This is a genomic window from Synechococcus sp. CS-197 (assembly GCF_025128215.1).
GTDB lineage: Bacteria > Cyanobacteriota > Cyanobacteriia > PCC-6307 > Cyanobiaceae > Synechococcus_C.
On sequence record NZ_JAHLZC010000010.1, the window covers coordinates 1 to 84,947 of the forward strand.

Here is an 84,947-nt window from a genome sequence, read left to right on the forward strand (position 1 = left end):
CCCCCTCGACCTGGCTGCTGCTGAGTCCACTCCTGTGGCTCTGCAAGCACCCGCCATCGGCTGAGGCTGAAGTCTCCAAAAGATTCAGCGTCAGTTGAATCGGAAAGCCCCCACCGAAAGGTGGGGGCTTTTTGTTGGTTTGCCTCTGGCCGATTCGTCAGGCTGACTGATGAGCTGATGTTGCCCATGCCCCCTGCTTCTCAACCCACAGCGACAAGCTGCGCCATCTGTTCGCTGCATCTGAACTCAGCGCAACTCGATCCCACGCTGATCTGGAGAGGTGAGCATTGGTTGCTGCGTCACCATCCCCATCCCAGTCCCCTCGTTGGTTGGTGTTTGCTCGATGTTCGGCGCCATTGCGCAGGACCGGTTGATTTCTCTGCTGCCGAAGCAGCGGACTGGGGCTTGATCGTGCAGCGCGCCTCGCGCCTGGTGAAGCACGTCAGCGGTTGTGATCGTGTGTACGCCATTGCCTTCGGGGAGGGAGCACGCCATCTGCATCTGCACCTCATCCCTCGTTGCAATGGGATCCCTGAGACGGAGGCCTGGGCCGTTGCAGACCTCTACCGGGATGTGCAGCACAACTGCCGCGCAGCGGCAGCTGAAATCGACGTTGAGGCCTGGATTCAAACGGCACAACAAAGGGCCCCTCGCCTGATGGGCGAGGGGCCCGAGGGGTAAGGGCCTGACGACTGCTTCAGCTGCGCAGATCGAAGCGGTCGAGCTCCATCACCTTCACCCAGGCTTTGACGAAGTCGGCCACAAAGCGGCTGCCGCCATCGTTCTGGGCGTACACCTCAACAATGGCGCGAAGCTGGCTGTTGGATCCAAACACCAGGTCGGCGCGACTCGCGCTCCAGCGTTCGGCACCGGTTGCGCTGTCGCGACCGATGTAGGCATCCTGCGCCTCGCTGGTTGGCGTCCAGCGGGTTGTCATGTCCAGCAGGTTCACACAGAAATCGTTGCTGAGTACACCGACGTTCTGGGTAAACACGCCTTGACGGTTGCCGGCGGTGTTCGCTCCCATCACGCGCAGACCCGCCAGCAGCACGGTCATTTCAGGGGCGCTGAGCGTGAGCAGCTGGGCTCTGTCGACGAGCAATTCCTCGGCCCGCAGGGGAAGGCCGCTGCGCTGCCAGTTGCGGAATCCGTCGGCCAGGGGCTTGAGCACATTGAACGACGCGGTGTCGGTTTGCTCCGGGCCCGCATCGCTGCGGCCAGGACGGAAGGGCACCACCACGGTGTGTCCGCCATCGGCGGCAGCCTTCTCCACGGCTGCACACCCTCCCAGCACGATCAAATCAGCGATCGAGACCGACTTGCCATTGCTGGAGCTGCTGTTGAACTGAGACTGAATCGTCTCCAGAGCCGTGAGCACACCATTGAGTTGTTCGGGGTCGTTCACCTCCCAGGTGCGTTGGGGCAGCAGCCGGATGCGTCCGCCATTGGCCCCCCCTCGGCGATCGGATCCGCGGAACGTGGACGCTGAACCCCAGGCTGCTGCCACGAGGGCGGACACGCTCTGGCCACTGGCCAGGATCTGCTGCTTGAGGGTGCTGATCTCAGCCTCATCGATCAAGGGGTGGGTGACAGGCGGAACGGGGTCCTGCCAGATCTGCACCTCCTCGGGAACATCCGGTCCGAGGTAAAGGGCGCGGGGGCCTAAATCGCGATGGGTGAGTTTGAACCAGGCGCGGGCAAACGCATCGGCGAACGCCTCCTGGTCGAGATGGAAGCGCCGGGCCACCGGCTCCATGATCGCGTCGTGCCTGAGGGACAGATCAGCGGTGGTCATGATCGGAGCGGAAGACTTCCCAGCCACATGGGCATCGGGAATCATGTGCTCGGGCTTCACATCCTTGGCCGTCCACTGCCAAGCGCCAGCTGGACTCTTGGTGAGTTCCCACTCATAGGTGAACATCATCTGGAAATAGCCCTGATCCCATCGGGTGGGGTTCGGTTTCCAGGCGCCTTCGATGCCACTGGTGATGGTGTGCTCGCCTTTGCCCGATTCGTAGGTATTGCGCCATCCAAGGCCCTGCTCATGGAGAGCAGCACCTTCCGGTTCGGCCTCAAGGTGGCTGTCCGGAGCAGCTCCATGGCACTTGCCGAAGGTATGTCCCCCGGCGACCAGAGCCACGGTTTCCTCCACGGTCATGCCCATGCGTGCAAAGGTCTCACGCACGTCGCGTCCAGAGGCCACGGGATCCGGTTCGCCGTGGGGACCTTCGGGATTCACGTAGATAAGCCCCATCTCCACAGCGGCCAGGGGCTGGTTGAGTTCTCCTTTGTCGTTGCGGCGCTCATCCTTGAGCCAGCCGGTTTCCTTTCCCCAGAACACATCCTCTTCCGGTTGCCAGATGTCCTCTCGGCCGCCGGCGAAGCCGAATGTGCGGAACCCCATGGATTCCAGGGCCACATTGCCCGAAAGGATGATCAGATCAGCCCAGGAGATGGCGTTGCCGTACTTCCGTTTGATCGGCCACAGCAGGCGCCGAGCCTTGTCGAGGTTGGTGTTGTCAGGCCAGCTGTTAAGGGGGGCAAAGCGTTGATTGCCGTGGCCGGCACCGCCACGACCATCGCCCGTGCGATAGGTGCCGGCACTGTGCCAGGCCAGACGGATGAACAAGGCTCCGTAGTGGCCCCAGTCGGCGGGCCACCAGTCTTGAGAGTCGGTCATCAGCGTCTGAAGGTCGGCCTTCAAGGCGCTGTAATCCAGGCTGGCGAAAGCCGTCGGGTAATCGAATGCGTCACCGAGCGGATTGGAGGCCGGGTGATGCTGATGCAGGATCCCGAGGTTGATCTGATTGGGCCACCAGTCGCCGTTGTTCGTGTTGCCGGCTGGTGTGACCGCACCGGTGTGGCCACTGAAGGGGCATTTCAGATCAGACATTCGACGCGAACAACAGGTTCTTTCGGGACCTTATTCAATGCATCCAATCGCCGCCAGCGATCTAGCGCACATTGGAAGAGGCTGAAGTACCTGCGGGGACACGAGCTCAGGAGTTGCTCAAAGCCATCCCCAGAAAGTCACGTTTGCCGATGTTGACACCGTTATGCCGAAGAATGGCGTAAGCCGTTGTGGTGTGGAAATACACATTGGGCAACAGGAAATCCGTGAGGAACTCGAGGGCGTGGAAGGTGAGTTTTCCGCCACCGAAGCTCTTGGGGATCGGCATCACCACGCTGCTTTGCTCCTTGCCGATGAATGCTTCTGCAGGGAATGCCTCCAGTTGCGCGAGGGTGGTGTCGATACGGGCAATCAGCCCCTCAAAACTTGGGGCGTTGTCGGGAAGGGATGAAGGATCCTCGCCAATAAGCCGTGCTGCTCCTCGGCGGGCGATGTCGGTGGCGGCCTGCACCTGTTGCTGAAGATCGAACATGTCGGGATAGAGCCGACTGGCCAGCAGCACGGTTTCATCGATTCCCCGCGCCTCGAGATCGGCGGCCGCCAGGCGCAGAATTTCCTGCAAGTTGCTGAGGACCCGTTTGAGCTGCCGGATGGCCAGGGTGTGCAGGTCGGTGCTCATGGCCGGGGGACTGAGGACCCCACTCTTAGCCATAGGGACCGAAACGCGTCGCGCAGGCAGCACCACAGCGCGCACCGAGTTGCACGGCATCCGCCACTGCCCAGCCCGCGGCCAGGCCAGCGGTCACACCCGCGGCAAAGCTGTCGCCGCAGCCGTAGGACTCGACGCTGGGACCAGGGAGAGGCTCTGGGGCAAAGCGACCTCCGGGAACCAACAGACCACCCTCAGCACCCTCTGTGGCGATGCGCAGCCTGGGGGCGGGTTCAGGGGTTCCCTCGGGCAGCTGTTCGCTGGGATCAAGGCCACTGCCGATCAAGGCATCCAGTGGAACCGATGCCTCCTCCAGCACCGGCAGACGCAGCCTTGGCGTGGCTGTGAGCACCCTGGCTTGTCGGGCCAGGCGCAAGCCAGCGGCATCGGTCGCGGACACGAACACGCCATCGCAGCTCGCCAAGCGTTCCCAGCCAAGGTCATCCTCTGCGCAAGGGGTGAGGCGTTCCCCAATCACGGTGATGGCCCGGTCGCCGCCGGGATCCATCAGGCTGATGCCACGCCGGCTCGGGGTGTCGCGCCAGGCAACCACAGGCTCCACCCCCAGCTCCCTGAGGCGTTGTTCACTGCGTTGTCCGATGGCATCGGAGCCGAGAGCGGTGAAAAACAGCACCCGACGCCCAGTGAGACGCGCCAGCTGAACAGCAACGACAGCTCCTGCGCCGGCCGGTTCCTCGAGGGATCGGCAGGCCCGGCTGATGCGGCCTGGCTGGGGCAGAGCATCGACTTCCAGAAACGTGACCCATTCCTGATGACCGATCACGGCCAGGTTCAAGGCGGACAGGTCTGGCAGGTCGTTGAGGTCCACAGGGTTAGGGCAGAGGCAGCACGGACTTGGCTGCATCACGCAGGCGCACATTGATCTTGCCGCCCACGGAGTTCACCCTGACCCCGCCGATGATGTTGAGCGTCTCCCCATCGGGAGTGCTCACCTGCAGTGTTTCACCATCCACCGCCTGAATGGAGACGGGATTGGAGACCTCCGAAACGACGATGGGGGTGTCCACATTCACATCACTGTTGACCTCCAGCGGTGTGCTGGTGTCCACCTGAATCGGCCGGCTTAAGGACACTCCTTCCGGGACTTTGACGCTGCCGCTGACTGGAAGCGCCTTAATGGCCTCGACGGACAGCGCACCCTCACTTTTAACGCGCACGGGGACTTTGAACTGTTCCACGCTCACGCCTCCGACAAGTTTCACAGGCAGGGGCTGACTGAGAGGCAGACCGATGGGGATTGGTTTTCTCAGAATCTGTACGGCGGCGATGGCAACGGCCCAGGCCGCCAGGACGACGGCCAGGGGCCAGCGACTGGCCATCAGCAGCTCGAACCAGCGGGGATCGTTCGCTTGCCTTTGCGTGTCGCCGCGGTCGGTCATGGCTGCTGTTGCACAAAATCAACCCGGTTGTACCGGGTTCTGGGATCGGCAGCATGAATCCGAAGGGGGCTTCAAGCGATCAGAGTTCGTAGTCCTCCTCGAATTGGCTCAGCAGCCCCTTGTAGAGAGCCAGGGTTCCCTCGCTTTCTTCGGTCACGCCTTCGCTGTCATAAAGCTGGGTGAGATGGGCGCTGGCCACGTGCACGCGGGAAAACGCTTCCGCATATTCGTTCTGAATGTCTTCTTCCCGGATATCCCGAATCATCGCGGAGATGAACTCCACTTTTTTTTGGGCGGCTTTGATTTCAGCCTCCATCTCCTTGCTGAGCTTGCGGCGCTTGCGAGGCATGCCTCTGATCTGACAGCCCTCAACACTAGAGCTGAGGGCGTGTGGTGGCGTTGATCAGAAGCAGAAGGGCAAATACTGGGCACTGCAGGCGGCATAGCCATCAACCAGGGGGCCCAAGCCGATCTGATGCAAGATGCCTTGTCCCGTCAGCCCCTCGGTGATCACACCAATCACAAATCCGAGCATGGCGGCGCGTCCGTTGAAACGTTCGACCTTTGCCAGCTGCTCTTCGTGAATGGCACGAGCCGCCGAGCCTTGGAACCAGCTGTCTTGTGCGGAATTGCGCTCCATGTCTTGCACCTGTCGTTGTACAACAAACTGTAACAGTAATTTGACGATTGGTTTTGACTAGGCCTTTTTCCATTCAACAGGCTTTCTGCGCCGGGGGTAAAGCTCGCGGCAGAGCGGGCACACCGTGCCGTCGCACCCTCGGGCCGTGCAGTACTCCCGCCCGTAAAAAATGATCTGGAGATGAAGCTTGTTCCAAGAGTCTTTGGGAAACAGCTTCTTGAGATCTTTTTCGGTTGTCGCCACCGACTCTCCGCTGCTCAGCCCCCAGCGCTGGGCCAAGCGGTGGATGTGGGTATCCACAGGGAATGCGGGAACACCGAAAGCTTGCGCCATCACCACGCTGGCGGTTTTGTGGCCCACGCCTGGCAGCGCTTCCAGTTCTTCGAAGCTGGCCGGAACCTGGCCTGCATGCACATTCACAAGAATGTGGGCCAACTTGTGCACATTCTTGGATTTGGTCTTGGCCAGGCCAAGTTGGCGGATATGGGAGAGGATCTCGTTCTCGTTGAGGGCGGCCATCGCTTCTGGCGTGGGGCCGGCGGCAAACAGTGCGGGTGTGACCTCATTCACCTTTTTGTCGGTGCACTGAGCGCTGAGCAGAACCGCGATCAACAGGGTGAACGGATCGCTGTGGTCGAGAGGGATCGGCGGTTCGGGATAGTGCGCGTTCAATCGCTCCAGAACCACGGCCGCCCGCTCGTGCTTCTTCATGACGCTGAAACGAAAGCGTCATCGTTGCAGCGCTTCCTTCCGGATGCGAGCATCAACAACCTCTGAAACCTCCGTTGATGAGCTCCCAGGCGTCTAGACCCGAATCCGACACGCTGAGCGCTTACGAACGGGTGGTGCAAAAAGAGGAGGAAGCCGCACAGAAGCGAGCGAAAGCTGAGGATGCAAAAGCAAAAGAGGATGATCCCAGCGACCTCTACAGGCAGCACAGCCATCAGCAGTCGATGGAAGGGGGGTGACGCTGATTCAGGACCCTGGTTGGATCGCTTTTTTCACAGACTCAACGCCCTTCTGGATTGCTTCGGCTGGTGCCTTGATCATCTGCTGTTTGGTGTTCGACCAGATGTTGATGGCATACACAATTGATCCTCCAATGATCAGCGCGGCCACAACCAAGCCGATGCCATTGCCTCCCTGCTTGATCACCACGGGTTGCTGCTGATCCTGTTCGCTCATGGCCAAGGTCGTTCCTGAAGCGGTTGTAGCCATCGCGCCCGATTCTGGCCGCTGAGTGGATTTGACTTACGGTCACGGTCGACGTCGCCATTGCTTCCTTGAGCAGCACAACCCGGGGTGTGATCTACGTGTCGGTGTGGGTGGTGATTTGGGGCACCGCTGCGTCGCTTGTTGATTGGCTTCTCCTCAATGCCGATCTCTACGAGACCGGCAGTTTCGGGCAGGTGGCCACATTCATCGGCTACGGAGCTGCTGCTGCCGTTCTGGCCGTGAAAGCCTCCGGTCGCTTCTTGGGGGGGGGCAGCGCAGAGGACGAAGAGAGCTAAGACTCGTTCTGCACGGCTTTCGCTGCGATCAGTCCGGCGATGAATCCTGTGGCATGGCCGATCCAGCTCACACCAGCCGGTGACGCCCAGGGCAGAAGTCCTGGCAAGGCACTGCCGAACAGCAACAGGGTGATCAGGCTCAAAAGGATGGCCAGAGGCCGCCGTTCGAGAAAGCCGATGCACAGCAGGTAGCCGAGGAGTCCATACACCACACCGGAGAGGCCATGGGCTCCAACGGGCCAGAACAGCCACACCGGGATTTCCAGCAGGATGACCGCGATCCAAACGGCGACATAGGCCCTGGTGCTGCGCGCCAGCACCAGGTAACTGAGGGGAAGAAACACCAGGCTGTTGGCGAGCAGATGCCCGAATCCCCCATGGCTGAAAGGCGCTGTGAACAAGGTCCACCAAGGAGTCCCAGGGCCCATGGCCAGATTCCAGCGACCGGCGAACACCAGTTGATCGATCAGCTCCTGGAGCCAGGCGATGCCCAGGAGGATCAGCGGAAGTGCGATCACTGCACGCGGAACGTCACACCCATCACGGCGGTGATGTCCTTGTTAATCGTGCGGGTGTCGTACGAGCCGTAGCGGCCCATGTCCGTTGAATTCGGAACCGTGATCTGAAACGTGCCGGTATCGGCTTTGGTGATGGCCCCAATTCCTGATCCTGCCTGCCCTGCAATGGCCACGGCGCGTTTGCGCGCGTCGGCTGTGGCTTTGGCGAGCATGTCGACGCGTTTGTCGGCGAGCTTTGTGTAGGTGTAGGCAGGCGGCTGAATCGTGAGCGAGACGCCATCACCCACCAGTGAACCGATGGATCGAGACACCTTGCTGATCAGAATCACATCGGGGGTGCTGATGCGGATCGGCTGCCGGGCCGACCACTCCGTTTTGATCAGGGCCCCGTTCATACGGTTGCGGATGTCGTTGCTCGACGATTCAAGAACCGCGAGCTGAATGGAGCTGTCGGGAACGCCCTGCGTCCGCAGAAACGCCAGTGTTCGCTGAAGATCCGGCTGCAGAGCCTGATAGGCAGCCTGCTGGCTTGCCCCGCTGCCTTGAACCACCACGGTCCAGTCGGCGTAGTCACTGCGGATGCGTTCGGTGCTCGCACCCGTCACGGTGATGGTGTCTGCGGCCGTGCGGATCCCTTTCACAGCCACAGCACCGGCCACCACCAGTCCGGCACTGAGCACCACCATGGGCAGCACCAGCGGAGGCGTCCGACGGATCCAGCCCATGAAGCCGCTCGCTGGCACGTGTGGGGCCTGGGTTTCGAGTCCGTCCACTGGATCACGTTTCGTCGTATCAAAACCCTAGGGACTGCGTGTCGTCCGGCATGTCCGCAACGGTGCGGAGCTGTGACCGGCTATGAATCGTTCACCGCTCTCTGCACCTCTCCATGACCACCAAAACCGAGGTGATCGTGATCGGCAGCGGCATCGGTGGCTTGTGTTGTGCCGCCCTTTGTGCCCGTGCTGGCCATGAGGTGCTCGTGCTAGAGGCCCATGGGGCACCCGGTGGTGCTGCTCACGGCTTTCAGCGCCAGGGTTATCACTTCGAATCCGGTCCATCGCTGTGGAGTGGTCTGGGCCGGTGGCCCAGCAACAATCCTCTCGCTCAAATCCTTCGGGCTCTCGATGAACCGATCGAGGTGATGTCCTACCGGGACTGGGACGTTCTCTTCCCGGAAGGTCATCTTCGGATCGGCGTTGGCGCTGACGGTTTTGAGCAGGTGGTGCAACAGCTTCGCGGTGATGCAGCCGTTGAGGAATGGAGGCGTTTCGCCAGAACGCTGCAGCCAATCGCTGCTGCGGCGGATGCTCTGCCCCTGCTGGCGCTTCCACCGGCAGGGATCAATGGACTGGGCCCCCTTCTCAAACGCAGCGGCCGCTTGTTGCCCCATCTTCCAGCTCTTCGCCATCTCAGCGGTGCCTTCGCTCCGCTTGTGGACCGTCAGCTAACGGACCCCTTCTTGCGGCACTGGGTTGACCTTCTCTGCTTTCTGATCAGCGGGATGCCGATGGCCGATACCAACGCTGCGGCCATGGCCACCCTGTTTGGGGAATGGTTTGATCCTGAGGCCTGTCTTGACTTCCCCAAGGGCGGAAGTGCCGGTGTTGTGAACGCTCTTGTGCGGGGCTTGCAAAAGCACGGTGGGACGTTGCGACTGGGGGCCCGGGTCAAGCAGATCAGGCTTGATGGCGATCGGGTGATCGGCGTGGAGCTCACCAACGGAGAGCAACTGGATGCGGATCATGTGGTGAGCAATGCCGACGCCTGGAGCACGGCGGCGTTGCTGCCAGAGAAGGGCACGTCGCGATGGCGGCAGGAACGTTTGAACACGCCTGCTTGCGGTTCATTCCTGCATCTTCATCTCGGTTTTGATGCTGCTGGGTTGGATGACCTGCCGATCCATACCGTCTGGGTTGGGGACTGGGAGCGAGGCATTACAGCGGAGCGCAACGCCGTGGTGGTGTCAGTTCCGTCGGTGTTGGATCCCGCTATGGCACCTCCTGGTCAGCACGTGCTGCATGCCTACACGCCAGCGAATGAACCTTGGGAGCACTGGAGCGGGTTGGAGCGATCCACGCCTGAGTACGACCGCCAGCGTGCTGATCGCTGTGGGGTGTTCTGGCATGTGCTGGAGCAGCGCATTCCCGATCTCCGCAGCCGTTGCCGGGTGGTGATGGAGGGCACGCCACTGACGCACCGCCATTACTTATCGGTTCATCACGGCAGCTATGGCCCCGCGCTCTCGGCAGCTCGGGGATTGTTCCCTGGGGTGCAGACCCCGGTGGAAGGACTCCTCCAGTGCGGTGCTAGCACCTTCCCCGGTATCGGCATTCCTCCGGTGGCCGCCAGCGGTGCGATGGCGGCCCATGCCATCACTGGTAAAAAAGCCCAGTCCGAGCTGCTCGAGAGCCTGGGGCTCTGATGCGTCTTCCCTGGTGTGACGCACTTCTCCGCGTCGTTCCTTAGGTTCCGTCTCCACCTCAGCAGGCAGATCCGTGGTCGTTCAGGTTCTCAGTGCCAACGAGCGCTACAAGCTGGATGGCAGTGATGATGCTCTCTTCTACAGCGAGCCTCGTTTCGTTCAGCATCTGGATGGCGGTTTCAGAGGGCGACTGACCCAGCTCTACCGCGAACGCATCCCCACCTGTGCCGTGGTGCTGGATCTAATGAGCAGCTGGGTGAGTCACCTTCCCGACGATCAGCGTTATGAGCAAGTGATCGGCCATGGCCTCAACGCCCAGGAGTTGGAGGCCAATCCCCGTCTCGATCGTCATTGGGTTCAGAACCTCAACCAGTTGCAGGAGTTGCCTCTCGACGACAGCAGCGTGGATTGCACCTTGATTGTGGCGGGATGGCAATACCTGCAGCAGCCGGAAGCCATTGCCGAGGAGCTTCTGCGGATCACCCGTCCCAACGGCCAGGTGATCGTGGCGTTCAGCAATCGCATGTTCTTCACCAAAGCTCCTCAGATCTGGACCGATGGTGCCGATGGCGATCACCTTCGTTATGTCGCTGAAGTGCTGATGGCTCAGGGCTGGCCCAAGCCGGAACTGATTGCTGAGGAGACCCGCATGCCTGGCCCCATGGGTTGGGTGGGCGGAAAGGGCGATCCATTCTTTGCGGTGATCGCCACCAAACCAGTGCCCTCAGCTGCCACCGTCTGATGGCTCAGGGGGAATCGACTGCCAGCCGCTGTCCCAGCGCGATCGGTCGCAGAGCTCGCTCCAGCTGAGGCGCAGTCGAACCTCAGGTGTGAGTACGGAGCAGAGTTCCACCCAGCGCTCGGCTCCTCGCCCCCCCTGGAGCACCAAGCGGAAGTGGCGTCGTCCCTCCCGGGGGGTGCGGCTTGTCCAGGCCTGGGCGGCTTTCCAACTCACCTAGCGTGCGCTGATTGCTGAAACGTCATGATGCCGCTGCTTGGGGGTCGCCTGTTGCCCATGGTCAGCAGTGTGATGTTGCTGGGATCGGCAGCCTTGTTGGAGAGCAGCCATCGACAGCTCGCAGCTGCCCCAACAGTTTCTGCTGCCCCAACAGCCGTTGCTGACACCAAGGCCCTGACGGGTTACATCCGCCAGTGGGAGTCGCCGTTCACGGTTGCTGAGACGGTGCGGCGTTTGCGTGCTGGCTTTCAGCAACAGGGGTTTGAGATCCGGGCGGAGCTGAACCATCAGCGCACGGCCCGTGAGCAGGGACGGCGGATTCCTGTCAACACGGCCTTGCTCGTCAGCAAACCTTCCCTGGATGCCGTGGTGCTGGCCGCCAATCCGCTCGCCAATCTGTTTATACCGTTCACCATCGCTGTGTGGGATCAGGCGGGCACCACCCGGATCGGCTACTGGAATCCCAAAACGGACATCGCCGCATTGCTGGAGATCAAGCAGGGAGAGGCGGCTGCAGCCTTGGCAGACTTGCAGGAGATCCTGGCCGATGTGATCAAGGAGACCCTGCCATGAGCCCACGCACGATCGCCATCAGTGGAGCGTCTGGCAAGACAGGGTTCCGAATTGCTGAAGAGGCCCTGGCCAGCGGGGATCAACCGCGGTTGCTGTTGCGCTCTGATTCGCAGATCCCAAAGTCTCTCGAGGGTTGTGAGCAGCAGCGTTTGAGCTTGCAGGACTCTCCCGCCCTGGATCAGGCGCTCCATGGCGCCGATGCGCTGGTGATCGCTACCGGAGCGCGGCCGTCCGTGGATCTCACCGGTCCGATGCGGGTGGATGCCTGGGGTGTGCAGCGTCAGATCGAGAGTTGCCAACGGGTTGGGCTGCGCCGTGTGGTGCTCGTGAGCTCTCTCTGCAGCGGTCGCTGGCGCCATCCACTCAACCTGTTTGGGCTGATCCTGGTGTGGAAACGCGTGGGTGAGCGCAGTCTTGAACGCAGCGGACTGGACTGGACCGTGATTCGTCCCGGTGGTCTGTCGGAACGGGAGGATGCGCTCGAGACTGAGGGCATTGTCTGGACCGGGCCGGATCAGCAGGACAGTCAATCCATCCCCAGGCGCCTGGTGGCGCGTTGCTGCCTTGAGGCCTTGGAAACCCCGGGATCCATTGGCCGGATTCTCGAGGTCACCAGCAACACCCAGCAAATGGTGCAACCGCTGTCGGAAGCGTTATTGAGTATCGATGCCTACGGCGCTGCTGCTGCGACCGCGCGATAAAGGGCGCGTCAGAGGGCATTGCTCTGGGACGCCAATCGGGAGAGTCAAGACGGGCCGCCACCCGTCTTTTTTTGTGTTCAGACTCTTGGCAGAGGGCGATGTGCTCATGGCTGATGTGGATCTGGCGGTGATCGGTGCGGGGCTTTCGGCCTGTGCTCTGGCATCGGCCCTGCGCCGCAAGCAAGCGGTTGACTCCCTGGTGATCCTTGAGGCCGGACGCGGGCCGGGTGGTCGTTGTGCAACGCGACGGCGGCGGGATGACGCCCTCTGGCGGCTGGATCATGGAGCCCCGACCCTCAGCTTCAGTGGCCCACCGCAGGGGCCTTTGGGCGCGCTTGTTGACGATCTCTGTGACCGCGGGGTGTTGGTGCCGGATGCTGGTTGCGTTGTCGGTCTCGATGGCGCTGGCGCGCTGGTGGAACCTCCCGCTCATCCGTTGCTGTGTGGCCCGCGCTGGCGCGGGCAACCCACCATGGCCGCCGTGGCTGAAACGCTGTTGGCAGACGCCGGGGAGGCTGTGTTCACCTGCTTCGGGGAGCGCATCAGCACGCTCCGCTGGCATGACGGACACTGGTTGCTGCCTGGTGGTTGGCGGGCCAGGACGCTGGTGCTGAGTGGAACACTGCTCGCCCATCCGCGATCGCTGGCGATGCTGGGCTGGCCTGATGTGCCTCTGCGCAGCGCTGTGGCGGAGGGGGTTGACCCCAGTCTTGATGCAGCTCTGGCCTCAATTGCCGTGATGACGGCCAGCGTGCGCTGGAACCTGATGCTGGAGTTGCCCTCGGTGAATGCTGGGCTGGGCACTGCAGATTCGCTCCCCCGACAGATCTGGCTGACGCCGGAGGCCCGGGATCACTGCGGTGTGGAACGGCTGGTTGTGCACCCACAGAGCGATGGTCGCCTTGGTTTGGTGGTGCATGGCCTCGATGACGGTGCTGCGATCAGGCCGGACACCCAACCGGATCTGCTTGTGCATCACGAGAGGCGATTGCTGGCGGCCTTGCCTCCGCTGCTTGGGCCTTGGCCTGCCCTGCAGGCGGCTCTCCCGGAGGCGAGAAGCCTCGGGGTGATGCGCTGGGGTGCGGCGCAACCCCTCGACCATGCCTTGCCCCGGGATCTGCAGTGGTGTCCGCAGGCCCGGGTGGGGTTCTGCGGCGACTGGATCGCCGGTTCTGGCTTTGGGATGGCGGAAGGCGCTTTGCAAAGTGCGTTGGATCTGGCTGAAGCGATGCCGTGAAGCCCGCAATTGGCGACGCCTCACTCAGATTTGTTTCATCAGCTAAAAAAAATCTCGAGATTGCGCACTCAAGCTGGCTGCGTTGCGGATTGCACGTCAGAACTGAAGAAAGGCTTCTCGCCATGCGATCGCACTTTCAGCCGGTTCGGCTTCATGCCAGCGTCCACGACGATGAACCCTGCCAATGTGCTGGGTGTGTGGCCTTGCGAGGTCGGCTTCAGGCCATGGTTTTAACGGCGCCGGGGCGGTCGGGGGCCGTCCGCCCTGCAGCGGATGAACGCTGAAACTTGGTTTCAAGGTTGGCTCAGGCCCTGCGTGTCCAACGCCTGGGCCAGGACCTGCAGGCGCTGACCGTTCACCCCCAGATCGGAATCACCCAGGCGCGAAATCGAGCGGGCCTCGAGCCGTTCGGGATCGGCTGCATTGAGTTCCACATCATCGACAAAGCCGAAGATGCGGCTGCTGAACGTGGCATGGAGGTAGCCATCGTCGCGACTGATCACTTCCGCCTGCGGTGTTGATTCGATCAGTGTGGTGAGGCTCTCCAGTGCGGCACCGGAATCCGTCACAGTCCAGTCAACCCGTGCGCAGTGCGCGGGGCCGGGGCAGGGGCTGAGGTGACCGCCCCGCACTCCCAGATCGTCCGGGACAGGGCCGACCCAATGAAACAGGGCGAGAACAAGGGGTAGGGCGAAGAGAGCGAACGAGGGCATGGTGGGAGAGAGCGGGTGGAAAGCTCAGGTCCAGCGCACTGGATCCTTTGAATTCAGATGCTGCACATGGTCAGCGTCACCATCGAGGAGATCGCGGCTGATCGTGAGGCAGATGCTGTCGAGCGGGAGGGAAAAGCTGCTGCCGTCAGCGTCGAAGGGGCCCTCGACATAGGCGCCGATGCGTTCCGCCATCAGAAACAGCAGCACGATCAACACTCCACTGATCGGAATTCGGGGCTCGGGCCCAAGGTCGTGAAAGTACAGGAGCAGGAGCAGTCCGAACAGCCAGGTGAGCAAGCGCACGAACACGTCGTACGACGCTGGTAAGGGGGTGTTGCGGATCCGCTCCAATCCGCCGATGGCATCGGTGCAGGCATTGGCCACCTCCATCAGCTGCATGCGTCCGAAGCTGTCGATGTGCTCCTGGCGATGAAGGTCTCGGATCCACTCGGCCCGCTGCAGGCCGAGCTGGCGCAAGCTGCTGCTGCGCGGCAGCTTGAGGCCATCGAGGAGTTGCCCTTGCAGCTCCCTGAGCTCCCGGTGCCAGAAGTTGCGCAGCTGGAAATTCAGCTGCCACACCAGAGCCACCTGCAACTGCAGAAGCTGGCGTTCCTCTTTGCGGTTGATGCGTTCGCTGCTCAGGTGGGCGCGGAGGGTGTCGGCCCAGCTCCGGCTCACATTCACGATCGATCCCCAAAGTTTCCTCGCCTCCCACCAGCGCCCGATGGCCTGGGTGTTGCGGAAGCCGATGAAGATCGAGGCCGCGATGCCGAGAATCCTCACCACATCGCCATCGGCTGTCCAACCACCGGGAATCGCATTGCTGTTGATCAGCACGGCGATGGCCAGCAGCAGCAGCAACTCCAGGCGCATGCGTTTCATCAGCTGCAGCAGCACCAGGGAGTAGTCCCGGCGGCGCGTGCTGGGCGGATGGCCGTAGTCCCCGAGATCAATCATGGTTTTGAGGTCACAGACGCTGCTCCAAGACGGCGATCATGACTGCACTCGTGCACGACCCATGCATGCCAGCTGGACGGAGCAGTGGTGGCCGGTTGCCTACCTGCGCGATCTCGATCCGAAACGACCGCAGCGGTTCACCGTTCTGGAGAGGGATCTCGTGCTGTGGTGGGACGCCTCGATCGGAAGCTGGCGGGCCTTCGATGACGTCTGTCCCCATCGATTGGTACCCCTAAGTGAGGGACGCATCAATGCCTCAGGGGAACTGGAGTGTCCCTATCACGGCTGGAGTTTCGATGGAGAAGGCCGTTGCACACGGATCCCCCAGATGGCGGAAGGGGCCAATGCATCGGGGCGCCGGTCCAGCTGCAACAGCCTCCCTACCTGTTCTGGCCAGGGGTTGCTGTTCGTGTGGACCGGCGATCCGACGATGGCGGGCGCCAAAGATCCACCGCTTGTGCCGTTGCTTCAAGAGCAAGGAGATGGCTGGGCTGATGGCTGGATCGTGCAGGACACCTTCCGCGACCTGCCCATGGATGCACTCACCCTGCTTGAGAATGTGCTGGATGTGAGTCATGTGCCGTTCACGCATCACAAAACCGTGGGTAACCGGGAGAATGCCGCCCCTGTGCTGGCCGTGATCCGAGCGGAGAACGATTCGGGATTTGAGGCCTTCTGGGAGGAGGGCCCCCGCCGAGGCCGGCTCGGCTCTCAGTTCACCCACTTCAGTGCCCCCCAGCTGATGTGGCACGACCTTGATGCCAAAGGGTTCGCGCGGATTCTCACCGTGGTTTACGCCGTGCCGATCCGCCGCGGTGAGTGTCGCCTGTTCGCGCGCTTCCCGTTCCAGTTCAAGTCCGCGTTGCCACGGCTGCTGGTGGGTCTGCGACCCCGATGGCTGCAACACATCGGTAACCACAAAGTTCTGGAAGACGACCAGGTGTTTCTGCACTGGCAGGAGCGGGTGCTGGAATCTGCCGGCGGCAGTGCAGCCGCTGAGCGTGCGTTTTTTCTGCCAACCGAGGCGGATGTCTATGTGGCCGCGTTGCATCGCTGGATTAACAGCCACGGCGGCGAACCTTTCGCTGGACAGCGGCTTCCGCCAAGGCAGGGGATTGCTTCGCTCATGGATCGCTACAACAGCCATACCGTGAACTGCCGCAGTTGCTCCCAGGCGCTGCATTGGATTCGACGGGGCCAGCCCTGGTGCTGGGTTGTCCTCTGGACGGCGGCGGTGTTGATCGGCGTTGGCCAGATGGGCTGGTTGAGTGCCTTGGGCGGGCTGCTGGCTGTGGTTGCTGCGCTGCTGCTCCAGCGTCTGCGGCGGTGGGAGCGGGGATTGACGGTCGGCGATGGGCTAGCGCCGCGCAATTATGGAACTTGATTGAAGACATCATCGGTTTGGCGATGATCCATGTGACTTCTCCGTGCCCTGACAGCGTGATCGTGGCGCTGGGGATTCGTGAATGGCCAATCTGGGCCTGTGAAGCCAGTGAATTTCCCTGGCACTACGACCAGAGGGAAACCTGTCTGTTGCTGGAAGGTGACGTCACCGTGACGCCCGAATCTGGTGCGCCCGTGCGCATCAAGGCCGGGGATTTGGTGGAATTTTCCGCCGGGTTGACGTGCAGGTGGACCGTGCATGAAGCGGTGCGCAAGCATTACCAGTTCGGTTGAGGCTTGAGCTGTTGGCTGACGGGTCGTCTCGCTGCCGGTTTCAGACGTCCACATCAGACATCCACATCAGCACCCCATTGGGGCCTGCAGGGCTGCCAGCCCACCCGCAGTAGCTCCTTCCAGAGGAGTTCCGCTGTTTCCCGGCGTAGGTGCACCCGGGTGGTCAGCAGCGGGGGCTGGTCTGGAAAAGGTCTCCCTGAATCCACGAACACCCGGGGGTCGCGGTGCCAGCTTTTTTCATCGGGGTGGAACCGTTTCGTGTCCTGGGTGTGTGGGTCCTGGATCCAACCGTGACGGGGCATCGCTTTCGGGGGGTGATCAGGGAAGCGCGCATCCACTCCTCCGCTTTGAAGGGTGCATAAGGCGAACTCGGAGCCATGGAGACGCTGCTGGTACGCCTGTTCTAATTGGGTAGTACAAATGTGTCAATGCGCCGTGGCGCTGCCTGGGCGGCATGACTAAAGACAAGGAAGAACCATTGCGGGTTTCCCTGTGATCTCTGTCTGGCAAGCACCGTCCGCAGGGGCCCCTCTTGAGTGCGGCCAGCGGCCAGCCCCTGAGCCTGCAGCTGACGAGCTGGTACTGGAGGTGATGCACTGCGGCCTCTGCCACAGCGACCTCTCGATGATCGGCAATCACTGGGGTGTCAGCCGCTATCCCCTCGTGCCGGGCCATGAAGTGATCGGCAGGGTCACGGCGGTTGGCGAGGGGGTGGATCCGGGCTTGATCGGCGACGTTCGCGGTCTGGGCTGGATCAGCGGAAGTTGCAACCACTGCAGCCTCTGCCTCGGCGGTGATCAGAACCTCTGCACGTCTCTGGAAGCCACGATCGTGGGACGGCAGGGGGGCTTCGCCAGTCACGTGGTGGCTCGGCAAGACTGGGCGATCCCGCTTCCGCCTGGTCTGGATCCGGCCGATGCAGGACCCTTGTTTTGTGGTGGCATCACCGTGTTTGCACCGCTGGTGGATGAAGCGGTGTCGCCCACAGCCCATGTGGCCGTGGTGGGCATCGGTGGGCTGGGCCATATCGCCTTGCAATTCGCGCGGGCTTGGGGCTGTGAAGTCACCGCCATCACCACCAATCTCGCCAAGGCGGAACAGGCACGACGCTTTGGTGCCCATCACGTGGAGGAACTGGAGATGCTTCCTGATCTTCAGAGCCGGTTTGATCTGGTGATCAATACGGTCAACCATCCCCTCGACTGGAGTGCGGTGATGGCGTCGCTCAGGCCTCGGGGACGCCTGCATCAGCTCGGGGCTGTGCTGGAGCCGATTCAGGTTGGCGCCTTCGATCTCATCCCCGCCCGGCGCTCGATCACCGGTAGCCCCACGTCCTCACCAGCCAGTCTTCAGAAGATGGTGGAGTTCTGTGTTCGCCACAACATCCTCCCACTGGTTGAGCATCTGCCGATGGATCAGGTGAATGTGGCGATTCAACGGCTTGCCAAGGGCGATGTGCGCTATCGCTTTGTGCTCGATGCCTGATGTCGTGCTCAATGCCTGATCATGTGGGCGTCTTGATGACAGGCATGAACGCTCCCGATCCTTTGCTTGAACGCATCGCTGATGCTCCTGGCATGGGCCGAGGCTGCCGGCGGCTGGTGGTGCTGCTCACCCAGCTCGGTGATTTCGACTCCATGGAATACGCCCAGGCCCTGGTGCCTGCGCTGCCTCAGCTGGATCAGGCCGGGATCCAGTTGTTGGCGATCGCGATTGGAGATCCGAAGGGTGCTGATCGTTTCTGCGCCTTCACTGGCTTTCCGGTTGAGCGCTTGCAGGTTGAGCCCAATGCCAACCTGCACCAGGCTTTGGGGTTGTCGCCAGGGCTTCAGGCTCCAGGCGGTGCTTGGCCCTCCTTGCTGCTGATGTGTGCAGGCATCGGCTCTCCCGGCACCCTGGCAGAAGTGCTGCGCGGCTACACCGGCGACCGCACGGCGCCCCAGCGTTTCGGCGACGATGAAGTGATCAGCACCGGGGTGCTGCCAGCGATCCCTGCTGGACTCTTCCGCCGTGCTGGTGGCGGCGGGTTTCAGCGCCCGTTCGAACTGGCCACGGTGCGCTTGCGCAATATGAATGAAGTGCTGCGGCACTGGGGCACCTACGTGCCCGACGATCGCTTCATCACCCAGCGGGGGGGCACGTTCCTCTTGGACGCGGACGACTCGCTCCTGTACGTCTATCGCGATCGAGGCATCCTTGGGTTTTCCGAAACGATGAACCGTCCGCTGGCCTTTCTCGATCCTTGGATGGCTGATGCCGGTTGATCCCATCCAGGCAATGCCGTTGCCCCCCTGGCGGCCGTTGCTGCGGGGCGCCCGCCAACGGGAGGGACGGGCTCCGGGGGCCAGCTGGCTCCAGCTCGCAAGCGTGGCAGCCGATGGCACCCCACGGGTGCGCACCCTGGTGTTTCGAGGCTGGAGTGATGAGGGCGACCTCGAACTGCTCACAGATGCCCGCAGCGAGAAACCCGGCGAACTCAGTGCTCAGGGGCAGGTGGAACTGTGCTGGTTGTTCCGCAAGGCCAGAGAACAGTTCCGCCTGCGTGGGATCGCTCAATTGTTGAGTGTTGGCGATGATCCGGAGGCTTTGAACGCCCATTGGCAACGGTTGGCGCCCGCTGGCCGCTCCGTCTGGGCCTGGCCGCATCCGGGTGAGCCCTTTGAGGCGGCTGGCCCCTGGCCGGATTCGATTGCCGATGGGGAGCCACCACCGCCTCATTTGCTGTTGATCCGCATTCAGATCCAGCGGGTGGAGCAACTCGATCTCAAAGCCCATCCCCACCGACGCTGCTGCTGGGAGCGAGGAGACGACTGGATCGAGCGACGTCTCAATCCCTGAGCGTCCACAGGGCGAGCCCACCTCCCCGGCCGCGAGCCGCCAGCCAGCCAGACGCATCCCTGTGGATCAATGCGAAGAACGGCTTGCGCTTGGCGGGTGGAGCCGGCAACGAGCGTTGCAGCAGGGTGATGGCGCCAAGCGTCAGCCTGACGTGCTCGAAGTGGAAGCTCAGTAAGGGTCTGCCACCGCCCAGCTCCCCAGGTCCACTGAACTGCAGAGTCACCGGGCCGAGGTTGACGGCATTGCGTAGGCGTAGATGGTGATCGCCGGCTGCGCTGATCTCCAGGCAGGCGCCGAGGCTGCGCAGCAGCCACCCGTTGAAGGCGTTGGCTTCGCTGCGGCCCTTGGGCCAGATGGTCTGCAGCTGCCAGCAACCGATCACGTCGTCGGCATTGATCCCACTTCCCTCTTGGCGAACCTGCCGCTCGCGCGTCAGCAGATCGTTCCCGGTCACCGTGTCACTTGGGATCGACAAGAGATTCAGGCGTTTGTCGCGGTCATGCTGTCGGATCGTGCGCAGACGTGCTAATTGGAAGCGCCTTTCTCAGCGATTTCATGTTGTTCCTCATGCACTGGCACTTCAAGACCGGTTACCACGAGAAAGCGGCTCGCAAGTTCATGCAGACCGGAGCCCCCATGCCAGCTTGCAAGTCGTGGACCCGTTACCACGCACCCGGCTCGGTTCAGGGCTGGATCCTGGTGGAAACCGATGATGCTGGCGTCTGCTACGAGCACGCCGCCGAGTGGGCGGAATGCCTCGACTGGACCGTGACACCTGTGTTCACCGATGAGCAGGCCGGTCCTCTGATCGGCAAGGTTTACAGCTGATCACTCGGCTCAAACCGACGTTCGTCTCCGTCTTGCCGCCAAACTGCGGCAAGACCTGTTGGCGTGATGACAGACGATTCGCTGAAGGCGGAGGCGCTCTCCTGGGCTGCTCTGGAGGCTTTGGCACCGGCTGCTGCCGAACGCGTGGAAGGCCCCACCAACGCCCAGGCCAGCTTGCGGCTGTTCGGGCATTCCGAAGCAGATGTGCAGGTGACCTTGTTCCGGGACCACCACGCCTGGTGCCCGTACTGCCAGAAGGTGTGGCTCTGGCTTGAGCTGCGCCGGGTGCCCTATCGGATCCGCAAGGTCACCATGCGCTGCTATGGCCCGAAGGAGCCCTGGTTCACGGCACTGGTTCCCTCGGGAATGTTGCCGGCTCTGGAACTCAATGGTCGCCTGATCACGGAGAGCGATCGCATCCTCGAGGCCCTTGAACGCACTTTCGGGCCGGTGGGAGCTGGCATGCATGACCGGCGGGTGAGGCGTTTGCGTGAGCTGGAACGGTTGCTGTTCCGCGCCTGGTGTGTGTGGCTCTGCACCCCAGGCCTGCGCGAGGACCAGGAACGCCGTGCCCGGGATCAGTTCCAGAGGGTGGCCTCCCAGATGGAGGAGGCGATCGCCGCTGGTGGTGGCTGCTGGCTCGATCCCGACCATCCGAGCGGGGCAACACCTGGCACCGCCGATCTGGTGTTCATCCCCTACGTGGAGCGCATGAATGCGTCGCTCGCCTACTTCAAGGGGTTTGCACTGCGTGAGGCCCACCCCGGGATCGACCGTTGGCTCACGGCCCTTGAGCAACTCGAGACGTATCGCGGCACCCAGAGTGATGTGCACACCCATGCCCACGATCTGCCTCCGCAGATGGGCGGATGCTGGGCGGATGGCAGTGCGCAGCAACAATTCATGGCCGCGGCGGTGGATCAAGGGGAGGGACTGGGTGCCCTCGAATGCCGTTGGACACCGCCTGAAGCAGGGGTCACTCCCCAGGCCCGAGCCCTGGAGCGGGTGCTGCGCCATCGCCACACGCTGCTCGTGCGCAGCCCTCTCGGGGAGGGGTTTGATCAGCCCTTGCGCGCGGCACTCACCAAGCTGATCGCTGGGACCGCAGTGATGCCGTCTTCAGGGTCAGCCGCAGCTCTGCGCTATCTGCGGGATCGCATCTCTGTGCCCCGCGACATGCCTCTGCACAGCGCCCGGCTACTAAGGCAGGCCCTCGAAAGCACCGCGGCTCTTGCAGGCCAGGACCAACCATCTGCGCTGCCATTTGAGCATCGCTTCGACCAGGATCCCAGGCCATTTGTCGGCTCGGTCACCTGATCGGGGCTTCGCGATCAAGCAAGGTAGGGAGCCCTACCCGATGCGCTGATGGCTGGAGATGGATTCGGAGCGACAGGCTCCTCTGCCACTGGCGGGAAACGCAGCAGCTCCAAACGCAAGCCCCGGCAGTCCAATCATCAGCGCGAACGTTGCCCCCTTGGCCGGGATCCCGGCTTTGAGGCGATCTGTGCCCGCCAAACCTTGGGCTTGGCCCTCTCGGGTCGCCTGACTGAGCAGGCTGTGAAGCGTGCTCACAAGCTCTTGGCTGTTCAGCATCACCCTGACAAAGGCGGTGATCCCGAGATGATGACCAGGCTCAACAGCGCCCGCGATCTGCTTCTCGAACCTGTGATGGAGGCGATTCCGGCCTGATGACCAAGGTTGCTCTGCTCGGTACTGGCCTCCTCGGCTCCGCCATCGGCCACCGCCTGTTGAGCGTGGGTTGTGCGCTCGCGGTTTGGAACAGGGATCCAGCCCGCTGTGCACCGCTGACCTCCGCCGGTGCCGAGCGCTTTGATGATCCTGCCCAGGCCATAGCGGGTGCCAGCACGGTGATCACCGTGCTTCGGGATGGACCAATCACTGCGGAGGTGGTGGCAGCGTTGGGCGGTTTGGATCGGTGCTGTGTGATGCCCATGGGCACCATGGGCATCAGCGAGAGTGTGGCTCTCGAGGCCCAGGTGCAGGCGCAGGGCGGTGTTTATCTTGAGGCTCCAGTCCTGGGGAGCCGACCTGAGGCATTGGCAGGGACGCTGCTGGTGATGGCAGGCGGTGATCAGGGGGTGTTTGATCAGCAGTACGCACTGCTCAAGCATCTTGCTTTGGAGCCGAAGCGGATGGGTGCCGTGGGAACCGGCGCGGCAGCCAAGTTGGCTCTCAACCAATTGATTGCCAGCCTCACCCACGGCTACTCGCTGGCATTGCGGTTGATTCAGGCCTCTGGCCTGGATGTGGATAGCTTCATGGATGTGCTGCGGCCATCCGCGCTCTACGCGCCCACGGTGGACAAAAAGCTCAAGCGGATGCTGACGCATGACTACAGCGATCCCAATTTCAGCACCAGCCTTCTGCGCAAGGACTTGAACCTGTTTCTGCGCGAGGCAGGCCTGGCTGGGGTGGACGCCGGAGGTCTGCAAAGCCTGGCCGATTTGCTGATGCGCGCAGAGGGCACGGATCTGGACACTGGTGATTACAGCGCCCTTCATGAGCTCACGGCTCCTGAGCCAACGCTCAGCTGAGGTACCAGCGGATGAGCGCCATCACCTGACCAGCAGGGCCATACCCGGTGATCCATTCACCGATCACGGCCGCGGCGAAACCCACCATGGCGGTGCGACCATTCAGCCTTTCGACTCCGGCGAGAGCGCTGGTGTTCCAGGGGCGGTTGGTGGTCAGGCCCTCGCCGAACTTTTCAACAGGCTCGTAGCGGTAGCTCGGTTCGGACATGGCTTCAGCACAGAGTGTGCTGGAGCCTATGCAGGGACCACTGATTTATGCATAGGGTTCAACCGGTTATTGCGACGTCATCCGTGGACGCAGAGCGCCTTCGATCCCTGTTCACCAAGCCCTACGGCATGGCAGCACCCACAGAAGCGCAATGGCGTGAGCTGTACGACGAGAACGTGCACTTTCAGGATCCGACGCAGGAGCGCAGTGGCATCAAGGCTTACATCGAGGCTCAGGATGGTCTGATGCGTCGCTGTGATGACGTGTATCTCACGGCCAGTGCCATCGCTGTTGATGGGGATACGGCCTTCATCGAATGGGAGATGGGGCTCAAGATCAAAGGCATCGAGTTCATCTACCCAGGGGCCAGTCGCTTGCGCTTCAACAGCGACGGGAAGGTGTGCGATCACCGCGACTACTTCGATTTTGTGGGGCCGACCTTTGAACCTGTGCCCGTTGTGGGTGGTTTCGTGCGTTGGCTCTACAAGCGGTTCGTGGACTGAAAGCGGCTCAACTTCCAGAAGGCGAGGCTGGTCACAGCTGCGCCGAAGCCCAGGAACAAAGTGAGAAACATTTCACTGCTCATGTCAAGCAAGCGACATAGAAGTATGCATACTGGCGGTTTCTGCGTGAAGGTGTGGGGCGGAGCGGGTCTTTGCCTGGGTATTTCTGCTCAAAGATGGACAAAACATCTGCCGAGCTCGCGGGCTCGCGGCTTAAGTCGTTACATTTCCTAAACTTACCGACATCGCAGTGCTCAGAACGATTCTCTCCAAGCCATTGCTCTCCGATGTGGGCCTGCTTGTGCTTCGTGTTTTCACCGGCACGCTTCTGATTCATCACGGTTACGAGAAGCTCGCCAATATTGAAAATTTCGCTGACGCCTTCGTGCGTCCGCTTCACCTTCCCTTCCCCATCGTTCTCTCCTACATCGCAGCGTTCTCTGAGATCGGCGGCAGTTGGCTTCTGATCACAGGACTGCTCACTCGATTCGGAGCTCTGGCAATTCTTGGAACGATCACGGTGGCGATCTACCACGCAGTGATCACCGCTGGTTTCAACATCTACCTGCTGGAGCTTCTCGGCCTTTACTTCGCTGCCGCCGCTGCCGTCCTCGCCGTTGGTCCAGGTTGTTTCGCCATTGATGAGCTGATTGTTCGTCGTTTCAATCCCGAGACGGCCAAGCAGTCTGAATCCGCTGATGATGCCTATGTCTCCAATGGCACCATCAGCCAGGGCGCTGAGGCCTGAATTTTCTTCCAAGTTGAAGAAACAAATTCGATTGGATTGAAGCTCTAGCTTCAGTCCAATTTTTTTTGGTTGGACTCATGGACTTGATGACTGCGCCCACGATCAGTTTGCTGATCTTTGGTGCTTTCTTTGCTGCACTGCAGATCTGGTGGATTGGCTCACTGATGATGAGAAACCGACGGCGTTCCGGCGAGAGGCCCCTCACGACCTCTCAGTTCCGCCGAGATCTTGAACGCATCTTCAAGAACAACGCTTGAGCAGACCCCGCTTCAATAGCTCGACTGAGGCAGGGTGAATCCTGATTGCATGTGCTGGACATCAAGCATGACCCAGGTGAGCCACACCAAAAGGGCCACTACTCCCGATCCCGCGGCGAAACGTCCCAGATTGCGGATCAGAAGTTCGAAGACGCTGACTTCCTTCATTGAATCCGATCGTGTGCCCACATCTTGCTTGATCGTGGTCTGATGTGCGGACGCTTTGCTCTCTCGATTCCGGCGTCGGACTTGCCGTTGCCGTTGCGCCAGCGCTTGGATCCAGCACACCAGAATCGCTATGCACCTCGCGACCTGATTGGCCCGGGGGAACCTCTGCTGGTCTTGCGCAGGGAGGACAAGGACGCCTCTGCTGCTCTGATGCTCTGGGGTTTGATTCCAGGCTGGACCAAGGACCCCCTGAGCGGACCGCGACCCTTCAATGCCCGAGTGGAAACCCTGGATGACAAGGCCATGTTCCGGGGAGCCTGGCGTCACCGGCGTTGTTTGATTCCAGCCAGCTGTTTCTTTGAAAAGGGCTGGCGGATTCGCCGAGCCGACCATCAACCGTTCTGGCTGGCAGGCCTCTGGGAGCGCTGGCTTGGTGCGGATGGCAGCGAAATCGAGAGTGTCACGATTCTCACCACCACCCCCAATGCCTTGATCCGACCCCTGCACCCGCGCATGCCGGTGGTGATCCCGGATGGGCTCGAGGATGGATGGATGGCGGCTGTTGACGGAGCGGGCCTAAGGGCTTTGCAGCCTTTACTGGATGCTTGGGATCCCACGGGTTGGATCAGGGATCGGCCTGGTGACAGCGAGCAGCTGTCGTTGTTTGAAAGGGCCTAGTCGTGTTGCAAGACACCGTTGCCAACCCTTGCTGCCCTTAAGTTTCTGACGCAGAGACTCAAAGAATCATGCAGCTCTATTTCGTTGTGGGCACCATCCCCGATATCGACAGCCAGCTTGATGTGTACAGGGAATTCATCAACTATTTCGAAGGGGGTTGTCAGAACGACTGCTTTGAAGGCTTTGAATTGATTCAGCGCGCTCATCTGCCTGGGCAAGGTCAGGTGGTGGCTCTGATGAAGGCCCGCGGCACGGAGGAACTCTTCCGCCATCTCGCTCCCTGGCGTGCCCAGTTCGGCGTGGAGATGGAGATCACCCCCGCCATCAGTGATGCCGAGGTGGTGGCCAGTCACAAAGTTCTGTTCGCATCGATGGAGGACTGAATTCAATCGTTGCCCGTTTGGGCCCCTGTCGCCGGGGACTCCAGGAAGCGTTGGCGCCAGCTGCGCTCCTGGTCTTCGGCTGCAGGCGTCCGCTCCTGGGGAAACCTTTGGAGGAAGTCCTTGTCCTGGCAAGGTTGATAAGGCCCTTGCTTCAGCTCGAAAATCACAGAGTCGCGCTCCAGAGCCACCAAGCTGTGGAACTGACCTTCGGCCACTTCCACCCCTCGGACTGGCCCGGATGCTGAGAGCGTCTCCGTTTGAACGATCTCCCCCTCCGGGCTGAAGATCAGCAGGCCGATCATTCCCTGCAAAACAAGGAAGCACTCGAACCCTGCTCCCTCTCGATCGCGTTGATGACGATGGGGACGCACGTAGGTACCGGGTTGCAGCACGTTGAGAAAGCGCTGCACCGGCTCAGCCTCCTGGTGGAAGTTGTGATTGCAGCGTTGCCTCGGTCGCTGGTCGGCTTCCGCCGCCAGTGCGTTGAACAGCGTTTGATCAATGCGCTGAAGCGCAGGTCGATTCATTGACGTTGCTCCCGCAGGCGGCGCATCGAATTTCTTGGCATCCTCCTGTTCTCTCGAAGGGAAGGCATGACATCGTCCGGATGACGTGCGCGGGGATGAATGCTGATCAGGACGATGCCGATCAACAGCAAAAGAATCACTGCGCCAGCACGGAAGATCCGAAACATCAGTGACCGCTGATCAACGCCTTGATCAGTTGATCAATCTTCTGTTGCAGCAGCGTGATCGGATCATCAACGGCATCAACCTCATCGAGATCTTTCACGCGCCAGAAGCGGATCTTCGTTTCCAGGTCAGGAAACAGCTCCTGCACCATCGGCCTGTGGGCATCGGCGTCGACGGCCACCACCACATCGGCCTGTTCCACATCGTGTCGGCTGACCTGACGGGGCATCGCCAGTTGGGTTGGATTCACGGCAACGCCACGGTGTTGCAAGGCCGCCTGCGCCTCCTTGGCGATGGCGCCGACGTTGCCGCTGTCGGCTCTCACGTTCAAGCCAGCGGAGACAGCGTGAACGTCATCACATCGGCCCTGAAGAGCGATCTGATGGTTGAACCAGAGTTCCGAAAAGCGGCTCCGGAAATAATTTCCAGTGCAGAGAAAGAGAACGGTTTGCATTGCCGCGGTCAGGACGCAGGGTCTTGAGGCGCTGCACCCACCACACTCTGCTCTAAAGGCAGGAGGTCATCGTCATCCGTTGCCCGACTGCGAACCGGTGCACTGAATCCTCGGGCGCGGGCATTTTTGACCTCAAACGGGCCCGGTGTGCCGGTGGGCACGGCCAGTCGCAGAGCGAACGGGTGCTCGCCAGGCTCCACATCACCAATGGAACCCACCCGGGTGCGGTTTTGAAGAACAGGTTCACCACTGCGGTCGAGGATCCTGGCGTACACGTCGGTATCGACGACGGCACGCCGTCCACTGTTGTTCACCATGCCGGTGAGCACATAGCAGCTGGCCCCTTCCGGACTGGTGATCGTGGGTCTGCTGGAGGCTGCGGGACTGGGCTGGGCTCCTGGATCCAAGGCATCACAGGGAGCGAGCGCGACGCCCGTTAGGGGAAGATCGGCGGCGAAAACAGGTTGCGCCACAAGCATCAGCAGGGCAATCACCCCGGCAATCAAACTGTTGCGCATGGTTCAGTGCTGCAGGTTTGAAACGGTGTTGGTGAGCTCGGCCACATCGGAAAGACCATTCACATCGAACCAGGGAGCCGTGGCCCAGTCGAATCCCTCCCCGAAGGTGTTGTCTGGAGCTGTGATGTACCAATGGCAGTTCACATCGGGAACATCAACAGCGCACTGGGACCAGTCGTTCTGCCACTGAGGAACCTGCACCCACATCACTGCGGCGAAGAGCAAGGAGAGGAGGCTTCTCAGCACGGGACCCAGACAGGATGGCTGGACGCTACCAGGGTTCTGATGGGCTTGCGAGCACTGTGGCTTTCCTCTCGCTAGGACGTGGGAAGTGATTCGTCTTCGACGCCACCCCCGCATGCAAAGTCCATCGCCGATGCGTTCTGTCAACTCCGGAGGTCCGGAGGGGGGCTTGGTGGCCATCGTGGCCCTTGTGCTGGCTGGATTGCTGCTGCTGGCGCAATCGTTGTTCGTCGTTCCTGCAGGTGAAGTGGCCGTGATCACCACCCTGGGCAAGGTGAGCGGGACGCCACGGCAACCGGGCCTCAATGTGAAAGCACCTTTGGTTCAGCAGGTATGGCCCTTCAGCATTCGCACCCAGGTGCGGCCTGAGAATTTCGCCACGCTCACCAAAGATCTCCAAGTCATCCAGGCCACAGCCACCATCAAGTACGCCTTGCGTCCCGATGAAGCCGGCAGGGTTTACAGCACGATCGCCAGCAGCGACCGTGATGTGTATCCGCGGATTATCCAGCCATCGCTCCTTAAAGCACTCAAGTCGGTGTTTTCGCAGTACGAGCTGGTCACGATCGCGTCGGAGTGGAACGACATCTCTGCCCTGGTGGCCAGCACCGTGGCTGAAGAGCTGGATCAGTTCGATTACGTGAAAGTGGTGGGTCTGGATCTCACCGGTCTTGAGATTGCCGAGGAATACCGGGCGGCGATTGAGCAGAAGCAGATCGCTGAACAGCAGCTTCTGCGGGCTCAGACCGAGGTGAAGATCGCTGAGCAGGAGGCCCTCCGCTACGACACGCTGAACAAGAGCCTCGATGACCAGGTGCTCTACAAGCTCTTCCTCGACAAGTGGGATGGTCAGACCGAGGTGGTCCCAGGCTTGCCAGGAACTGCAGGCGGCACGCCGCCGGTGATTGTTGGGCGGCGATGAACCGGTCGTTCAGCATGAATCGTCTTGATCCCAGGCTGATCGTTCCACCGGTCATCAGCAATGTGTTTCCAGGGCGCCGTCTCGCGCTTTGGTTGTTTGCTCCCCTGGTGTTGGTGACGCTCTGGCGCAGTCAGCATCATTTGCTGGCTGCTGATGGTGGTGCGCAGTCGATCGCTCATATTCCTCTCGACGGCTATTCCGATCCTGCGGCAGCCACGATCGTGGGTGTGTTTGCTCTCTGGGGACTCAGCCAGCTGATCCTGGCGTTTCTGCAACTGCTGGCTCTGTTGCGCTACCGGGCCATGATTCCTTTGTTCTATCTGCTGACGTTGATCGAATACAGCGTGAGAGCCACTTACATCCCGGCGTGGCGTCCAATCCCCACCAGCGCCACAGCACCGGGGGCTCTGATCAATGTCCCTATCGCCGTCGCTTCTCTGCTGCTGTTGCTTCTCAGCATCTGGCCCCGGCGGGAGGTGCGCGCATGACCCAGCGCACGGCCACCGGCCTGGTTCTGGTGCTCCTGGTGGGTTTGATCACCCATTGCGCATCCCAAATGCGCACACGCGTCCGCTACCGGGTGCTGCCTCAGCAGCAGCCCGGCAGGCTTCTGCCGGTTCCCGTCAGGCATCCGCCCTCCAAGCCTGGCTTGCTTCTCTGAGTTTGGATCGCTGCGGCCGTCTGTAACGGCACGTTGACAGGAGCCACGCCAGAGAAAAGCGCGCGCCTACAACGGGTGAGTCCCTGGATGAGACCACGATGGAGATCAGTTTTGGCAGGGACCTGGCCCGTTCGCTTGCTCTGATGCTTCTGGAATTGCGGGCTGAACTCGATGAGTTCGCTTACCAGGTTGAACACCATCCCGACGCTGCGCCGACGGCTGTGGAGCGTTGCCTGACGTCTCAGGCGCCTCGGTAGTCAGGATCGAGAGGAAGGCCCTTCAACCCCAAGGCGATCTGACGAGCTGCCAGCAGCCCCGGGTAAAGAAGATTGGCGCGCCGGGTGTCACTGAACACGCCATGAAGAATGCGCAGCAGCGGGTCGCTTGGTGTGAGGTTCTGGCAAAGCATGGCGATGGCTTCGCTGCCATGCCAAATCTGCTCGCCGTCCATCAGCACGGCGCCATTGCTGATGTTGTAGCCACGCGTCCTGAGCATGGATCTGAGTTCATGATCGCTGCGGCCGTCGCGAATCACGAGGTCTGGAATCCCCCCAAGCAACTCACTGCGGAGAGCGAAATGCCGGCAGAACGGGCAGCCGCCGTCGTAAACGAGTGTGAGAGCCATGGCGCGCATTCTGGCGTGCTTAGGGAGTTTTCAGCCGCTGCTCAGCCAATTTTCAGTGCCGTTTTTGTAGGGACGATCGAGGCTCAAGCCACGGGGGACGCACCCATCCCCGCACTGTTCGGGAGCTTCTCATGACTGACTACGAAGTTCATCTACGCCGTTACGGCGGTGCCATGCATGGCCCAATGATCATCAGGCTGGAAGCGGAAGACCCCGTGCAAGCCCAGCGCGCCGCCCGCGATCTCTGCCCTGGTGCGGTCGTGACGCGGGTTGAGCCGACCTACTCCATGCGCTGAGGGGACCATTGCACTCTGAACGGTAGGTTGACCTCATTACACCAATCGGATCGCACGTCCCTGGAATGGCAGACAAGGAACTCCTCAGAGAAGTGGCGCTTGAGCTCTGGAGCTCAGTGAAGAAGCTGCGCCCAGGTCTGCCACGGGAATCACGCCTGGAACTCACCCTCAAGGCGTTGATGGTGATCGGGGATCTCAGTGATCAGATTCAGGCTGCGGTGGTGGTGGGGCTGATTGCCGAACAGGAGCCCCCTGACAGTGAGCCTGAAGGACAGGATGTCACCCTCAAGGAAGAGAGTTCAGCAAAGGCCGGTTCGGACGTTGAGCAAACTCCGGACGGACGCCGGGTGGTGCGCCGTCGCTCCAGGTCCGCAGGCTGAACGCGGCCCATCGTTAGGACGCAGACCTCGACGACAACGATGCCAGTGAGGCTTCGCCCCGGCGGTTGATGGCCTGGGCGAATTCGGTCCATTGGCCCTGCCCCCAGTAGCGGAAGCAACTGGTTTCCAGCAGCAACACGTGCAGTAAGGCCTGTCGATAGGCAGAACTGGCGGTCACCGATGGATCCGCAGCAACGGCCGCGTCGAAGTGCTGATGGAAGCGTGCGCTCAAGGCCTGCATCGGATCCAGCACATTGCTGTAGCCATCCACCCAGCTGAGATTGTTGGTCCAGGAGGCACCCTGCATCGAAAACCCATCCCCAAGGGATGTGAGTTTCTCGATTGCTGCGGTGATGGCGTCCGGGTGAATCGCATCACCCACGTCCTCCCACACTCTGTGCTGGTGCACAGCCTGAATCCGGGGAAAGTGGCGCTCTTCCACCCCGATGGATTCGAGATGCGCCAGATACTCGGAGCCATTGAGCGCTGCGACGTTGCCTTCCCCATCCCGAACGCGGCGGTTGGCCTGACGGAACGCCTCAGGAAACTCGTTCATCATCACGCCGCCATTCTCCCCATCGGCGATCTGGCTCACCAGTGATGGCACGGTTCTGCCATGGAGCTGCTGCGCTTCCAGACCCATCGCCTCGTAACACGGCTGCATCTGGCCCACCAGCTTGGTGTCGGATCCCTGGGTTTTGATCAGCACCGTGATGCTGACCTCATCGCCGCGGGAGTTCCTGGCCATGAGCTGATTGGGGAGGTACCGCTGGGCACTCGCGAGGGGGGTTCCGTCGCATCGCTCCACGCTGTGCTCCTGCACCAACATCCAGCGATAACCGGAGTCCTTCAACGCCTTCACAAGAGCAAACAGGGTGTCGGGGTGATTGGGGAGGTGCATCTCCGGCAGGGAGAACCCCTGCACGCGCTGCAACGCTTCGTTGCCGAAAAGATCAGCGAATTGATGGTGCCAGGCACTGATCTGCAAGGCGAGATCAGGGATCGGGGTGGAGGGTGCCACGGCATGGCTCCAGAACGTGCCGAGCCACTCCACATGGTTTTGCATCTGCTGATCACAGGCGAGGTAGCGCAAGGCCTCTGTGATGTCATCACGGCCCATCTGCACCACACCCCAGAGCAGATTGCCGGAGTAATCCAGCATGATTTTGGGGTTGCAGCCCTCGTTGATCAGATCGGGGATCAGGGTCGCCATGCGCCGGTAGCACTGGGCGAAAGGCTCGGCGTTGTGATTGTCCCCCTCTCCTGGACGATCGAACATGTACTGGAGGTGGGAGATCAGCGCCCCATTCACTCCTGCTGGCACGGTGGGCTGATGCATGTGCAGGGCACAAGCGAAAGCGGCCTGCTGGTTGTCCAGCGTGCTGCTCGGCAATGCCATCCATCGCCTGGGACGATTCAGCCTGAGGGACTGGATGGCCTGTTCTCGCCCGGCGATTGGGGGGAATTGGTGTGGGTCCATGGCGCTTGGCTGCTGGGTGCGGATCTCGATCGTTCAGGCGGTGCTTAGGCTCCCTGCACCTGTGTGCATTCCATTGCTAACCCTCCATTGAAGGCAATGGGAGAACGTCAACCAATGCACGGGATGCGGTTCGGGTCAATGCTGTTCCTGGTCAGCCTGCTGGGCCTGCAGGGTGTGGCCACGCGCCATGGCTTGGCGGGTCACCATCATCATGGCGGCGGCCATCACCACGGGGGTGGTCACCATCACGGAGGTGGTCACCATCACGGAGGCAGCCACCATCACGGCGGGGGCCATCATCACGGCGGCAGTCGCGATTACCACTACCACTACCACCACCGCTACAGCAACGGCTACTGGTACGGCCATCACGGGCGTTGGTATGGCCCCGGGTATGCCAACCGTTGGAGTTGGAATACCTTCGGTGCCCTTGCTGGTGCTGCTGTGATTGGTGGCCTGGTGAGTCGTGCCTTCGAGGCCAGCAGCCCAACGATCGCTGTGCCCGATAGTTCATATGCGCTGAATTACGACAGCGTTCGCGCTGACGGCAATGTGATCACCTTCAAGGTGGATGGTGCTCCAATGCGAGCCGACTGCAGCAGCGGAACGCTCAATGGCCATCCCCCGGAGAGTCGCGGAGAGGCGCAATTGGTGAATGCGGTCTGCACGGTTGCCTTCGGGGTTTGAGCTGGAGGGCAACGCTTAGGCCACTTCCGGTGCCCAGCCAGCCTGGCGATGCCAGCTGGGAGCCCATTGCAGGCAGTGGTGGGTGAGGTGTGAGCCCTGGGGAAGTTGCTGATGTTGCCGCTCGCAGCCCAGCAGTGTGCGTCCCTGCAGGTCAGAGCCGTAGCGGAAGTGTTGGCACGTCATGCAAACGCTTGACCCGCGACTGGGCTGCAACTCGTTGACGCTGAGAACACTCCAGGACTCCATCACTCGACGGCGCAGTACATCTGTACTAGCCAAGGTGAGGGTTTTGGTCAAGAAATGGAAAGCAATGGAGCTGTCGCTTCAGAAGGGGCCGATGCTCGTTCCATGGGAATCCTTCACTGCCCGCTTTGTTTTGGCCTCGCGCTGCTCTCGGCGCTGCGCTTTCTTGCTCATGCCGTGATGCTGGTGCAGCTTGAACTCAGCCGGGACGAGCGATTCGCGCATCCGGCCGAGCTTCTGGGCACCGTGTTTGAGCTCTGAAGGGAGCTGAATCAAGCGTTGCAGGTGCATCCGCAGGACCCGTTGCCGTGGCAGGGTTCCTGGTTTTTGTGTCCGCTGGCGCAGGCCTCTGAGCAGAACGCACTGCCATCGCGGAGAACAGCGTCACCTTCGGACACGGTGCAGACGCAATCGGGGCATGCGCAGGGAGTTGTTAACGGTGCCATCGCGTGACTCCTGAGGAAAGGGATAATTCCGTCTTACGCCTCCTGAAATGGGACTGCAAGGGGGGATCCGTACATCCGGATTGCTGGGTTCAGCGGCGGCTGGAGGCAAGAAAGCCCTTGATGTAGTCCAGGCCCCAGTCGAGGGTGTGCACGGGCAGTTCGTAGCAGTCGTTGAAGAGGCGGCGTTTGGCTTGCTCGAGCCGGGCCAGGCCAATGGCCTGGAGGTTGGCGCTGGATGCAAGGAAAAATTCTTCCCGTGCCGCCGGGTCATTGCGCTTCATGCCGTTCACGTACAGCGTGCGGACGTCCTGGAAGAGGTCAGCCGTTTCTTCGTTGAAGCGGATGACCTCATCGCCAAGGGGGATTTCCATGGTTTTGATGCAGTGCATCGAAAAGGCCATGGCTTCACGCGTTTCCTCGGGGGAGAGGGCGTCGTCGTGGCCATCGCGGAACTGGTGCTGAATCACCCCGTTGCTGCACTCGAGCAAGCGGAGAACCGCGAGCTTCTCAAGCTCGATGTCGGGAAGTTGGCTGAAGAGGCTGTGCCAGTTGCGTCGTTTCATTGCTCTGCGATCACCCAGGCGGTAGCGGCGCGCTGGCGCATGTAGAGGTCGGCCAGCTCGCGAGCGAGGGAACGCAACTCTTGAACGTTGTCGGTGGCGTCGATGGTGCGCTTGAGCGACTCGACCTCGAATTTTTGGCTGAGGGACAGCTGCATGGAACAGCGCTCGGTTGCCCCCAGCTTAAAAAAAGTTCACGAACGTTGGTTGTCGCGTTCGCTGCCAAAAGTGAGGCTGTTTCCGCAGTGCGCTTCGGCGCCTGCCAGGATGTAACAAATTCGTTACATCGCAGCGATGACCGTCGGCGAGCTTTTCCTTGAATCCTTGTCCACGGGGGTGATTACGGAAGATGAGATGCAGTGGCTCACTGCGCATCAACAGGGGTTCTCCCGCACGGAAGAAGCTGCCGCCGTGCGCCTGGGTCGGCTCGTGGATGAGGGGATCGTGAACCTGGGCTGCCGGGTGTCAGGCCGCTTGCTCCAGCACCGCGTCGTTCGCGACCACTGGATCGAGCCGCTGGGTCGCCGTCGAGGGCAAATGCTGTGAGGATGCGGTCTGCAGACTCCAATCTCATGGCGGACTTTCTCAATTGTGTTCGCGTCGTGGTGAAGCAGGGGTGCGAACAGCGCTACCTCGATGCTGTGGAGGCCTGGGCTTCCCCCAGTGGAATGCGTCAGCGCTACCTGGCACGTACAGGTGAGCGCGCCTTCTGCTTCGTGGCTCTCTGGGACAGCAAGGAGTCTCTTGTCGCGGCACGGCCGGAGATGATTGAGCACCTGAATTCAGTCAGGGATCTGCTTGAGGAGCTGACCCCAGAACTGGGCGTCACCGATCCGGTCTCCGGCCCTGTGATCCACTGCACGAACGGCTGAAGCCCCTCACGACTCCGGCGAATCCTCGCGTTCGCGAATTCGCTGCTCGAATCGCCTCACGTGCTGGCGTTTCCTGGCGATGGGTACACCCACCACAAGCGCAAGCACACCCACGAGCAAGAGCGTGGCGAGCAACTGCCCCAGGGTGGCCTCGGGAAACACGCTGGATGACAGCCGGTCCACGGCTTCTTCCACAGCGCTGCCGTTGGTGGTGTTCAGAACCGGTGCCATCGAGACAAACCTCACAGGTGGTCGACAGTGATCAGGGCTTGTTTCAGTTTGGCTGGAATTGATCTGAAGTCCCTTGGCCTGTGATCAAGCGGTCCTGAACCGGTGTGATCAGGGCCTGCACCTGAAGAAACAGAGCCTCACGCAGGCGCCGGCCGCTGGGGTGGCCATCGCGGAGGGCACCACCTGCGTGGCTCACCAAGGCTGCGCGACAGCAGCGCTCCGCCATCGCCAGGGCTGCAGCACGCAGGTTGTGGTGCGCCTTGTCGCTGAGGCTGTCTGGATGGTCGGCGGCGATGTAGCAACGCCTGCGCAGCTCTGAGGCCTCCTCCCCCAAGGTCTGCGCCGTGGTGATCCATCCCTCCGCCCGGCGACGTTGGCCCTGCTTCAGCAGATCGCCGAGAGCAGCCCGGATCAGACCGAAGGCGGCTGGGTTGGCCAAGCGCGTGCGGGCCTGATCGGCCTTTGTCCACGCAGCGATCGGCGTGGTTCCCAGCACCCAGGACGCCGGGATCGGGCAGTGATCCAAGTGAACCGGTCGACTCCAGGTGCCGCCCATGGCCATTAGCTGCAGTGGGGGTTCCGCGGTCAGCCCCCTGGGCAGGGAGGCCTGGGCCTGCTTGTCGAGCAGGAGTGCCAGAACGGAAGCCTCGGGATCCTGGCCGGTGCGCACTTGCAGGGCCACTGCATCGGCCAGATCCCAACCGGTGATCCAGTCGAGCTGGCCCTGCAGCTCCCAACCATCGCTGCACACGGAGGCCACGGGGTTGGCGGGGCCTGGACGGCGCAGGTGTGCAAAGGCTGTGGCACCAACGGCTGTCCCCGTGGCCAGGCGATCCAGCCAGCGCTCTTTGAGCGTTTCGTTTGTCGAGGCCTGCAGTAAGCGCAGAGGCGACTGGTGTTGCGACCAGCAAAACCACACGGCTGTGTCGGCCATGGCCAGCCGCTCCGCCCGTTCCCGCTGCTGCGGAGCTGGCGCCACTGGCCCCAGCCAGCCGATGGCACTGAGCTGATCCAGCACAGAACGGGGCACGCCGCTGCGTTCGTGGTCGGCGGCCGCGGCCGTGATGGTTGAGAGCACGGCGTTCTCCTCCGCGCTGGCGGCGGCATCCGGTGCGTGCGGGCCGAGAGGATCAAGGCCCTGCATCAAGCGGAAAGCCACTGCAGTGACACCCTGCGTTGGCGTGGACCATCGAGTTCCACCAGGATCACGTCCTGGTAGCGCCCCAGCTGCAGGGCTCCATTGCTCACCGCCACCGTTGTTTGATGGCCGAGCAGCAGGGCCTGCAGGTGGGCATGGGCGTTCCGCGGTTCATCGTCGGGAATCCCAGGGCGCAGCTCCAGGTCGTTGTGTTTCCAAGCGGCAGTGGGGGGCGCCAGCTGCCTCAGCCATTGCTGCAGATCCAACAGGAGCCTCTCCTCCAGTTCGTTCACGATCACGGCGGTGGTGGTGTGTTGCGTTGACACCACAACGGCTCCATCGCGTTCGCCATGCACCTGAACAAATCGCTGCAATTCGCCAGTCAGTGATAGGCACTGGAAGGGGGCCTCAGTGCTGAGGTGGAGGAGCTGGGAGGTCATGAATTCATGTTGCCTGTGAATCGATGCCTCGTCTTTGGTTCAAGGGGGCTAAAAATGCGAGCAATGAACACGACCCATGGCCCTTCTTCCCCGCTGGCAGTACATGACCGAGGAGAGCAGGGCGCTTGTGAAGCGCGCAGCGGTGAGCGTGCTGGTGCTGTTCCTGGCGGCGATCCTGCTGCGGGCGCTTTTGCCTTGGGTGTTGTTGGCCTTGATCATCTGGTTTGGTTGGAGCTGGATGAACCGCCGCTGACGGCGTGATGTTTCAAGGCACGAGCGGTGTCACACCTGGATGGTGCCGCTCAGGTAGGGAATCACCCGCCCGCTGATCAGCACCCGCTCACCCTGCAGCGTGCAGCGCAGCGAGCCGCCGCGGGCGGAGAGCTGCCGGGCGGAGAGCACGGTCTTGCCGAGTGCTTCGCACCAGTAAGGGGTGAGGCTGCAGTGGGCCGATCCGGTGACTGGGTCTTCTGGAATACCGCACCCCGGCGCGAAGAATCGACTCACCACGTCCACGTGTTGGCCTGGTGCGGTGACGATCAAGCCTCGGCCCGGGAGGGCGGCCACGCGCTCCGGATCTGGATGCAGGCTGCGAATCGTGTTCTCATCGGCGAACACGGCGATCAGATCCACGCCCTGCAGACAGCTCTTGGGAGTGGCGCCGATGGCTTCCCCCAGCCCTGCTGGTGGCAGGCAAGGGTGGGCCCGCTGCACCGGAAAATCGAGGCAGATTCGGTCGCCCTCGCGCTGAACGCGGAGGGGACCACTGCGGGATTGAAACAGCAAGGTGTCCCGCTGCGGCTCCTGGCGGAACACCACAGCGGCCGCCGCCAGGGTGGCGTGGCCGCAGAGATCCACCTCACAGGTGGGGGTGAACCAGCGAAGTTGATAGCGTCCCCCACCGCCAACAAGAAACGCTGTTTCCGAGAGGTTGTTTTCCGTGGCGATCGCCTGCATCAGCGCGTCTGGCAGCCAGGCGTCCAGGCAACACACGGCGGCGGGATTGCCCTCAAACGGCGCTTCCGCGAAGGCGGCCAGTTGCTCGATCGCAATCCGGGTGCTCATGGCTCGCGCGGTTCCTCTGTGTGGCTTGCAGCCCGAGACCGTTCCACCTGGATGAACACCAGCCAGGCCATTGCTGCCAGGCCTGCACCCAGCCAGTCATTGCGCAGCGCCTCCACCAGAGCTGCGGTGCTGGCGGCAATGCGTAAGGCCCGCAGCAGCAGCTTGAGCAGCGGAGGTCGGGCAGGTGGTTCAACGGTCATTAATCCAGGCCTCGCTGGCGCCATTCAAAGCCTCCTGAGTCGATGGGGCCGCTGCATGGGCAGGATGTGGCTTGGTTGCAGCGGTTTGATGGCAACGGTTCTCGTGACAGGATCCAATCGCGGCATCGGCCTGGAGTACTGCCGTCAGTTGCGTGACCGTGGCTTCGATGTGATTGCCGTGTGCCGGGAGACTTCCCCGGAGCTTCAGGCTCTTGGTGTGCGCATCGAGGCCGGTTTGGATCAGGCGGACCCAGGGATGCCCGCGGAGTTGACTGGCCGTCTTGATGGCCTGCCTCTGCACTGGGTGATTCTCAATGCCGGAATCCTGGAGTCGATCGGCTTCGATCTGCTGGATGAGGCCTCCATCCGCCGTCAGTTCGAGGTGAATGCTCTCGCCCCGTTGCGGCTGGTGCGGGCGCTGGCGGCACAGATTCCCAGTGGCGGCAAGCTGGCGTTGATGAGCAGCCGCATGGCCTCCATCGACGACAACACCTCCGGTGGCTCCTACGGCTACCGCATGTCGAAGGCGGCGCTCAACAGCGCTGGCAAGTCGTTGGCCCATGACCTGCGATCGCGGGGCATCGCCGTGGCCATCCTGCATCCAGGGCTGGTGAGCACGCGCATGATCGGCTTCAATCCCAAGGGCATCAGTCCGGAGCAAGCCGTGAGCGGTTTGCTCGCGCGCATGGATGCGCTCAATCTCGACAGCAGCGGCACCTTCTGGCACGCCAATGGTGAGGTGCTTCCTTGGTAAGCAGGGAGCGCCGTTGATGGGGTTCGATCCGCGCCACTGGTCGCCGCAGCGTGCGACGACGTCCTGGGAGAGCTCAGCGTCTGGTCAGCGGGTGACCAGCAATGTGGAGGCACTTCTGCGCGAGAATGATGCCCTGCGCCGCGAAGTGAAGCGTCTGCAGCAGGAGCTCGAGCGCGTGCGTCGTGCCCAGTGGCAGCAGCCCTCAGCCCAGGTTCCTGCACGCATCACTGCGGAGCAGGTTCAAGCCTGGAGTGCGGCCTTGGCCAGGCAGCCGGGATGGAGTCAGCTGCGTCAGAGTGCACTTGAGGGGCTGATCGACCAGCTCAATCGCAATAGTTTTCCGTCTCGCCTGAGCCTGCAGCAGCGATTGGATCGTTTGGTGAGCGGTTTGGGGACCGATCTGCTCGCTGCAGTTGGACCCAGAACAACCAAAAAAACGGTTGCCGTGATGGCTGCTTTCGCGCTCTATGGCGTGCGCGCCAGCGAATGGCTTGATGAGGATCCGGCCCGGGTTGTGAGCGAGCTTCGTCAGCGCCAGACCCAGGCCAGTCGTCGCCAGACCCGGCGCACCCGCAGTGACCGGCGCACAACGGATCGCGAACCTGCAGCTGCTTCAGGGAGCGCAGAGGAGGCGGCGCTGGCGGTGTTGGGCTTAAGGGTGGGTGCAACCCAGGAGCAGATCAAGCAGGCCTTCCGTCGCCTGGTGAAGCGCCATCATCCAGATGTGGGTGGATCGGCGAGTGCTTTTCGCCGTGTGACTGAGGCCTATCAGCAGCTGGTGGACTGAAGCCAGCTGTGCACGCAGGCCACGCAAGCGGCACTGGATTCGTAGGGCAACACGTTGCGGCCATCGAGTGTGACGATGGCCGCGTTTGGAAGCTTGCGGCGGTAGGTGTCCAGGCGTTCTGCGACATCGTCCCAGCTGCGGGAGCGGCCGATGCCTGTGGCCGATTGGCCGAACACCACCTGCACTGGAATGGTGAGGCCTGTGAACTGGGGCTCCCAGTTGCGTCGCCAGAAACCGGCCAGAAAGGAGAACACGGCCCAACGGGTCTCCATGGCTCGCGCGCCGGTCTGCAACGTCTCCAACCATTCGTCGTCGACCGCGTCCGGCTCGGCGAAGAGGTTCTTGCGCGAGAAGGATGCGAGGAAACCGCGGCGGCGGGCATAGCGATAGAACAAATCGCCTAGCGGACCACGGAACAGCAGCGTCCACAGCTGCTGGGCTCGCTTCTGCGGGAACGGTTCCGACAGCACGCGCCAGCCCGGTGGGCTGATGGCCACCAGCGCAGCCACCAACTCAGGCGCTTGGTTCTGGAGAGCCAGGGCAATGGGCAGGGATGCCCCCTGGGAGATGAGCACAACGGGCTCAGCTCCGCGGTTCCTCAGGCTGGTGATCAGCGGTTGCGCCCAATCGTGAGGGGTGAGTGGCTGCAGCGGGCAGGGAGCCTTGCCGCAACCGAGGAGATCGGGTGCCAGGAGCGTGCGTTCCGGCTCCAGGGTTGTCCAGTGTCGGATGAACCGATCCCAGAAGCAGCTGGAGAGCCCAACGCCGATGGGGTGGATCAGCAGCAGCGGGGGTGCGCTACCCAGGGCGCTGCTCCTGCTGGCGCAGGGTTTCGTAGGCCTGCCAGAGACCGTTCACTTCTGCGCAATGGGAGTCGCGGTCGCAGACGCGGTAGCGGCCATTGCCGACGGCATCGATGGTGGATCCGCGGGAGGTGGCACAAATGCGGCTGACAAACGCCATGGGCTTGAAGCGAATGGAACCGGTTTACGCGTTGGCCTGATTCTTCCTCCAGGGAAATTTCATTTCGACATCACTCCAGGGAACGAAAAATTTCGCGGGTGGGGGTGATCGGCTGCTGGCGACGCGGTTCACAATGGATTCAACGCTTCTGCTTGAGATGTCCAACGCCCGCGACATGATCAATGCTCATCTGTTCCCGGTGCTGGGCCTGATCGCCACAGCCAGTTCGGTGTCGATTGCACTGTCGTTGCGGCCGATTGCAGAACAATCCACCCGTTGGAACACCTGCTACAGCGACAGCCTGGCCTGGTATGAAGCCAATAAGCCTGATTGGACGATTCAGGACAAGGAGGTGTTCGCTTCCAATTTCTGCAACGGTGGTGTGCCCGTGAAGCCCGGAGCTGGGTTTCAGTTGGCACGCTGAGTTCAATTACACCCGGCTGTATCCCAGTTGGGTTTCAAAAATCTTCAGGGGAAGACCGAAGGACTGCATCAAGGTGCGGCATTCGTCTCCCACCGTTCCGTAGACCTCCACCCTGAAGTCGTCGCCGAGTTCGGCGTGTTTCTGCAGATACTCCTGAACCGGAGGATTCGACACGTGGGCGGCAAAGGCGGCGTCGTTGGCATATAGCTCTGACCACACAAAGGCCTGTGGGTCGTCGGGATCCTGATCAAAGGTGTGATGGAGCATTCCCGGTTCGCTGGCCTGCACTGCTGCGTCGGTGGCTCGTGCCAGCTCGAGATAGGCCTCCACACAGTCGGGTTTCACGTGAATGCGTGCCAGCAGCATGAATGGCGTGTTCTTGTCGAAGCTGGCCATGGCTTGAATACGGAGACTTCGATCATCGCCTGATTTTGTGTTTCAGGTCTGTGGTCCAAACTGCTCGCGCCGTTGTTCACGCTCAGACCGATGCTGCATCGAGTGCTTTCCTCCTTGGCTGTGTGTTCGATCACGGCTGCTGCCGTCTGCGGTTGTACCGGCGGGTCCCAGCCGGCCAGCAAAGCTCAGAAAGCAGCGTCTGCCCCTGGTGAGGTTCAGATCGAGGAGGTGTTCAGCGGCAGTGAATCGCTCAATGGCACTCCGTTGCAGTACCCCGCCGGTAACCCGGAACTGCGTCTGTTCCGGGTGGAGATTCCGGTGGGCGGCAAGATCCCTCTGCATACCCACCCCGCACCGATGTTGGTGTACGTGCAGGGCGAGAATTCCGGTGATCTGCTCAACACCCGGGTGCAACCCGATGGATCCAAAGTGAGCAGTGTGTTCAAGCCCGGGGAGGCTTTCATCGAGGGGATGTCAGAACCCCATTACGTGGAGAACGAGGGCAATCAGCCCACGGTGGTTTGGGTGATGGTGGCGTCCGTGGAAGGTCTCCCAACAACGGAATGGATGCAGTGATCGCCTGCTGATGGAGAACGGTTCTGTCAGCGCTTGCGGCCGAGCACCGTGCGCTTCACGACGCCGTCTTCCTTCTGATAAAGCACCAGGTCGTCTTTCTCGAGGGTGTAGTAACGCCGAACGCCATCGGTGCGGTATTCGCGGTTGAAGGGCACCACCCAGGAGGTGCCCATCGCCAACACGTAGATGAGTTCCGACTGATCGGCGCTGAGGCAGAAGCGCACCTTCTGGTCCTTGTACAGCCCCACATCGCTCACAAAAGGCGCCTGGAAGTAGTCGCACGAGTGGGCCCGCTGGTATTCCTGCTTGATGTTCGCCAGAGCCTGTTCAGGCACGACTGCGCCGAGCAGCAGGGTCCCGAGCAGGGCGGGGAGGAAGGGTGATCGCCCCATGGCATTGACAGTGCAAGGGATCTGCGCCTTTGTAGCGGCTTCTGCCGCTGCCTGCAGTGAGGCAGGGCCGGGTTCTAGTGTTCCAACCGCTACAGAACCGGTTGGTCCGTTTCTCTGATCGAGATGTTCAATTCCCTGGCTCCCTCCAAGGCGCTCGACTTCCTGGGCCGGCTGTGTCTGGCAGCGGTGTTCGTGAAAGCCCTCCCGAGCAAGTTCAGTGGCTTTGCCGCCACAGTTGCCTTGATCGCCTCGAAGGGGATTGCCGAGCCCCTGGCTGGAGTGCTGCTGGTGGCAGCGATTGTGATTCTGATTGCTGGCTCGTTACTGCTGGTGTTTGGCACAAACACTCGTCTGGGTGCCTCGTTGCTGCTGGTGTTTCTCGTTCCCACCACGTTGATCTTTCACACCTTTCCGGTGGATGCCAGCTTCTTCATGAACCTGGCCCTGATCGGCGCTTTGGTGCTGGCGATCACACGTTCCACCGGAGCTGCCGTTCCCAACTTCCGCGATGTTCGGGTCCGGGACGGCATGAAGGCGCTGCGTCGCTGACGCAGGCTGATGACCATTCCGTTTGGCGAGCCCGAACCCAGCGATGGCCTGCTCAGCAAGTCGGTGGCATCAACGCGTTTGCGTGCCTGGTTGCAGGCCCGATTGCGGCAGTTGGCGGCTGCCCAGCGCATCCAGGATGCAAGGGCTCTGCGTAGTGAATTCCTGATCGAGTGAGCCCCCGGCGCTTCAGGGCAGGGCCAGGGCTGTTCCTTCCCGCCGAGGGTCGGCGGCTCCATGCCAGCGGTCGCCGATGCGTTGCAGCAAGCCGATGCCGCTGCCCAGGGTCTGGGAGCGCAACTTGCGCCCGGGGACGTTGAGTTGATTGGGATTGATGGGCCAGGGAAGCGGTGGGTCCTTTTCGATCACGAGGCTGTCTCCCTGGGGGGACAGCAGGGGCAGGCCCACCGATCGCTTCGGAGGTTCCGCCCATTGCAGTGCGGCCAGCAGCACCCGGCTGATGAAGTGCGGGATCCGCTTTCCCCCCGGGCTGCCCAGGGCCAGGACCGGTTGCTGGTTGTTGAAGACGATCGTTGGCGCCATCGACGACACTGGCCGGCGCCCTGGCCGGCGGCGGTTGGCTACGGCGAGCCCCCCGACCACGGGTCGCCAGTCGAAGTCGGTGAGCTGGTTGTTCATCACCATGCCCTCCACCAGATTGCGACTGCCGAACACGGTTTCCACCGTTGTGGTGTAACTGGCGATGTTGCCTGCACCGTCCACGATCGTGACGTGGGAGGTGCCCAGCTCCGGGCCGGGCCCAGGGCGACCGAAGGGGAACCGCTTCAATCCTGGGGGCAGACCGGGCTGCGGCAGGCGTCCGGGTGAGGCCTGCATGGCCTGGGCACGGGCCTGCACATAACTCGGATTCAGCAGTCCCTGGGTGGGAACAGAGCCATCAATCGGATCGTGCACCCAGTAGAGGCGATCGGCATCGGCCCAGGATTCCGCCAGGGCCAGATCGCGCCAGCTCTGTGGATTGTCTGGATCGTTGAAGCCGCCGGTCGCCTCGAGCAGGGCCAAGGTCTGCAGCACCGCCAGGCCGCCGCTGCTTGGCGGGGGCACCGTGCAGACGCGGTGCTTCATCAGCACCCGGCAAAGGGGGGATCGGCGCACCACGGCGTAGGAGGCAAGATCATTGGCGCTCCAGCCCTTGAAGTTGGGGGCCTGAGCCGTCAGGGCGTTCACCCCGCTCTGGATCCGTTGGGCCAGCGGGCCCTCGTAAAAGGCGCGCCCACCATGCTGCGCCAGGGTCTCCAGGGTGCGGGCCAGGGCTGGGTTGCGGAACAGACGGCCGGCTGGCAACGGCTTGCCGCCAGGCAGATACAGCTGTTGGAAGGCCAGGTTGTGGGTTGCGCCGAGGCGCTGGGCCAGGGCCACGGAGCTGCGCAGCCGCGGGCTGGGCAGGAAGCCTTCGCGGGCCAGGCGGATGGCGGGCTGAAGGGTGCTGGACCAGGGCCGCTGCCCCATCTGTTGATGGGCCTCCCAGAGCAGGGCCACGGTGCCAGGAATGCCGATCGCATCCGGATTGCGGGTGGCCGCCCGATAGGACAGTGGGTCACCGGAGGGCTTGAGCAGGTCGTCGCTGCGGCTGCGCTCGGGTGCGGTTTCACGGCCATCGAACACCTCCAGTGCCTGGCGACGGGCATCCCAGTGCAAGAGGAAACCTCCGCCTCCGAGCCCGGAACTCTGCGGTTCGGCCACGGCCAGCACCGCCTGCGCTGCCACCAGGGCATCCACGGCATGGCCCCCGCTGGCAAGAACATTGAGAGCGGCCTTGCTGGCCAGGGGGTTGGCGGTGACGACCACGGCCGAACCGGCAGCCGTGGAAATACGGGATTTTCGGGTGTCCGCCTGCTCGGGATCATCGCGACTCACCGGAGCTGCGCTCACGGGGCTGAGCGAGAGCAATAACAGCAGGGCGCCAATCATCAAGGTGGGGCGGGATCGGAACAAGCTCCAGCCGAGTCTGGCGCCGGCACTGCTTAGCGTGGTGGGCAGGGATCGGTTGCAGGAGCGGACCATGAGAGATGCAGCCTCATCCACTGCCAACCCGTCGCATGTGGTGGTGATCGGCGCGGGATGGGCCGGCTGGGGTGCCGCCAAGGCTCTCTGTGAAGCCGGGGTGCGCGTGACGCTGCTGGATGGGATGGCGGATCCCACGGGCAGGACGCCCATCACCACGAGCAGCGGCAAACCCTTTGAAGCCGGCACCCGCGGCTTCTGGAAGGACTACCCCAACATCAATGCCCTCACCGCTGAGCTCGGGCTCAGCAATGTGTTCACGGAGTTCACCACCAGCGCCTTCTGGTCACCCGATGGACTGGAGGCCACCGCGCCGGTGTTCGGCGATGCGCTGGGTTGGCCCAGTCCCATCGGGCAGGTGCTGGCCACAGCAACGAATTTCAAACGCCTGCCCGTGGCTGATCGCCTCAGCATTGCCGGGCTCCTCTACGCGATGCTCGATCTCAACCGCAGCGACGCGGTGTTCGAGCGCTACGACAACCTCGATGCGCTGACGCTGTTCCGAAGCCTCGGAATCAGTGAGCGGATGATCAACGACTTCCTCCGTCCCACCCTTCTGGTGGGCTTGTTCAAGCCGCCGGAGGAACTGTCGGCGGCGGTGACGATGGAGCTTCTCTACTACTACTCCTTTGCCCATCAGGATTCCTTCGATGTGCGCTGGATCCGCTCCAGCACCATTGCCGAACAGCTGATTGCCCCCTTGGCGCAGCGGCTAATCGATCGCCATGGCCTGCAGGTGCTCGGCGGCACGCTGGCCACGGGTTTGAACCTCCATCCAGATACCAAGGCCGTTGCGTCGGTGCAAACCCGTGCTTTGGCGACGGGTGAGAACGCCGTGATCGACGGAGTGGATGCGGTGGTGCTCACGGTAGGTGCCAAGGGGATGGGCGCACTGATGGCACAGTCGCCAGCCTGTGCCGCTGCAGCCCCTGAACTGGTCGATGCCGGCAGTCTCGGGGCCATTGACGTGGTGTCGGTGCGGTTGTGGCTGGACGCCTACGTGGAGGTTGCGGATCCCGCCAACGTGTTCTCCCGATTCGAGGCCTTGCAGGGGGCTGGTGGCACCTTCTTCATGCTCGATCAGCTGCAGCAGCAGACGGAAGCTGCGCTGTGGGGGGGAGAGCAACCGCGGGGATCGGTGATCGCCAGCGACTTCTACAACGCCACAGCGATCGCGGCTCTGAGCGATGAAGCGATCGTGGCGTTGTTGATGCGCGAGCTCTTGCCGGTGGCCAATCCCGCCTTTCACACCGCCAATGTGCTGGAGGCTGAGGTGCGCCGCTATCCCGGCTCGGTGGCCTGGTTCTCCCCAGGGAGCTTCCGGCAGCGGCCGCCGCTGGAGACGGCGATTCCTTCATTGGTCTGTGCCGGCGACTGGGTGCGGATGGGGGCGCGGGAATTCGGCGCCAAAGGGCTCTGCCAGGAGCGGGCCTATGTGTGTGGGCTGGAAGCAGCCAATTCCCTGCTGCGGCGTGGGGTGGTGCAAGGCGCCGATCCTGGCGGCAGGGCTCAGCACCGGGTGATTGCGATCCGGCCCGATGAACCCCAGGTGCAGCTGGGGCGCTCACTCAATGCCCAGGTGATGAACACGGCGGACGCCTTCGGCTTGCGTTGGCCCTGGTTGTCCTGAGGTGGTTGGCATGAAGCAGATCCTGATCACTGGGGCGAGTTCCGGCATTGGCTTGGAGGCCGCCCGCCGGTTGGTCTCCAGTGGTCATCAACTCACCCTCCTCTGCCGCAGCTCTGAGCGCGGCCAGCAGACGCACGCGCAATTGGTCGCCGCCTGTGCATCGCCCGGTCAGGTGACCTGCCTTGTTGCCGATCTGGCCGACCTGCGCAGTGTGCAGAGCGCCTGCGATCAGCTGTTGGATCGAGGTGAACCCCTGGATGCTCTGGTGCTGAATGCCGGGCAGCAACGGGCGGGAGTCGCAGCGCCGGTGTGGTCGTCTCAGGGCATCGAAATCACTTTTGCCGTGAATCAGCTGGCCCACCAGCTGATTGCCACGAGGTTGCTGCCGTTGTTGCGGGCTGGATCGCAGCCGCGGGTGGTGATCACCGCCTCCGATGTGCACAACCCGGCCACTGGCGGCGGGCGCGTGGGCCAACCGGCCGATCTGGGTGACTTGGCAGGACTGCGGGCCGGTGCCGGTTTTGTGATGCTCGATGGCACCGCCCGTTTTGATGGCGACAAGGCCTACAAAGACAGCAAGCTCTGCAATGTGTTGCTGGGGCTTGAATTCGACCGCCAACTCGCGGGCGCCCTGCCGGTGCTTACCTGGAGCCCGGGGTTGGTGATCCAGCGCAGCCGTGATGGTTTCTTCCGCCACAACCGCCAGAGCAATCCTGTGGGGATGGCGTTGTTCGCGTTGGTGGCCCGGGATCTGCTGCGGGTGACGGAATCGGCTGCAACGGCTGGCGGTTTGCTGGCAGATCTGATCACAGACCCTGCCTACGCATCCCCTGGATTCAGCTACTGGAGCAACCGGTTGGTGCGCCCCGGCATGCATCGTTTCTCTGCCGTTCAGACCAGTGCGGCGGCAGCCGATCTGGCGAAGGCTGGTGAGCTGTGGCGTCTCTCGGAGGCGTTGATCCGCACGGCGTTGGCGTCACACTGAAGCAAACGTGTCACGGCGCTGATGCCTCCTTCGGTTGTCACCTACGTGCTGGATCGGCTTGCGGATCTCGGCATCGGTCATGTGTTTGGTGTGCCTGGGGACTATTCCTTTCCCTTGAATGACGCTGTGGAAGTGCATCCGCGGCTGCAGTGGGTGCCATCAGCCAATGAACTGAATGCGGCCTATGCCGCCGATGGCTACGCCCGTCGCCGTGGTGCCGGGATCGTCTGCACCACCTACGGCGTGGGTGAACTCAGTGCCCTCAATGGCGTGATGGGCTCCATGGCCGAGCGACTGCCCGTGTTTCACCTGGTGGGAACCCCCAGCGTGCGCATTGTGCGTCAGGGACTGATCTGCCATCACACCCTGGGTGACACCCGCTACGACCGCTTCGAGGCGATTTCGGCTGCAGCCGGTTGTGTGAGTGCGCGGCTCACGCCAGAGAACGCGGTGGTGGAGTTGGAGCGGGTGATCGATAAAGCCCTGGAGGATTCCAGGCCGGCCTATCTCACCGTGCCCATGGACTTGGCGCTGATGCCGATCACCGGTACGCCGATTCAGGGCACACCCATCGGAAGCATCGATCAACACGCCAGCGTGACGGTGGAGCTCGACGCCGTGCTCGATCTGGTGATGGAGCGTCTCGCTAAGGCCACCCGTCCGCTGGTGATGCCCACGGTCACCCTCAAGCGTTTCGGACTGGTGGAGACGTTTGCCACATTCCTCGAGGTTTCCGGCCTGGCCTACGCCACCACGCCGATGGACAAGGCCCTGCTCAGTGAAGGGCATCCCGCTTTTCTGGGGATGTACAACGGCGTGCGCTCCACCCCTGCCGCTCTGCAGAGTGTGGTGGAAGGGGCTGATGTTCTGCTCGATGTGGGTGGGCTGGTGATGGAGGACCTCAACACCGGTCTCTGGAGTGGGTATCTGGACAGCCGCCGGGTGATCTCTCTGCATGCCGACTGGGTGCAGGCCGGTGATCAGGTGTTCACCAGCGTGAGCCTCAGCGAAGTGCTGGCTGGGTTGATCAAGCGCTTTCAGGCCGCTGATGCCAAACCAAGTCAGTGGGGGGAGCAGCGGCCGGTGCAGCCCGAGCCTTTGATTCCTCTTGCCGGTGAGGGGGATCAACCCACGGCATCGGCCAATGTTTATCCGCGCCTGCAGCGGTTCCTGCGGCCCACGGATCTGTTGATGTCGGATACCGGCACCTCTCTGCTCAAGCTCAATGCCATGCGTCTGCCGGATGGGGTAGCGATCGAAACGCAGACCCTTTGGGGATCGATCGGCTGGGCAACACCGGCCGCCCTGGGGTGTGCTCTGGCTGATGCCGAGCGTCGCGTGGTGCTGGTCACCGGTGACGGGGCGCATCAACTCACGGTGCAGGAGATCGGGGTGATGGGCTTCATGAAGGTGAAGCCGGTGGTGATTGTGCTCAACAACGGCCTCTATGGGGTGGAGGCCCTGCTCAGCGAAACCGGGCATGCCTACAACGATCTGCCTCCCTGGCGTTATGCCCAGCTGCCCGAAGCCTTCGGCTGCCAGGGATGGTGGTGCGGGAAGGCCTCAACCGTGGCAGAGCTGGAACAGGCCTTGGCCGCGATCAATGCCCACAATGGCGCGGCCTACCTCGAGGTGAGCATTCCCCCGGAAGAAAGCCTGCCTCTGCCCGAGGCGATGATCGAAACCCTGCACCAAACAGCGACGCCCTAGTTTAAAGATCAATTGTCAAAGATCAATCGACGTGACCGTGAAGATGCGGTGCTCCATCTTGGTGAGTTGAAAAAAAATCCTTAACGTCGTTGCTGTTTACAAAGAGGATTATTAATTTGGAGATGAATTCTATATAGCCAATGGCTAGCTCTCCATCGTCTGCATCCGGTTCTAAAGATGCTGGTTCCAGCATCGAGTTATTTTATAAATCTATTTACCTCGCTGCTAACAAAATCGCCAACGACGCTGAGGTGACCAATCCTTTGCAGGCGTGGGGTGCAAGTGGTGTTTCGGATGAATATTATGGCTCGGTTTGTGCCTACGTCTGGGGGTTGCCAATTCAGCAGTTCTGGGAGAAGCAGGGGATTTTTGTAACTCAGTCGGCTCCTAATGGGGTTGGGAAGCCAATTAATGAAGTATATAATTCTCCAGGGATTGATCAATCGAACACGATTGTCACGCCGAATACAGAAGTGCTTTATTCGAGTGCCTTCCTCGACCTTTCCAGTTCGATTATTGAAGTTGGTTATCCATTAACCGGCACAGTTTACACTTTGGTTCAAGTGTTGGATCCTTATACAAATGTTCAATTCAGTAGTGGATCTGCGCACTCTGAAGCGACTTCAAGTCAGATTTTTTACTGGGCAAATGCCAGTCAAGAGATTCTTGATTATGTTGAAAGCAACTATAATGGGGAGAATCAGCCAAGTGCCCTAGCCCTGCAAAGTCCTCAGGCTTGGATGTTGGGAAGGGTCGAAGTTGACCCTTACCAGGTTCCAAGTGGGTCTTTAGCGTCTGACCAGACCCCGACTCCCTATCAAAAGGCCAATCCAGATCCCTCGCTGGCACTCGATACGATCCAGTCGCTGAATGACGACTTCACTATTAACGTTAAAAAGAGTTGGAGTGATATCTCGGGTCCGTCAACATCGACAATTACCAATAATAATGCCAGTACTAATTACACTGACTTCTTTACCCAGCTCTCGCAGGCTGTGAATAGTAATACAACGTATGTTTATTACTCCGGCACGACAAATGGGCAGATCAATGAGTCGGGTACCCTCTACAGCCAGGCGGATATGTTTACGAACTTTGGCGGGAGTGGGTCGTATTCAATCGGTTTGACTGAGTCTGGATTTTCGGGTTCAAGTGATTCAATTGAAAATGGTTTTGATGACGCTCAAAAGGCTATCAAATTGATTGCGGCTAATTCAGGTGCAACATCTACAACTGATTACTGGTCCATCAATACGACTCTTGGTCAGTACGAGCCTTCTTATAATCTATCCTCTCATGGATGGATGACGGCAGCAGCTGTGGCGAGTGTGGGTCTGGGGGCCAATCTTGCCGGTGATGGAACCTACCCGCAGGCGACGCAGGACTCATCGGGGACATCGCTCAGTATCAATGATGATTACACCATTGACTTCTCGAATTCCGGGCTGCCGCCCGTTGGTTCATTGGGCTCCTGGTCAGTAACAGTTTATGGTGATGATAATTACCTTGTTCCACCGTCAACCTACGTCGACGATGCGAACTATTACATCACGTCGTCGAGCTACCCAGATCTGACGGCTGCATCGGGCGTTTATGCCTTGGGCTCTGAGCAGCTCTCCTACCTGGACACAAGCGACCTCACTCTGAACCTCAGTCAAGCGGCTCCGACCAATCAGCAGTTCTGGATCCCGACTCCAACTTCCGGCGATACATTTAATGTTGTCTTGCGTCTTTACGATCCGACGCCAGCTTCTTCAGATGCTGATGCCTCGATTCTGAGTTCTTCGAATCCTTGGACACCTCCTGGCATTGAGCTTATGTCGACAACGACCAATGGACTAATTTCTGGTTCCAAGGTTTTTCTTGACGCCGATAATGATCATTTGCATGCAGGTGATGAGAGTGCATTGTTGACAAATGAAAATGGTCAGTATGTAAAAAGTAAGCTTGATGGCGACGGGATTTTAATCCTCGAGGGTGGTCGCGAGAAGACCACGGGGATTCATTATCTCGGTCGACTTTTCGCTCGCGATGAAACAGAGGTGATTTCTCCATTGACGACTCTTGAATGGGCGATGGAGCGGAGAGGTGTCTCCGAGAACGATCGCAACCAGACAATCGCAATCCTCACCCAAGAGGCCAGCCAATATCTCTCTGATGAGACTGACGGCTCCTCTGATGCTTCTGTCGTTGATCTGCCCTATGAGCTGTTTGATCCAAGGGCGATCGCTCCCCATCAAATTGCAAGGCAAGATCTACCCAATTCCGATGTGATTGCGAATGCGCATGCCTTGTTGAATTCAATGTTTGGTCTTCTACTGACGCATTTCTATTCAAGGACTATCCTCACAAGTGATTCGGCCAGTGAGGATGATTCGGATGGGGTTCATGCTTATGCGGAGCTGGTTGACGAACTTTCAATGATTGTTGTCGATTACATTGATCAACAGATCGCATCCAGCCAAGGTATTGACTACGCTGAGATGTTCGATGTACTTGTGGATTCTTTGAGTCTGCGTTCTTACGGTGTTGCTGGCGCACTGTCCGAGCTTGCCGGTTATGCGAAATCTATAGCGACTGAACCCTACGATTCCTTCTCGGAAAGAATCTCAAATTACAAGGTTCTTGAAGCCTACGGCGATTATGAGGATCTTGAGTTGAGAATCATGCATTCTCTCGATGCTGTCGGAGCTGGCTCAGCTGCAATGGCTCGTCTACAAGTTGAAAGCAGTGATGCCATTCTTGATCTCACCGATATTCCCAACGATGGTTCTCTCTTGTCAATGTCCATTCTCACGCATGCGGATTACACTAACCGCCTGGGTCTTGTGCAGCTTGAAGGCGATGCTGTTACTGGGTATTCGGTTGCCGGTGTTGATGCTGGAAATACGGATGCGTTTCGATCAGCTGTCCGTGACAACTTAATCAATCCTGGCCCCTTGGCATTGTCGGCTGGTGGGATTTCTGATCGCACTGCTACATGGTCTCTGTCTTCGCAAGATTCTGGCATCTATGCTGCAGTGCTCATTAATCCCAATGGAGAAGTCTTCACCTTTGGGGCGACTGCCTCAGACGGTCAGCAGCATGTGAAGGTTCTTGGCGACAACACCTTTGCCTTTGAAGATCTTCTGGCTTCTCAGGCTTCGGATTGGGATTTCAATGACATGCAGATTCAATTCACGATTGCTTAGCGAGCTCTGAAGCCTGTTCAGAAAGCGTAGAAGCGCAGATCCATCGGTTCCCCTTACAGCAGCAGAGTCGTAATCCGACCAAGCAAATGAACTCATGATTCGACTAGTGGTGATGCCCACCGAATCATTAGTCAGCATCGGGAGTGACGTCCATGGATGCAAAACAATCATTCGTTGTAACTGCATCTGGTCAGCTCCGTGAGCAGGGCTTCACAATCGCTGCGGCGCATCAACCGCGGCACCGGATAATCGGGATGGGCTTCCTGGAGGGCATCGACGCTGATTTGGGGAATGTCGACGCTGCGGAGAGACGCAATGAAAGGTGGAACTCCTAGCTGCTGGTTGAGTGCCTCCACCCAGCGGATGAAGGCCAACGCAAGATCGTGATCGCTGGTCTGGTCAGTGGCTAGCCCGGCAGCGTGGGCCAGAGTGGCCAGCTTGGGCTCGCATGCCGGAAGGGAAAAGCGCAGCACACTCGGCAACACCAGTGCATTGGCGAGGCCATGGGGGATGGCGTAGAAGCAGCCGAGCGCATGGGCCAGGGCATGGGCATAGCCCACATTGGTGCGGGTGAACGCTTCACCAGCGGCATGGGCGGCGAGGGCCATCTGCAGGCGAGCTTCGAGGTCGTCACCGTGTTCGTAGGCTTTCGGAAGCCAGTGAGCAATGGCGCTGATCGCAGCGATGGCGCGACGATTGCTGAAGGGGTTGCCACTGCGGCCGATGTAGGCCTCCACCGCATGGGTGAGGGCATCAAGGCCACCGGCGGCTGTGATCGAAGCCGGCAGGCCGAGCATCAGCTCTGGGTCGATCACTGTGATCGCTGGAAGCAGCTTGAGATCGGCCATGGCGAGTTTGCGTTGCCGATCGCCATCGGTGAGCACGGCTGCGATCGAGGCTTCTGATCCGGAGCCGGCGGTGGTGGGGACGCAGGCCAGAGGCGGTGGCGGCAGCACCACTCGGAAAAGCCCCTCCATGGCCCGGCAGCTCAGCCAGGGGTTGGCCGCGCGCGCGCCAATGGCCTTGGCGCAGTCGATCACTGAGCCGCCCCCCACGGCCACCAGGCTGTCGCAGTGGCCTTCGCGGTAGGCCTGCAATCCGGCCTCCACGCTGGCAATGGTGGGATTGTCAGGAACTTGATCGAACACCTGGCAGGGCCGCCCGATCCGATCGAGTTCCGCCAGCAGGGGTTGGGGTAGTTGCAGCTTCAGGAGCTGCTCGTTGGTGACCAGCAGGGGCCGGCGCCAGCGTCGCCCTCGCATCAGCGGCGGTAACGACCGCAAGGCACCGGCACCGATGAGCTTGCGGGGCTGGGGGAAGGGCAACACCCATGCCAGGCCCTGGAGCAGCCGTTGGTAAGCCCGCATCAGCAACAAAGTGATGCCCGCTGGTTCGTGATCGGTGCGCACGTTCATGGAATCGGGCAGTCGGGAAATTTCCGCTTCGCAACGGCATAACCCTCCTTGCTGGCCTCAAGGCGTGAGCCCGTTTCTTTCTCGACAATGCTTTCCAGCACCCCTTGCATGAAGAGCCTTGCCTCGTCGGTGCTGAGGAGATCAGCGTCCTCGAGCATGCACGTCGTTGTGACGATGCCTGAGGTGAAGCCAACCCCGAAAGCAAAGGATTCCTGCTGGCTCAATGGCTTGTCTTGCGCGCTTGATGGCGACCCCGAACACACCATCAGAAGGGCGCAAGCTGATGGTGCCGCAATCGTCTTGATCACCCGAACGATTGTTGGAGCTCTGTTCGGTTTGCTTCTGATCAAGTGTTTGGATGCAGCGTCAAGAGTCTGCAGGATGTGAGCATCAGTCCCCCAAACCGCTGTCATGCGTGCTTCTGTTTCCCTCCCCCTGGTGCTCGCCGCGTCCCTTTGGTCTCTGCAGCCTCTGCCAACACGGGCCTCTGAGGTGTGTTCCTCAACCAAAAGCACTGTGGAGGAAACGGGTTGTGTGATTGCGGCATTGAAGGCAATGGACCAGCGCTTGGAGCAGGCTCTGGAGGCGGTGGCTCTGGAGGCCCGTGCGGTGCCCAGTGAAGTGTTTCAGACCCTCTGGCGCGACAATCTCACTGGTTTCTACAAAACCAGTGCCGATCCAGTGGACCAGGCCGCGGCATTCAGGAACGAACGCCGCAAGGTGTGTGCCTATGCCAAATCTGTGGCGTTTCAGGGCACGGGATATGGCATCTTTACGACGCGCTGCGAGCTGGCTCTGACCCAAACTCTCTTGGACCAGTTGAAGCCCTAACTGCCTCTTTTGATTAGAATTTCTGTCGATTTAAAAGTTAAATAACTGGAGGGACTGAAATAATCAGATCGTTGAAATCCTGATCTGACACTCCACTGGTCAGCAAATCCTCGGCTCCGATTGTGAGCCCACCTCCTGGCGTTGTGAAACTTGTGAATTGGATGCTTTGGCCTGGGTTGGCTGCAGCGTACGAGCTGTAGAGAGTCGATTCATCGCCATCAACCAGGATCAAGAAACCGTAGTTGTTTTCGGTTGATACAGAAAAATCGATGGTTCCGGTCTGGTTGTATCCAGGCAATTGTGAAGCTGAGAACACTCGACCAGCCTGTTTGGCATTGCCCAGAGCTGCCTCTAGATAGCCATCAGCGCCAGGAAGGAGGCCATTTACCGCTCCAGTGAGCGCGTCAGACTCATAAATTGCGATCCCGTTGTCGTAATCACTCAGGCGTCGAATCGTGGCTGTGACCGTTGCAACCGGATTAGCAGCAGCAGTTGCCAGCACTCCGGTCCCCCCAACGGAGTACACCGCCTGAATGCCTCCTGAAAATGTTGCAGTAGCGCTGGCGCCAGCGAGAGAAAGATTGTCTAAGGCCAGAATTTCGTTGTCTTGATTGATGGCCTCTGGAATCCAGGTTCCCCGCGCGAGTGCTGTGATCTGGCGACCACCGAGGGCGACTCCCTCGGACTGTGACCAAGTGTTCTCGAGGATTTTTTCAAGGTTTAGCGATTGGTTGCTGGCAGCATCGAGTTGTGTCAGGGACAGCACGGTGCCTGAGGATTGGTTTCTCAGCCTGAAATTCACAATCTGATCACTTGTGTCCTGCCGCAGCAGACTGATTTCAGTGTCCGCAGCCACACTGAAGCTGCTCGCATCAACTTCTTGTCTCAAGCTGAGGTTGGCCCATCCAGGTGCCACTTCAATCGTGCCGAAAGCGTTGCCTGCGTAAGTGATTCCTTGGTTGATCTGTTGTTCGGCTTCAGCTTGGTTGAGGCCTAGAAAGCTTAGGCCGTACTCATCATTGTTTCTGAGCACAGTATTGGAGAGTTGATTGTTGAGTCTTCCTTCGATCGTTAAACCACTGCCTGAGTTGTTGGCAATGAGTAAGTTGTCGGTTACTGGTGAATCTCCGAGGGTGATGTTGTTTGAATTTCCGCCAACGAAAATGCCTCCCTGGGCATTGCCAAATTGCTCTTCAACTTTTTCAGTGAGCGATCCAGTGCCGACTGCAGTATTTGCGATCTGGACCTGATTGGCATTGCCACGCACGTTGATCCCATACCCGTTGTTGTTGGAAATCGTGTTCTGGGGAATGACGGATCGATAGGTTCCGGCGATCGAGATGTTCTCGGCATTGCCATCGACGCGGATTCCATCGAGGCCATTGGCAAACGAAACAGTTTCACCCGAGGGGTAGGTGTAGGTTGCCGAATTGCCAGCGGTATTTAAGCCGATGATATTTGGATCGACGGTGATGTCTACAGCGCTGCCAGTGATATGGATTCCATTCTCGATGTTGCCACCGATGACGTTTGTGCGAATGGTGTTGTCACCACCAGTGCTGGTGAAGAGCATGCCATTGCGTTGATTTGGGGCAATGCCTCCGAATGCCGTGGTTCCGGCGAAGGTGTTGAAGGTGATGAAGCCACTGGCTGTGTCCTTGACTTCAATACCATTCAGGGAATTCCCTGAATTCACATTGCCAAGGGGGATGACACCACCGTATTGGGTATTGTTTGAATCTCCCTCGATGAGTGCTCCATTCAGTCCGTTGCCCAGTGAGTCGAGATTGTTTGCGGCTAAGCCAAAGAAATTGGCATGAATCGTGGAATTATCGCTGTTCGTGATGCGTACACCATTGCCTTCGTTTCCACTCACCACATTGTAATAAATGAATGGTGAGCTTTCGAATTGACAACCAAGGAGTCGATTGTTGTCGGCATTGAGAATGGCGACGCCATCCGCTCCGTTACCCAGTTTGGAGTTTCCAGTTGCTGTTGTGCCAATGAAATTGCCGCTCAGGCTGTTGCCATCGGCACCGTCTCTGATCAACACACCATTGCCTGTATTTCCGGAAATCAGATTTCCGAGGGGTGGTGGTGTTGTGTCTTCTTTTGTGGGGTTATTGCCGCCACTCAAGGTGCCACCAATCTGATTGCGGTTGCTGGCATTGATCAGAATGCCGTTTTCGCCATTGGCTAATGCAGTGCTGCCATCGGCGCTGGTGCCGATTCTGTTCTGGGCGATGGTGTTGTTGGTTTCAAAGGCCGTGCTCGAGCCGAGAATGGCGATGCCATTGCCTCCATTGCCGCTGATCACATTGCTGGGATCCACGAAGAAGCTCGTCTCTGACGACCAGGTTGTGACGCTTCCGTCGGATGCCTCATACTCGCCGGTCATCACATCGCCGGCCACAGAGGTGGGGACTGTGGTTCCTCCAGGTTGGTTGTTGTAGTTGACTTCGGTCCAGAGTCGCTCTCCGAACCCCCCATCATCTGTTCGCTGTACGGTCATCAGCTGACCTGTCAGCGCAAGACCTGTTGCGGCGTCGATGGCCCAGGTTGCCAGGGTGAAAGTGTTGTCGGTGCTGTTGTAGCTGATGCCATCTGCATGGCTGGCGATGTTCCCCAGATCGACGTCATTCACATCCCAGCTGGTCCATTCGCTAAAGCTGTTGTCACTGCGCCGGTAATACACAAGGTAGCCGTGGGCGACGCCGTCGGGTTCGCCATCAAGGCTGTATGAGCCAGTGATCGCGAACAGATCGTCGTTGACTTTGGCAATGCCGTAGGCGGTGGTGGATTTGGAGCCGGGATAGGCAATGTCGGCAATCGACAGGCCACTACTCACCTCGTAGATGATGGCCTTCCCTGTACCAATGATTGGTCGATTGGTGTCTGGAATGGTGTCGGTGTTATCCCAGTTGCCGACGACCAATCCTTCCTGGGTGCTGTGAAAAAACGTCCAGGTTGCACCGGGGTGCTGGTATTCGGTGAATCCTTCTGTGGTGCCATTGGCCTGATCAATGGCACCGGTGTAAATGAATGCTGATGTGTCGGTTGGGGGAAAGTCTCCATTGCTGTTGTAGGAGCCAACCAAGCGAATGGTGCTGGCATCGAGTTGCTCCGGGCCGTAGCAACTGGTGAGAGCACTGCTGCTACCTCCGAATGCCGTCGCGGCATTCACCGTGAACCACTCACCGCTGCCGTCTGCAGCACCAAGGCTGACCAGGCCAACGACTTGGGAAGCGTCGCCTTCGGTGCCAGTGCCACAGAGGATGTATGGATCGGACGCGTTGCTGGCGGAGCGGATGCCCTGGATCGCGGAAATGGCGTAACCCCCTTCTTCCGAGAGGTCATTCCATGAGGTGCTGTCGCCTGGCGTGGTGCTGCCGATCAGGTTGCCTGCGGAGCTAGCAGTGATCGTGATGCCATTGCCGTTGTTGGCACTTGCATTCTGTCCATCGAGATCTACGCCGATGTAGTTGTTTTGAACCGTGTTGTTTGAACTTTCGAGTGTCAGGCCTGCTCCAGATGCGCCGACCAGCGACAGGCCGATCAGCGATGAGCCGTCACTTCCTGCAGCAAAGGTGATTCCTTGATTTTCCGCGAAATCAATCTGAATGCTCGGTGCTGTCTGCCCCGGTGGCAGAGCATTGATGCTTAACGGAGACGTTATATCGGGAAGCGCATTTGACAACGAAATCACGCCACTAAGTTCTGGCGAGAAAGTGATGGTGTCGAAATCATTGCTCGCATTTGACAGCTCAATGGCTTCCCGCAGACTTCCTTGGCCACTGCTGTTGAGGTTCGTGACAGTGAAATTGCTCATGGAATGCCTAGGGTCGCTTGTCTAAGTTAAGGCTTACACTTGAAGTCCTTTATGGCTGTTTCGTACATGCCCATTGGTATTCTGCCGTGAACGATTGCTGTTGCTTTAAAATTAAGTTATTCTTAATTTGTGAATTCCATTTGTGTTCAATTAGATGCTGAGTAAGAACCGTTTAGGTTGGGTCGCTTGCTGTTGAGCGGTGATGCCGTGGATGTGCGCTCTACATTTTCTGAATGGATTGGGAGAGCTGATGGAGGAATGGACTGATGGCTTCATCACGGCTGCCCAGCAGGAGCTCACGGCGATGGTGAAGGACTGGCAGTACGACTACGGCGCCTCAGATGAGCAGTGTGTCGCCATGCTCCTGTGGAAAGTGCTGCGGCTGAAGCCAGATCTCAAGCTCGACCTCGATGCACTGAAGCGATCGCAGCAGCTCAGCGATCAAGCTTGAGCCCGAGGGCTGAGGCGTGATGGCGCAGGTGGGTGTCGATCACACTGGCCACAAAGAAATAGCTGTGGTCATACCCCTCATGCACAGTGAGCGTGAGCGGCTGGCCGCAGCGCTCGGCCGCTGCCTTGAGGTCGTTGGGGCGCAGCTGTTCTGTCAGAAAAGGATCGGCGGAGCCGACATCCACGAGCAGGCCGTCGTTCCGGCGATGACCATCCTCGAGCAGGGCCACGCCATCCCAGGCCCGCCAGCGGGCCTGGGCCTCGGCGCTGTTTCCGAGGAAATGGCTGAAGGCCTTCTGCCCCCAGGGGCAGGCGCTGGGATGGCAGATCGGTGCCACCGCCGAAACCGAGCGGAAGCGCTGCGGGTGACGCAAGCCCAGGACCAGGGCCCCATGGCCGCCCATGGAGTGACCAGCCAGGCCCAGGCGGTTGGGGTCCAGGGGCAAGGCTGCGCTGAGCCGGGCCGGGAGCTCCTCCACTACATAGCTGGCCATGCGGTAGTGCTGCTGCCATGGCTCCTGTTCGGCATCCAGGTAGAAGCCGGCGCCATGGCCGAAATCCCAGTGTCCCTCTGGATCACTGGGCACCGCATCGCCACGGGGGCTGGTGTCGGGCATCACCAGGGCCAGCCCGAGCGCGGAGGCCAGTCGCTGGGCGCCCGCCTTCTGCACCGCGTTTTCATCGCTGCAGGTGAGACCTGACAGCCAGATCAGGGCGGGCAGGGCAGCAGCACGCGACGCTGCGCTGAGCGCGGCGGGGGGCAGATACACACTCACCGTGGTGTCGCTGTGCAGCGTTTCGGCGTGCAGTCGGTAACGCCGCTGTTCTCCGTTGAAGCAGCGGTGGGTGCTGATCAGTTCCATGGCGACTGGATGGGTCGGGACCTTCAGAAATGAACGACGGAGCGGATGCTCTCTCCTTTGTGCATCAACGCAAAGGCGTTGTTGATCGCTTCGAGGCCCATGGTGTGGGTGATGAAGGTGTCGAGAGGGATCTCTCCGTTCTGAAAGCTCTCCACAAAACCCGGCAGTTCGGAGCGACCGCGCACCCCCCCGAAGGCGGAGCCGCGCCACACCCTGCCGGTGACCAGCTGGAAGGGACGGGTGCTGATCTCCTGGCCAGCTCCCGCCACGCCGATGATCGTTGATTCACCCCAGCCCTTATGGCATGACTCCAGGGCTGCGCGCATCACCTCCACGTTGCCGATGCACTCAAAGGAGTAGTCGACGCCGCCATCGGTGCGCTCGATCAGCACCTCCTGGATCGGGGCGTTGTGGTCTTGAGGGTTGATGCATTCCGTGGCTCCCAGTTGCTCGGCGATGGCGAACTTGGCTGGGTTGATGTCGATGCCGATGATCCGTTCAGCACCGGCCTGCACGGCACCGATGATCACAGCCAGGCCGATGCCGCCCAGACCGAACACGGCCACGGAGCTGCCGGGTTCCACCTTGGCGGTGTTGCGCACGGCGCCGATGCCGGTGGTGACACCGCAGCCAAGCAGACAGACCTTCTCGAGGGGGGCCTCGGGGTTGATGCGCGCCACGGCAATCTCCGGCAGCACGGTGTATTCCGAAAAGGTGGAGGTGCCCATGTAGTGATGGATCATCCGCCCGTTCTTGGAGAAGCGGCTGGTGCCATCGGGCATCAGCCCCCGCCCCTGGGTGCTGCGGATCGCCTGGCAGAGATTGGTCTTGCCGGAGCGGCAGAAGCGGCAGCTGCCGCATTCCGGCGTGTAGAGCGGAATCACGTGGTCGCCGGCGGCCACGGAGCTCACCCCCTCGCCCACCTCCACCACAACGGCGCCGCCTTCATGGCCCAGCACCGCGGGGAAGAGTCCTTCGGGATCGGCTCCCGAGAGGGTGTAGGCATCGGTGTGGCACACCCCTGTGGCCACCACCTTGAGCAGCACCTCCCCGGGCTGGGGCGGGGCCACGTCGATCTCGGTGACATCGAGGGGTTCACCGGGAGCCCAGGCCACGGCAGCTCTGGCGCGAATCATGGGCAGATGCTGATCGGCTCATCCTTCATCTTGGCCCTGATCAGCGCCTGTGCCTGCATGGGAGAGTTCACTGATGCGTCGGGAATCTCCCTGATGAGTCGCCAGCGTTTCAGGGGTTTGTACCTTCAGAACACAGGCCATCCCCTGTGCTTCTCGTTTGTGACCTATACACCGCAAACCAGAGAACAGATGGTGGCGTGCGGTGACTTGCGTGCGGATGAGGAGTATTTCAGCCCGGTGCTGTTTGATTTTCTTCTGTTTGTTTCCGAAGGCATTCTTGGCGCTTCGCCAGGCGTTGCCTTCCCCTTTGGTTATGACGATCTGGCGATTGTGGCGTCACGCATCAGGGGAACAGGCGTGCAGCATGAGTATCTGATCGCCATCAATGCGTCCGCCTGGAACGAGAGCAAACAAGCGGTGTTGCAGCAGCTCAGAGACATTCTTTCGAGAGATCTGTGGGATGGGGCCCGGCTGCGCCGGGGCAATGATCATCCGTCGCCGTCTGAGTGAGTGCTGATGTGGCGAGCCAATCGGGTTCCGCTTCAGCAGCTTTCGCCATTGATGTTGTACGACTGAATCTTGAAGTAGAGCGGGTCTGATTCCATCCCGGGGATGATGTATTTGATGCGTTGTCTCCCCAGGTTGAGAATGGCTTGAAGCCGGCTGTTCTGAATCAATTCCAGATTGATCGACTGTGTGGAGCGGCGTGTCTCACGGAAGATGAATGGATCCGGGTCGTTGACGCCCATGGTCATTTCCCAAACCCCTGGGCTGATCACCTGAAAGCGCCGTTCCCAGTTGGCCACGCAGGTCACATCGCGCACGTTGCCGATGCGCGGTCCACGCATCTGGGCCAGTGCTGAGGTGCCGCCCAAAGTGATGCCCAGCCCGACGCCGAGTGCAACCAAGCCCCTGCTGGCGATGGAGACCGGTGGCCACTGGTGGCGGTGACAACTCATGCGTCCTGCGGGTGATGGTTGCGTCCAGCGGCATGGCCTGTGGACAACGTCATCATGACCGTGACGCGATAAGCCCTCTGAACCCATGCCTGTGTTCACCGTGCCCGGCAGCCTGATCGCTGGTTTGATCGCACTGTCGGTGCTGCCGGGGGAGTTGATTCGCTACCGCTGCGGCGGGGGCCAGATCATTGAGGCGCACTACGGCTCGCTCAGTGATCAGTCACTGGCGTTCGTGCGCCTGCGCCTGCCCGACGGGCGTCGCCTCACCTTGCCCCAGGTGGCCTCCGCCTCCGGTGCCCGCTACAGCGCTGATCATGCCGTGACCTGGTGGAGCAAGGGCAGCAGTGGTTTCCTGCAGGAACGCGGCAAGAACGGTCGATGGCGCATCACCCTGGATGCCTGCGACGCGCAGAGCAGCGCCAGGAGCGACTCTTCGGCCGGCTCCTTCAAGCGTTGATGAAGCCCCTGATCGCGCTCGGTTTGTCGTTCGGCCTGACCTTGTTCGATGGGAAGCAGGCTTTCTCCCAAACCAACCAACAGCTTCTGCAGGACGGTTTGATCAGCCCACTGGTGTTTGCGCTGCTGGAACAAGAGGGAGCCAACACGCCTGAGCAGCGACTCGTCGTGATCCAGGAGGCCTGCCGTGCACGCAAGCTCTCTCTGATCGATTGTGGGGCGTTGAGGCGCCGAAGGTACGACTGATCAGGAAGTGGATTAAGAGGTGGTTGTTTTTTCGTGTTATGACAATCGCCCTGGTGTTGCGTTTGACAGCTTCGGGATCAGGGGCTCCTCATTAGGTTGCACAAAATTGAGCTGGAAGCCCCATGGCGATTCGCTACACGACTTGGGCTGATCCCCTTCTCGATTTCATCAATAACGATCTTGCCGTTACCACCGGTGGTGCTTCATCGCTTTTGACGCCGATCAATTACAACGCGGATCTGTTTGCCGATGAAGCAAAGTTCTTTACCGGTAATTTCGGATTTGATGGCTATATGGGGGTTCCGGGTTTGCAGGGCAGCAATGCCCAGCAAGCTGCTGCTGCTTCCAACGTTGCCTGGGAATTGGTTGACCCCAGCCTCAATCCAGCCACGCGTGCGCTGACCTCTGGTGCCAGTGTGGTTGGGATTGCTGCTCAATATGGCGTCAATCTGCTGCTGCAGGACACCATGCCATTGGTGTTCAGTTATCCGGTGCTGCCAACCACGCTGGACAGCGACGGCAGTGATTTTGAAGTGGTCTTGAACGATGGATCGGTGGTGTCACCGGTTCTGGCTGGTTTCCTGCCCAACCTTGAACAAAATGAACGGCAGACGGTTGTCATTGTTGGCGATTTTGGCAACAGACTTGCGCCCGATGTGAGTGGTTCCAGATTCCCCGTTTCAGTGCGCATTGTGAATAACACAACACCATTGCAGATGCTCTCGGCTCAGGGGCCTGTGGACGCAGTGGGTTTGAGCATTGCCAGCCAAAATCCTTATGTGGAGGGCAATGGTCCGAAGCTTGTTGCAGCTAAACTTAATTATTACAGCCCTCTTGGTGAAGGTGGTCCTGCTGCTGTGGGCGGGACTTCGGCAAATAATGATGGCGCCGATCTGTATGGAGTAGCGGCTCAGTATCGACTGCGGTTGTACACCAGCGCCGGGTTTTCACCGGATGGCATTGCCAGTCTTCTTCCTGGAGATTTCAGCAACTATTTCATTCTGGAAGCCCAGAGCCGCGATGGGTCTGTTGTTTCGATCACTGAGGCTGACCAGCACTACGACATCGGGCCAGACGGGTCGCTGAAAGTGATCGGTCTGGCCGATCTTGCCCCTGCTGGAACCACGGTGAATGCTGCCTATGTTGAAGATCACGATAATTACTACGACATCATTCTCGAAGGTGATCTCGAGGCGATTCGCAGGTTGACGTCGGTGCGGATGCCTTCCGGGGATGGCTACCAGGTTGTTTACAACCCCGGCGGGCCTGGCAATGCTCCCGATGCACCCGGGGCCGCCGCCGGACCGTTCACCGTTCCAAGCCAGGATCACACGGTGCCCATCACATTGGATCTTGATGGTGCGATGACATCCACCTATGTGGAAATTGATGGCCCTGTGCTTCGCAATCCCTGGAACCTTCAGCCTGTTGGCGCCTTGCTTGGCACGGCGATTCACGACACGACGAGTGGGCAAACGATTGACGCTTATCAGGACCCGGACGGTCGTCGTTTCTATGCCAGTTTTGTCGCTTCAACGGATCAAGCAACAGACTTGCCCCGCGGTCGAGAGAACCTCAACCCTGTGGATCTGATCGACACCACGTCGCTGCCTGCCGGTGCATCGGTGACTGTGTCTGGATCCATCAGCCGTTCAGCCGCTGATGACTCAACGCTGTTGTTTTACATGGTGACCGGTGAAGACGGAGGGGTGCTTGATCCGATCAGTGGTGTCACTCTGCTGCCGGGTGATCCTGGGTATGCGGCTGCGGCTCGCAGCACGGCCAATCGCCTGAGCACCAGTGGCAGCACCCTCCAGCCGGCTGATCAGGCGATTGAATCGTTTGCGTTTGAGGCTGAAGCGGGCCGGCTGTATGCACCCATGCTCATCAATGCGACGCAGCGGGAGGAGTACTTCGCGTTTGCAGCTGCCAATCGCGATGGACAACAGCATTTCAATGGTGTCGGTGCGAACGGCTGGGGGATTGAAGATCTGTTCGGTCTCGGCGATGCCGATTACGACGACATGATCGCGCGCTTCACGGTTGCGAGCTGACGTTCTTCATCGACAGGCAGGGTTCATGGCTGCAGCGCTCAGGCCCATCTCTGTGATGGACGCACCTCCAGTTTGAAGAGCTTGGCGGCCTGATTGCGTCGCCGATCGAAGCAGGCGTAGTCATCAGCAAATCGCCCAGCTGTTTCCATCAATGGTTGCCATTGCTTCGGCCTCGGTGATCCCGCAGACCGCGATGGCATCAACAGTGGTGCTGATCTGTCGCAGCTGCTCTGATTGGGCTTCGTCAACCAGCAACTTCATCAAGTCACTGGTGTGACAAAAGAGGATCACCAGCTCAACCCCGACCCTCAATCACGATGTTGCTCAGCAACGTCGTTTGCCCCCGCAACTACACGGGAGGCGACTTCCACCACCTCACCGGATTGCACGCGGCCGAGCCATTCGGATAGGTGGGTCTTGAGATCCCGCACCGACACCTGGCTTGTAACTACATCTGCCATGGCTGCCTTAAGGCCGGGTTTGAGTGTTCAGGCTTCACCCCACACCATCGTGGGACGGCCGCCCTCGTGGTGGACACCGCCGGTGTCCGCTACAGCGCGGATCAAGCCGTGACCTGGTGGAGCAAAGGCAACAGTGGCTTTCTGCAGGAGCGAGGCGACAACGGCGAATGGCGCATCACCCTGGATGCCTGCGACGCGCAGAGTCCTGGCTGATCGCGGATCTCAGGCGCTGCGTTGTTCTGGTTTGCGCCAGAAGCCAAGCCACTCCTCACTGCGGCCGGCCACCGAGCCCCGGGCCGGCTCCCAGATCAGGGGGTAAAAACCGATCTGCGCCCAGCTCGCAGCCAGTTGCTCCGGGTCGCTGCCGAAGGGGGGACCGCCTGGGCGGGGGTGGCAGAAGAACAAGCCCAGCAGCCAACCCTCGGCCCGCAGCAGGCGATCCACTGTGCTGCGGTAGTGCGCCCGTTGGCTGGGGTCGATGGCGCAGAAGCAGGTGTGCTCCAGCACGCCGCTGAGGCTGCCGCTGGCCAGGCCTGCCCCGCTGAGGGCATCGGCATCGAAGAGATCGGCCTGCAGCCAACGCAGGCGTGGGTGCTCGCCATGCAAGCGCCGCGCTTCGCGGATGGCTTCGCTGCTGAAATCCAGCCCGATCACCTCAAAGCCCAGGCGGGCCAGCAGCGCGGCTTCATGGCCGCGTCCGCATCCAGGAACAAGCACCGTCCCCTCGGGTTGGGGTGCCCTGGGGTGGTGCTCAAGAAAGGCCTGCAGCGGAGGAGCGGCCTTGCCCAGCTCCCAGCCGTCCGTCCCGTGCTGGTAGCGGGCATCCCATGCCTGGGGCAAGTGCACGTTGGTCATTGCAAAACCCTGGCTGGCCCGGTGCACACCCAGGATTCGGCGAGCACTGCCCTACCCACAACCGGTGCAATGCGGATCATGTTGAGCGTGACGCTGTGGCTTTCAACCATCATCATCCGACGAGCTACTGCATCGCCCATGCGTCGTTTGTTTCGTTCTGGGCTCGCATTGATGCTGCTGCCGTTGCTGAATGCAGCGGCTTCGGCAGCGCCGATTCCGGTGGTGCCGATTCAATTCGCAAGGGGATCCAGTTGCGGCACTTACGCCGGAGCAGCGCCGGTGGAGCTCACGCTGCAACTGGGTGGCGCTCAGGAGTGGCGGATCGAGCCACGCCTTGATCCACGCCCCGAAGCGGTTCCTTTGCAGGTGATGGTGCTCTATCCGGGCGAGGAGGCCGATGCCATGGCCGAACCCGCGGGCTATCGGCGGATCCGAACGCCCCGTGCCGGCCTGTACCGCTACAGGGTGCTCAATGGTGATGCTGTGGATGTGCGCTTTTGCGTGTTCTGAGTTGCTTCAACGCAATCGTTGCCTTCTGCAGGAGCGAGACGCCAAGCCAGTGCTCTTGTTTGAATTCTTCAGATCGAACCGCATTCGAGGAGATGGTCCATCAAGGCTGCATACAGCTGGGTTTTCATGTTGAGCAGGCAGGCTTGCTCATTGGGGTCGCCGCCGGGCCACTTTGCGTAAGCTTCAGCCACAGCAGTGTGAAGTAGACGCAATGCGTCAATTTCCATCGTAATTGTAGTGACCATTTGATTGGTGTTCAATGTTTTTTGAAATGGTGGAGTCGGAATGGTGAAAACAGTATTCAGAGGCCATAGGTTTGACGAAGAACCCAGGCTGAGGCGGCTTGCTGCTGTTTCCAGGCGACTAAAAGATCCTTGGCAATGCTGCGCAATGCCTGCGGATCGTTAGAGCTATCAATCTCGCGGGAGAATTTCTCGATTTCAAATTTCTGTCCCAGAGTCAATGCGATTGGTTCCATTGGCTAGTGGCTTTGCAATCGGAACGTAATCCAGAACTTTGGATGAAGCAAATTAAAACCGTAGTGTTTGCAACCAATGGCAGGGAAACATGGTCAGCTCAATACATTGCGGGCATTACGGAAGGTTTCTGAGTGCAGCTGATCACTCACATCGGAAGAGCTGATCGGTTTATAAAGTACTCCGACGACTGGGCTGGATGCATTTTTCTTGGGAAAAACATCTGGAGTTATCCCGGAATGTAGCGGTTGCGTCTGACTGCAATCAGGGTTTGGCTCTTGCTCTGATGGGTCTTGCTCTCACCCTTCTGGCCCAGGATTTGCTTGTCCATGAAATGCGTGCCACGGCTCGGCGATCGTGTTGATCGGTCAGTCAATCCGCTTAAGGCTTCAGGCTTGTATTGGCTGCCACAACAACGCTTGCTGAGCCGAAGCCATAACGGTGGTTCGCCATTACCTGGTTATGGATTCTCTAACGGCATTTGCAGCTGTGGGGTTTGCAGCTGTGTCCTGGGACAGTCATTTCACAAAAGCGGGCACGCGGGCCTTTCGTCATGCTTTGGATTATCGCGAGCCTTTTTGTCGAATGGCTGATGGCGAAATGATTGCCCTGTTGGATGAACTCCTGGAGCTACGGCGTTCTGATGGGGCTCATCAAATGATGCTTCATGCGGCAAAGTGTCTTACGAAAGCACAGGGCATGACGGCCTATGCCATGGCCTCAGAACTGATGCGTTCCGATGGCCCTTTTGAACCAGATGAGCGCTACTTTCTCGATCACCTCGCTGTGACATTGGAGATCTCTAAATTTGAAGCGCAGCGGATCGACACGGTGTTTGAAATTTTTCATGCCAGCCTCACCTTAAGCAGCACGATCGAGGTGACTCCTTTCGTTGTTGTCTAGGGCTTGCTGAATGGCAACCTCGGTTTTCTACGGGGAATGCCCTTTCTCCGCTGTCGCGATCGTTTGGTTAGGGATCAGCGCTTGCGCCGCCAGATCCCACTCCAGCCATCGGCTCCTCTGAGCTCAACCATGGTTCCGTTCGCTGAAACGCGGCCTTCAATGGTGGACCCACTGAGATCCGTGTAAGTGAAGAGGTCGTTGCTCAACCAGCGGGCCGTGTAATCCACGCGTGGATCGGCGCGCCCCGGTTTGGGGAAGACCTGGATCCAGAGACTTTCGGCCCTTCCTGTGTAGGCAAGAGTGATGTCGGCACCGGAGGAGGACGTCCAATAGCCCACAACGCGATCACTGCGCTGCTGCTGGGTTTGCGACACCTGCACTGGGCTGGTGGCGGTCTTGCAGGCCGCTGTTCCGCAGAGCGCGCAGCTGAGAACAGCTGCCAGGAGTGGCATGTTCGCCTTCATCAGCATTCAGCGATCCGTTGTTTCAACGCAGCAGCAGCCACGTGGCCAGGGCACCCAGACCCACCCCTTTGCCGAACTGCGCCCAGGTCAAGCCGTAGGTGTCCAGTCCGAACGTGCGCATCATCCAATTGAGCATCTCTTTGTGCTTGCGGATCAGGAATGGGCTATCGGCCGTATTCAGCTGCTGAACACGTTTGAGCTTGAGTTCTGCCAGCTTGGCCATGGGCTGCATCGGGTTGTCCCTGCTTTTGAGGGTTGAATGGTTCAGTGTTGCGCAAGCCGCAAGCGGATGCCTTGATGCCGGTTCTTCCTTCTGGTGATGCGGTTGATTCGGACTGGCTCAGCGCGCAATTGAATCTTTGCGTCGAGCTACTTGAGATTGAAGCTCTGGGTGTGCCTCAGGGATTTGCTTCGAACACGATGCGTCTCAAGCCGCGAGGCCCCTCAGGCGCTCTGCCGCCGTCGTTGATTCTCAAGATCGATAGTGATGATCCGGTTGGTCGCGACCTGGCGGATCGTCTCCATTCCTTTCAAAGGGAGGTGGGCTTCTATCGCGCATTGGCTCCTCAACTGTCGCCGTTGGTGCCGCATGTCTACGCAACGGGCAATGGCATCAGCGATGCGGGGCGCTGGTTGTTGCTGGAAGACCTCTCGATGATGGCCGCAGGGAATCAGGTGCGCGGCATCAATGCCATGGCCTGCGGGAAGGTTCTCGAGGCCATGGCCGGGGTGCATGCCCGCTTCTGGACGTCTTCATCGCTGTTGAACCTCGACTGGTTGCCCGATCACCAGTTCTGGTTTCAAGGCAGCAGCGAGACGTTGTTGGCGTTTCACCGCAGCTTCCTCGAGGATTACGAGCTGCGTGTGGACCCTGAAGCTCTTGAAGCGATCGCTTCGGTGATCGAGCATTCCCAGGCCATCGATGCGGCCATCGCCCAGAGGCCCTTCACCCTGGTTCACGGGGATCTGCGGGTTGAAAATGTGTTGTTTGCCAGGAACGCTTCTCAGCGTGATGTTGTGCTCCTCGACTGGGGCACCCCCACCCGCTCGATGGCTGCGATGGATCTCGCCTTCCTGATCGGCGGCAGCGTGCCGATGCCCGCCAGGCGAGGGCGGCTGCACGACCTCTGCAGGCAGTGGCACCAGAGCCTGCAGACCCACGGCGTTACGGACTACAGCTTCAGCGATGCCTGGGCTGATCTTCAACTGGCCGCGTTGCGTTGCCTCAGTTCCGTGCTCTTTCTGCACAACTGGCAGATGGATCCCAACATCACCTCGCGGGCGATGCTGCTCGACGATGAATGGATTGAGCGCTGCTGCGCTCTGGTGGTGGAGCTGGAGGCACTCGCGCTGCTGAAGACCTTCGGCTGAGTGCCCTGCCTCCTTCCTTCGCTAAGGGCGAATCGCTAAAGCAGCCTCCTCCAAGGTGCAGTCGCCATTGGGCTGGGCCTGCCGGGCTCTGAGCGCCTGCACTTCCTGGCGTGCTGCCTGGAGATCGGCCTGGAAGACCGGATCAGCCTGAAGCCTGGCGGTGGTTGCTGAACCCATCAACTCACCGGCCTGCACATCACTGATCCAGTGCACGTTGCAGATGCTGCGGCTTTCACCGAAGGCCCGGCCTCTGGCGATCAGTGCGTCGCTGCGTTCCGGCGCGATCGTGCTCAGGATCAATCCCCATCCCCAGCCCACTGCGGTGTGGCCCGAGGGATAGGAGCCGTTGGCGCTTAGGGCCTGTTCGTCTGCAGGTGTGCAGATGGGCTGGTTGTTGACCATGAACGGGCGCTTGCGCTGGTAGCGGTTCTTTGCGGGGTAGGTGGAGAGCCCCAGATCGGTCATGCTGCGGCGCATCAGCAGCAGCAATCTGGGCGTGTCTGTTGCGTTGATCGGCACGCCCAGGGCGCAGGAGAAGCTGATCGCCGCTGCCGGGAAGTGCAGATCGGCATCCCTGGCGGCGAGCGTCCAGCGGGCTGAGTCGCGCAGCGCAAAGCTGGCGTTGGCCTGGGCTTGATCGAGGGCTGCAGCGGCGCTGCCTGCAGGCGGCGGACCCTCGAGCAGGGCCAGGGCATTGGCCATCGCCTCCTGCTCGAGATAGCCCTTCAGGAATCCCGGCTTGATCTCCGGGACCGTTGCGGGTGATCCGGGCCCGAGCTCACAGGGGGTGGCTGCGCGGGCCGGCGCGGGGACCCCCGCCAGCAGGGCGAGCAACAGAGCGATCACGGCTGAGCTGCAGCAGAACCTGACCATGGTTCCCGACGAGATCTTGTAGGTACTGGTAGCGCCAGAGGCGCCTTGGCCGTTGCTGGGTTCAGATCGATAGCTTGAAAGAACACCATCTGAAGCGACCCAACGCTTTGGTACCAATGCGTCGAATAGCAGTGTTAGCAACGGCTCTCCTACTGGCAAGTTGTCAGCAGCCAGTGGATCGAGCCGCGCAATGCGCCAACTTCAAAATCGCAAGAGACCGACTGATCGGACAGCACTTGCAAACCAAGCGTGGGGAAAGACCAATCGGTAGGGATGTGATTGATGGAGCTTTTTGGGAAAAGGAGCAGTTAGACCTTCTTCGCCCCCAACTCGATGCTCTCGAAGATCCCTATGAGAAGCGGCTAGGCACGACTGATGCAAAGGTCTTCTGCGAGAAAACAGAAGGAACCAAATTCCGCTCCCTCTAACAAGCCTTTGGCCAGCTGGGTGACTGCGGCTTGTTTGCTGCAGATATGCAGCAAATTTGCTTCAATTGGTTGGTCTGATGTGCACACGATGTCTGTTTTGGCTCCATTCAAGGCCAATGCCCGGCTGTCGGTGACACCCACCGCGCCAGCCCATGGCGTGCTGCTGTGGGCTTGGGCCGAAGTGACGGGCCGCTCCATGTCTGGTCTGGCGGCGATGCTGCTGGAAAACGGCATCACCCAGGCACTGCGTGACGGCGATGTGCCAATGGAGGCGGTGCGGGCGATGGAGCGCTACCAGGCCGCCCAGGCATTGCGGGTGGAGGAGGAGTTTGAGGCCTTCATGGCCGTGGAGGGTCATCCTCCCGCAAAGAGTCGCAGATCTGCTGCGGAATTGCTGCAGATGCTCGAACCGCGGTTGCAGCCAGAACGGCTGCGGGAGCTCGTGCGGCAGGCGACTCCTGAGCAGCGCCACTGGCTGAAGGCTTATCTGGAGCATGTGCGCCGCCACCCTGATGTAGAAGCAGCCCGTGAAGCCGGCGGTGAGGTGATCAGCTTTCTGTTTCAGGAGCTGCGCGAGGCCTACAGCGATCTTGCGGACGACGACTTCAAGGCGATGGTGCTGATGGCACTGGATGAAGGTGTGGAGCTGCCGGCGGATTGATCGGCACCCAGATCGCCGCGGTGGCATCCCCCAGGCCAACAGTTCTGCCTTCGAGGTGTTCGATGCCGATCCAGGCGCAGATCAGGGCATCGAGCATGTCTTCCACGGGCTTGAGCGACGAGAGCGTGGTCACCTCGTGGGGTTGGGGCAGGGTGAGCGGGATGGCGCTGATGTGCTGGCTGAGGGCCTGGTGGATGGCAGTGAACTCCGCGAGCAGACGTTTGATTCGCTCAGCAATCGGAGGCCGTTCCGCCTTCCAGTACTGAGCCGAGCGGCTCACCTTGTAGGGCACGCGGTAGTCGCGGTTGAGCAAGGCCAGCAGGGCCACATGGGGATAACACTCGATCAGGGCCGGCTCTTGGCGATGGGGGGGTGTGGTGTGCAGAAGAACGCCGAGTTCGCCGAAGCGTTCGCGCAGCTGATCGGCGATGGCACCGGGACGCAACGCGGAGGGACTGTGAACGGCGCAACCCTTCGGCCCGAAGCGGCTGGCGATGGCGGTGTCGGCGGCACGCCGGCTGGTGATCGGTGTTGTGGCCAGAGGCATGTCGACCGACACGCAGTCCACGGCTTGCCCTGCCAACTGGCGGCAGGCCGCCAGCAGCGCTTCGGGATCGGGCTCACTGCCCTGGGCTTTCTGGCTCTGCTCCCAGGGAATGCCCGCAGCCAGGGCAAGAAAGGCCTCATAACTGGGGGCCAAAGCCAGGCATTGCCAGCCCTTAGCAACCCGTTGCACCAGGGCCACGCCACTGGGGTTGTGGGCCGTCCAGGCGGCGTCGATGCCGAGGACGCACTGTTTGTTGATGGGATCAGGTGGATCGGCCATTCAGGCTCCAGGGGTTGATCAGCGACAGGCCGATGGCCGTGAAATCAGCGGTTGTATATCTCGACCTAACTAACCAGTAGCAATGGGTCTGCCATCGTTCATGTCGAAACTGTCATCCAACTGCACTGATTTATGCAAGCTTGCATTTAATAAAAACCCCGCCATTGCTGACGGGGTGAATGTTTTGTCGGGAGATCGATAGCGACAACCACGCCCCCTGCTTTCCCCTGTCGGGTCTTGTATAGCTTTCAGCCCTCAGACTTCAGGCTTCCCGACACTTTGTTGTCAAAAGCGGAATGAAAACGAGTAGCCGGGTGCGCCATGGAGTTGATAATCACCCTGTTTGTCAATACTCCAGCTAAACCAACGCTTTTGGTAAGGAATATTCTTGTGAAGAACCTCGGCGGTATTGTCATCCCAGATGACAACGGTTCCCGAGTCAATATCAATAACTGTGTGGCCATTGGCGTTGACTCTTTTGCTCACCCTGCAATATTCACCTTGAACTGTGCGCGACGAGCTTGGATTCCATGCCCAGCATGTGCCAGCCTTGGCAGGCGTGGTCGAGATAGTGAGAGCCGCTAGGGATAGAGATGCAGCAATAGCAAGATTTTTGAGATTCATGATTGATTAGCGATAAGTAGATTTTTGCGGTTAATGGTTGATTTGGCGATAAGTGATAAAGCTGGGATCAATCAAATTGATAACAAGCAATGCCATACATATTTTCCTTGTAGTTGGCTTGTATATGAGTCGGGCATTCAACCCACATTCCATCGCGAGCGCCACCGTTTACCGAAGCCACCACATACTTCATCCCGTCACGGTAGAAATTTGTAGATTTCCTGACTGAATGGATGCAGATGTGATTACCGCTTTCGTTTCTGTAACAGTGATGATATGAAGCATTGGCAGGAGAAGCTGCAGTAATTGACGCGCCGATAGCGACAGCAGCGGCAGCGATTGTGTTGAAGAGTTTCATGAGTTGAAAGTGGTGTGTGGAGGTCATCCCTCCTGGACCTCTTCACCATCGCCGTTCCACCCCTCCATCCACATCACCCAAAAGTGCTGTCCTGAAGCCAATTTGCTGGTCATAATGGGGGAGACACAAAGCCTGGTATGGAGTTTCCGCTTCGTTCCGCGCAGATCCGCTCAGCCTTTGACCAGGGCAAGCCTCTCTTGGCTGGTAAGTCGGCGGTGGCTTGTATGGGTGACCTCCTGACCCTTGCTTCCTTCAGTCTTGTTCCTGTCGTCAGCGAAACCTTGATAGGGGCCTACACCACTCAGGAAGAGGCAGCTGATGCTTGCCAGCAGAAAACCCCTGACCTCTTGTTCGTCACGGAAAACCTTGAGCAGGGCTACGGCCTCAGCCTTGCAAGACACGTTAAGGAGTTCAGCCCTAAGACAAGAACCTTGTTGTTCCTCCACCGAGAGACGCAGGCTGTTGTGCGAGAAGCCTTGGATGCCTTTGCAGAGGGCGTGATGTTCGTCAGCTCCTTGGGAAAAGGCATCGATGGTGATTTCATCAGATCCCTGTCAGCCATTGCCGAAGGCGGGAACTACTACCCAAAGGACGTTCAGACGGCGGCGGGCTATGAGGACATTGAGATTTTGCCTGAACTATCTGATCGAGAGATGGAGGTACTGAAAGTGCTCTCCTGCGGGATGACCAACAAGGAGATTGCTGTCACTTTGTTTGTGAGTGCAGAGACAGTGAAAACTCACGTCAGTTCCATCATTGGAAAGATGGGCGTCAAAGACCGCACCCAGGCTGTGATTAAAGCGATTAAGGCTGGAATCTAAAAACCCCGCCATTGCTGACGGGGAATCGCGCCTGAATCCTTGCCTGATGGCTACCATTCTGAGATCACAAAAACTGTTTTTGATTCCATAGACTCAAAGACCATCATCTCTTTGCCTTCGTAATAATCTTTTTTAACTATCCATCGTCCGCCCCTTGAGTCCCTAAGTGATCCCGCCCCAAGCCTTTGAAAGCTATCAGAGACTCCATCGGCCCATTGAACTTTAATTGAGCCATTGCGAGTATGACTTAACCTGCAATTTATAGACTTTACCGGTTGATTGGGACGCATAAATGCACAATCTGTCCAAGGCGTTGTTACTGCCTGTGCTACTCCTCCGATAACAGCAGAAGCTGCGACCAATCCAGAGATTGCGATTGAAGTAAAAAGTTTCATTTGATTTGTTTAATGTGTGAGATTTTGTCGGGAGATCGATAGCGACAACAACACCCCCTGCTTTTACCGTAGTCGGGTCTTGTATCGCTTTCAGCCATCAGGCTTCAGGCTTCCCGACAAACTCTAAAACTCTAAAAACTTGAGAATTTAGCCATTAGAGCATCAGCCTCTTCTGGCATCGTAATTCCCAACCTACGGCGCTTTTCACTGGAATTAGATATGTGCAAAACAGCTGCAGCAGTGGGTGCTCCGATGCAAAGAGTTAAGCCATAATCCAAAAATGCAAGGGGTAGTCCAACAACACCAACAGCTGTCCCAACAAGTGTAGGGGTCCAATTCTGGGTTTTAGCACTGTAATAGATGCAAGCAATTGGCCCGCCTATTGCATGAGCGATACCGCAAGGAAGCTGGCGAAGTGCTGCTTGTTTAAGGTCAGAAGTCGCAACCATGACATCGTCGTGATTGTGTTTTTTAATCGACTCGACTTCATGGTGAACTTGCTTCAGAGAAACTTGAGTGTTCGTCATTTGAATTTTGAAGTTGTGGAGGTCATCCCTCCTGGACCTCTTCACCATCGCCGTTCTCGCTGAAAAGCAAATCCCCCAACGGAGCCATTTACTTTCCCGATTTCAGCCGTCTGCCTCCCCCATCTGGGTCACAGCACTGTTCCCATCTGCCACGCCAGCAGGCGTTCACCTCCTAAGACGGCAGGACTTTTTCAACGCAAGCCTCGCCCACAACTGACTGGTTCAAAGTCAGTTGGCTGGCCACCATTAGGCGATGAGGATCCCAGTCCTTTTCCTCTCAACAACGATTTTGTTGGCTGCTACTCCTGCTGCCTTCGCGCATGGTGGCGGGTTGGACTCCAGCGGCTGCCATAACAACAGAAAGACAGGTGATCGTCATTGCCATCGAGGCTCTGGTGCATCATCTAAACGCTCTATTGGACTTGTCTCTGGTCCAGTTGCCTTGCTCTCTGTCGGTGATGGAGACACCATCAGGGTTAAGGACGGCAAGGGCAATCGAGTCACCATCCGACTGGCTTGTATCGACGCTCCAGAAACCAGTCAGGGGAACAGTGGTCAATGGGCTACCAAGACCCTCAAGGGGCTGATCAAGGGAAAGTCCATCAGCCTCAAGCCTCAGACCAAGGACCGTTACGGGAGAACTGTTGCGGAGGTCTACAGCGGGACTACCAACATCAACCTTCAGATGATCCGTCTGGGTGCGGCGTACCCCTACCGGAAGTACCTCGGTCAATGTGATCGCGCTGCTTACCTATCTGCTGAAGCCGCAGCTAGTAAAAGGAGTATTGGTGTCTGGGGTCCGTATCGACCAAACCAGAAACCATGGGACTACCGTCGTTCACGCCGAAACCGATGATCCGACTACTTCTTCCCCTCAGCCTGGGCACACTTCTATTAGCTCCTGCTTTCCCTGCGTCCGCCGCAGTGCTTGCCGAAGGTGCTCCCAAGAACGGTTACTACTGGCAGAAGACATCGTCTAAATCAGGGTCAATTCGATACCTCTGCAGGTCTACAAGTTCATCTAAGTTTCAAAAGCACAAAAAGTGTAAGGATGCTGGTGCATCGAAGCCCAACTGATTATTTGTCGCCATGATTTAACCGAGCTTGCATTTGCCAAATCAATTTATGAAACAATTCATGAAAGCATTTTCAGTTGCAATAGCTGGTTCAATTACAGCACTAATGTTAAACACTGCGCCTGCCTCTGCACGATGCCCCACGGGGTTCACGGGCGAAGCAGGATTTAACTACTGCGTACCCACCAAAGCATCCGATAGAAAGATTTGGCTTGATTGTGCTGATGAACAAAGACGATTAGGGCTGACTGAAACAAGCCCCTGCATTTCCGAAAATAGACGCATCAAGCTGATCGACAATTATATCTATTACTGTAGGAAGTCAAAACTTCCACACTTAATGCGCTAATAGGAACTGTTGCTTGAAAGAAAATAAAAGAAAACCCCGCCATTGCGACGGGGTGAATGTTTTGTCGGGAGATCGATAGCGACAACCACAAAGCAGCCCAGCAGACGATGCTTAATATCGGAGCTTGAAGTCCTCGTAATTCTTTTGAAGCCGATGAAGTCTGGCAAACAAATTGGCCTGCCGCTCTGCAGAGCGTGAATTGACGCTATCAAGCAAGTCGCTTCGGACATTATGCAAATAGTCTGAGAAGTCCTTTGGCATACAAGGTCGACCTCCAATCCAGGAATGAAATTCCCTATGAAGGGTAGTGTCCAGAACCAGGATGTTGTCATGGAAATCATCGAGATCTGGTCGGGTATGCCTGTCAAAGAGATGGTGACCGTCAAGCTCTAGATATTGCCCTCTGGCACGCTTGCTGCCAGTTACCTGGCACGTTTTATTGGCTGCTCGTTTAGCTGACTCAATTGCCTTGGAAATCCGAAGTTCAGAGCTTTGAAGTCGTTTAATTTCACGATCAAAGCAAACCTCAACAACGTCACCTACTGCGTCCATCCAAGCTTTCCGTGACTTAGTGATTTTAGAGTTATTTCGCATATCCACAGCGATGCTGGCAATCCCTTTTTGGCTCCAAGCCTTCCTGCCATTCTCGTCAACAATGAAATGCTTATCAATCTCAATTCCTTCTTGTCCTTCTAAAGAACCAGAACTGGCTAGTCGACGAATAGAATTATTGATTCCCCTTCCGTTGGTCTGAAGAATTCTGATCGTAGTTCGCTTGTTGACGAAGGCGAGGCCGTCCTTCATTGCCACCATTCCACCATGATCGAGCAATTCTTGAGTGATTCGACGGGATACCAACATTTTTTTGCGCTTGTGCCGCCGCTTGGTAAGTAGCTCTAAGACCCCATCAAGGATCCCAGGTATTTGAGATTCAAAATATCTTGCCAGAGCCTCAACACCTTCTTCTGTGAACCTGCGTTCTCTGATTTCGCCAGACTTTTGAACGAATTCAAAGTGTTCGCCCTCTACTAGATCCCACTCATCATCGTCATAACGATCAAAGAAATCGACGGTGTTGTAGAGAGTGTCAATTCGCTTGCCAAGGATTTTGGCCGTTTCGCGGTCAGTAAGGAAGTCTCTCATCGCTATTAAATCCGATTAGTTCATCAAAGCCAGAAGGGAATCGCGCATCTTTTGCAAGCGCTCAAAGACTCGTGCGTCACCACCAACATCTGGGTGATATATCTTGACAAGGTCTCGGAATACCCCTTTGACATCGTTTGGAGTCGCCGTTGCAGAATCAAGACCAAAGATGTGCCATGGCCTGAAATTCTCAAGTACGTCAATACCGTTGATACAGGTGTCGCCGCTTTGATTGCGCTCATCAACTGGTACAGCAATCCACTTTCGATATTGAATTCGCCAATCTTCGGTTGACTTAAGGTTGACTTTCTCTCCCGTGAATGCCATTTCAAAGGTGCGATTCTTCCTTAGCTCCGTTACTGTTTTGCATCCAAACTTGGCTAGAACTTCTTTCTTCATTGTTGCCATAGTTATTGTCTTGGGCTTTCTTGCAGTTGGCTCAGCGAAAGGGCCTCCATTGATTTCTTCTGCAAAGTTCAGAAGCATCTCAATAGTGATGTTGCCTGACGCCTGAAGTACACTAATCAGCTCAAGTACCTCAGTCTTCTTTAGCTTTTTTTTGCGATTAGCCATTTTGCTCCTAGAGAAAAGCTATGCGTAAAGTCAGCGATTCAAGATTCTCTCATCGATCCACATCCCACTATGCAAGATGTAGGATTTGCCATCCGACGAAATAAAAGCATCTTGATTAAATCGACTCTTGAATATGTCCTCCTTGGCACTTGAATAAGATGAAACCTTTAAAGGCTTCATGGTCAGCACTATGAGAGCGGTTACTGCCATCTGGAAAAGAAGTACCGGGTCAAACATTGAGCTTTGATTGTCTATCTATTAACTATCGCCCAAACCACCAAGTATCACATCCCCCATTTGGGGGATAGATCCGCATGATTTCAGCCGTGTACTTCCCCTGACTGGGGTTAAAGCTCCACACCCATTAGCCATGCACGCAGGCAGTGTCGTGGCCCGGAATGGTGGGACAGATATACAGAGGAGGAGTTACGGCTGATGCAGGAGCGTGGCCGTCAGCTGCGAGAGGGTGGATATGGATTAGTGACGTGGAACGACCTGCTGGGTGAAAGGTGATGCCGCAGAAGCTCAAGGCACGAAGAACCAACATCAGGATCTGGTGATAACTAGAAAAGCCCCTAGAAACTAAATCTTGTTATTTGCAGGAGCTGGCGTGATAGTGCAAATACCTTCCGACTTACGACTTGCCTCGCTTTTCTGACTTCCTAAGTTGTATCTTCCGAACTTCATTCTTTTTGAGTCAGAGATGAGTACGAATAAGTGAAAGACAAATCTTTGCGATTCACTTCAACTTGACTTGATGAATAGAAGGAGTCTGCAAGCGAAGGCGGCTCTTGAGATATTTCAGACAATCTGTAGAATTCAGGTTCAATCGTGAGCTTATACGCTGAACCCTGAATTTGAGACACTCCCGTACTCGTATTGATCATCACTCTTCGAGTCCATAAGTCGTCTAGATCTTGCGGCATATTTGAGATGCGCCCAGCAGTGTTGATCACATGTGTATCCTCTAGGACCATGGTTTCTTTGCAGGTCAGGTGGATAGTTTTAGCGGCTGCTGACTGTACAGAAACAGCAACTACCGCAGAGGCAATCAAAAGTTGTTTCATGACCTAATTCTTCTAGAGAGACGTACCGCCGCGCATCCCCCAACTGAGGGATTTTCCACCCCGATTTCAGCCGTCTGCTTCCCCCAACTGAGGGAGCAACAAAAAACCCCGCCATTGCTGACGGGGTGAATGTTTTGTCGGGGGACCGATAGCGACACCTACGCCCCCTGCTTTCCCCTTGTCGGGTCTTGTATAGCTTTCAGTCGCTAGGCATCAGGCTTCCCGACTACTTAATCAGTTGCAGTAAGTCTGGTTGCCGAGCGTCTGGCACCAAGTAGAGCTGCCATCGCTGTGATTGATGTAAGTATTGTTTTCGTTCCTGGTGGATCTTGAAGATCGGCCAGGGCCCTCAGCTCTGGTGATCAGAACAAGCCCCACCTCCTCTTATTGCTGGACTGAAGCTTGCTGATCAACTCTTCTCTACTTCTCAACTCTTCTTCAAGCCTCTCTTGTTCTGCCCGTAGTGCAGCAACCTCGCCGTCAACAACAGAGTCATCTAAATCATTGTCATTAGGTAGATCCTCTTCCTCATCGTCATACGCATCAAGAGGTATCAAATCCTTGTGCTTCTCCTTGAACTGATCGATTTCCTGTTGGATCTCTGCGGCTCGAGATTGTATTTCACTCATCCACTCTTCGTCTCCAGCTTCAACAGCAAGATCGAATGACGCTTCGAGCCTCTGAGCCTTCTTCCCAAGTTTTGAGAGCACAGTTTCAACCTCATAGGCCATTTGACTTTCAGGGTTATCAGAGATGAAGTCCCCCAAAGGAACTTCTGACTGCACAGAAAATGATTTCATCAGGTTGCAGCATTCAAGGATGTCCTGATTTTCAAGTCGAAAGTATTCTGTTTGAGGGATTCGCAGGTGCCTGAAACGAGCGTGCAGCGTTCGCTCAACATCCGCCGCTGTGAAATTCTCGTCACCATCAAGATTTAGCCTCGCTTGAACATGATCTGGCTTTAATTCGCGCATCCTCCGTTCAAAATTTGCAGTAATGCCAATTTTGTGGAGGTCTCCATTGGTGATCAGATAAACGCACTCCTTCATTGCTCTAAAACTTTTTCACCACTCTCACTTCTGACCAGTCTCTGGCGTATCCCCCAACTGGGGGGATTTCCCATCCCAATTTCGGCCGTCTGTCTCACCCATCTGGGTCACAGGCTGACCCCCAGGTGCCAACCGACCAGCCTGTCTGCCTCCTCTGTCGTGAGGATTGGGTCCAGCCCATCACACATCAGCTCAATCACAGCAGGCTCTCCAAGCCGTTCGATGCCTAGAGTCAGCCAAGCCTTGAAGGCATTGGAATCGTTGTCACGCAGCGCCAGGAGCAGCTCCTGCAGCAGCGCCATGGTCATCTGCGTGTCGAGGGTCATTGGTCAGGTGCAACTGCTGAAAGCATTCCCCGCTGACGTACCGCTTTCGAGGCAGCCGGTCACGGGACACGAAAGTAGACAAACCCGCCAAATCCTTGTCCACCTTGACCCCATTTCTGTCCTCCCCCAAGACCCCCCAACAGGACAAACCCTTGATATGACTGGGAAAAGCACTGCCACGACTGGCCACTTTCCTGCCTTCTAAGCAGTCGGTCGATGGTTCGAATCCATCAGGGGGCGTATACAAAGGCGCGTCAGGCAGAGGGCTCTTGGTTGTGCCGAGAGCCTTCATTTCGCGTTGTTGATCTCCCGGCGGTTATTGAGCTCATTGCGCTGATGCCAAAGCGCCGTCACCGGGGCAGACCGGAAGAAACTCAAGAGCAGCAGTGGAAGGATTACCGCCGCCGGTGTCGTGGGCCGGAATGGTGGGACAGATGTACAGAGGAGGAGTTACGGCAGATGCAGGAGCGTGGCCGTCAGCTGCGAGAGGGTGGATATGGATCAGTGACCTGGAGCGACCTGCTGGGTGAAAGGTGATGCCGCAGAAGCTCAAGACACGGGGAACCAACATCAGGATCTGGTGATTGGTCAGAAGGGGGTGCATAAGCCACTGGTATCGCAGTCGTATTGCTTGCCGTCTTCATCGACCAAAACCCCACCGCCATACAAGCCGCCCTTCGGTCCATACATGGGATCATCGTCGTAATACCTCCCGCTGGAATCCTGGTAAGAATTGCCGCCGTACTTGCCACTACCCGAGTGGTAAAGAGGCTCCGCTCCAGCAGTCGAAGGCATCAAGGCATTCACCGCGAGAAAAGCGGTTGCACTCATAAGGACACCAGCAACGCCAGTAACAACAGTGCGCGAAAGACTTTTCATTAATTTGATTCATCTAATGACAGAATTGCCGAAATGGCACGACAGCACCTCCCCCATTCGGGGGATATTTCTGTCCCTTTCGGTGGGGACACTTCCCTTAGCTGGGGGTTGACAAACTTCCCACAGGCAGGAACTTCAGGTTGTCCCAGTCGGTGGGGACAGTGGCTTACGGAATACCTCTTATGTAAAAACCCCGCCATTACGACGGGGTGAATGTTTTTTTCGGGAGATCGATAGCGGCAACAAGGCCCCTTTCTTTTACCTTCTGGTCTAGTTTGTGAAATCTGTAAGTAAAAGATTCTTCAACATTACTACTTTCATGAATTGGACAAATGTGATGCCGGGTTGCAGCACTCCAGACCTGACTGCCGCAAGATATACATCAAGCCATTTGGACTGTTCTTGGTCAGATTTCTCAAGCCACCATCTATCATAATTATCAAGCTCAATATTGACCATCTTCCCCGACGGAGTTCTCCCTAGAAATTGACCATTTTCATCGATGATCAATTCAGTACCGATTGGGGTGTCGTCCTTCACGTGTTGAATCGGCGCTGCGGTGGACGGTGCAGCAAGGCAAAGAGCAAATGCGGCAAATGCAAATAACTGTTTCATCTGTCTGAAATCATGGGGAAGTATTTGAATTAATACCTAAAAGTTCTTGCTTTTTATAGGCACATAGTTTTTCCAGTGAGCCATATGTAATTCCTGTCATTTCTGGTGACGTTAGGATTCTTTTGTCGTAGCCATTCCTAAGGCGACTGATTATAGATGCGAGCTGCTTACATTCATCGGCTGGATGAGCAAGGGAAGTGTTCGATTCCCCCAACTCTGAATAATAATGTCTGGCCGCAATATTAATTTTGGACAGGCCGGAGCAAATGCTAAGCCTAGACGTAGCGTCAAGTTGAGAATCTGCAGGCCCCCATGATTTACTGCCTGGCAGAAAAAAGGACGGACATCCTGCTCTTCCTGCGGCAATCTCTGTGCTTTTAATAACATTTCTCCAAGCCATTGGATTCCTTTTTGCTGTCTCAAGTGATTTGTCGTATGTGATGAGGTGTTTATACTTAGACAGGACCACATTGTATGAGACCGATGCCTTCCAATCGTTAGATCCTTTCGGGAATTCATCAGTATTGCTCTCTCTTGTCTCCAAAGCACGTACTGCCCATTTAAAAGCCTTCTCGTATTCACCAAGCTGGTAGTGATGCAAGCTAATCATTAGAGGATATTGCTCGTCTAATGGATGATTTTGATGGCAAATAACTATTTTATCAATTGCAGCTGCCCATCGATTCGCATCATAGTCGCCATCCACGATGATAGCGTCGCATGTTTTATTTGTCCTCGCTTGCAGTGGCGAGTGCAAAAATGAACCAAGGATCAGAAATGTGGCTATTAATTGTTTTTTCATGATTTTTGACAGGCGTAATTTAGAAGAATTGCGACATCAAATGAATCTCCACTGAATTGTCGCGCCTCTATTTCAAGCTCTTGGTCTTCTGGCTCATATAGTTCTATAACCTCCCGAAATTCAGATGGCCATAACGTCTTCGAAAAGAAGGCCTTCCTTATTGGTGGAATTTTTTTAAGTGATCCTCCGACGCAATGCTGCGCAGCGTGCACGGCTTCATGAATCATTACTTCCAATCCCCACCCTGTTCCTGGATGGCTTTGATTCTGCGTGCATATGACTATTGCTTTGTCCTTTGAAGAGTAAAAGCCTTGTAAGCCATCCTGTTTGCAAAGGATTGCAAGTTCCTTTGGTGCAGAATTTGGAAATTCTTTTTTGTCGATAAGTACGGGCACTCCTGCCTGGGCAAAGAGATCTGCGACAAAATTTTCTCTCGCGTAGCGAGATAACCCTTCGTCTAAAGCTTTGAAGTCAGCCACGCATTCATTTTCATGCACTCTGAGTTTTCTTACGCACTTAAGAAATCTTGCCTTGATCGGATCAAAATAACCGTTCAGGCATTTTGTCCAGTCAGGAGCTTTGAGGCATCGCATGTGTACGTCATCAGGGATGATGGCGTTTGCCGGTCCTGATGTAATTGAAGCAAGCAAAAGAACTGCAGTCCAGGAGATGGCACTGCTTATTGGGTGGGATGATTTCCTCAATGGAGGTAACCTCACGGACACCATCATCATTTTTCACCAACCTTTTAACTCTTACATCCCCCAACTGAGCCATAAATTTTCCCAATTTCAGCCCTCTGCCTCCCCCATCTGGGTCAGAGGCTTACCCCTAGGTGCCAGCCGACAAGCCTGTCCGCTTCTTCTGTCGTGAGGATTGGGTCCAGCCCATCACACATCAGCTCTATCGCAGCAGGCTCTCCAAGCCGTTCGATGCCTAGAGACAGCCAAGCCTTGAAGGCATTGGAGTCGTTGTCACGAAGCGCTAGGAGCAACTCCTGCAGCAGCGCAATGGTCATCTGAGTGTCGAGGGTCATTGGTCGGGTGCAACTGCTGAAAGCATTCCCCGCTGAAAAGGCTTCTGGTTCCTCCTCGCCAGACTGGAGGGAGACAGTCAACCCATGGCCACCGCCAAGCCCAGTCGAACCCGCCGGCAACCATCAGCCAAGACTCCATCCAAGGCGCAACTGCGTCAGCAGCGGAAGCAGCAGAGCCTGGAGACCACGCAGAAGATGGCCGATGCGGCGTACTTGAAGACCTACCGCCACACCCAGATCGCCATCGCCCGTCAGGAAGCCAAGCAGCAGGCCCTGACCGACGCCGGCATCAAGCAGCAGCAACCACCGGTGGCACCGCAGCAGAAGCAGAAGCCACTGACCAAGGCACCGTCATCAGGTCGTAAGCCTCAGAACCGGAAACCACCCAGGCGGTGATCTGTCGTGGACATCCGTGGACATAAGCGCCCTATGTCCATCTCTATGTCCATTCGCGCCAAGACACTAAAAAAGGCGACCGCTGAGACCGCCTGTGTTTGCAATAGTTGAGGGGGCTTTCCACCCCCATTGAGTCACTTGGGTGATAAGGCTGACTTCACCCCATCTCCCCTAAGGGTCAGGCAGCAACAGGGGCTGCTTGACGGGAGAAACGAACGATGTTGTTCGCAGTTACGGGTTTGCTCTCACCGAGCAGGCTTCAGTCACCCTCCTCATGCC

General features: G+C 58.9%; 122 protein-coding genes, 1 tRNA gene and 1 pseudogene. 59 read left to right on the forward strand and 65 right to left on the reverse strand.

Going from position 1 to position 84,947, the window contains the following annotated elements; all coding sequences use genetic code 11:
* Positions 1 to 188, reverse strand: a 188-nt coding sequence (locus KQ296_RS03340; protein ID WP_259726357.1) for a hypothetical protein, incomplete at its 3' end; no start/stop codon positions are given.
* On the opposite strand from KQ296_RS03340, the gene KQ296_RS03345 reads away from it, so the two are divergent.
* Positions 187 to 681 carry an HIT family protein gene (locus KQ296_RS03345; protein WP_399240208.1) on the forward strand — a complete coding sequence of 165 codons (495 nt, stop codon included), beginning with the start codon at positions 187 to 189 and terminating at the stop codon, positions 679 to 681. The two genes, KQ296_RS03340 and KQ296_RS03345, sit on opposite strands and share 2 nt — an antisense overlap.
* 16 nt (positions 682 to 697) lie before the next feature.
* Here KQ296_RS03345 and katG read toward each other — a convergent pair whose 3' ends face one another.
* The 7 genes from katG to nth form a co-directional block, all read right to left on the reverse strand.
* A complete protein-coding gene (katG, locus tag KQ296_RS03350) occupies positions 698 to 2,893 on the reverse strand; it encodes a catalase/peroxidase HPI (protein WP_011932700.1) in 2,196 nt (731 codons plus the stop codon).
* A 106-nt stretch (positions 2,894 to 2,999) separates the two neighbouring features.
* A complete protein-coding gene (locus KQ296_RS03355) occupies positions 3,000 to 3,530 on the reverse strand; it encodes a DUF1993 family protein (protein ID WP_011932701.1) in 531 nt (176 codons plus the stop codon).
* Between the two features lie 25 nt (positions 3,531 to 3,555).
* Positions 3,556 to 4,425, reverse strand: a complete 870-nt coding sequence (locus KQ296_RS03360; protein WP_050815874.1) for a PfkB family carbohydrate kinase — start codon at positions 4,423 to 4,425, stop codon at positions 3,556 to 3,558.
* Entirely contained in the window at positions 4,394 to 4,960 is a 567-nt protein-coding gene (locus KQ296_RS03365) for a hypothetical protein (RefSeq protein ID WP_011932703.1), read from the reverse strand. Before KQ296_RS03365 ends, KQ296_RS03360 begins: the two co-directional genes overlap by 32 nt.
* A gap of 79 nt (positions 4,961 to 5,039) precedes the next feature.
* Positions 5,040 to 5,309 (reverse strand): hypothetical protein, encoded by a 270-nt coding sequence (locus KQ296_RS03370; RefSeq protein ID WP_011932704.1) that lies wholly within the window; start codon positions 5,307 to 5,309, stop codon positions 5,040 to 5,042.
* Between the two features lie 54 nt (positions 5,310 to 5,363).
* Complete coding sequence (locus tag KQ296_RS03375; RefSeq protein ID WP_011932705.1) at positions 5,364 to 5,600, reverse strand: high light inducible protein; 237 nt, start codon at positions 5,598 to 5,600, stop codon at positions 5,364 to 5,366.
* 57 nt (positions 5,601 to 5,657) lie between these two features.
* On the reverse strand, positions 5,658 to 6,311 hold the full coding sequence (gene nth, locus KQ296_RS03380) for an endonuclease III (protein ID WP_011932706.1): 654 nt from the start codon (positions 6,309 to 6,311) through the stop codon (positions 5,658 to 5,660).
* Between the two features lie 77 nt (positions 6,312 to 6,388).
* Between nth and KQ296_RS03385 the strand changes: the two genes are divergently transcribed.
* Positions 6,389 to 6,568, forward strand: a complete 180-nt coding sequence (locus KQ296_RS03385; RefSeq protein ID WP_011932707.1) for a hypothetical protein — start codon at positions 6,389 to 6,391, stop codon at positions 6,566 to 6,568.
* Between the two features lie 7 nt (positions 6,569 to 6,575).
* On the opposite strand, the gene KQ296_RS03390 is transcribed toward KQ296_RS03385, so the two are convergent.
* Entirely contained in the window at positions 6,576 to 6,818 is a 243-nt protein-coding gene (locus KQ296_RS03390) for a hypothetical protein (RefSeq protein ID WP_255486297.1), read from the reverse strand.
* Positions 6,819 to 6,883: 65 nt separating this feature from the next.
* Here KQ296_RS03390 and KQ296_RS03395 point away from each other — a divergent pair, with 65 nt between their 5' ends.
* Positions 6,884 to 7,111 carry a hypothetical protein gene (locus tag KQ296_RS03395; RefSeq protein ID WP_011932709.1) on the forward strand — a complete coding sequence of 76 codons (228 nt, stop codon included), beginning with the start codon at positions 6,884 to 6,886 and terminating at the stop codon, positions 7,109 to 7,111.
* On the opposite strand, the gene KQ296_RS03400 is transcribed toward KQ296_RS03395, so the two are convergent.
* The gene (locus KQ296_RS03400; protein WP_011932710.1) at positions 7,108 to 7,629 is read right to left on the reverse strand and encodes a rhomboid family intramembrane serine protease; all 522 of its coding nucleotides are present in this window, start codon (positions 7,627 to 7,629) and stop codon (positions 7,108 to 7,110) included. The genes KQ296_RS03395 and KQ296_RS03400 overlap by 4 nt on opposite strands.
* On the reverse strand, positions 7,626 to 8,402 hold the full coding sequence (locus KQ296_RS03405) for an SIMPL domain-containing protein (RefSeq protein ID WP_011932711.1): 777 nt from the start codon (positions 8,400 to 8,402) through the stop codon (positions 7,626 to 7,628). Before KQ296_RS03405 ends, KQ296_RS03400 begins: the two co-directional genes overlap by 4 nt.
* Positions 8,403 to 8,515: 113 nt before the next feature.
* Between KQ296_RS03405 and KQ296_RS03410 the strand changes: the two genes are divergently transcribed.
* On the forward strand, positions 8,516 to 10,051 hold the full coding sequence (locus KQ296_RS03410; protein ID WP_259726335.1) for an NAD(P)/FAD-dependent oxidoreductase: 1,536 nt from the start codon (positions 8,516 to 8,518) through the stop codon (positions 10,049 to 10,051).
* 73 nt (positions 10,052 to 10,124) lie between these two features.
* The gene (locus KQ296_RS03415; protein WP_011932713.1) at positions 10,125 to 10,793 is read left to right on the forward strand and encodes a class I SAM-dependent methyltransferase; all 669 of its coding nucleotides are present in this window, start codon (positions 10,125 to 10,127) and stop codon (positions 10,791 to 10,793) included.
* Here KQ296_RS03415 and KQ296_RS03420 read toward each other — a convergent pair.
* Complete coding sequence (locus KQ296_RS03420) at positions 10,776 to 11,006, reverse strand: TIGR02450 family Trp-rich protein (protein WP_011932714.1); 231 nt, start codon at positions 11,004 to 11,006, stop codon at positions 10,776 to 10,778. The two genes, KQ296_RS03415 and KQ296_RS03420, sit on opposite strands and share 18 nt — an antisense overlap.
* A 27-nt stretch (positions 11,007 to 11,033) precedes the next feature.
* Here KQ296_RS03420 and KQ296_RS03425 point away from each other — a divergent pair, with 27 nt between their 5' ends.
* From KQ296_RS03425 to KQ296_RS03435, 3 genes are all read left to right on the forward strand, one after another.
* On the forward strand, positions 11,034 to 11,582 hold the full coding sequence (locus KQ296_RS03425; protein ID WP_259726336.1) for a DUF302 domain-containing protein: 549 nt from the start codon (positions 11,034 to 11,036) through the stop codon (positions 11,580 to 11,582).
* Positions 11,579 to 12,283, forward strand: coding sequence for an SDR family oxidoreductase (locus KQ296_RS03430; RefSeq protein ID WP_011932716.1), 705 nt, complete (start codon positions 11,579 to 11,581; stop codon positions 12,281 to 12,283). The genes KQ296_RS03425 and KQ296_RS03430 overlap by 4 nt, the downstream gene beginning before the upstream one ends.
* A gap of 106 nt (positions 12,284 to 12,389) precedes the next feature.
* A complete protein-coding gene (locus KQ296_RS03435) occupies positions 12,390 to 13,520 on the forward strand; it encodes an NAD(P)-binding protein (protein ID WP_041428788.1) in 1,131 nt (376 codons plus the stop codon).
* Between the two features lie 293 nt (positions 13,521 to 13,813).
* On the opposite strand, the gene KQ296_RS03440 is transcribed toward KQ296_RS03435, so the two are convergent.
* Positions 13,814 to 14,233, reverse strand: coding sequence for a DUF1499 domain-containing protein (locus KQ296_RS03440; RefSeq protein WP_011932718.1), 420 nt, complete (start codon positions 14,231 to 14,233; stop codon positions 13,814 to 13,816).
* 24 nt (positions 14,234 to 14,257) lie between these two features.
* A complete protein-coding gene (locus tag KQ296_RS03445) occupies positions 14,258 to 15,190 on the reverse strand; it encodes a bestrophin family ion channel (protein WP_011932719.1) in 933 nt (310 codons plus the stop codon).
* Between the two features lie 61 nt (positions 15,191 to 15,251).
* On the opposite strand from KQ296_RS03445, the gene KQ296_RS03450 reads away from it, so the two are divergent.
* Together KQ296_RS03450 and KQ296_RS03455 are read left to right on the forward strand one after the other, a co-directional pair.
* Positions 15,252 to 16,574: a Rieske 2Fe-2S domain-containing protein gene (locus tag KQ296_RS03450; RefSeq protein ID WP_011932720.1), complete on the forward strand. Its 1,323-nt coding sequence runs from the start codon at positions 15,252 to 15,254 to the stop codon at positions 16,572 to 16,574.
* Positions 16,575 to 16,597: 23 nt separating this feature from the next.
* Positions 16,598 to 16,867, forward strand: coding sequence for a cupin domain-containing protein (locus tag KQ296_RS03455; protein WP_011932721.1), 270 nt, complete (start codon positions 16,598 to 16,600; stop codon positions 16,865 to 16,867).
* A 53-nt stretch (positions 16,868 to 16,920) separates the two neighbouring features.
* Here KQ296_RS03455 and KQ296_RS03460 read toward each other — a convergent pair whose 3' ends face one another.
* Positions 16,921 to 17,169 carry a DUF1651 domain-containing protein gene (locus KQ296_RS03460; RefSeq protein WP_011932722.1) on the reverse strand — a complete coding sequence of 83 codons (249 nt, stop codon included), beginning with the start codon at positions 17,167 to 17,169 and terminating at the stop codon, positions 16,921 to 16,923.
* A gap of 190 nt (positions 17,170 to 17,359) precedes the next feature.
* Here KQ296_RS03460 and KQ296_RS03465 point away from each other — a divergent pair, with 190 nt between their 5' ends.
* From KQ296_RS03465 to KQ296_RS03475, 3 genes are read left to right on the forward strand one after another with little or no spacing between them, the layout of a single operon-like run.
* Complete coding sequence (locus KQ296_RS03465; RefSeq protein ID WP_011932723.1) at positions 17,360 to 18,352, forward strand: NAD(P)-dependent alcohol dehydrogenase; 993 nt, start codon at positions 17,360 to 17,362, stop codon at positions 18,350 to 18,352.
* Positions 18,353 to 18,396: 44 nt separating this feature from the next.
* Positions 18,397 to 19,131 carry a peroxiredoxin-like family protein gene (locus KQ296_RS03470; protein ID WP_041428423.1) on the forward strand — a complete coding sequence of 245 codons (735 nt, stop codon included), beginning with the start codon at positions 18,397 to 18,399 and terminating at the stop codon, positions 19,129 to 19,131.
* The gene (locus tag KQ296_RS03475; RefSeq protein WP_011932725.1) at positions 19,121 to 19,705 is read left to right on the forward strand and encodes a pyridoxamine 5'-phosphate oxidase family protein; all 585 of its coding nucleotides are present in this window, start codon (positions 19,121 to 19,123) and stop codon (positions 19,703 to 19,705) included. Before KQ296_RS03470 ends, KQ296_RS03475 begins: the two co-directional genes overlap by 11 nt.
* Here KQ296_RS03475 and KQ296_RS03480 read toward each other — a convergent pair.
* On the reverse strand, positions 19,695 to 20,180 hold the full coding sequence (locus KQ296_RS03480) for a hypothetical protein (protein WP_259726338.1): 486 nt from the start codon (positions 20,178 to 20,180) through the stop codon (positions 19,695 to 19,697). The genes KQ296_RS03475 and KQ296_RS03480 overlap by 11 nt on opposite strands.
* A gap of 80 nt (positions 20,181 to 20,260) precedes the next feature.
* On the opposite strand from KQ296_RS03480, the gene KQ296_RS03485 reads away from it, so the two are divergent.
* The 4 genes from KQ296_RS03485 (at position 20,261) to KQ296_RS03500 (ending at position 23,088) form a co-directional block, all read left to right on the forward strand.
* Complete coding sequence (locus KQ296_RS03485) at positions 20,261 to 20,533, forward strand: DUF3303 domain-containing protein (protein WP_011932727.1); 273 nt, start codon at positions 20,261 to 20,263, stop codon at positions 20,531 to 20,533.
* A gap of 66 nt (positions 20,534 to 20,599) precedes the next feature.
* The gene (locus KQ296_RS03490; RefSeq protein WP_011932728.1) at positions 20,600 to 21,850 is read left to right on the forward strand and encodes a glutathione S-transferase family protein; all 1,251 of its coding nucleotides are present in this window, start codon (positions 20,600 to 20,602) and stop codon (positions 21,848 to 21,850) included.
* A 48-nt stretch (positions 21,851 to 21,898) separates the two neighbouring features.
* Complete coding sequence (locus KQ296_RS03495) at positions 21,899 to 22,222, forward strand: molecular chaperone DnaJ (protein WP_011932729.1); 324 nt, start codon at positions 21,899 to 21,901, stop codon at positions 22,220 to 22,222.
* Positions 22,222 to 23,088, forward strand: coding sequence for an NAD(P)-dependent oxidoreductase (locus KQ296_RS03500; protein ID WP_011932730.1), 867 nt, complete (start codon positions 22,222 to 22,224; stop codon positions 23,086 to 23,088). The genes KQ296_RS03495 and KQ296_RS03500 overlap by 1 nt, the downstream gene beginning before the upstream one ends.
* Here the strand turns inward: KQ296_RS03500 and KQ296_RS03505 are convergent.
* Positions 23,081 to 23,296, reverse strand: coding sequence for a chlorophyll a/b-binding protein (locus tag KQ296_RS03505; RefSeq protein WP_011932731.1), 216 nt, complete (start codon positions 23,294 to 23,296; stop codon positions 23,081 to 23,083). The genes KQ296_RS03500 and KQ296_RS03505 overlap by 8 nt on opposite strands.
* A gap of 47 nt (positions 23,297 to 23,343) precedes the next feature.
* Between KQ296_RS03505 and KQ296_RS03510 the strand changes: the two genes are divergently transcribed.
* Together KQ296_RS03510 and KQ296_RS03515 are read left to right on the forward strand one after the other, a co-directional pair.
* Complete coding sequence (locus KQ296_RS03510) at positions 23,344 to 23,799, forward strand: nuclear transport factor 2 family protein (RefSeq protein WP_050815875.1); 456 nt, start codon at positions 23,344 to 23,346, stop codon at positions 23,797 to 23,799.
* Between the two features lie 250 nt (positions 23,800 to 24,049).
* A complete protein-coding gene (locus KQ296_RS03515) occupies positions 24,050 to 24,547 on the forward strand; it encodes a DoxX family protein (RefSeq protein ID WP_041428425.1) in 498 nt (165 codons plus the stop codon).
* Between the two features lie 269 nt (positions 24,548 to 24,816).
* Here KQ296_RS03515 and KQ296_RS03525 read toward each other — a convergent pair whose 3' ends face one another.
* Positions 24,817 to 24,972 carry a hypothetical protein gene (locus KQ296_RS03525; RefSeq protein WP_011932735.1) on the reverse strand — a complete coding sequence of 52 codons (156 nt, stop codon included), beginning with the start codon at positions 24,970 to 24,972 and terminating at the stop codon, positions 24,817 to 24,819.
* A gap of 42 nt (positions 24,973 to 25,014) precedes the next feature.
* Between KQ296_RS03525 and KQ296_RS03530 the strand changes: the two genes are divergently transcribed.
* Positions 25,015 to 25,650 (forward strand): SOS response-associated peptidase, encoded by a 636-nt coding sequence (locus KQ296_RS03530; protein ID WP_011932736.1) that lies wholly within the window; start codon positions 25,015 to 25,017, stop codon positions 25,648 to 25,650.
* Positions 25,651 to 25,718: 68 nt separating this feature from the next.
* Positions 25,719 to 26,033, forward strand: a complete 315-nt coding sequence (locus KQ296_RS03535) for a DUF3303 domain-containing protein (RefSeq protein WP_011932737.1) — start codon at positions 25,719 to 25,721, stop codon at positions 26,031 to 26,033.
* A 2-nt stretch (positions 26,034 to 26,035) separates the two neighbouring features.
* On the opposite strand, the gene KQ296_RS03540 is transcribed toward KQ296_RS03535, so the two are convergent.
* The 4 genes from KQ296_RS03540 to KQ296_RS03555 form a co-directional block, all read right to left on the reverse strand.
* Positions 26,036 to 26,560, reverse strand: a complete 525-nt coding sequence (locus tag KQ296_RS03540) for a WbuC family cupin fold metalloprotein (RefSeq protein WP_011932738.1) — start codon at positions 26,558 to 26,560, stop codon at positions 26,036 to 26,038.
* 166 nt (positions 26,561 to 26,726) lie between these two features.
* Positions 26,727 to 27,179, reverse strand: a complete 453-nt coding sequence (locus KQ296_RS03545; protein WP_011932739.1) for a protein-tyrosine-phosphatase — start codon at positions 27,177 to 27,179, stop codon at positions 26,727 to 26,729.
* Positions 27,180 to 27,187: 8 nt separating this feature from the next.
* Positions 27,188 to 27,697, reverse strand: coding sequence for a hypothetical protein (locus KQ296_RS03550; RefSeq protein WP_011932740.1), 510 nt, complete (start codon positions 27,695 to 27,697; stop codon positions 27,188 to 27,190).
* Between the two features lie 3 nt (positions 27,698 to 27,700).
* Positions 27,701 to 27,943, reverse strand: a complete 243-nt coding sequence (locus KQ296_RS03555; protein WP_011932741.1) for a hypothetical protein — start codon at positions 27,941 to 27,943, stop codon at positions 27,701 to 27,703.
* Positions 27,944 to 28,073: 130 nt separating this feature from the next.
* Here KQ296_RS03555 and KQ296_RS03560 point away from each other — a divergent pair, with 130 nt between their 5' ends.
* The 4 genes from KQ296_RS03560 (at position 28,074) to KQ296_RS03575 (ending at position 29,780) form a co-directional block, all read left to right on the forward strand.
* Complete coding sequence (locus KQ296_RS03560) at positions 28,074 to 28,862, forward strand: prohibitin family protein (protein WP_011932742.1); 789 nt, start codon at positions 28,074 to 28,076, stop codon at positions 28,860 to 28,862.
* On the forward strand, positions 28,859 to 29,350 hold the full coding sequence (locus KQ296_RS03565; protein ID WP_259726339.1) for a hypothetical protein: 492 nt from the start codon (positions 28,859 to 28,861) through the stop codon (positions 29,348 to 29,350). Before KQ296_RS03560 ends, KQ296_RS03565 begins: the two co-directional genes overlap by 4 nt.
* Positions 29,347 to 29,523: a hypothetical protein gene (locus KQ296_RS03570; RefSeq protein ID WP_011932744.1), complete on the forward strand. Its 177-nt coding sequence runs from the start codon at positions 29,347 to 29,349 to the stop codon at positions 29,521 to 29,523. Before KQ296_RS03565 ends, KQ296_RS03570 begins: the two co-directional genes overlap by 4 nt.
* 98 nt (positions 29,524 to 29,621) lie before the next feature.
* Positions 29,622 to 29,780: a hypothetical protein gene (locus KQ296_RS03575; protein WP_011932745.1), complete on the forward strand. Its 159-nt coding sequence runs from the start codon at positions 29,622 to 29,624 to the stop codon at positions 29,778 to 29,780.
* Here KQ296_RS03575 and KQ296_RS03580 read toward each other — a convergent pair.
* Positions 29,765 to 30,148: a DCC1-like thiol-disulfide oxidoreductase family protein gene (locus KQ296_RS03580; RefSeq protein WP_041428790.1), complete on the reverse strand. Its 384-nt coding sequence runs from the start codon at positions 30,146 to 30,148 to the stop codon at positions 29,765 to 29,767. The genes KQ296_RS03575 and KQ296_RS03580 overlap by 16 nt on opposite strands.
* Positions 30,149 to 30,279: 131 nt before the next feature.
* On the opposite strand from KQ296_RS03580, the gene KQ296_RS03585 reads away from it, so the two are divergent.
* Both KQ296_RS03585 and KQ296_RS03590 read left to right on the forward strand, forming a co-directional pair.
* Positions 30,280 to 30,444, forward strand: coding sequence for a hypothetical protein (locus KQ296_RS03585; protein WP_011932747.1), 165 nt, complete (start codon positions 30,280 to 30,282; stop codon positions 30,442 to 30,444).
* A gap of 65 nt (positions 30,445 to 30,509) precedes the next feature.
* Positions 30,510 to 30,824 (forward strand): TIGR03894 family protein, encoded by a 315-nt coding sequence (locus KQ296_RS03590; RefSeq protein ID WP_011932748.1) that lies wholly within the window; start codon positions 30,510 to 30,512, stop codon positions 30,822 to 30,824.
* A gap of 13 nt (positions 30,825 to 30,837) precedes the next feature.
* Here KQ296_RS03590 and KQ296_RS03595 read toward each other — a convergent pair whose 3' ends face one another.
* The gene (locus tag KQ296_RS03595; RefSeq protein WP_399240241.1) at positions 30,838 to 32,163 is read right to left on the reverse strand and encodes a glycosyl hydrolase family 57; all 1,326 of its coding nucleotides are present in this window, start codon (positions 32,161 to 32,163) and stop codon (positions 30,838 to 30,840) included.
* Here KQ296_RS03595 and KQ296_RS03600 point away from each other — a divergent pair.
* Both KQ296_RS03600 and KQ296_RS03605 read left to right on the forward strand, forming a co-directional pair.
* The gene (locus KQ296_RS03600) at positions 32,158 to 32,352 is read left to right on the forward strand and encodes a hypothetical protein (RefSeq protein WP_259726358.1); all 195 of its coding nucleotides are present in this window, start codon (positions 32,158 to 32,160) and stop codon (positions 32,350 to 32,352) included. The genes KQ296_RS03595 and KQ296_RS03600 overlap by 6 nt on opposite strands.
* Positions 32,353 to 32,427: 75 nt before the next feature.
* Positions 32,428 to 32,991, forward strand: coding sequence for a hypothetical protein (locus KQ296_RS03605; protein ID WP_259726340.1), 564 nt, complete (start codon positions 32,428 to 32,430; stop codon positions 32,989 to 32,991).
* Positions 32,992 to 33,006: 15 nt separating this feature from the next.
* Here KQ296_RS03605 and KQ296_RS03610 read toward each other — a convergent pair whose 3' ends face one another.
* A complete protein-coding gene (locus KQ296_RS03610) occupies positions 33,007 to 33,288 on the reverse strand; it encodes a hypothetical protein (protein ID WP_259726341.1) in 282 nt (93 codons plus the stop codon).
* Between the two features lie 51 nt (positions 33,289 to 33,339).
* Between KQ296_RS03610 and KQ296_RS03615 the strand changes: the two genes are divergently transcribed.
* Entirely contained in the window at positions 33,340 to 33,495 is a 156-nt protein-coding gene (locus KQ296_RS03615) for a hypothetical protein (protein WP_259726342.1), read from the forward strand.
* An 11-nt stretch (positions 33,496 to 33,506) separates the two neighbouring features.
* Here the strand turns inward: KQ296_RS03615 and KQ296_RS03620 are convergent, their stop codons facing one another.
* The 3 genes from KQ296_RS03620 to KQ296_RS03630 all read right to left on the reverse strand — a co-directional run bounded on the left by KQ296_RS03620 (position 33,507) and on the right by KQ296_RS03630 (position 34,398).
* Positions 33,507 to 33,680: a metallothionein gene (locus tag KQ296_RS03620; RefSeq protein ID WP_011932753.1), complete on the reverse strand. Its 174-nt coding sequence runs from the start codon at positions 33,678 to 33,680 to the stop codon at positions 33,507 to 33,509.
* A gap of 89 nt (positions 33,681 to 33,769) precedes the next feature.
* Positions 33,770 to 34,243 carry a hypothetical protein gene (locus tag KQ296_RS03625; RefSeq protein WP_011932754.1) on the reverse strand — a complete coding sequence of 158 codons (474 nt, stop codon included), beginning with the start codon at positions 34,241 to 34,243 and terminating at the stop codon, positions 33,770 to 33,772.
* Positions 34,240 to 34,398, reverse strand: coding sequence for a hypothetical protein (locus KQ296_RS03630; RefSeq protein WP_011932755.1), 159 nt, complete (start codon positions 34,396 to 34,398; stop codon positions 34,240 to 34,242). Before KQ296_RS03630 ends, KQ296_RS03625 begins: the two co-directional genes overlap by 4 nt.
* Positions 34,399 to 34,534: 136 nt before the next feature.
* Here KQ296_RS03630 and KQ296_RS03635 point away from each other — a divergent pair, with 136 nt between their 5' ends.
* On the forward strand, positions 34,535 to 34,786 hold the full coding sequence (locus tag KQ296_RS03635; RefSeq protein ID WP_011932756.1) for a hypothetical protein: 252 nt from the start codon (positions 34,535 to 34,537) through the stop codon (positions 34,784 to 34,786).
* 26 nt (positions 34,787 to 34,812) lie between these two features.
* Complete coding sequence (locus tag KQ296_RS03640; RefSeq protein WP_011932757.1) at positions 34,813 to 35,112, forward strand: hypothetical protein; 300 nt, start codon at positions 34,813 to 34,815, stop codon at positions 35,110 to 35,112.
* Between the two features lie 6 nt (positions 35,113 to 35,118).
* Here KQ296_RS03640 and KQ296_RS03645 read toward each other — a convergent pair whose 3' ends face one another.
* From KQ296_RS03645 to KQ296_RS03655, 3 genes are read right to left on the reverse strand one after another with little or no spacing between them, the layout of a single operon-like run.
* Positions 35,119 to 35,343 (reverse strand): hypothetical protein, encoded by a 225-nt coding sequence (locus KQ296_RS03645; protein WP_011932758.1) that lies wholly within the window; start codon positions 35,341 to 35,343, stop codon positions 35,119 to 35,121.
* A gap of 43 nt (positions 35,344 to 35,386) precedes the next feature.
* Positions 35,387 to 36,502 (reverse strand): acyl-CoA dehydrogenase family protein, encoded by a 1,116-nt coding sequence (locus KQ296_RS03650; protein WP_259726343.1) that lies wholly within the window; start codon positions 36,500 to 36,502, stop codon positions 35,387 to 35,389.
* Positions 36,487 to 36,921: a secondary thiamine-phosphate synthase enzyme YjbQ gene (locus tag KQ296_RS03655; RefSeq protein ID WP_011932760.1), complete on the reverse strand. Its 435-nt coding sequence runs from the start codon at positions 36,919 to 36,921 to the stop codon at positions 36,487 to 36,489. Before KQ296_RS03655 ends, KQ296_RS03650 begins: the two co-directional genes overlap by 16 nt.
* 76 nt (positions 36,922 to 36,997) lie before the next feature.
* On the opposite strand from KQ296_RS03655, the gene KQ296_RS03660 reads away from it, so the two are divergent.
* Positions 36,998 to 37,174, forward strand: a complete 177-nt coding sequence (locus tag KQ296_RS03660) for a hypothetical protein (RefSeq protein WP_011932761.1) — start codon at positions 36,998 to 37,000, stop codon at positions 37,172 to 37,174.
* 29 nt (positions 37,175 to 37,203) lie between these two features.
* Here KQ296_RS03660 and KQ296_RS03665 read toward each other — a convergent pair whose 3' ends face one another.
* Both KQ296_RS03665 and KQ296_RS03670 read right to left on the reverse strand, forming a co-directional pair.
* Positions 37,204 to 37,986: a PhzF family phenazine biosynthesis protein gene (locus tag KQ296_RS03665; RefSeq protein WP_011932762.1), complete on the reverse strand. Its 783-nt coding sequence runs from the start codon at positions 37,984 to 37,986 to the stop codon at positions 37,204 to 37,206.
* A complete protein-coding gene (locus KQ296_RS03670) occupies positions 37,983 to 38,186 on the reverse strand; it encodes a hypothetical protein (RefSeq protein ID WP_011932763.1) in 204 nt (67 codons plus the stop codon). The genes KQ296_RS03665 and KQ296_RS03670 overlap by 4 nt, the downstream gene beginning before the upstream one ends.
* A gap of 88 nt (positions 38,187 to 38,274) precedes the next feature.
* Here KQ296_RS03670 and KQ296_RS03675 point away from each other — a divergent pair, with 88 nt between their 5' ends.
* Positions 38,275 to 38,940 (forward strand): SDR family oxidoreductase, encoded by a 666-nt coding sequence (locus tag KQ296_RS03675; RefSeq protein ID WP_011932764.1) that lies wholly within the window; start codon positions 38,275 to 38,277, stop codon positions 38,938 to 38,940.
* A 16-nt stretch (positions 38,941 to 38,956) separates the two neighbouring features.
* Positions 38,957 to 39,727, forward strand: coding sequence for a J domain-containing protein (locus KQ296_RS03680; RefSeq protein WP_011932765.1), 771 nt, complete (start codon positions 38,957 to 38,959; stop codon positions 39,725 to 39,727).
* On the opposite strand, the gene KQ296_RS03685 is transcribed toward KQ296_RS03680, so the two are convergent.
* Both KQ296_RS03685 and KQ296_RS03690 read right to left on the reverse strand, forming a co-directional pair.
* The gene (locus KQ296_RS03685) at positions 39,709 to 40,533 is read right to left on the reverse strand and encodes an alpha/beta hydrolase (RefSeq protein WP_311133855.1); all 825 of its coding nucleotides are present in this window, start codon (positions 40,531 to 40,533) and stop codon (positions 39,709 to 39,711) included. The genes KQ296_RS03680 and KQ296_RS03685 overlap by 19 nt on opposite strands.
* Positions 40,526 to 40,690, reverse strand: coding sequence for a hypothetical protein (locus KQ296_RS03690; RefSeq protein ID WP_011932767.1), 165 nt, complete (start codon positions 40,688 to 40,690; stop codon positions 40,526 to 40,528). Before KQ296_RS03690 ends, KQ296_RS03685 begins: the two co-directional genes overlap by 8 nt.
* A 157-nt stretch (positions 40,691 to 40,847) precedes the next feature.
* On the opposite strand from KQ296_RS03690, the gene KQ296_RS03695 reads away from it, so the two are divergent.
* Positions 40,848 to 41,114, forward strand: coding sequence for a hypothetical protein (locus KQ296_RS03695; protein ID WP_011932768.1), 267 nt, complete (start codon positions 40,848 to 40,850; stop codon positions 41,112 to 41,114).
* A 6-nt stretch (positions 41,115 to 41,120) separates the two neighbouring features.
* Here KQ296_RS03695 and KQ296_RS03700 read toward each other — a convergent pair whose 3' ends face one another.
* On the reverse strand, positions 41,121 to 41,510 hold the full coding sequence (locus KQ296_RS03700) for a putative quinol monooxygenase (protein WP_011932769.1): 390 nt from the start codon (positions 41,508 to 41,510) through the stop codon (positions 41,121 to 41,123).
* A gap of 120 nt (positions 41,511 to 41,630) precedes the next feature.
* Between KQ296_RS03700 and KQ296_RS03705 the strand changes: the two genes are divergently transcribed.
* Complete coding sequence (locus KQ296_RS03705) at positions 41,631 to 42,086, forward strand: cupin domain-containing protein (protein WP_259726354.1); 456 nt, start codon at positions 41,631 to 41,633, stop codon at positions 42,084 to 42,086.
* Between the two features lie 26 nt (positions 42,087 to 42,112).
* Here KQ296_RS03705 and KQ296_RS03710 read toward each other — a convergent pair whose 3' ends face one another.
* Positions 42,113 to 42,478, reverse strand: a complete 366-nt coding sequence (locus tag KQ296_RS03710; protein WP_011932771.1) for a hypothetical protein — start codon at positions 42,476 to 42,478, stop codon at positions 42,113 to 42,115.
* Between the two features lie 123 nt (positions 42,479 to 42,601).
* Between KQ296_RS03710 and KQ296_RS03715 the strand changes: the two genes are divergently transcribed.
* Positions 42,602 to 43,027 (forward strand): DoxX family protein, encoded by a 426-nt coding sequence (locus tag KQ296_RS03715; RefSeq protein WP_011932772.1) that lies wholly within the window; start codon positions 42,602 to 42,604, stop codon positions 43,025 to 43,027.
* Positions 43,028 to 43,036: 9 nt separating this feature from the next.
* Positions 43,037 to 43,201: a hypothetical protein gene (locus tag KQ296_RS03720; protein ID WP_011932773.1), complete on the forward strand. Its 165-nt coding sequence runs from the start codon at positions 43,037 to 43,039 to the stop codon at positions 43,199 to 43,201.
* Positions 43,202 to 43,213: 12 nt separating this feature from the next.
* Here the strand turns inward: KQ296_RS03720 and KQ296_RS03725 are convergent, their stop codons facing one another.
* On the reverse strand, positions 43,214 to 45,049 hold the full coding sequence (locus tag KQ296_RS03725; protein ID WP_011932774.1) for a gamma-glutamyltransferase family protein: 1,836 nt from the start codon (positions 45,047 to 45,049) through the stop codon (positions 43,214 to 43,216).
* Between KQ296_RS03725 and KQ296_RS03730 the strand changes: the two genes are divergently transcribed.
* From KQ296_RS03730 to KQ296_RS03745, 4 genes are all read left to right on the forward strand, one after another.
* Entirely contained in the window at positions 45,048 to 46,679 is a 1,632-nt protein-coding gene (locus KQ296_RS03730) for an FAD-dependent oxidoreductase (protein ID WP_011932775.1), read from the forward strand. The two genes, KQ296_RS03725 and KQ296_RS03730, sit on opposite strands and share 2 nt — an antisense overlap.
* A gap of 10 nt (positions 46,680 to 46,689) precedes the next feature.
* On the forward strand, positions 46,690 to 47,664 hold the full coding sequence (locus KQ296_RS03735) for an SDR family NAD(P)-dependent oxidoreductase (protein WP_011932776.1): 975 nt from the start codon (positions 46,690 to 46,692) through the stop codon (positions 47,662 to 47,664).
* A 21-nt stretch (positions 47,665 to 47,685) separates the two neighbouring features.
* Positions 47,686 to 49,374, forward strand: a complete 1,689-nt coding sequence (locus tag KQ296_RS03740; protein WP_011932777.1) for an alpha-keto acid decarboxylase family protein — start codon at positions 47,686 to 47,688, stop codon at positions 49,372 to 49,374.
* A gap of 140 nt (positions 49,375 to 49,514) precedes the next feature.
* Positions 49,515 to 52,565, forward strand: a complete 3,051-nt coding sequence (locus KQ296_RS03745; protein ID WP_011932778.1) for a DUF1254 domain-containing protein — start codon at positions 49,515 to 49,517, stop codon at positions 52,563 to 52,565.
* Positions 52,566 to 52,732: 167 nt separating this feature from the next.
* On the opposite strand, the gene KQ296_RS03750 is transcribed toward KQ296_RS03745, so the two are convergent.
* Positions 52,733 to 53,980, reverse strand: a complete 1,248-nt coding sequence (locus KQ296_RS03750; RefSeq protein WP_011932779.1) for an iron-containing alcohol dehydrogenase — start codon at positions 53,978 to 53,980, stop codon at positions 52,733 to 52,735.
* Positions 53,977 to 54,138 carry a hypothetical protein gene (locus KQ296_RS03755; protein WP_011932780.1) on the reverse strand — a complete coding sequence of 54 codons (162 nt, stop codon included), beginning with the start codon at positions 54,136 to 54,138 and terminating at the stop codon, positions 53,977 to 53,979. The genes KQ296_RS03750 and KQ296_RS03755 overlap by 4 nt, the downstream gene beginning before the upstream one ends.
* Positions 54,139 to 54,391: 253 nt before the next feature.
* Here KQ296_RS03755 and KQ296_RS03760 point away from each other — a divergent pair, with 253 nt between their 5' ends.
* Complete coding sequence (locus KQ296_RS03760) at positions 54,392 to 54,811, forward strand: lysozyme inhibitor LprI family protein (RefSeq protein WP_011932781.1); 420 nt, start codon at positions 54,392 to 54,394, stop codon at positions 54,809 to 54,811.
* Positions 54,812 to 54,848: 37 nt separating this feature from the next.
* On the opposite strand, the gene KQ296_RS03765 is transcribed toward KQ296_RS03760, so the two are convergent.
* A complete protein-coding gene (locus KQ296_RS03765; protein ID WP_011932782.1) occupies positions 54,849 to 58,640 on the reverse strand; it encodes a right-handed parallel beta-helix repeat-containing protein in 3,792 nt (1,263 codons plus the stop codon).
* 211 nt (positions 58,641 to 58,851) lie between these two features.
* Here KQ296_RS03765 and KQ296_RS03770 point away from each other — a divergent pair, with 211 nt between their 5' ends.
* Positions 58,852 to 59,091 (forward strand): hypothetical protein, encoded by a 240-nt coding sequence (locus tag KQ296_RS03770; protein WP_011932783.1) that lies wholly within the window; start codon positions 58,852 to 58,854, stop codon positions 59,089 to 59,091.
* On the opposite strand, the gene fghA is transcribed toward KQ296_RS03770, so the two are convergent.
* Together fghA and KQ296_RS03780 are read right to left on the reverse strand one after the other, a co-directional pair.
* Positions 59,075 to 59,953, reverse strand: coding sequence for an S-formylglutathione hydrolase (fghA, locus tag KQ296_RS03775; protein WP_011932784.1), 879 nt, complete (start codon positions 59,951 to 59,953; stop codon positions 59,075 to 59,077). The genes KQ296_RS03770 and fghA overlap by 17 nt on opposite strands.
* A gap of 23 nt (positions 59,954 to 59,976) precedes the next feature.
* Entirely contained in the window at positions 59,977 to 61,089 is a 1,113-nt protein-coding gene (locus tag KQ296_RS03780; protein WP_011932785.1) for an S-(hydroxymethyl)glutathione dehydrogenase/class III alcohol dehydrogenase, read from the reverse strand.
* A 93-nt stretch (positions 61,090 to 61,182) separates the two neighbouring features.
* Here KQ296_RS03780 and KQ296_RS03785 point away from each other — a divergent pair, with 93 nt between their 5' ends.
* A complete protein-coding gene (locus tag KQ296_RS03785; protein ID WP_011932786.1) occupies positions 61,183 to 61,599 on the forward strand; it encodes a hypothetical protein in 417 nt (138 codons plus the stop codon).
* A 32-nt stretch (positions 61,600 to 61,631) separates the two neighbouring features.
* On the opposite strand, the gene KQ296_RS03790 is transcribed toward KQ296_RS03785, so the two are convergent.
* The gene (locus KQ296_RS03790) at positions 61,632 to 62,048 is read right to left on the reverse strand and encodes a hypothetical protein (RefSeq protein ID WP_011932787.1); all 417 of its coding nucleotides are present in this window, start codon (positions 62,046 to 62,048) and stop codon (positions 61,632 to 61,634) included.
* Positions 62,049 to 62,133: 85 nt separating this feature from the next.
* Between KQ296_RS03790 and KQ296_RS03795 the strand changes: the two genes are divergently transcribed.
* The 3 genes from KQ296_RS03795 (at position 62,134) to KQ296_RS03805 (ending at position 64,804) form a co-directional block, all read left to right on the forward strand.
* Positions 62,134 to 62,505: an MliC family protein gene (locus KQ296_RS03795; protein WP_011932788.1), complete on the forward strand. Its 372-nt coding sequence runs from the start codon at positions 62,134 to 62,136 to the stop codon at positions 62,503 to 62,505.
* Complete coding sequence (locus KQ296_RS03800) at positions 62,505 to 62,750, forward strand: hypothetical protein (protein ID WP_011932789.1); 246 nt, start codon at positions 62,505 to 62,507, stop codon at positions 62,748 to 62,750. The genes KQ296_RS03795 and KQ296_RS03800 overlap by 1 nt, the downstream gene beginning before the upstream one ends.
* 122 nt (positions 62,751 to 62,872) lie before the next feature.
* Positions 62,873 to 64,804, forward strand: a complete 1,932-nt coding sequence (locus KQ296_RS03805; protein WP_011932790.1) for a DUF4114 domain-containing protein — start codon at positions 62,873 to 62,875, stop codon at positions 64,802 to 64,804.
* A gap of 123 nt (positions 64,805 to 64,927) precedes the next feature.
* Here KQ296_RS03805 and KQ296_RS03810 read toward each other — a convergent pair whose 3' ends face one another.
* The gene (locus KQ296_RS03810; RefSeq protein ID WP_259726344.1) at positions 64,928 to 65,065 is read right to left on the reverse strand and encodes a hypothetical protein; all 138 of its coding nucleotides are present in this window, start codon (positions 65,063 to 65,065) and stop codon (positions 64,928 to 64,930) included.
* 149 nt (positions 65,066 to 65,214) lie between these two features.
* Between KQ296_RS03810 and KQ296_RS03815 the strand changes: the two genes are divergently transcribed.
* Positions 65,215 to 65,478, forward strand: a complete 264-nt coding sequence (locus tag KQ296_RS03815; RefSeq protein WP_011932792.1) for an MliC family protein — start codon at positions 65,215 to 65,217, stop codon at positions 65,476 to 65,478.
* 9 nt (positions 65,479 to 65,487) lie between these two features.
* On the opposite strand, the gene KQ296_RS03820 is transcribed toward KQ296_RS03815, so the two are convergent.
* A complete protein-coding gene (locus tag KQ296_RS03820) occupies positions 65,488 to 66,120 on the reverse strand; it encodes a methyltransferase domain-containing protein (protein ID WP_011932793.1) in 633 nt (210 codons plus the stop codon).
* Between the two features lie 138 nt (positions 66,121 to 66,258).
* On the opposite strand from KQ296_RS03820, the gene KQ296_RS03825 reads away from it, so the two are divergent.
* A complete protein-coding gene (locus KQ296_RS03825; protein WP_011932794.1) occupies positions 66,259 to 66,630 on the forward strand; it encodes a hypothetical protein in 372 nt (123 codons plus the stop codon).
* A gap of 68 nt (positions 66,631 to 66,698) precedes the next feature.
* On the opposite strand, the gene KQ296_RS03830 is transcribed toward KQ296_RS03825, so the two are convergent.
* Both KQ296_RS03830 and KQ296_RS03835 read right to left on the reverse strand, forming a co-directional pair.
* The gene (locus tag KQ296_RS03830; RefSeq protein ID WP_259726345.1) at positions 66,699 to 66,821 is read right to left on the reverse strand and encodes a hypothetical protein; all 123 of its coding nucleotides are present in this window, start codon (positions 66,819 to 66,821) and stop codon (positions 66,699 to 66,701) included.
* A 110-nt stretch (positions 66,822 to 66,931) separates the two neighbouring features.
* On the reverse strand, positions 66,932 to 67,108 hold the full coding sequence (locus tag KQ296_RS03835) for a hypothetical protein (RefSeq protein WP_011932796.1): 177 nt from the start codon (positions 67,106 to 67,108) through the stop codon (positions 66,932 to 66,934).
* Positions 67,109 to 67,547: 439 nt separating this feature from the next.
* On the opposite strand from KQ296_RS03835, the gene KQ296_RS03840 reads away from it, so the two are divergent.
* On the forward strand, positions 67,548 to 68,009 hold the full coding sequence (locus KQ296_RS03840) for a tellurite resistance TerB family protein (protein ID WP_399240274.1): 462 nt from the start codon (positions 67,548 to 67,550) through the stop codon (positions 68,007 to 68,009).
* 74 nt (positions 68,010 to 68,083) lie between these two features.
* On the opposite strand, the gene KQ296_RS03845 is transcribed toward KQ296_RS03840, so the two are convergent.
* Together KQ296_RS03845 and KQ296_RS03850 are read right to left on the reverse strand one after the other, a co-directional pair.
* Positions 68,084 to 68,461: a hypothetical protein gene (locus KQ296_RS03845; protein ID WP_255486314.1), complete on the reverse strand. Its 378-nt coding sequence runs from the start codon at positions 68,459 to 68,461 to the stop codon at positions 68,084 to 68,086.
* A gap of 34 nt (positions 68,462 to 68,495) precedes the next feature.
* Positions 68,496 to 68,696: a hypothetical protein gene (locus tag KQ296_RS03850; RefSeq protein ID WP_041428798.1), complete on the reverse strand. Its 201-nt coding sequence runs from the start codon at positions 68,694 to 68,696 to the stop codon at positions 68,496 to 68,498.
* Between the two features lie 44 nt (positions 68,697 to 68,740).
* On the opposite strand from KQ296_RS03850, the gene KQ296_RS03855 reads away from it, so the two are divergent.
* The gene (locus KQ296_RS03855) at positions 68,741 to 69,844 is read left to right on the forward strand and encodes a phosphotransferase (RefSeq protein WP_011932800.1); all 1,104 of its coding nucleotides are present in this window, start codon (positions 68,741 to 68,743) and stop codon (positions 69,842 to 69,844) included.
* Between the two features lie 21 nt (positions 69,845 to 69,865).
* On the opposite strand, the gene KQ296_RS03860 is transcribed toward KQ296_RS03855, so the two are convergent.
* A complete protein-coding gene (locus KQ296_RS03860; protein ID WP_259726347.1) occupies positions 69,866 to 70,690 on the reverse strand; it encodes a phosphatase PAP2 family protein in 825 nt (274 codons plus the stop codon).
* A gap of 543 nt (positions 70,691 to 71,233) precedes the next feature.
* Between KQ296_RS03860 and KQ296_RS03865 the strand changes: the two genes are divergently transcribed.
* A complete protein-coding gene (locus tag KQ296_RS03865) occupies positions 71,234 to 71,806 on the forward strand; it encodes a hypothetical protein (protein ID WP_011932803.1) in 573 nt (190 codons plus the stop codon).
* On the opposite strand, the gene KQ296_RS03870 is transcribed toward KQ296_RS03865, so the two are convergent.
* The 3 genes from KQ296_RS03870 to KQ296_RS03880 all read right to left on the reverse strand — a co-directional run bounded on the left by KQ296_RS03870 (position 71,751) and on the right by KQ296_RS03880 (position 73,641).
* On the reverse strand, positions 71,751 to 72,632 hold the full coding sequence (locus KQ296_RS03870; RefSeq protein ID WP_011932804.1) for a DUF429 domain-containing protein: 882 nt from the start codon (positions 72,630 to 72,632) through the stop codon (positions 71,751 to 71,753). The genes KQ296_RS03865 and KQ296_RS03870 overlap by 56 nt on opposite strands.
* Before the next feature lie 285 nt (positions 72,633 to 72,917).
* Positions 72,918 to 73,256, reverse strand: coding sequence for a hypothetical protein (locus tag KQ296_RS03875; RefSeq protein ID WP_011932805.1), 339 nt, complete (start codon positions 73,254 to 73,256; stop codon positions 72,918 to 72,920).
* Positions 73,257 to 73,323: 67 nt separating this feature from the next.
* Entirely contained in the window at positions 73,324 to 73,641 is a 318-nt protein-coding gene (locus KQ296_RS03880; protein WP_011932806.1) for a hypothetical protein, read from the reverse strand.
* 110 nt (positions 73,642 to 73,751) lie between these two features.
* Here KQ296_RS03880 and KQ296_RS03885 point away from each other — a divergent pair, with 110 nt between their 5' ends.
* Positions 73,752 to 74,435 carry a response regulator transcription factor gene (locus KQ296_RS03885; protein WP_011932807.1) on the forward strand — a complete coding sequence of 228 codons (684 nt, stop codon included), beginning with the start codon at positions 73,752 to 73,754 and terminating at the stop codon, positions 74,433 to 74,435.
* A 526-nt stretch (positions 74,436 to 74,961) separates the two neighbouring features.
* Here the strand turns inward: KQ296_RS03885 and KQ296_RS03890 are convergent.
* A complete protein-coding gene (locus KQ296_RS03890) occupies positions 74,962 to 75,357 on the reverse strand; it encodes a hypothetical protein (protein WP_011932808.1) in 396 nt (131 codons plus the stop codon).
* A gap of 253 nt (positions 75,358 to 75,610) precedes the next feature.
* Here KQ296_RS03890 and KQ296_RS03895 point away from each other — a divergent pair.
* Positions 75,611 to 75,733: pseudogene (locus KQ296_RS03895) on the forward strand (YHYH domain-containing protein); the annotation flags it as partial.
* Between the two features lie 66 nt (positions 75,734 to 75,799).
* Complete coding sequence (locus tag KQ296_RS03900; protein WP_259726356.1) at positions 75,800 to 76,213, forward strand: thermonuclease family protein; 414 nt, start codon at positions 75,800 to 75,802, stop codon at positions 76,211 to 76,213.
* 680 nt (positions 76,214 to 76,893) lie between these two features.
* Here KQ296_RS03900 and KQ296_RS03905 read toward each other — a convergent pair.
* The 5 genes from KQ296_RS03905 to KQ296_RS03925 form a co-directional block, all read right to left on the reverse strand.
* On the reverse strand, positions 76,894 to 77,925 hold the full coding sequence (locus KQ296_RS03905) for a hypothetical protein (RefSeq protein WP_011932811.1): 1,032 nt from the start codon (positions 77,923 to 77,925) through the stop codon (positions 76,894 to 76,896).
* Between the two features lie 15 nt (positions 77,926 to 77,940).
* On the reverse strand, positions 77,941 to 78,498 hold the full coding sequence (locus KQ296_RS03910; RefSeq protein ID WP_011932812.1) for a J domain-containing protein: 558 nt from the start codon (positions 78,496 to 78,498) through the stop codon (positions 77,941 to 77,943).
* A 683-nt stretch (positions 78,499 to 79,181) separates the two neighbouring features.
* On the reverse strand, positions 79,182 to 79,565 hold the full coding sequence (locus tag KQ296_RS03915; RefSeq protein WP_259726348.1) for a hypothetical protein: 384 nt from the start codon (positions 79,563 to 79,565) through the stop codon (positions 79,182 to 79,184).
* A gap of 362 nt (positions 79,566 to 79,927) precedes the next feature.
* Entirely contained in the window at positions 79,928 to 80,614 is a 687-nt protein-coding gene (locus KQ296_RS03920; RefSeq protein ID WP_011932813.1) for a GIY-YIG nuclease family protein, read from the reverse strand.
* 107 nt (positions 80,615 to 80,721) lie between these two features.
* Positions 80,722 to 80,940, reverse strand: a complete 219-nt coding sequence (locus KQ296_RS03925; protein WP_011932814.1) for a hypothetical protein — start codon at positions 80,938 to 80,940, stop codon at positions 80,722 to 80,724.
* 175 nt (positions 80,941 to 81,115) lie between these two features.
* On the opposite strand from KQ296_RS03925, the gene KQ296_RS03930 reads away from it, so the two are divergent.
* Positions 81,116 to 81,180, forward strand: a tRNA-Ser gene (locus KQ296_RS03930).
* A 348-nt stretch (positions 81,181 to 81,528) separates the two neighbouring features.
* On the opposite strand, the gene KQ296_RS03935 is transcribed toward KQ296_RS03930, so the two are convergent.
* The 5 genes from KQ296_RS03935 to KQ296_RS03955 all read right to left on the reverse strand — a co-directional run bounded on the left by KQ296_RS03935 (position 81,529) and on the right by KQ296_RS03955 (position 84,272).
* Complete coding sequence (locus KQ296_RS03935; protein ID WP_259726349.1) at positions 81,529 to 81,771, reverse strand: hypothetical protein; 243 nt, start codon at positions 81,769 to 81,771, stop codon at positions 81,529 to 81,531.
* Positions 81,772 to 82,089: 318 nt separating this feature from the next.
* On the reverse strand, positions 82,090 to 82,434 hold the full coding sequence (locus KQ296_RS03940) for a hypothetical protein (protein WP_011932817.1): 345 nt from the start codon (positions 82,432 to 82,434) through the stop codon (positions 82,090 to 82,092).
* A gap of 10 nt (positions 82,435 to 82,444) precedes the next feature.
* Positions 82,445 to 83,236 (reverse strand): hypothetical protein, encoded by a 792-nt coding sequence (locus tag KQ296_RS03945; protein ID WP_011932818.1) that lies wholly within the window; start codon positions 83,234 to 83,236, stop codon positions 82,445 to 82,447.
* Positions 83,233 to 83,940 (reverse strand): hypothetical protein, encoded by a 708-nt coding sequence (locus KQ296_RS03950; protein ID WP_259726350.1) that lies wholly within the window; start codon positions 83,938 to 83,940, stop codon positions 83,233 to 83,235. Before KQ296_RS03950 ends, KQ296_RS03945 begins: the two co-directional genes overlap by 4 nt.
* Before the next feature lie 113 nt (positions 83,941 to 84,053).
* Positions 84,054 to 84,272 carry a hypothetical protein gene (locus KQ296_RS03955; protein WP_041428440.1) on the reverse strand — a complete coding sequence of 73 codons (219 nt, stop codon included), beginning with the start codon at positions 84,270 to 84,272 and terminating at the stop codon, positions 84,054 to 84,056.
* Positions 84,273 to 84,356: 84 nt separating this feature from the next.
* On the opposite strand from KQ296_RS03955, the gene KQ296_RS03960 reads away from it, so the two are divergent.
* Positions 84,357 to 84,668, forward strand: coding sequence for a hypothetical protein (locus KQ296_RS03960; protein ID WP_011932821.1), 312 nt, complete (start codon positions 84,357 to 84,359; stop codon positions 84,666 to 84,668).
* The last annotated feature ends 279 nt before the right edge of the window (positions 84,669 to 84,947 follow it).

Coding starts and splice junctions, on each gene's coding strand:
- KQ296_RS03805 (WP_011932790.1), top strand. CDS start 62,873: ATGGCGATTCGCTACACGACTTGGGCTGATCCCCTTCTCGATTTCATC.
- KQ296_RS03885 (WP_011932807.1), top strand. CDS start 73,752: ATGGAGTTTCCGCTTCGTTCCGCGCAGATCCGCTCAGCCTTTGACCAG.
- KQ296_RS03365 (WP_011932703.1), bottom strand. CDS start 4,960: ATGACCGACCGCGGCGACACGCAAAGGCAAGCGAACGATCCCCGCTGG.
- KQ296_RS03960 (WP_011932821.1), top strand. CDS start 84,357: ATGGCCACCGCCAAGCCCAGTCGAACCCGCCGGCAACCATCAGCCAAG.
- KQ296_RS03475 (WP_011932725.1), top strand. CDS start 19,121: ATGCCGGTTGATCCCATCCAGGCAATGCCGTTGCCCCCCTGGCGGCCG.
- KQ296_RS03925 (WP_011932814.1), bottom strand. CDS start 80,940: ATGACCCTCGACACGCAGATGACCATGGCGCTGCTGCAGGAGCTGCTC.
- KQ296_RS03800 (WP_011932789.1), top strand. CDS start 62,505: ATGAAGCCCCTGATCGCGCTCGGTTTGTCGTTCGGCCTGACCTTGTTC.
- KQ296_RS03605 (WP_259726340.1), top strand. CDS start 32,428: ATGCGGTTCGGGTCAATGCTGTTCCTGGTCAGCCTGCTGGGCCTGCAG.
- KQ296_RS03470 (WP_041428423.1), top strand. CDS start 18,397: ATGAACGCTCCCGATCCTTTGCTTGAACGCATCGCTGATGCTCCTGGC.
- KQ296_RS03620 (WP_011932753.1), bottom strand. CDS start 33,680: ATGGCACCGTTAACAACTCCCTGCGCATGCCCCGATTGCGTCTGCACC.
- KQ296_RS03530 (WP_011932736.1), top strand. CDS start 25,015: ATGTGCGGACGCTTTGCTCTCTCGATTCCGGCGTCGGACTTGCCGTTG.
- KQ296_RS03570 (WP_011932744.1), top strand. CDS start 29,347: ATGACCCAGCGCACGGCCACCGGCCTGGTTCTGGTGCTCCTGGTGGGT.
- KQ296_RS03500 (WP_011932730.1), top strand. CDS start 22,222: ATGACCAAGGTTGCTCTGCTCGGTACTGGCCTCCTCGGCTCCGCCATC.
- KQ296_RS03745 (WP_011932778.1), top strand. CDS start 49,515: ATGGCTAGCTCTCCATCGTCTGCATCCGGTTCTAAAGATGCTGGTTCC.
- KQ296_RS03490 (WP_011932728.1), top strand. CDS start 20,600: ATGACAGACGATTCGCTGAAGGCGGAGGCGCTCTCCTGGGCTGCTCTG.
- KQ296_RS03545 (WP_011932739.1), bottom strand. CDS start 27,179: ATGCAAACCGTTCTCTTTCTCTGCACTGGAAATTATTTCCGGAGCCGC.
- KQ296_RS03595 (WP_399240241.1), bottom strand. CDS start 32,163: ATGCATCAGCCCACCGTGCCAGCAGGAGTGAATGGGGCGCTGATCTCC.
- KQ296_RS03600 (WP_259726358.1), top strand. CDS start 32,158: ATGCATGTGCAGGGCACAAGCGAAAGCGGCCTGCTGGTTGTCCAGCGT.
- KQ296_RS03575 (WP_011932745.1), top strand. CDS start 29,622: ATGGAGATCAGTTTTGGCAGGGACCTGGCCCGTTCGCTTGCTCTGATG.
- KQ296_RS03740 (WP_011932777.1), top strand. CDS start 47,686: ATGCCTCCTTCGGTTGTCACCTACGTGCTGGATCGGCTTGCGGATCTC.
- KQ296_RS03510 (WP_050815875.1), top strand. CDS start 23,344: ATGCATAGGGTTCAACCGGTTATTGCGACGTCATCCGTGGACGCAGAG.
- KQ296_RS03905 (WP_011932811.1), bottom strand. CDS start 77,925: ATGAGAGACTTCCTTACTGACCGCGAAACGGCCAAAATCCTTGGCAAG.
- KQ296_RS03850 (WP_041428798.1), bottom strand. CDS start 68,696: ATGGCCAAGCTGGCAGAACTCAAGCTCAAACGTGTTCAGCAGCTGAAT.
- KQ296_RS03845 (WP_255486314.1), bottom strand. CDS start 68,461: ATGCCACTCCTGGCAGCTGTTCTCAGCTGCGCGCTCTGCGGAACAGCG.
- KQ296_RS03785 (WP_011932786.1), top strand. CDS start 61,183: ATGAGTCGCCAGCGTTTCAGGGGTTTGTACCTTCAGAACACAGGCCAT.
- KQ296_RS03770 (WP_011932783.1), top strand. CDS start 58,852: ATGTGCGCTCTACATTTTCTGAATGGATTGGGAGAGCTGATGGAGGAA.
- KQ296_RS03945 (WP_011932818.1), bottom strand. CDS start 83,236: ATGAAAAAACAATTAATAGCCACATTTCTGATCCTTGGTTCATTTTTG.
- KQ296_RS03655 (WP_011932760.1), bottom strand. CDS start 36,921: ATGACCTCCCAGCTCCTCCACCTCAGCACTGAGGCCCCCTTCCAGTGC.
- KQ296_RS03875 (WP_011932805.1), bottom strand. CDS start 73,256: ATGAATCTCAAAAATCTTGCTATTGCTGCATCTCTATCCCTAGCGGCT.
- nth (WP_011932706.1), bottom strand. CDS start 6,311: ATGAAGAAGCACGAGCGGGCGGCCGTGGTTCTGGAGCGATTGAACGCG.
- KQ296_RS03730 (WP_011932775.1), top strand. CDS start 45,048: ATGAGAGATGCAGCCTCATCCACTGCCAACCCGTCGCATGTGGTGGTG.
- KQ296_RS03810 (WP_259726344.1), bottom strand. CDS start 65,065: ATGAAGTTGCTGGTTGACGAAGCCCAATCAGAGCAGCTGCGACAGATC.
- KQ296_RS03825 (WP_011932794.1), top strand. CDS start 66,259: ATGCGTCGTTTGTTTCGTTCTGGGCTCGCATTGATGCTGCTGCCGTTG.
- KQ296_RS03440 (WP_011932718.1), bottom strand. CDS start 14,233: ATGCCCTCGTTCGCTCTCTTCGCCCTACCCCTTGTTCTCGCCCTGTTT.
- KQ296_RS03630 (WP_011932755.1), bottom strand. CDS start 34,398: ATGCAGCTGTCCCTCAGCCAAAAATTCGAGGTCGAGTCGCTCAAGCGC.
- KQ296_RS03455 (WP_011932721.1), top strand. CDS start 16,598: ATGATCCATGTGACTTCTCCGTGCCCTGACAGCGTGATCGTGGCGCTG.
- KQ296_RS03635 (WP_011932756.1), top strand. CDS start 34,535: ATGACCGTCGGCGAGCTTTTCCTTGAATCCTTGTCCACGGGGGTGATT.
- KQ296_RS03535 (WP_011932737.1), top strand. CDS start 25,719: ATGCAGCTCTATTTCGTTGTGGGCACCATCCCCGATATCGACAGCCAG.
- fghA (WP_011932784.1), bottom strand. CDS start 59,953: ATGGAACTGATCAGCACCCACCGCTGCTTCAACGGAGAACAGCGGCGT.
- KQ296_RS03360 (WP_050815874.1), bottom strand. CDS start 4,425: ATGCAGCCAAGTCCGTGCTGCCTCTGCCCTAACCCTGTGGACCTCAAC.
- KQ296_RS03375 (WP_011932705.1), bottom strand. CDS start 5,600: ATGGAGCGCAATTCCGCACAAGACAGCTGGTTCCAAGGCTCGGCGGCT.
- KQ296_RS03410 (WP_259726335.1), top strand. CDS start 8,516: ATGACCACCAAAACCGAGGTGATCGTGATCGGCAGCGGCATCGGTGGC.
- KQ296_RS03920 (WP_011932813.1), bottom strand. CDS start 80,614: ATGAAGGAGTGCGTTTATCTGATCACCAATGGAGACCTCCACAAAATT.
- KQ296_RS03385 (WP_011932707.1), top strand. CDS start 6,389: ATGAGCTCCCAGGCGTCTAGACCCGAATCCGACACGCTGAGCGCTTAC.
- KQ296_RS03585 (WP_011932747.1), top strand. CDS start 30,280: ATGACTGACTACGAAGTTCATCTACGCCGTTACGGCGGTGCCATGCAT.
- KQ296_RS03910 (WP_011932812.1), bottom strand. CDS start 78,498: ATGGCTAATCGCAAAAAAAAGCTAAAGAAGACTGAGGTACTTGAGCTG.
- KQ296_RS03720 (WP_011932773.1), top strand. CDS start 43,037: ATGACCATTCCGTTTGGCGAGCCCGAACCCAGCGATGGCCTGCTCAGC.
- KQ296_RS03690 (WP_011932767.1), bottom strand. CDS start 40,690: ATGGCGTTTGTCAGCCGCATTTGTGCCACCTCCCGCGGATCCACCATC.
- KQ296_RS03880 (WP_011932806.1), bottom strand. CDS start 73,641: ATGACCTCCACACACCACTTTCAACTCATGAAACTCTTCAACACAATC.
- KQ296_RS03890 (WP_011932808.1), bottom strand. CDS start 75,357: ATGACGAACACTCAAGTTTCTCTGAAGCAAGTTCACCATGAAGTCGAG.
- KQ296_RS03665 (WP_011932762.1), bottom strand. CDS start 37,986: ATGAGCACCCGGATTGCGATCGAGCAACTGGCCGCCTTCGCGGAAGCG.
- KQ296_RS03445 (WP_011932719.1), bottom strand. CDS start 15,190: ATGATTGATCTCGGGGACTACGGCCATCCGCCCAGCACGCGCCGCCGG.
- KQ296_RS03780 (WP_011932785.1), bottom strand. CDS start 61,089: ATGATTCGCGCCAGAGCTGCCGTGGCCTGGGCTCCCGGTGAACCCCTC.
- KQ296_RS03765 (WP_011932782.1), bottom strand. CDS start 58,640: ATGAGCAATTTCACTGTCACGAACCTCAACAGCAGTGGCCAAGGAAGT.
- KQ296_RS03565 (WP_259726339.1), top strand. CDS start 28,859: ATGAACCGGTCGTTCAGCATGAATCGTCTTGATCCCAGGCTGATCGTT.
- KQ296_RS03540 (WP_011932738.1), bottom strand. CDS start 26,560: ATGAATCGACCTGCGCTTCAGCGCATTGATCAAACGCTGTTCAACGCA.
- KQ296_RS03640 (WP_011932757.1), top strand. CDS start 34,813: ATGGCGGACTTTCTCAATTGTGTTCGCGTCGTGGTGAAGCAGGGGTGC.
- katG (WP_011932700.1), bottom strand. CDS start 2,893: ATGTCTGATCTGAAATGCCCCTTCAGTGGCCACACCGGTGCGGTCACA.
- KQ296_RS03580 (WP_041428790.1), bottom strand. CDS start 30,148: ATGGCTCTCACACTCGTTTACGACGGCGGCTGCCCGTTCTGCCGGCAT.
- KQ296_RS03820 (WP_011932793.1), bottom strand. CDS start 66,120: ATGACCAACGTGCACTTGCCCCAGGCATGGGATGCCCGCTACCAGCAC.
- KQ296_RS03675 (WP_011932764.1), top strand. CDS start 38,275: ATGGCAACGGTTCTCGTGACAGGATCCAATCGCGGCATCGGCCTGGAG.
- KQ296_RS03870 (WP_011932804.1), bottom strand. CDS start 72,632: ATGGCCGATCCACCTGATCCCATCAACAAACAGTGCGTCCTCGGCATC.
- KQ296_RS03550 (WP_011932740.1), bottom strand. CDS start 27,697: ATGCGCAACAGTTTGATTGCCGGGGTGATTGCCCTGCTGATGCTTGTG.
- KQ296_RS03660 (WP_011932761.1), top strand. CDS start 36,998: ATGGCCCTTCTTCCCCGCTGGCAGTACATGACCGAGGAGAGCAGGGCG.
- KQ296_RS03430 (WP_011932716.1), top strand. CDS start 11,579: ATGAGCCCACGCACGATCGCCATCAGTGGAGCGTCTGGCAAGACAGGG.
- KQ296_RS03700 (WP_011932769.1), bottom strand. CDS start 41,510: ATGGCCAGCTTCGACAAGAACACGCCATTCATGCTGCTGGCACGCATT.
- KQ296_RS03725 (WP_011932774.1), bottom strand. CDS start 45,049: ATGGTCCGCTCCTGCAACCGATCCCTGCCCACCACGCTAAGCAGTGCC.
- KQ296_RS03495 (WP_011932729.1), top strand. CDS start 21,899: ATGGCTGGAGATGGATTCGGAGCGACAGGCTCCTCTGCCACTGGCGGG.
- KQ296_RS03435 (WP_041428788.1), top strand. CDS start 12,390: ATGGCTGATGTGGATCTGGCGGTGATCGGTGCGGGGCTTTCGGCCTGT.
- KQ296_RS03935 (WP_259726349.1), bottom strand. CDS start 81,771: ATGAGTGCAACCGCTTTTCTCGCGGTGAATGCCTTGATGCCTTCGACT.
- KQ296_RS03865 (WP_011932803.1), top strand. CDS start 71,234: ATGTCTGTTTTGGCTCCATTCAAGGCCAATGCCCGGCTGTCGGTGACA.
- KQ296_RS03525 (WP_011932735.1), bottom strand. CDS start 24,972: ATGAAGGAAGTCAGCGTCTTCGAACTTCTGATCCGCAATCTGGGACGT.
- KQ296_RS03345 (WP_399240208.1), top strand. CDS start 187: ATGCCCCCTGCTTCTCAACCCACAGCGACAAGCTGCGCCATCTGTTCG.
- KQ296_RS03795 (WP_011932788.1), top strand. CDS start 62,134: ATGCCTGTGTTCACCGTGCCCGGCAGCCTGATCGCTGGTTTGATCGCA.
- KQ296_RS03755 (WP_011932780.1), bottom strand. CDS start 54,138: ATGCTCGAGGACGCTGATCTCCTCAGCACCGACGAGGCAAGGCTCTTC.
- KQ296_RS03450 (WP_011932720.1), top strand. CDS start 15,252: ATGCATGCCAGCTGGACGGAGCAGTGGTGGCCGGTTGCCTACCTGCGC.
- KQ296_RS03390 (WP_255486297.1), bottom strand. CDS start 6,818: ATGGCTACAACCGCTTCAGGAACGACCTTGGCCATGAGCGAACAGGAT.
- KQ296_RS03940 (WP_011932817.1), bottom strand. CDS start 82,434: ATGAAACAGTTATTTGCATTTGCCGCATTTGCTCTTTGCCTTGCTGCA.
- KQ296_RS03425 (WP_259726336.1), top strand. CDS start 11,034: ATGATGCCGCTGCTTGGGGGTCGCCTGTTGCCCATGGTCAGCAGTGTG.
- KQ296_RS03485 (WP_011932727.1), top strand. CDS start 20,261: ATGTTGTTCCTCATGCACTGGCACTTCAAGACCGGTTACCACGAGAAA.
- KQ296_RS03835 (WP_011932796.1), bottom strand. CDS start 67,108: ATGGAACCAATCGCATTGACTCTGGGACAGAAATTTGAAATCGAGAAA.
- KQ296_RS03750 (WP_011932779.1), bottom strand. CDS start 53,980: ATGAACGTGCGCACCGATCACGAACCAGCGGGCATCACTTTGTTGCTG.
- KQ296_RS03505 (WP_011932731.1), bottom strand. CDS start 23,296: ATGTCCGAACCGAGCTACCGCTACGAGCCTGTTGAAAAGTTCGGCGAG.
- KQ296_RS03760 (WP_011932781.1), top strand. CDS start 54,392: ATGCGTGCTTCTGTTTCCCTCCCCCTGGTGCTCGCCGCGTCCCTTTGG.
- KQ296_RS03355 (WP_011932701.1), bottom strand. CDS start 3,530: ATGAGCACCGACCTGCACACCCTGGCCATCCGGCAGCTCAAACGGGTC.
- KQ296_RS03915 (WP_259726348.1), bottom strand. CDS start 79,565: ATGAAACAACTTTTGATTGCCTCTGCGGTAGTTGCTGTTTCTGTACAG.
- KQ296_RS03590 (WP_011932748.1), top strand. CDS start 30,510: ATGGCAGACAAGGAACTCCTCAGAGAAGTGGCGCTTGAGCTCTGGAGC.
- KQ296_RS03615 (WP_259726342.1), top strand. CDS start 33,340: ATGGGAATCCTTCACTGCCCGCTTTGTTTTGGCCTCGCGCTGCTCTCG.
- KQ296_RS03370 (WP_011932704.1), bottom strand. CDS start 5,309: ATGCCTCGCAAGCGCCGCAAGCTCAGCAAGGAGATGGAGGCTGAAATC.
- KQ296_RS03695 (WP_011932768.1), top strand. CDS start 40,848: ATGTCCAACGCCCGCGACATGATCAATGCTCATCTGTTCCCGGTGCTG.
- KQ296_RS03670 (WP_011932763.1), bottom strand. CDS start 38,186: ATGACCGTTGAACCACCTGCCCGACCTCCGCTGCTCAAGCTGCTGCTG.
- KQ296_RS03710 (WP_011932771.1), bottom strand. CDS start 42,478: ATGGGGCGATCACCCTTCCTCCCCGCCCTGCTCGGGACCCTGCTGCTC.
- KQ296_RS03645 (WP_011932758.1), bottom strand. CDS start 35,343: ATGGCACCGGTTCTGAACACCACCAACGGCAGCGCTGTGGAAGAAGCC.
- KQ296_RS03955 (WP_041428440.1), bottom strand. CDS start 84,272: ATGACCCTCGACACTCAGATGACCATTGCGCTGCTGCAGGAGTTGCTC.
- KQ296_RS03735 (WP_011932776.1), top strand. CDS start 46,690: ATGAAGCAGATCCTGATCACTGGGGCGAGTTCCGGCATTGGCTTGGAG.
- KQ296_RS03460 (WP_011932722.1), bottom strand. CDS start 17,169: ATGCCCCGTCACGGTTGGATCCAGGACCCACACACCCAGGACACGAAA.
- KQ296_RS03715 (WP_011932772.1), top strand. CDS start 42,602: ATGTTCAATTCCCTGGCTCCCTCCAAGGCGCTCGACTTCCTGGGCCGG.
- KQ296_RS03790 (WP_011932787.1), bottom strand. CDS start 62,048: ATGAGTTGTCACCGCCACCAGTGGCCACCGGTCTCCATCGCCAGCAGG.
- KQ296_RS03680 (WP_011932765.1), top strand. CDS start 38,957: ATGGGGTTCGATCCGCGCCACTGGTCGCCGCAGCGTGCGACGACGTCC.
- KQ296_RS03625 (WP_011932754.1), bottom strand. CDS start 34,243: ATGAAACGACGCAACTGGCACAGCCTCTTCAGCCAACTTCCCGACATC.
- KQ296_RS03560 (WP_011932742.1), top strand. CDS start 28,074: ATGCGTTCTGTCAACTCCGGAGGTCCGGAGGGGGGCTTGGTGGCCATC.